The organism is Aeribacillus sp. FSL M8-0235, assembly GCF_038000355.1.
Lineage (GTDB): Bacteria > Bacillota > Bacilli > Bacillales > Aeribacillaceae > Aeribacillus > Aeribacillus composti.
This window is the reverse complement of the sequence record NZ_JBBOBW010000001.1, coordinates 3,095,054-3,210,396: the sequence shown is the minus strand read 5'-3', so window position 1 is coordinate 3,210,396 and position 115,343 is coordinate 3,095,054. Positions and strand designations below refer to the sequence as shown.

Here is a 115,343-nt window from a genome sequence, read left to right as displayed (position 1 = left end):
TCGGTATCGACGGTATTCGGGAGAAAAGCGGAAAAACGGCTTTACCGGTCGGGTCTGAAGGATCGGCTGACAATAAGGATCCGGTTTTTGCTTTATTTTGTTTTTTGATTAAGCCAATTCCCGATTTCAGCCATCGGTTCCACATTCACTTTATCATTCCCCGGGGGCGCTTTAATAAAAAAATAACTGTGCCGGGTTGTGACCGTTGAGCATATTTAATGCCTGGGGTAGTTACATAGAAATCGCCTTTTTGAAAGGTGTACAGTTCTCCTGTTTCCACATCTAAATATTCCGTTTTTCCGCTGATAATGTATTGATATTCATAAGCTTGCGTGTGGTAATGCGGCAATTCACCCTTAAAATCACCGTATGAAGTGATTCCGATTTCCAGTTTGTCGCCTTCTATAAATGGAAGTGTTTGCGGGCGTGATAATTGGCCGACAAAATATTGCCTTGTCGTCTTTTCGGGCGATTTCTTAATTTGTTCGCTTATTTCCTTCACGAATTGACAAAGTTTTCCCCCCTCTTTTTTGATAGTTCTAATGTTTCTTTTGTTTTTGGCGCCTGTTTCTCAGTTTAAACTTCTTTCTTCGAATATGAAAAAAGGGACGAATGCAAAAATCTCGTCCAGTAGGAGTTGCTCTGATACACTTATTATTATCTTCAAAAAGCAAACAAAGATCCCCTTATGCCACTCGTAACTGGTTTTTTTAATGGAATCTAGTAGCATTCCTCGTTGGGCTTCGTAATAAATAAACTCAATGAGATTGTGAATTTTTCTCGATCTCACACTCGCAAGACCGGTTGAAAAATCACTTGAATGTTCTGTCATGCAATAGATATACGTAAATTGTACGATGGCCCAAAATCGTTTAATGGCTCGCTCATGTCGGATTCGATATCGATCGAAACCTAATGTTTCTTTCGTTTGCCGAAAGTAGCTTTCGATCGACCAGCGTTTCGCATAGTATTCAAGAATAGCCTAATCGCTCAGTTTTTGTGTCTGTACTTAAAAAACAACGCAAATGCTCGCTCGTCATCGGTTGATCGGTTTTCCAACAAAAAAATACCACCGCATTTGGAATGTCGTTCAATGCCCCTTCGTAGCGATACATTCGATACGTTTCGCCTCCCACGGTCACGAGGTGGGTATCGGAAATGACTCAAACGTCGTTCGGTGTTTCGGATGGTAACTCAACTGATGGAGATCCGTCAGAGTACCAGAACATCCTTTTGTGAGCATTCCATCTATGAGGTGGACGAGATGGTTCATCACAGACTTGGAATAATAACGTTTTAATCCGAGAGAAAATCATGTATTGTAAATTTCTTGATGATGTGCTAATCGTATCTATACGAGAGACATGAACCTCCTTGTTTGGGTAGTTTGATAGCACATCTATTCTAACCAAGGAATCGGTTCATGTCTCTTTTTATGTTTATTTGTAAATTTATGTTAGTAAATTTGCTCAAGTACAGTTTGAAAAAATATAAATTTCAAGTGAAGCGGAAGAAGATGGGGTTTTTCAAGAAAATAAATTCAATGTGAGTGTTCTTGAGTCTGAAGGGATTCTTTTATTGCAATATTCACCGATCTAAAGACAGGTGAACAATACGAATATAACACTACTAATTACAGGCTTCTGCTGTGCCGTATTTTGTTTACTTACTCGGAGGTGCTGTTTTAAGATATACTATTAAAAAAATAGGTAGTAAAACCGTTTTACAAATTGGAAAAAAGACTTTCCTGAAAAAGTCAAGCAGTGCAGCAAAAAACGCAGTGAAAACATTTAGGAACGTTTCTTATAACGTTGGTGGTGGAAAAAAAGTAATTTTTACAAAAGCCAAGATGGAACATATCCTGAAGAATCACCATCCAAGATATTGGACTGGAAAAAAGAATAAAGACTTTTTTGATCCGGATTTTACAGTTAATGATATTAAAAATATAGTAGCAAATGTTATAAATTCTAATAAATCAAAAATAAGTTCTGCACTTAAGAAAAAACGAGGAGTAAATGTTACAAAAAAATAAGGGGAGTAACATATGAAGTAAGAATAAATTCTAATGGCTATGTATCTACAGCATTTCCGAGAAAATGAGGTGAACAGGTATGATTGAAAATGACGTTATGATAAAAACTTTCGTATATAATTACAGCCATGAACTTGAGGAATATTATACGGTAAAAAAGACTAAATTTTTGTCGATTGATGACCCTCTGGCCGGGATTGCCGCCAAGAAAATATTGGAAGAGAATAACTTGGATTACCTGGCAGGCTATATATTTTTAAGTTATGATGGAAAGCCTGTTTTCACGGAGGAAAGAACGGAAACCGAATGTTTGTTAACAACGTGGCTGGATTTGGCAAGAATTTTAAGAGAGGAAGAAGATAAAGAATTTGAAATATGCTTCCTTGATAATGCCGATGGGAATGCCATAATCAAAAAAGAAGCCGGCAATTATGTAATTACATTACAAAAGAGAAAACAAGGACCGGCGGATACATTTACAATACCAGCGGAAAAATTAAAGGAGGCAGTCCGCAAAAATTTTGTCAAGTTTATCGGGTTTTGCCGGCAGTCGAATCTTGTTTTCTCAAAAGAAAGCCTATATTCAAACGCTTTGGAAGAATACGAAAAGATCAAAGGATGAAGGCAGGAAGTGTTTCTTCTCTTTCCAAAAGACAACAGCATAAAAGTAAGGTTTTGAAAAAATCTATCCAAAAAGACATCGCTCCCAAAATAATACATGATTTTATGTATCATCAGAAGAATGGAAAAACCCTGAAATCCTTGCATACAATGGATCTCCAGGGTTTTTTAAGTGTAATGGAACACTTGAGTATTTAAGTCCGGTGGAGTACAAAGAGAAACACCTCAAAAAAATTGTCTAGTTTAGTGTTGACATACCAATACAAAAAAAGTTGACAATTATACATGTAAATGGTAAAACTATACTTGATAGGCAAACATTTTATTTACTACATCAAGATGCCACTCATTATGCAGGGCATTTTTTTTCGCGCATCATTGATAATGATTATCATTATTGAACCACAATCATAATCAATGGTGTTTTTTTACGTCATATATTGAGAATGATTATCGTTTCCATTAAATGCCCTGGCATATAAAAACATAAAGGAAAATTTATGTCTAAATCTAATAGCAATAAACTTACGAATTCGACAGATGATCAGCATTTATTAAGACCGGCTACACTTTGGGGTATTCCTTTTGTGGCAGAAGTATTACCTATTTTTGAAAAGAATTATCTTGATGATTCAAGACTTCGGCAATCTTTAGAAGTAGCAATAAAATAAGTTCAAGGCGAAAAGTGAGGACAAGAACTTTGTAGAGTGTCAATGGAAGACTTTAAAATTGATAAAGAAGTAGATGAACCTGCATAACATGTAACAAAAGTAGCATCTGGGATTTCTGCCGTTCCTTATACCCATACGGATTTACAAAACGGCGACCAGGGATGGAGACAGGCACGTCATGTACTAGGACCAATTGTTTACGCAGCTTATGCACTTGAGTTATCAAAGACTTCAAAGGTTGAAAGCGACGACATGATTGATCGTGCAATTAAAGTGGCACCAACTGAAGTTCATGCAATTATTCGGAATTACCCACCGCAGCCCAGCAAGAAAACACGACTAGATATATTGTTTAAGAAACTTGATGATGGTTTGCGTGCCTGAGGTATATAACAATTAATTAATTTGGAGGTAAGATTAAATGAGTATAAGATTTGATCCAAATAACCCTATTATTAAACTCTGTATGAGTGGGATGGGATTGGAGGACAGTGGAAACAGTAAGGATGCAATCACGATGTTTCATAAAGCATGGCATGAAGCAACAGATGACTATGAAAGATTTATCGCATCTTATCATTTAGCTCGTATACAAAAGAGTATTACAGATAAATTAAAATGGATGAAGACATCTCTACAGTGTGCCCTAAAGATAAATGATGATAATGTTAAAAGTGCATACTCAACGTTATATTTAAACATTGCCAAGTGTTATGAGGAGTTGGGTGATTCTGAAAATGCAAAAATAAATTATGAATTGTCAAATTCAGCTAAGGGTACACCTCCCGATATAGGGCCATTTTACCATGGGACAAAGGCAGATTTGAAAGTTGGTGATTTACTGACAGCGGGTGGAATTTCAAATTACAAACCCGAACTTAAAATGAACCACATCTATTTCACTGCTAATGTCTATGGTGCAGGACTTGCAGCAACATTAGCAAAAGGAGAAGGAAGGGAACGCATTTATATAATAGAACCAACAGGTGAATTTGAAAACGACCCAAATGTTACTGATAAAAAATTCCCTGGTAACTTAACACGTTCTTATCGCTCGAAAGAGCCTTTAAGAATTATTGGTGAAGTAACGGAGTGGGCGAAACTGACACCTAAAGAGCGACGTGAATGGCGGGAAGAGTTAGACAAAAATAAAGGCGAGATTATTAACTAAATGTATTTAATGATGTGAAGTTAAAGGTCGATATGTTCCCGTCTACCGATAGCCGTGGATATGTTTCCCAGAATGGACATAATCAAATAACATCAATCCCATCAGCTCTACACATGAAGAGACGGTGGTAATGATGTTGAAAAAGTAAAGTTTGGGGAGTCTTGAAAAAACTAGGTTATAAAAATTCAAATAAATCTGTCCACTGGATTTATACCCTCGATGTGTGTTCATGGGAACATATTGAGGGTTTTTTTGGGCAAAAATTGAGTCTGAAATTAGGCAGGGTTGAGTTGAAAGAATAAGCAAGTTTTAGGGTTGAGGAGACAGGATAAATGTAAGCGTAATTATTCATGGTAGTATTCGTGCTCCTGGCATCTCTATGATACGGTTCTTTTGATACAAGAAATTCAATATATTTTATAATGGGTCTTGTAATTGATTTTTAATGGTAATAAACTTTGTTTCAAGGATATCCTTTAACGATATTAAAGTCCTGCGGTAATATGTCAAGGTGAAAAATCATAGAAATTGGAAATTCCCTTGTCCGATGATCCGAAAAAAGGCAATACTGAAGAAACCCAGTATTGGTACATGTAATAAACTGGGTCTAAAGGTTGATATTGGTATACCAGATCGATCCTCTTATCGATCTTCCCCCTTTCTTGGCGTGTAGATTTGACCGTTGCGTAGCAGCGCATCGATCACACGCACGAGTTTTCTAGCGGTGAGGACGAGGGCTCGTTTATGTTGGTGTTTGGGCACTTCCTCATACTTCTTCCGGTAGTACGCACGAAACGTCGCATCATGCCGTTGCACCGAGTTGGCAGCCTCCACTAGGTAGTAACGGAGATAGCGATTGCCGGAACGAATGAGGGAGGTGTCCTCGGCTTGAAAACGGCCCGATTGGTGCTTGGACCATGTCAAGCCGGCATATTTTGCCAAGGCGGCCTGGTTGTGAAACCGCTCGATTTGCCCGATTTCGGCCAGGATGCCTGCGGTATAAACCGGTCCGATGCCTGGGATGGTTTGCAGTGTGTTCGGAATGCCTTCAAGATGGCGGGTAATGGCTTTATCGAGCTCTTTGAGCTGCGATTGCAGGCTGCGGATTGATTGAATCGACAGCCCTAACAGCAAGTCGATGGAATCCTCGACACACTTGGACAACCGATACGACGAACGGGCCGCCTTTTGAATCGACTTGGCGATGCATTCCGGATCGGCAAAGCGATTGCGCCCTTTTTGGCGCAGGAAGTCGGCCAACTGCTTGACATCCATTTGGCAGATGTCATCGAGGCTCCACGACTCAAGCAGCAGTTCGAGAATGGCATGTCCGAAGATCGAACTGTCCACCTCTTGGGTAAAGGAACTGCATTTGTAAAACAAGTGCTGGAGAAAATACTGTTTCTCACGGGTTAACTGGTGGACGAGATGATATCGCATGCGTGTCAGTCGCTGAAGCGCGAGAAACTGCTCCTTGAGGACAGCCGTCATCTTCAGACGGCCGAAGCGAAGCCGATCCGCAATGATCCAAGCATCGATGTCATCCGTTTTCTCCAAGTCGACATAGGCTTCTTTAAACTTGCGAATGAGCTTTGGATTGATCGTAAACACCTTGACGTTCCAAGCCTGCAAGGCCTCCTGCTGGTGGAAAAACATAGCTGGATGCCAACTGTAGACCGAGGTGGCTTCCATCCCGATCAGAATTTCGGTTGGCTTTCGCTTGTTAGCCCACAGGAGGATTTGATCCCGAAGGAAGGTGGCGCCCAGAAGATGATTATCCACTTTGAAGCGTGCGCACGTATTTCCTTCATGATCCATAATGCAGGTGGCTAAGTCGCGTGAGCTCACGTCGATCCCGACGTAGAGTTTCATGAGATCACCTCCTATTGTTGTAGGATCGAGGGGTAGGACTCTTCGGGATGCCCCCGGATCGCGCCTGTTGACCAGTCACCCTCGCATATGAGAACTCACGTTGGACCATGGGCTGCCCTGGAAGCTGCTCCTTCCAGCATGGGGAAAACCAACGGGAACAGCCTGCGGGTTAGACGTCCAAACAGGGGCCGAGGAGACAGACTTTACAAGTAGTCAAAGCTACAGGAGTGAGAAGAGTATCCCCGATGATCCTAAGACCATTATCCAGGAACATTGCGAAAAGTCCAACCCCGGTACGCTCAACCCTTTGTGGGAGGGGCGCGCCCCTCCCACAAAGGCAACCACCCAAGATATGCGATTGTCAAGGAGCGTATCGGACTGGAAATTCGATAAAAAAACTTTCTGAAACTTAGTATACGAGGAGTGGGAAAAATGATTGTAAAGAAAACAGAATTCCAGCAGTTGCATAGCTGTGTAGAAGAGAGTACAGGCAACGAAAAGAATATTTGTGAGATAACTGCCATCAAAAACGGAAGCATAGTTTATGAGGATTACTGGCATGGATATCGGCGAGGGGATACACTCAATGTTATGTCGATCACCAAGAGCGTCATGGCGCTTTTGATCGGTATTGCCATCGACAAAGGGCTTATCAAGAGTATAGGACAGAAAGTTCTGGAATTCTTCCCAGATTATCAAGTGAAGCGAGGAGAAAAGACGATTTATGATGTCACGCTCCGTCACCTTCTCACAATGACGGCTCCCTACAAGTATAAGTCTGAACCCTGGACAAAGGTCTGTACCAGCGATGACTGGACAAAAGCGGCTCTTGACCTTCTTGGCGGAAGAAAAGGCATCACGGGTGAGTTTAAGTATTCAACACTTGGGATTCAGATATTGTCAGGTGTGATAGCAAATGCCAGCGGTATGAAGGTGGTTGACTTTGCCAACGCCTGTCTCTTTGAACCCCTTGGTATTCCACGTCATATCAATAAGGAAGATAGATCAAAAGAGGATCAGTTTAACTTCCTAATGAGCAAGGAACCGAAGGGTAATGTCTGGTATGCGGATCCCCAGAATGTGAATACTGCTGGTTGGGGACTTGCTCTGTCGGCTAACGATCTTGCTGCAATAGGTCTTATGTGCCTTCAGAAAGGGATATATAATGGAAAAAGGATTGTAACTGAAGAATGGATTGATGCCCTTTCAACGCCATATATCGATTTGGATGAAGGGTTTGGGAAAATGTCATATGGATTTCTGTGGTGGATCATAGATGCAAGCAAACGAATCTATGCAGCCATAGGTGATGGAGGAAATGTCATCTATGTCAACGAGGCAAAAGGCATTTGCGTTGGAATCGCAGGTACCTTCAAACCCAGGATTTTTGATCGCGTCCAGTTCATTCAGAATAAAATCGAACCACTGCTTTAATGGCCGTGAAACTTACCCATAAGAATTGCTACGCATCCCGACGGATGTAGATACCCAAAACATTGCCTCATGGAAAACTCTTAAAAATTGCAGTTTTACTTGTGAGGGCATGATTAGGCAAGGAAAAATGGTTAATACATAGAGTGACGCTGTTGTGGGAGAATAGGGTTACTAAAACTAAGGAGTAAAGAAAATGGTAGCATTAATGGGCTTTGATAATTTGCCATCTGAGGTGATTGCTCAGATAAATAAAGTCATAAATATATGGAAAAGTACTTGGATAATCAATTAATCGGTGTGTACCTTCATGGGTCAATTGTGCTTAATGCTTTTATAGCTAAATCCAGTGATATTGATTTATTAATAGTGATTCAAGATTCTTTAGATATCCCAACGAAACTAGCTATTGTGAGAGATATTATTGAGATTGATGGTAAGTCATGTCCTCAGAACCCTGCGGTGTAGAGTGTAAAGAGGAAGCATATAAGTAAATTGAAAAAATGTTAATAGTGGTTTTGGTATTAGAAGGTGTAAGTAATTGAGGGAGGTGTTTATTTGAAAATTAGAAAAGCTACAATTAATGATATTAAAGATATTAGTCGTATTCATGCTTTAAGCTGGAAGTTGGCCTACAAAGGAATTATTCCACAAACTTACTTAGATGAACTTAAAGAAGATTTTTGGGTGCCAGCTTTTACATCATGGTTAAATGATAAAGTTTTAACTGCTCAGGTTATGATGGAGAAGGGTAGCATAATTGGTTGTGTTGCTTATGGAAAGGCCCGGGATAAATCACTGTTTAGTTGGGGTGAAATTGTCTCCATTTATCTGTTACCCGAGTATTTTGGCAAAGGATATGGTAGTAAGCTATTAGAAAGTGCTCTACTGGATTTAAAACAATCCGGCTTTCAAAACATTTATTTATGGGTATTAAAACAAAACCTACGTGCAAGATATTTTTACGAAAAGAATAATTGGCGATGCAATGAAGATGATGAATGCATGTGTGAAATTGCAGGAAAACAACTTACCGAAATACGTTATATTTATTCTTTTGACAATTCTACTCAATCATGATTATAGAATCAGATATGTTGTACTTTATTGTGGAGTGTAATGGATATGTTTCCGCCTACCGATAGTGCTAAAAACCTACTGGCTATGTTTCCTAGAACACACAACTCAAATAACATTCATTCTGTCTTCTCGAGGCATGTGGAGTGCTGCGCGTTGCTTATAAAAAAATAAATATTCGGAAAAAGCGCGTTTCTGAAAATCAATGAAACGGGCTTTTCCTATATCCTTTATGCATTTAAAAAATCATTTGCAAACCGGTAATAAATTTTCGGTGAACCGTCTTCTTTTATTTCGATTCGATCAACCAAACGGTGAAGCATCTCAGGAGTTAATTTATTGAAATGTATATATTCTTTTAATTCATTTTTTAGTTGTTTCATATTCTTTCGTTCTCGTTTGGATTGATCTTTAGTTCAAGTTTGACAGAGTACACTAAAGAAAAGCCCGAAAATACTGGTGTTTTGGACTTTACCCACAACACGTACCACTACACTTGTTAGTGGCACGTGTCTTTTTCTAACACTCTAGGAGGCGCTTGTGACAAGTGCTTCAAATGCGTATTAAATGAAAATGTCGATTATAAATGTGTAAAGCAAAAGGATGGCCATGTTTATTTATATCTAGCACCTACAAATATTATTGAAGCATATAAGAGCCATGAAAAAGATCCATTTTATTCAACAAGTAATAAAGTGGTGAAGGATATTCAAAATCAACCTTATTTTAAAGGTACTCGGAAGGTTAGAATTAGCAAAAGCCAGCCTACTGCATGGATCATACAACTGACAGATCCGATTAATTCGAAACAAATCAAAGAAGGAATAATCCATCCAGACTTGCCCGATACAATGATTTATTTTTACGTGAAATAGATTTTTGAATCTGTTCCAAAAAAACCGGAACAAATGGAACAACCAAAATGCGCTATAAATAAGGCTTTAGCGTGAGTTGTTCCCTTGTTCCTAAAATTTTTGCCTAGTGCTATATAATTTTATGATGGAATCGAAAGGACAGTTATTAATAGTTGGGTACTTAATTAGTTTTTCACAGAGAAACAAAGGTCTGGTAATAACTTTGTAGAATTACAAGGTTATGTTCGATCCCATTCTCCTTTACAATCCGGGCATTGCCTCCTTACTACACGGTCTTCCTCTAAACTAGATATCCCGATTTTTCGACTAAAGTGTGTCGCATTGTAATGATGTTGTTTTTCCTTGGGGATGGGATCTCCTTGTAGACAGCTTCCACAAAATGGACAGTACTCTAAATTATCTTCCAAAATTATCATCCTTTCTTAATTTATTAAACATTAGACCTTGTGGAATTTCATGCTTAGATTAATCGATTAATTATTATAAATAAAACTCATGGTGCTAGATGACGATGGACGATAATTGATCATGTATTTTCTACATGTCGTGATTGCACTGCAAATACGGAAAACACTTGAAAGTAACAGGATTGTGACATTCAACTAGCACCACATGTTATAAATAAAGTAATTATATTATATCCTAATTGGAAGTATATGTTAATTTTTTATGCGTTCCTTTTATGTTTCTAATTTATTTTTTCTTATAACACATCTATTCATGCGGCCGTTTTTAACAAATCGTATTGTCATTTCAGTTTTGCCCCATAAAACACAATAATAGTAAATGTTTGATTGACTGGAAACTATTTACCTATTACAATATAACTATATTGACCCAGACAATATTTTGGTAGGTGATCAATTGATAGGCTTAGAATACATCCTTGAACTTTATGGTATGCAGCAAATTGAACTGGCCGAAAAGCTTGGAATTAAAAAGCAAAATATTAATCTTTGGATTAAAAGAAAGCAAAAGATCTCTAAAAAACATTTACCTACGTTGGAACAAATTTTTGGCATAGACGCTAAATACTTTTCAAAAGAATTAACTGATTTAGATAAACTGGAGATTCAAAAAGAAAAATTAAAACGGGATTTACAGCCTATTATCACGAAACATGAAGAACAGTTCCTCATTGGGGAAGAAAATGATCTTGTTGAAGTGCCGGTTTATGACAAAGAGGAATTGAATCAAATTGAACATGCTATTGAAAAAGCCAAACTAATTGAAAAATTTCGGAACATGCTTAATCGTGCTGAACATCAACCTTATCTCGACACATTTAAATTGGTTCTTGAACTTTTAGATAAGGCACAGCATGAACCGGTTTTCCATAAAACAATAGAAGCTTTAGCACATTATTTAGAAGTGTTACCAGATTGGGTGTCAACAGGTCCTGAACAAGATGAATTTGAAAGTGAATTATTCGAAGTATTCGATGATTATAATTACTAGATTTAAAAGGAGACATGATGATGGACACAGCAAAGATTGGTTTTGAGGAAACACTTTGGAAAGCGGCTGACAAATTACGTGGAAGCATGGATGCATCCGAATATAAACACGTAGTCTTAGGATTGATTTTCTTAAAATACATTTCTGATAAGTTTGAAATGAAGTATAACGAGTTAGTTGAAGAAGGAGAAGGTTTTGAAGAAGACCGCGATGAATATACAGCAGAGAATATTTTCTGGGTACCGAAACATTCACGTTGGAGCTTCATTAAAGACCATGCGAAAGATCCGAAAATCGGTCAATATATTGATGAAGCGATGATTGAAATTGAAAAAGAAAACCCGTCACTTAGAGGTGTGTTAGATAAACGTTATGCCCGCCCTGAGATTGATAAACGCCGTTTAGGAGAACTGATAGACCTCATTTCAACCATTAAATTGCACAGCAAACAAGAAAAAGACTTACTTGGTCGTGTTTATGAATATTTTTTAGGTAAGTTTGCCAGTGCAGAAGGAAAAGGCGGTGGCGAGTTCTATACGCCACAAAGTGTTGTCAAAACATTGGTTGAAATGATTGAACCGTATGAAGGGCGAATTTATGACCCTTGTTGTGGCAGCGGCGGCATGTTTGTTCAAAGTGAAAAGTTTGTTGAACGCCATCAAGGAAAAATTGATAACCTCTCGATTTACGGTCAAGAATTGAATTCGACGACTTGGAAGCTTTGTAAAATGAATCTTGCTATCCGTGGAATTGAGGGGAATATCGGCGATCATCATGCGGATACGTTCCATAATGATTTACATAAAACGCTGAAAGCAGATTTCATCCTTGCCAATCCTCCATTCAATGTGAGTGACTGGGGCGGAAATGAATTAGTTGATGATGTTCGTTGGAAATTCGGTACACCACCTGCGAGCAATGCCAACTATGCATGGTTACAGCATATAATCTATCACCTAGCACCAAATGGCGCTGCTGGTATTGTATTAGCCAATGGTTCGTTAAGTTCCAATACATCGAATGAAGGGGAAATCCGTAAAAACATACTCGAAGCGGATTTAGTCGATGCCATTGTTGCTTTGCCTGACAAATTATTCTATTCAACAGGTATTCCAGTTTGTTTATGGATTTTAAACCGTAATAAGAAAAATCATCCTAAATACCGAAGCCGTGAACATGAAATTCTATTTATCGATGCTCGAAACATGGGTCAAATGGTTGACCGTCGCCTGCGTGAATTAACGGAAGAAGATATTCAAAAAATTGCAGGAACATACCGAAACTGGCGTAAACCAGATGGGAAATATGAAGACATCAAGGGATTCTGTAAATCAGCGACGTTAGAAGATGTACGTAAAAATGACTATGTATTAACTCCCGGACGCTATGTTGGAATAAGTGATGTCGAGGATGATGGTATACCATTTGAAGAAAAAATGGAAACCCTCACGAGTGAATTAAGAGAACTATTTGAAAAATCCCACCGATTGGAAGAAGAGATTAGAAAGAATCTAGGGGGGATTGGGTATGAAGTATAAAATTGAAGAATTGTGTGAAATAAACTCAGAAAATATATCAAAAAGTGATGATATAAAATATATTTATTACCTTGATACTTCTAATTTAACAAGAGGTACAATTAATGAAATACAAAAATTAATTGTCGGAAAAGACAAGCTCCCTAGTCGAGCTAAGAGAAAAGTTAAGGTAAATGATATTTTGATTTCTACTGTTAGACCTAATCAAAGACATTATGGAATTATTAGAAAAGAGATAGAAAATTTAATAGTTTCTACAGGATTCGCAGTATTATCACCTAATTTAAAGAAAGTGAATCCAGAATATTTATATTGGTATTTAACTCAGGACTCAATAGTAAATTATTTGCAATCAATTGCTGAGACAAGTACATCAGCATACCCTTCAATTAAACCAAGCGTAATTGGAGGATTAGAAATAGATTTACCAAAGTTAGAAGAACAAAAGGCAATTGCAAACATTCTTTCAACCTTAGACGAAAAAATTGAAACCAACAATCAAATCAACGAAAAGCTTGAAGAAATGGCACAAGCATTGTTTAAACATTGGTTTGTTGACTTTGAGTTTCCAAATGAGAATGGTGAGCCATATAAATCAAGTGGCGGCGAAATGGTTGAAAGTGAGTTGGGGATGATACCAAAGGGGTGGGAAGTTTCAAGTTTAGATAAAATTGCAGATTACCTTAATGGATTAGCTATGCAAAAATATAGACCAAAAGAAGATGAATTATCTCTCCCTGTTTTAAAGATAAAGGAATTAAGAAACGGTGAACTAGATATAAATAGTGATAGATGTTCAGCGAATATTGAAGACAAATATATTATCAATGATGGCGATATTATTTTTTCATGGTCAGGTACTTTAATGATAGGTATTTGGTGTGGTGGAAAGTGTGGGCTGAATCAACATTTATTTAAAGTTACTTCACAAAAATATAATAAATGGTTTTATTACTTTTGGATTAAAAGACATTTAGATAGATTCATTAATATAGCAAATAGTAAGGCTACAACTATGGGTCATATAAAACGAAAAGATCTTACTGATTCTAAAGTGTTAATTCCTACTTCGAATGTATATGAAAAGGCTAATGAGATACTAGGTACCATAATTAATGACATAATTAACTTAAAAATTGAGTCAAAAAAATTAAAAGCTGTTCGTGATATTCTATTACCTAAATTAATGTCTGGAGAAATCCGTATCCCAATGGAAGATGGAGTGTTATCAGAAAAAAATTAAAGAATAAATGTCATATCCCGTTTCGAAAGGGGAGAGGAGAATGAGTTTTTTAGAAAATTTTACAGAAGATAAGCTGGAAGAAGCAGCTATAGAAATTCTCCAGGAGCTTGGCTATGACTATGTTTTTGGTCCGGACATTAGTTGTGATGGGGAAAGACCAGAACGCAAAGATTATCGTACCGTAATTTTAGAAGACCGTGTAAAAGATGCTTTGTTTAAACATAATCGCCATTTGCCACATGAAGCAATAGAAGAAGCATTTCGGCAAATTATAGCTTTTAATAGTCCAAGCTTAGAAGAAAACAACCGTCATTTTCACAAATTAATCACTGAAGGCATTGATGTGTCGTTTCATCAAGATGGTCATAGCCGTTCGATGAAGGCATTCTTGATTGATTTTGAAGAACCAGCTAATAATGATTTTCTCGTTGTTAATCAATTTACGGTCGTTGAAAAAGAAGAACGCCGCCCGGATTTAGTTATTTTTATAAATGGCATCCCATTCGTCGTTATCGAATTAAAATCAGCATCTGATGAAAATGTGAGTATCGATAATGCCTATGCACAGATTCAAACGTATAAACGTTATATTCCATCTTTATTTTATTATAATGCGTTTTGTATTTTATCCGATGGGATTAATGCGAAAGCGGGAACGATTACCGCAAGTCAAGAACGTTTTATGAATTGGCGGACGGTGGATGGGGAAAACATTGAACCACTTGAAGTGCCGCAATATGAAGTGTTGTTAAGAGGGATGCTGGCAAAAGACCGGCTTATTGATATTATTGAAAACTTTATTCTCTTTCAGGAATCCAAAGAAGAAGAACGGGATGAAAATGGGAAGAAAATCGGCGAAAGAAAAACGATTGCCAAAATTCTCGCAGCCTATCACCAATATTTTGCGGTAAAAAAAGCGGTGGAAAAGACAAAAATAGCGACCAGTGAGAATGGAGACCGTAAAATCGGTGTTATATGGCATACACAAGGTTCGGGTAAAAGTTTTTCAATGGTTTTTTATGCAGCACAGCTTGTCAAGCAGCTAAATAATCCAACTATTGTAGTAATTACTGACCGCAACGATCTAGATGACCAATTATTTTCGACATTTTCTAAATCAAAGGATATTTTAAGACAAACACCGAAACAAGCAGATGTCCGCAAATTGAGTGAGGAACAGAAAAAACAACAAGCCAACGAAAAATCCAAAGAGATAAACGGATTATATGATCTTCTCAATGATCGAGAATCAGGCGGTATTATTTTTACAACGATTCAAAAGTTCAAACCGGAAGATGGCGAAATGCCGGTTTTAACCGATCGTAAAAATGTGATTGTTATTGCGGATGAAGCTCATCGCAGTCAATATGGTTTTTCTGCAAAGACAGATACGAAAACAGGCGAAGTGAAATATGGATATGCAAAATATCTTCGTGATGCACTTCCGAATGCTTCCTTTATCGGTTTTACAGGAACACCGATTGAGCTGGAAGATAAGTCAACGCCCGCTGTTTTCGGTAATTATATTGACATTTATGATATGACGCGAGCAGTTGAAGACAAAGCAACGGTTAAAATTTATTATGAAAACCGTATTATCCGCTTGGAAGCCAATGAAGAAGAATTAGCTAAGATCGATGAAGAATTTGAAGAGATTACCGAAGATCAGGAAGAATCAGTACGTGAAAAATACAAGTCCAAATGGTCGAGGCTCGAAGCCATCGTCGGTTCACCTAACCGCATAAAACAATTGGCAAAAGATATAGTCAATCATTACGAAGAAAAGGCAAAAGCAATTGACGGAAAAGCAATGATCGTCTGTATGAGTCGCCGTATTTGTGTCGCACTTTATAACGAAATTGTCAAATTACGTCCAGATTGGCATTCAGATGATGATGATAAAGGTAAAATTAAAGTCGTCATGACAGGCAGTGCTGGAGAGGATGATTTCCTACAGCCGCATATTGGTGGAAAAAAACGGCGGGATTTATTGGCAAAAAGAATGAAAGATAATAGTGATGAACTAAAAATCGTCATTGTACGTGATATGTGGCTGACTGGATTTGACGTACCTTCCATGCATACGATGTACATCGATAAACCGATGAAGGGTCATAATCTCATGCAGGCAATCGCACGGGTAAACCGTGTATTTAAAGATAAATCAGGCGGTGTGGTTGTCGATTATATTGGAATATTAGAAAGCTTAAAGAAAGCTTTAAATCAATATACCGAAAGTGATAAGAAAACAACAGGTATCGATACATCGGCTACAATTGCTGTGATGAAAGAGAAACTTGAAATCCTGCAAGATATGATGCATGGGTTTGATTACTCTGCTTATATGGGTTCATCCCAAGCAGCTCGTATTCGAGCCATCACTGGCGGAATGAATGTCATTTTTGGTAAGAGTGAAAAAGAACAAAAAGAATTCAAAAAGACGGCAACCGAGCTAGCGAAGGCGCATTCACTATGTGCAGCGACGGATGAAGGAAAAGCAGCAGCCCTTGAAGTTAGTTATTTTAAAGCGGTTAAGGCAAGCCTAAATAAATTACAAGAAAAACAGCCGAAGCGGAAGACGAAAAAAGAAATCGAAGCCCGCGTTAATCAATTACTCGAACGTTCCATTATTTCAGAAGAAGTAGTTGATGTATTTGAAGTGATGGGATTGAAACATCCTGATGTATCTATATTATCGGAAGAATTTCTCGAAGAAGTACGTTCATATGAATATAAAAATTTAGCCCTTGAAATGCTTAAAAAATTGCTGGAAGGCAACATCAAAACAATGGAAAGACGCAATCTTGTTAAATCACAAAAATACTCAGAAAAGCTAAAACAATCCCTAAACAAATATAAAAACCAATTCATTACGAATGCCGAAGTCATGGAAGAACTAATTCAAATGGCAAAGGACATGAAAAAAGAACGAGAAGAAGAAAAAGATCTAGGATTAAATGAAGATGAAATTGCCTTTTACGATGCTTTAACATCTGAGTCTATAGTTAAAGAGTTAATGGAAGATGAAGTCTTACGCAAAATCGCCAATGAACTGACTCAAGCAATTAGACGGAACATGACCATTGACTGGCATGTTCGAAAAAGCGCCCGTGCAGGAATGAGGAGAATTATTAAGCGACTATTGAAGAAGTATGATTATCCACCAGAACAAGCGAAAAAAGCTTTAGACACAGTTATGCGTCAAGCAGAGTTGATGGCGGAGCATACAGAAGTAAGGGATTGGGATACGCTAAAGGCTGCGGAATCTAAAGGTGAATATGAAATATAAGTGCATCAGTGTCAGTCATTTCTTGAAATACTTTTTAGAGGTGACTGACATTTTCTTTATTAAAAAGTAGATTTCAAAACGTATTTTGGGATTTAGATTTAAGAAAGGAGTTTTATAATGACTGTTTGGCTATTTCGTGCAGGAAAACAAGGAGAGTTTGAAAACAAGTTTTTAGTTGATGAAAGAATCTATTTAACGTGGGATGATCTTAATATAAATCTAAGAGAAATAGCTTCAAAAGAAGGCTTATATAAACGTCTAATCGAACACTATGATTTAGATAAAGAAAAAACGGCAATCAACTGGGCATCTCAAATTTGGCCTATTGCACATGCAATGGAACAAGGTGATTTAGTAGTTTTGCCTTCAAAATTTAATCGTACCATACATATAGGAGAAGTTATTGGTGATTATGTTTATGATGAGTCACTTGGAAGTCCTTATCATATGTATTTCTGAAAGAAAATTTTAAAAAGTTATTAGAGTAATTTCTGTAATTAGTTTCATGATACTCATAATGATTTTTTAATTATGTACGAATAATTTAAAAGTACTGAGAAATATGATTTCGTCTTAAATAACAACGGAAACCCTATAACTAAGGAACTTCTTTATATGGTAATAATAAATTACTTACTTATTTAGGAGAGAGAATTATGTATTTAAAAACACTAAACTTATATAATTTTAGGAAATTTGCAGAGCGGGAAGATTCTAGTCCTGGTTTAACAGTACATTTTAATAAAAATCTAAACTTAATAGTTGGTGAAAATGATTCAGGCAAAACAGCTATTATTGATGCAATAAGATATTTATTGGGAAGTTTAAGTGATGATTATGAGAAGATTACTATGGAGGACTTTTACTGTATAAATAAAGATGAATTCGCAAAATCATTTATTATAGAAGGGATTTTTACCGATTTAAATGAAAAGGAAGCAGGTATTTTTTTAGAATGGCTTTCATTTGATGCAGATAATGAATATCAGTTAAGAGTTATATTAAAAGCGGAAAGAAAAACAAATGAAAACGGTAAAGAGTATATAGATAAAAAAATATTGGCTGGTGAAGTAAATTGTGAACTAAGATTAAATAGCCAAGCACGAGATTTATTAAAAACAACTTATCTAAAACCACTAAGAGATGCTAATTCAGAATTGAAGCCTGGCTTTAGATCAAGGTTAGTAAATATTTTGAAAGCTCATCCAATATTTCAAAGTGGTGAATCAAATGAATTAGTGCAAGTTATGGAAGAAGCAAATATAAAAATAGAGAAATTTTTCCAAAAAGAATATACTAAAGGTCACTCATTGATAAAAGATATAGAAAATATTTTGGGTGATTTTTATGACAATACTGAATTAAAAAAGTCTAAAGCAAAGTTTAACGTTTCAAAGAATGATCTAACTTCGATTTTGAGAAAATTAAGCTTAAATACAGAAGAGATAAATTTAGGGTTAGGAAATCAAAATTTGCTTTTTATAGCAACTGAAATGTTGTTATTAAATAATTTTTTGAATGAATCCGAATCTATAGGTCCTAATATAACTCTTATAGAAGAAATAGAAGCGCATTTACATACACAAGCTCAGATAAGATTAATTAAGTTTTTAGAATCTGAACTTGAGAAAAGTAACTATTCAAGTCAATTTATTTTAACAACACATAGCTCGAATTTAGTTTCATCTATTAATCCTAGTAATATAATTATGGTTCATAATAATTTTTGTTATCCAATGAGTAAGGACTATACATTATTAAACGAGAATGACTATAAATTTTTAGAACGATTTTTAGATGCTACTAAATGTAATTTATTTTTTGCAAAGGGAATCATCCTTGTCGAAGGAGAATCAGAAATGTTATTAATTCCTGCTTTAGCAGAACTAATTGGGTTACCTTTGCATAAGAGCGGTATTTCAGTAATAAATGTTCATGGAACTTCATTTGAACGTTATATAAAGTTATTTTCCAGATCTGAGCATTGGATTGAAGAATTAAATTACCCAAAATTGAATATTCCTATTTCGATAGTTACTGACATTGATGTAAAGCCGTATATTTATTATGAAAAAGAAGCATTCCTGTATTGAAGAAAAATGAGGCAAAATAGCGGTTTTTCGGGTTGTACAAAAATAGAGCCCTCTTGGTATAGTACGGAGTGTCAACGGATGTTGACCTCTAATTTAGGAAACCAAGGAGGACTCATACATGAATTATAACCAAAATCGCAAAATCTCTCAAATCACAGAGAACACATTGATCGTCGGTGTTGATATTGCTAAGCACAAACATGTCGCTCGGGCGCAAGATTTTAGAGGCATTGACCTAGCTAATCGCCTAGTGTTTACGAGCGATCTCAAAGGCTTTCAAACCCTGACACAATGGATAGACCATTTGAAGGGTCGTCATCAAAAGAATACGGTCATTGTCGGAATGGAGCCAACTGGTCATTATTGGATGACTCTGGCTTATTACCTAAAAACACATGATATTAAATGCGTTGTAGTCAACCCGTTACATGTGAAAAGAAGTAAAGAGCTGGACGACAATTCGCCGACAAAGAATGATGCGAAGGACGCGAAGGTGATTGCCCAACTTGTGAAAGACGGGCGCTATTCCGAACCCACGCTGCCCGAAAGCATCTATGCTGATCTCAGACAAGGCATGAAGCTTTATGATCAAATGGTTCAGGATCGCAATGCGATTAAAGCCAAAGTCCATAATGTGCTGGATCGCTATTTTCCCGAGTTTCTTACGGTCTTTAAGAATTGGGAAGGCAACGCCGCTCTTCAAATCTTACGCGCGGGCCTTTTCCCCCAAGACATTGTGAAAATGCCTGAAGAAACCATTCTTTTTGAGATCAAGAAGGCAGCTCGACGCGCGGTCGGCATGAAGCGTGTTCAAAAGCTTAAGGAAGCCGCTGCAAAATCAGTGGGCTTATCGGTAGGTGTACGATTCGCTAAAAAGGAATTGCGGTATTTAATGGAGCAATATGACGATTTAACGGCCCGTATTGACGAGTTAGCTAAGGAATTAAGCGAGATGGTTCTGACCATACCCGGGGCTAAGGAAATCAGCGCAATAAAGGGTATCGGGGTGATGACCGTCGTCGGCTTTTTTGCCGAGGTCGGCGATCTTTCGCAATATCATCATCCACGCCAAATCCTAAAATTAGCGGGATTGAACTTGCGAAAGAACGAATCCGGCGAGCATAAGGGCCGGACAACGATAACCAAAAGAGGCCGCAAACGTTTAAGAGCCCTTTTGTTCCGGGTCGCCATGCCCTTAGCCGCCACCAATCCGGCCTTTAAGCGTCTGCATGAATACTATCGTCACCGTCCGGAAAATCCGCTCACAGGAAAACAAGCGTTGATTGCCTTATGTGGTAAGCTTATTCGCGTTATGTTTGTGATAGGCCGTCGTCAATGTGCGTTTAGTGAAGAGAGAATGATTCAAGATATGCCTCATCTTCAGAATCAGAAACAGGTTGCTTAAAACGCATCAATCAAAGGAAATCGCCCAACTGTGACTTGTGACCTTGACAATTGAAGCACGGAGAAGCCGGAGTGATTTGTACCATTCGGGCATGACCCAGTAAAGGAGCTTTTCCGGCCTCCACCTCATGGATAGGTAGAACGAAGGAATGTAAGAGCTTTGACTCTGTGAGACATGGGAGGGTAAACCGCCATGAGCGTTGTGGAGATCCCTATGTGCGATCATATCTTTGTTACCAGATAAAGGTAAATAGAACCTTTGTCTTACACGAAGTCAACTCAAACATCCATTTATTAGGTAAAATACCTATAATATCCATGAATTGATTGACAAGTAAAAACAATTGGTGCAGATTTCCGGAGAAAATGCGAGTAATTCTAAGAAAAACTTTATTTTATAGAGGGGGGTTGGTAAAAAATGACACGAACTGAATATGAAAATAAAATAAAAGAGTTAGGCATAGATTTGGAAGAATTGAATATTGTTATTGGTAGAAAAACCAATGTACCATTTTCAACAGGTTGCTACTTTGAAGGTGATAATTGGATCTTATATAATGTGGATGAAAGACAAAATTTTTCAATTATCGAGAGGGGAAATGAGAATCAAATTTTCAAATTTTTATATATGATAACGATGGGAAAAATAGGTAGATAGAAAATAAACATTTTAATTTGACCGCACTACTTATCCAAAGCTTCTAAGCTATTCCATGTCGATGAAATAAAATTAATAGTTAATGGAAATTAAATTTGACCGTAATAAATGGTTCAGAGAAGAGGGGTTTTTGAATCCTTTTTATGTTATCCATGATAATAAAGATCCAATATTGTAACAGGTTCGGAAGTAATATTTAATAATGAAAGTGATGCCATTGATAACTTTATAAAAAGGCTTAGAACAGAAAAGCTGTTATTTTAGGATATATAATATTAGCTAAGAACAATAAGGTATTTAAGTAATAGAAACATAAAATTGATGTTAGTCTAAAAATTAGACACGGAGAACAGGGAGATTATAATAAACTTAATTACAATAGGTTTGTTTTTTGAAAATAAAAGTGCAGAGAATTGCAAAATCCTTATGCAGTGATATGCAAAGGAGCTTTACATGGAGGAGGAGCCATGATAACCTTTTTTGGTTTTGCCAAAACTGTTGAAGCTGGCGCTTGGCTAAAGAATCATGGCTACAGAAGATCCATGTCAAGCCCTTGATGGATAGATCACATATATGTATATTTATACAAAATTTTGATAAAGATATACTGCGACACTCTGAATTTTCTTCTTGCAGAAAATACCTTGCATCATTTTACAGAAAAATATTTGGAAAATGCACAAATGCTTGGTAAGAATGTGCATCATCTAGGGGATTCGCAAAATTTTTCGCGGTATTTCGGATGTTAGGATGAAATTGCCCTAATTTACAACATAGCATTTCAATATATACTCTCCCCTTTGTATTTCACCAGCTTCCCGCACAACTATTTTCTCAGTCTTTTCAGCGCTATTTGTAATAATAATTGGCGTTACGATTTCTTTATTATTTTTTTCAATAAATTCTATATCAACATTCATTATGGGATCTCCAATTTTTACTTTTTGCCCTTCACTCACAGTTACTTCATAACCTTCACCATTTAATTCAACCGTATCTAGTCCAACGTGAATTAATACTTCTAACCCATGTTTTGTTCGAATACCTATTGCGTGCTTAGTAGGAAATACTTGAATAATTTGTCCTTTTACAGGGGACACCACCTTTCCGTCTTTAGGAATAACCGCTATCCCATCCCCCATCATCTTTTGGGCAAACACGGGATCCGGTACTTCTGATAATGAAATTACTTCGCCATACATAGGTGAAAAAATTTCTTCTATAATAGTTTTGGGATTTTTCGCAAATATTTTTTTTAACATACTAATTCCTTCTTTCTATCTATAATAATTTTATGAAAATTGTATTTTAATAATAAAGACAAGACAAAGAACAGACAGCAATCCAACAATAATGGTACTTCCGACAAATCTTAAATTTGCTCCTTTTTCCTTCCGGTTCAACGTACTATTTTTTATGAATTCTTTATGTGCTTTCCGGTATTTGCTAATAGCTAAAAGAAGCAATATACTGCCAAATATATTTCAACCAGCAATAATGAAATCGCCAACCTTCCTATTTCTAACTGGATCTGTTTTATAAATCTGACAACACCATTCTTGTCAATACACCAAAAAAAGATTTAACATGGCAAACACAAACAAATTTTAATGAAAGGATCCTCTTTTACTTGAGCAAAAAAAGGTTGGTTTGCCTGCAGCGACATTATATATAAATAATTAAGAAAGAGAAATGGGACGTATAAAAAAGATGACCGATATTTTAAAAATGCGCAAACTTTGTAATATGGAAGGGGAATCATTCGAATGTTTTTGTTGGCACGTTGTATTATGCGTCTTCATCTTTTCCCGCCCTTTCAATTGTTTCTTTTTTCTCTTTCAGGTAGTCAACATAATGGCTAAAAATAGCTTCTCCAATAATAAAAAAAGGGGCAAATGTTTTCAATTTTGTTCCGTTATGGCTTGCGAGATTTGAACTCCTGGCATATAAATTATACGGAGTCATTCTAGCCAAACGATTATTTACTAAATTTGTTATAGAGATAAAAGGAATTCCTTTGGCAACTAAATTTTGCACTGCAGGAAAAATTGTTGGTGTATCTCCTGATAAAGAAAAAATGATCACAACATCGTTTTTCTGCAAATCCTTTACAATTATTTCAAACTCCAATTGAGAGTGGATAACATTCAAATACTTTTGAAGCGGCAGAAACATTCTTTGCAACTCTAATGCACAATGTAATTGTGCAGTGCCCGTCCCAAAAACAAATACTTGATTGGCATTATATATCAATTCACAAACATCCGAAAAATCTTTGGTTTGAATATATTTGATTGTTTCATGAAGATCTTCCTGCAAAATTTCTACACCGCTTTTTTCTTCTACCGGATCCTCTCGACCTTGCCATTTTAAGAACACTCGGAATTCACTATATCCACTAAATTCCAATTTCTGTGCCAACCGCAATATTGAAGAGCGGGAAACATTGCATTTTTCAGCTAGATTATTAATCCCTAACGAATAACAAGTATTTTTATTATTCATAATGTACTTTAAGATGTGTAAATCTGTCTCATTTAATTTTTTATAATGTTTATTAATAAGTTCTTCTAATCTCAAGCCATATCCCCTCCTTCAATAAATAATTTATGTTTGCTCTTGTCATCTCCAAATGGCCGTGCCGTTAACTGCGAATAAATTCGCTGGCAGAACTATATGGAACTGTACTGGATTATTATCCTTTACATTCCTTCGGAAGCAGCCAAATGTAATGCCAGAACACTACAATACTTAGTTTAAAGGAAAAAAAGGTGTAAGTCTGCTGCTTGGCAAAAAATAATTTTTCATTAACAGAAGGAGGAGTGAAACAAAAAAAGGGGGTGTCTAATAATTCGTTTTTACGGCTTATTGACGCCCCCATTAATGTTTTAGAAACGTTGATATATCGGTGTTTATGATTTTTTGTTTTCAATGGGGATCTGACTTTCTGGACAGCCCCTTTTTATTTGATAAAATCGATCATCTTAAAAAAATTCGCTCACTACCACATCATCTTTATGAAGTTCAGGCCAGAAATCTTTATTTGCTTCAATTAAATCATCCAATATTTCTTTAGCAACTTTTGCACTCGGTACTGTTTTTGATAATGTTATTGCTTGCCATAATTTTTGGTAAGACCTTGTTATCCATGCTTCTACCACTAGCTTTTCCACAGATACTTGTTGTTCCATTAATCCTTTTTGGAATTGCGGGATTTCCCCGATCGATAGCGGTTCAGGACCATTGCTGCCGACAATGCATGGAATTTCCACCATTGCGGTCGGATCAAAATTGGAAATAGCCCCTTTATTTTCTACAATAAGCAACATTCTTTCATGAGTGTTATAAGCAATGGCACGCGCCAAATCTACAATATATGCTGCATGTTCATCTATATGAAGTTTACTGCCTTCTGTGGATTGATTTTCAATTATTTTTCTACATTCGCCGAAAACAAATTTTTCACGGCCTTCCATTACTTCATTTGCTCTTGTATAATTCGGGTTAGAATTTGCCACTACTTCATCCGGGAATAAATAGTATTTTAAATATGTGTTTGGCAACGTATCTGGGTCTAATGCATATACGTCTCTCGCTTTTAAGAATGTATCTTGCCAGCTAGCATCAACATGCTGATTGTCTCCGCTATCATTGACAACATACCCGTACTTTGCAACATGCTCCTTTAATTTAGGCATTAAATCATTTCCTTCTTTGTCGCGAATATCCGTCCACCATCCAAAATGGTTCAATCCATAATATCTTACCGTCATTTCTTTGCGAGATTTTAACCCTAAAATTCGCGCCATACGTTCTTCAATCCCGACAGGCATATCACAAATGTTAAGTACTTTCGAATGAGGACGGAGACGGCGCGTCGCTTCAGCTACAATCGCTGCTGGGTTGGAATAATTGAGCATCCATGCATTAGGAGAGTATTTTTCCATATAATCAATTAATTCTAATACTCCTCCAATAGAACGCATTCCATATGCAATTCCACCTGGCCCGCATGTTTCTTGACCAACTACACCATGTTTCAAAGGTATTTTTTCATCTAATTCACGCATTGCATATTTTCCTACACGAATATGCGCCATGACAAAATCAACATCTGTAAAGGCTTCTTCAGGATTTGTTGTTGCCAAAAATTCTATTTCCGGAGCTCTTTCTTTGAGAATTATTTCGCAAGCTCCTGCAATTGTTGCTTGACGTTCCTCATCATTATCATAAAGTTTTAATTTCCGAATTGGAAACTTATATAAATTATCTAATAACATCAAAACAATCCCTGGAGTAAAAGTACTTCCCCCGCCTGCAATTAATACCGAGAATTTTTTCATTTTTAGGTTTCCTCCTTTAATGCAATATCCTCTTTCATCCAAGTTATAACAATTCATTTGTATGAAAACAATATTTCTTAACCATTCTGGTCGCTATCTCAAGTTCAGTTCTATTTCCCATAAGAAGGGAATTTTCCCGCTTGTCAAATAAACAACATTTTAGAATTTGCAAGTAAATGTGGAGCCTTTCAGTTTTCTTTATATTGTTTTTTGCTAGAATCACTCAATAAATTCTCAAATTGTTCCCTTACTTGTGGAACCGATAAACCGACTATCACTTGAATTGCTTTCCCATTCTTAACAATTCCGTGGGCTCCAGCTGATCTAAATCGGCTATCAGGCGCTATTTTTGATTCATCTACTACTGTTACGCGGAGTCTTGTAGCACAGTTTGTTACATCGGCAATATTAGAAGATCCGCCTAGAGCTTCTAAAAATTCACTAGCTTGAACAAAATAAGCATTTTCTTTATTTGCACTATTTTTATTTTCTGCTTGCTTTTTAGCTTTGTAGTCTGCTTTTGTATACAGTTTTACTTCTTTTTGGTCATCTGCTTCACGACCTGGGGTAGCTACATTTAGCTTTACAATTAAATAACGAAACGTGAAAAAATAGATAACCGTAAATGCCAATCCAATTATCCACTGAGTGATATAAGTGGAAGTATGGTATTTGAATAACGGAATCCAGTTGGAGCTGGCAATTTCTAACAATCCACCACCCATATTACCAACTGCACCAAACGCATACATCACCGCAGCCATAGAAGCTGCTAAAAATGCATGTACAGCAAATAGAAGAGGAGCAACAAATAAAAATGTGAACTCTATCGGTTCTGTGATCCCAGCTACAACAGATGTTAAAGTTGCTGCAATCAACATACCTGATACGATTTTCTTTTTCTCAGGTTTTGCTGTTACGTATATCGCTAATGCAATGCCAGGGATTCCAAAAATTTTGGGCATACCATGCAAAGCAAAACCGCCTTCCGGGAACATTTCTTTTAATGAATGAGCACTTGTTGCATATTCCGATAAATGCTCCATCCAATATTTTGCAATTCCGCCATCAACAACTGCCGGGCCGTAGATAAAAGGACCGTATATAAAATGGTGCAGCCCCGTTGGAATTAAGATTCTTTCAAGGAATGTATACAACCAAACCCCTAATACATCAGAGGAAGCCAAAAACCCTTGTAAAGAAGCAATTCCGTTCTGAATTATCGGCCATCCCCACGAGGTAAGCAAGGCAAGAGGCAACATAGCAAAAAAACAAACAATGACAACAAAGGATGTTCCTTGGAAGATACCTAGGAAATCTGGTAGTTTTTTGTCAAAATATCGATTGTGGATTAAAACAACAATGGAAGAAATAACAATCGCACCGATAATATTTGTATCTAAAGTTTTAATACCGGCAATTTCCGTTAACCCGCTCACTCCTCCAACTTCTTGGCTAAAATCGACACCAAAATTTTCCCCCCAAATCGTTAAAATAGCGTTTACAAAATAATTGAAAGTTAAATAGGTTACGAGTGCTGCTAAAACAGCTCTCGCGTGTGCTTTTTTCGCTAATCCAATAGGGATGCCGGCAACAAAAAGCAACGGGATTTGATTAAATACTGTCCATCCACCTTCCTCTATTACCGTCCAGAATTTATACCATGCTCCATCTGGATCAGCCAAAGAACCCATAATATCCCCGTTTTTAAATAAAATTGTGAGACCTACAAGTATCCCCGCAAATGGGAATAATAATACTGGCACAAACATCGCCCCACCGAACCGTTGGATTTTTTGCATCATCCTTGATCCACTCCTTTTCTAGCAATTAAATAACAATACTTAAGAAGAAATTTGTGGGATCTGTTATTTCATGCAAAAGATGATTGCCATAGCAAAAATGTCAAGGTGCTTATAGTTGCAACTATAAACTGTCAGCGCTTACAATTAATTTATATTAAAATCTAATTTTTAACAATAACTTGGCAAGATGTCGGGACTTATCCTTTCCATTTGAATATTTTCCCACAGTTTGAAAAATTTCACGAACTTTTCAAACTGGAAAAACATATAAAATTTCTTTCTCACGGTTATTCACTATGTAGCTTTAGCTTCCCTAAACATCGAGTAGGAGGCTAATGAATTAGAAGTGCCGCAGCATTTGAAAACCGGCGCAGCAAACGGTGCGCCTAAAGTCGGCCGATTCGTAGACAACGCCATAACAAATCTGAAAAATACGAACCCTGACCGGCAAATAGGATTCGCCATGGAAGGGGTTGGGGATGTTAAGGTTCCGGCGGAATTGAGGGGAATTTTGGTTACTCCATAATTAGTGGGGAAAGTAAAGAGCCTCAAGAAGTTATTAATACTGTATATGAAACGGTTTCTAGATTTAAAAGGGATCCGATAAAAAGAGATAATGCACAACGTGTAATAAATAAGGAAATTGGTTGCTTTTTAAGGTCTATTAATTCGCCTCAATTTATTGCAAATCAATTCACACGTTATCATTTCAATGGGACGAATTTATTTGACGTAAAAATATTAGAAAAATTAACCGAAAAGGACCTAGAAGAAGTACTACACTTACATTTTTCTGATGAATCGAGTTCGACACTAATCATTAAGTAAATGATACTTGTTATTTTTCTATAAATTTTTTATTTAATGTAGTGTCAAGGTAGTATCCATCTATTAATTTAACATCAATCAATGGAAAAATACTATTTATTCTCTTTTCAGTTAAGCAATACACAAATTTCGTTGCTTTATGCTACATATGCGTTCGGCATTTTCTCCGCTCCTATAGCCGGCATGATATCTGATAAGATTGGCCGGCGTTGGACAATGAGTATGGGGCATATTCTTGGCGGAATCGGTATTTTCATAACGCTTTGGCCAACGATTCCTGCGCTTGTTGTGGGATCATCATTGTTGACGCTCGGAAATTTTGCTTCTCAATCAGCAACAACAGCTTATGTGACAGATATGGCCGCCGATTCACGGGGAGCTGCTACGTCTTTATATTTGGTGTTTTTCTATTTAGGAGGAAGCCTTGGCGGTTGGATTCCCGGCCTTTTATGGGAAAATTACGGATGGCATGGTGTCGTTTTTTTAACAATTGGAACAATCATTTTGGCACTATTAAGTAATTTATTTCTCGCAGGAAGAACCCCAGGGAGATTGAAAGTTTCTGAATTATGATATGAACAAAACAGTATTATTTCCTTGCCGAATCATAGTGAATATTTATGACTAAAATAAGGATTCTTTTTCCACAATGGGATTGTCCCGAAAGTCATTGAAACTTGACTTGTATCGTCTCCTTAATGAATTAAGGTGAAGCAGACGGGAACATACTGCGATTTGATTTTGAGCCACTGTGTATGCTTTTTCAGCCAGGAAGACAGTTAGCTAATTCAGCCTTGTTAGCTTACCTACCACTCAACGTAAAGTTTTTCGTTTGATCGGTGGTGCATGAAAGATTTTTCCCCATGGTTTTCTTAACTTTATAAGAACTTCATTTTATTGTTCGATTAAGTGTAACTTTTCGAATAGGAACCACCTTTTCCAAGGGTTATGTACTTTATCATTTTTGAACATTGTTAGTGTGGTGGAATCATCGGATTTATTTGCAATGGTAGTGATTTAAAATATAAATCTAACGATGATTCCTCCCAAAATAAATAAACTAAATATGAGATACCATATACTTTCGCTTCGGTTTTCTTTCCATCCCTTAATTGCGTAATAAAAGGCAAATGCAAAAAGTATAAAGAGAAGTATATCCCCAATATATTTGTACACATTCCTCATCCTTCCTCAGTTGAAAATACATTTAAATAATATTCCTCAAGACTGCTAGCTGTCTCTTTGATCTCGGAAATAGATATATTATTTTTTAATATTTTCCCATTGGAAATTAAAATAATTGAATCACAACATCTTTCACAAACCTCTAGTTGGTGTGTAGACATAAAAATACTGCATCCATTTTGTGCGTATTGAATTAAGATGTTTTTAATATCTTTCATACTGACAGGATCAATTCCTGATAAATACTCATCTAGCAAAAGTAGCTTCGGTTTTTTCATTAATAATGGAATAAGATTGAGTTTCTTTTTCATTCCAAGCGAATAATTGAAAATTTGCTTATTTAAGGAATTTAATAATCCCAATAACTGGAGCATTTCTTTAATTTCCGGGCTGTCTATATCAAAATTTAATAACTCGCTCATGAATTTTAAATATTCTTTTCCGGTCAGCACGGAAAATAATAATGGGGCATCAGGAAGTAACATGATTTCTTTTCGATCCAGATCTGACAGTTTTACACCATTGACGTAAATTTCTCCATCATCGTAGCCGGTCAATTCAGATAAAATTCTAAAGGTTGTGGTTTTCCCCGCTCCATTTGGCCCGAGAAATCCGACAATTTTATTTTCAGCAATTTCAAACGTTGCTTGATCTAATATTTTTTTCCCATTTTCAATTTTGGTCAGATTATGGACTTTCAATAAATAATCAGAAGATGCTGCTCCCACTGGATTTTCACTCCTAATAAATAAATTGTTTTTTATTTAGCTTTCTTTTTACTAATAAAAGTGATATAAAGAGCATTCCGAATAGATAAATAGCAAGAAAAATAGGATTGATGAACAAATATTGTGATTTTGTTAAATAACCCATGATAAATAAAACCATGGGGATTGTCATACTAGGAAGTATGATAAATAAAGACATTGCATCTAAGATAGAATCGACCATTTTTTTATCGCCAAATTCATTCAATTCTTCAGCGTTTCGAAATTCAAAATGAGGATAGAAGGCGCTGGAAATATAATTTAAAGCGCCAAAAGCATTTAAAGCTAAAATTTGCATTGAGAGCAACCATATAATAGTAGTTAATGAAATGGGAGTGAGTATATAAACAATGAAATCACCTATTATGATTAAAGGAATTAACGTGATGATGTAAACAAAAAACTTTTGTTTAAATACATACCAAAGATTTTTTCCAGCATTTAAATAAATTAAGACATTGGTGCCATCACTTTCTAAGGCCATTCCCCCTATGAAATGCTGATAATGACGTTCCGCCAAAAAATAAATATGGTACAAAATAAAAAATGAAAATACTAATTGCTGCACTTTGTACTCATCATCTAAATTGGCGAGCAATCCGCTAAATATGCCAACAGAAAACCAATAAACGAAATCGCCAAACATATACGGAAGCCTCTTTTGAAAAAAGCTCGATCTAATAAATAAAAGAATCATAAAAGCTTTTTTCTTTAAAAACGGCACTTTTAATAACGGGGAAGGCAGCCGATCAAAATACTCCGCTGATCGCCTGTTGGGGTTTTCTTTAAAAAGAATGATAAATAACAAGTAAAATACCATAGTAAACATACACATCAATATCGTGCCAATATATGTATATAGAGAATCAGCAGTGAGAATATCAAAAAAGCTTAAATTGATTTTGATCGTCGTTACACTGTCAAACAGAATTTCCCAACCTTTGTTAGACCATTTTTCAAATGACTCGGATGTGGGATTTTCTTTAATAAAGGGAATATCAATAAGCCATCCTGTAAACTTTGCAGCGAAAAAATAGCCTATTGAAAATATGATCATTCTTGATATGACAATTTTGGCTACTTTGTTTACGAAAGGTTTTTCTATTATAAACTTGTATACATAAAATGTGTGCGAAAAAGAGACAGCAATGCTGACAAACAAATATAAAGAAAAGCTGAGCAGTGTTAATCCAATTACCATAGATATGTTTAAACCGATTGCGTATGATAAGCTAAAAAGCAATGTTAAAATATGTATGATGAAACTTCTTATGTTCCAGCAGATTGTTTCGAAAATAACCATAGAGTTGGCTTTACTTAAACTCAATTTAAAATGTGACAGCAGCCACTCCTTGTCCATTGAGCTTAAATTCCACTTGGAAGCTTTTATGCCAGCAATAACAGAGAAAACTATTACATATACAAAATAAAACTGCCAGAGAATATAAACATTGTTGTTAATTTGGGAAATTTTTTGCAATAAAAAGTCCAAAAATGGCGCACCTGTCGTTGCTGTATGTAAAAATTCATTCATAATTACCAGTTTTAATACAGCATATGCAGAAAAAAAATAAAAAATAGCCTCTATGACATCAAGAAAAAAAGCTGTGATCGCAAATATATATCCTGAATACCCTCTTCTATTTAAAAATTTACCCCATTGATTTTTCCATCTTATATAAATCTTCCATTTAATCCATGCTGCTCTCATTTTGACTCCCGACTTTCATAAATTTAATGTAATCAATCCCTCTACAATGGAAGCTAGAAGGATTCCTATAATTACCATTACGACATGTTTTAATAAAAATTTCAACCCATATTTTCTATTAAAATAAAATGTAAATCCTAAAAAGCCGATAGCTCCTGCTAATAAAAAAAAGGGGATTTCAAATATTCCATGAGGTATAACCTTTAAAAATATATTTAATAAAGGTTGATCAGATAAAATAAGATGAGTTAGACCTGCTCCGATAGATATGCCATTAATGAGTAAATAAATAAACGTAGGAATCCCAAATGTAAATAAACCCAGCATTAAAACTAGACAAACAAGTATATTATTTAAAAAAATAGAATACACTGAGTACCAGCCAGCTTTATAAGTTCTTTGGAGCTCAGCTGCCTCCTCCATTTGAGGCGAAGTCGAAAAAATTATCATGACCCCAATAATTAAACCTATGCCAAATACAATGGCAGAAAGGATAAAAGTGTTTCGTAGACGGGAAAAATAGTTCAACATCACTCACTCGCTAACTTTTTCTTAAATTAAATAGAAGGTAGGATAGAGAAAGACTAACGGCTCTCTATCCTATCCTAAAAACATTATGCTACTACAGCTTTTTTGCCTCCGGCTCTTAGAGCTATCTGCAAGGCTTTTAATGTGAGACCTGCTCCGGTTATCAATGTCAAGAATGAAGCTATTCCTAAACCGGCGTCCAAAAATGCAGCAATAGTTTTTGCAGTAGTTTCATTAATGCCATAAGCAACTAAAAGATCAAGTTCCAACATTATAATTCACCTCCTTTCAAATAAGTTCAATTAGTGTGTTAAATATAATTATTACTGGGAATAATATGGAAACTATCTTTGTTAAAGACTGCTTTGTAACAATTGTTAAGCTTAAACAAATTAGAAATAATGACCACAAATTAAATAATTCAATTTTCGATAAAAATATTTGCACAAATTGATTCATGTTTAATCCTGAAAATAGGTAGGCCAAGCTGGTGACAGGAATATGATATTGAGACGGATCAGATAACACGTATTTTATACCGAGCCCCAAAATAACAGGGGATTGAGCGATGATGACAAATCTCAATAATTCCCTGAATTTTACTTTCAATTTTACGATGGAGAGAACTATTTTTATTAAGGCTGTAAGTAAAAGAATATTAACGAAAAATAAGAAGACTTGCATAATTGCGGCAAAAATAGTAAGAGCATTTTTAAACGATTGTGATGGATTGTTTCCTAAAAGATCTGCTATATATTCGGATTCCAATAAATTTTGACTTATAACAATACTTATTGCGGCAAACAATATAACTAATGTCAAAGTAGCTAGTATTCCTAGTTTTTTTTCATTATGTATGTTCAATAAAGTTTTTTGCGGCGAATAAATGATTTTAAATGGATAAAATATCCTTTTGATAAAAACATGACTAGGGTTTCTTACCAATTGCTCTTGCTCTTCAAGACGCATTATCAAATCACCTGCTTACATAATTTAATGAGTTTTCGATATTTATTTGCTAAAAAACAATGTCAATATTTCATATGATCACAATGCTCCGGCTTGTTGTTTAAAGTTTTAGAGAGAAGAGAAGAATTGATATATTTTTGGTGGAATTTACAATTTCTTCTTCTTAATTCAAAATATATTACAAATCTTCTAAAAAAACATCGGTATTTTCCACAAAAAATGATGTGGAAAATACCTATTTTTAGAAAAAACAATGAAAAAAACTGTCATTTAGTGTAAAATTTTTACTATAAATACTAGTTGAAGGAGGGATAAAAAGCGAGAATCGATAGGATTCACTGAACTTTGCATTCGCAAAAGAAAAGATTGGATTTGGATGTGTTCTCTCACTTGTGTATATATGAAAAACAGACGGACAGTTAACGGAAAAGTAAATGAGTTTTTGAAAAAAACACTTGTTTAGCTCTAAGCTTTAAAAAAGGCATCTTTAAACTGTTGCGCCTTTAGAGGAAAATGATTTGGAAACGAAGATTATTTTTTTCGAGATGTGTATACGTTTTTAGTCTATAATCGCTAATTGTTTATGCTGATGCCAATGTACATCTGATTTTAGTGAAGCTAGTCTAAATACATTCTGTTCTAATTGAAATTCTTTTAATGGAAATTTTGTGAATTATTCTCACATCTGTTCTCTTCAATGTTTTTTAGACTTATAAAATGCTTTAAAAATAAAAGGGTGTTTATATTGAGTTTTCCGAAAAAATCAATTAGGGTGAGTGACGATCTAAAATCTTCGACGAAGATGGCTACGCTTAAATGCAGTCAGAACTGGGCATTGTAACTTCCTGATAACTTTGCCGAGATTAGGATGATTGAAATGAAAATTAAAGTACTACTGGTAGATGATCACTTACTAGTCTTGTTAGGAATCAAACGATTATTAGAACACGAATCAGATCTTGAAGTTGTAGATACCATTTGCGACCCTGCCGGCATCAATGCAGCAATATCAAAAAATCATCCGGATGTTGTGGTAATGGACATAAGAATGAAAGGCTACAATGGAATTGAGTTGACAAAGAAATTAATCGAAAGCTATCCGAATCTGAAGATTGTCATATTATCAGCTTATAACGATGATGAATATATTGACGCATCTTATCATGCCGGTGCTTATGCGTTCATTACGAAGGAAAACTCTGCTACAGAACTTGCAAATGCGATCAGACAAAGTTTTTTGGGCAACAATATCATTCCTAGAAAAAAAATAGAATATCAGAATCACTATTTAACCAAAACTGAGTTAGAAATTTTAAAGCTGATTTCTGAAGATAAAACGAACGCAGAGATCAGTGATATTTTGATGGTAAGCAGAAGAACGGTCGAACACCATGTTTCATCAATTATTAAAAAGCTGAATGTGTACTCAAGAGTTGGTGCAGTGGTAAAAGGAATAAAACTGGGACTATTAAAAACTATTTAAAATCGATCAGTAGCGTTGCATAAAAAAATTTAATGTTTGTCAAGCTCAATAAAAATTCCAGTTATTTCATGTAACTGAATATTCAGACATACAATCTTTCTAAGCAAGCTTAAAAGGACAATGACGTCTTAATCGGCAGTCCATTTCCACAATTTGGTAATATATTACAGAAACATTGGATCATAAACTAAATCGTCTAGGTGTTCCACCTCCCCTTCTTCAAATTGGTACACGATGGTTTCAAAATCTTTTTCCCAATGGTATTTTTTCCGACCGTTGGACGTTCGAATTGGCTTTTTAAAAAGGGAGCGAACAAAACAGTCAAAACCTTTAAAAAGCAGATTCTGTAAAGTTCGCTTGATCTCTAATAAAGGACCATCGTGATTCACTTTTAATTGGAGCATGGCCTGTAAGCAATAGGTGATTAGGGCGATCCAAATTTGATTGTAAACGGCATTTTGACTTTTTCCATAAAATCTTTTTATCTTAAGGTGCTGTTTCATCCATTTAAAGAAGGTCTCTATCTTCCAGCGATATCGGTATAAATCTGCAATCTCTTCCGCAGAAAGATCAAAGCAATTGGTTATGATGATCACGGGATTCCCTTCGCTGTCGACCGTTTCGATCAATCGGAGAGGATGAGTCATTTTGGTATGATTACGGTCATTTCCTAAAATGACAATCTGATCCCTATAAATCAAACGTTCTGGATTGGGAATCCGTTCCGATAAAACTTCAATCTCTGCGTTCTTTTTAAGCCGGGTAATGAATCGCACCCCTTCTCGGCATAAGCGGTCGAACTGTTTGTAATCGACATACCCTCGATCAAACAAGTAAATCGCATTTGGATCGATTTCAATGAGTTCGTCCATCTGTGTGCGATCGGCATGTTTCGCGGGTAAGATAATCCCTTGATCCGGAACAGTGATATCCTTCGTTACAACAACCTTTAAATGGAGTCGAACACCAGCCTTTGTCTTACGAAAAGTTGCCCATGGATATTGGCTCAAACTCATGCTCATCGTGGTAGAATCAATGACCAGAAGACGACCAATGTTTCGGATGATCGGGGCATTTTTCATTTGCCCTTGGATCTTTAAGACCAGATATTTAAATACTTTTTCAAACAGTTGAGGGGATAATTGGCCTAATTTGCGAGAAAGTTGCGAAGTACTAATTGCATCAAATTCCAGATATGTCTGCAACTCTTCCTTGTCTTTCAAATGTTTGGCCAATTTTGTTAAGCTTTCCAATTCGTTTAACTGAGCGATGATACAAAGTTGTAAAAACTTATACGCCGTTAATTTTTTAATGTATTTGTCAACGTCAATCACATTAATTAGTTTTGAAAAAGTTATTGGATCGATCTCTTTAAATAGTTCATTTATTGTGGATTCTGTGGTATTCTTATCCATAATGGTTTCTCCTTATTCTTAGGATTTGGATAGGACTGCCAATCCTAATTATAAGGAGTTTTTTTATATCCAAAAAGATGAAATTTAACATAAAATTGGGCTTGACAAATTAAAATTAACTTAATGCAATGCTACTGAAAATCGATATATTTTGTTCAAATCGGAAGCCTACATTCCAGCATGTAGGTATTCAAGACATGGATATTGTGTCTGAACTCAATTGCGCTTTAAACAACAAAACCGCTGTACCGTGTGTGAGAGTGTCTATCAAACATAGTGATTCTCTTATTTTTTAAAGCCGAAATGTATAAACTTGACTTTTCCAGGTGGAGGATTTAGCAAAAAGACCTATTTGTTCTCTCAATTTCATTCTTAAGCACTATTCAGAATAGGATATTTTATCTATAGGAAGATAAAGGTAAATATGTTATTTTTAAACAGAAAATTTTTTAATATTTTGAATAGGAGGAATCAAAAATGAAAAAGAAATTGTTTATTGAAGAATTGGAAGTAAGGCAATCTAGCTCTCCGTTATTTGTGAGCCCTATTGTGGATCCGGGATATGCCACAACGTTAGCTTTAGGCGAAGAAGGAGGATATACAACTCAAGCTATCGGGGAAGAAGGCGGGCCAATTGTTACCACATATGCACTTGGCGAAGAAGGCGGTTTTATAAAATAGGTTTTGTTAAAAGTTGGACAAGCGCTCCAGAGAATGTTTTCTGGGGCGCTAAAATTCGGAAAATTCTCATTTATTTCATCGGAGGTGCGAAATGGCGGAAGTATCTGTTGGTATTATCGGTTCACAATTTGAAAGGCATTGTCTTTATTTACAAAAGGAATTGGTTCGACAAGGCGCCCAAGCATTCATTTTAGATAATTCGCCGGATGTCCCCTACCCCTTAAGCTTTGGGGGTGAAGACAGCCATTATGAAAACCGTGATTTATCGGAAACGAACGTTTACTTTTTGAGAGCATTATTTGTTCCTACTCCTGCATTCGATACTTCTCAAATAAAGGAACAAATCAAGGAGAATGGATTTTTGGCATATGCGGCGGAGCGGGAGAGATATGCTGCTTGGCTGTCTTGGTTAAAATCTTCCTCTTACTTCGGCAGACTCATCGTCAATCCTGTTGATACACTGCTCATTCATTTTGCAAAGCCTTATCACCTTGAGTGTCTAAGAAGAGCAGGTATTCCCGTTCCTAAAACGTTAGTAACCAGCAATCCGGAAAAAGTTTTGGAATTCAGCCATAACTGCGATGTCATCTATAAACCTGTTGCTGGAGGAGCATTGTGCCGTCTATTGACAGAGGAAGATAAAAAACCTGAAAGATTAGAAGCATTGAGCACAGCACCGGTGCAATTCCAAGAATACATAAAAGGCCAGGATGTACGTGTATTTGTCCTGGACGGAAAAGTCATCGCATCATTTATCATTGAGGGAGAAGGAATTGATTATCGTGAAGGCGCCCATCAAGTCAAACCCTTTGAGATAACGCCAGAGATCGCTCAGTTATGTATAGAGGCATGCGAAACATTAGGGCTTATTTTCAGCGGAATTGATTTAAAACTACGTCCAGACGGTTCTGTTATATGCATTGAATGTAATCCAAGCCCAATGTTCGAAGGATTCGATCGGGTTGCCCCTGTTTCAATTGTTTCCCAGCTGGCTTCATACTTGATCCAACAAGCCATTCTTAAAGAGGAAAATAAACTGAAAGTGAGAAACTGACGTTTGGAGAGGGAGTATTTGTGAATTACTCACAGTCATTTCAAAAACCGTTAGTATACAAAATAGGAAAGATAAAAGAAGATCGGTACTGGATTGAACGACCGGATGGACTTTTATTGCAAATAGATAACTATTCAAAAAAATTGTTGGAGCAGTTGGCAAACAAAGAGCCTATATCTTCTATTGCAGATAAAATGGAAGTATCGGAGAAGGAAATTTTACTATTTCTTGAAAAGTTAGGCATCGATAAGGATGCAGCCTTTTCCCTTATTGAAGAAAAACAATCTGATTTTGAGCCGGATCAAAAGCCGCTCATAACCTATTACAATCCTTGGCTGGAGCGTAAATGGTTTAACTGGATTACCGCAGGTGCTGTTTTGATTTCGATCATCAGCACCGTTTTGTTCATGATCAACACTCCATTTTTTCTCGTCACTGATCTAAAAGGTCAATGGATCATCGCCGGAGTTTTAACATTTTCAGTCCTCATCCATGAGCTTGGGCACTTATTAACAATGCCGCGTACAGGGAACATTTCCATTTCTGTTCAATGGTCCGGGCCTGTCCCGTTATTTAGCATTGTTTGCAATGAAGCTTGGAAGCTATCAAAATGGCAGCGCATGCGGATCAACATCGCGGGCTTTACGGCAGATTTGATTGTATGCGGATTAACATCAGTGATCGGCTTATGCTTTGCACAGCTTTCACCATGGATTTGGTCCTTTCTTATTGTTCATATGTTTAGAATGCTGTTTGCGATTTTCCCGCTGCTTCCTGGAGACGGCTACTGGATGATCGTTGATCTATTGAATCAGCCGAATTTGTGGAAAAATGCAATAGATCAACTAAAGAAATTGAAAATTAATTTGCTTTCCTTCTATGCTTTTGTGCGGATTGCCTTTCATATCTTTATTTGGATTTTATATACGTATTTCATTTTTTTGTGGTCAGCTATCATATTCACAAGGCCGTTTGAAGACGTTCTTTTATTCTTTTTACAGCCTGCGCCGTTGTTGTTATTCCTGAACCTTTTCTATCAGCTGATTTTCATTACTTCCCTCGGAATCAAGCATATAAGGCGGCTGGACAAGGCGGAACGGGCTCTGGAACGGTAACGATTTTTCGCCATTTTATGAAAATCATAACTTAATGATTCGCCATAAACGGCTCTCGAGTTGTTGAAAAGATTGCAAGAGTGGAATTTTTGAATGATTATTCCCGGAACGGAGCCAATCTTGAACATAATTTAATTGATTTTTTTTGAAAAAATATTGACAAAAAATTCAATCCATGGTAATCTTTAAACCGCAGTAAATCAATAGGAATAATTTAGGTTCGATCAGACGACTGAAGGGCCTTGCAATGCTTGGAAATAATATATTTTCAGGCGTGCAAGGCCTGTTTTTATTTAATTTAAAGAAATTGGTTGGACCATTGAATGTCTGAACCAAATGCGTTGTAAAAAAGGAAATGGAGGGGTGGTTCATAGTGTCACACAAGTTTTTAGTACATAATGTCGGCGATTCTGTGGGAGTCGCAATAGAAGACATTGAAGCAGGCGAGCAAATCCAAGGGGTCATCTTAGAAGACGATTCAGTTGTTTCAGTAGAGTCTAGAGATTTTATTCCTCTTGGTCATAAGATTGCTTTAGTGGATTTGGATGAAAACAGCAAAGTAATTGAATATCGCGTACCGATTGGTGTAGCTACAAAAAAAATCTATAAAGGGAGCTATGTTCATACTCATAATTTAAAAACGGCGAGGTGGAAATATGGAGAATAAAATTTGGGGTTATCGCAGAGAGAACGGAAGAGTTGGTATTCGGAATCATGTAGTGATCATGCCTGTCGATGACATTTCTAATGCGGCAGCAGAAGCGGTTGCTAAAATTGTTCCTGGTACTTTAGCGATCCCGCATGCATACGGGCGATTACAATATGGGCCGGATTTAGACTTGTTTTTTAAAACGATTATCGGCAACTGTTCTAATCCAAATGTAGCAGCTGTTGTTGTGATTGGTATTGAGCCTAACTGGACAAATCGAATTGTTGAGGAGGTACAAAAAACAGGCAAGCCGGTAGCTGGATTTTCAATTGAACGTTATGGCGATTTGTCTACGATTGAAAAAGCAGCTCGAACAGCACAAAAATTTCTGCAGGATGCTTCTGAAATTCGCAGAGAGCCTGTGGAATTATCAGAAATTTTAGTGAGTATTAAATGCGGAGAGTCGGATACGACAACCGGGTTAGGATCATGCCCTACGGTAGGAAATGTAGTTGATCGTTTAATCGACGAAGGCGGAACTGTTTTGTTCGGTGAAACCTCCGAATTAACTGGCGGCGAGCATTTAATTGCAGAGCGTTGTGCCACTCCAGAAGTAAAACAAAAATTTTTAAGCCTTTATCAAAACTATGTTGAAGAAATCGCATCAAAAGGTGTTGATCTGCTTGGCAGCCAGCCGACAGAAGGAAATATAAGAGGCGGCCTCACAACAATTGAGGAAAAGGCGCTCGGCAATATCGAAAAAACAGGCACAAAACCGGTGGTTGATGCTTTAGGACCTGCGGAGGCTCCAGTAAAAGCGGGATTGAATTTTATGGATACCTCCTCTGCAGCAGCTGAATGCATTACTTTAATGGCAGCTGGAGGGGCAGTCGTACATTTCTTTCCTACCGGTCAAGGCAATATAATTGGTCATCCAATAGTACCCGTTATTAAGCTTTCGGCAAATCCAATTACAGTTTCTACTATGTCAGAGCATATCGATGTAGACGTTACAGGATTATTGAAACGGGAATATAATCTCCAGCAGGCTGGCGATTTGCTGCTTGATATTTTGATCCGAACAATAAACGGACGTTTAACTGCAGCGGAAACATTAGGGCATAGAGAATTTGTTTTGACGAAACTTTATCGCAGTGCATGAGCGGAGGAAAGTAATGAAAATACTAATCTCTGAATATATACCTGAATCCGGGATTAACAGGATGAGGAAAATAGCGGAGGTCGAATACAATCCGGATTTATGGAGAAATAAACAGGAATTAATAAACAAAATAATAGATGCAGACGCATTAGTCGTTCGAAACCAGACAATTGTTGATCAGGAAATACTGGATGCAGGGAAAAAATTAAAGGTAATCGGCAGATTAGGAGTCGGGCTTGATAATATAAATTTACTTGCAGCAAAACAACGTAATGTAAAAATCGTCTCCGCCAAAAATGCCAATTCGGTTTCAGTAGCAGAATATGTTATGGCCGTTATTTTAACGGCATCGAGGTCTATCATACAAGCCGGAGAAGACGTTAAAAAAGGAAATTGGAATAGGAAATTATTTACGGGAAATGAGATATACGGGAAAACATTGGGATTAATCGGAACGGGAGAGATTGGCCACAGGCTTGCTAAAAGAGCCATTGCATTTGGAATGAAAGTGATCGGCTATGATCCTTATATAAGAGAATTCGATTATCCTTTTTCTGAAACGGGGATTACAAAGGTTGAATTAGCAGAGGTCTTAAAAGAGTCCGACTTTGTAAGCATTCATGTTCCGCTAACGAATGAAACAAGAAATTTACTTAGTACGAAAGAATTTAACTTAATGAAAAAAAATGCAATTATTATCAACACTTCTCGCGGGGGAATTGTTGATGAATCCGCCTTATTCAAGGCGGTGGAATCCGGGCAAATAGCTGGTGCTTACTTAGATGTACTTGAGAATGAGCCGGTCGAAAAAGACTATTTTCTATTAAACAGCAGCAAGATTACTGTAACTCCGCATATTGCTGGATTAACAGAAGAGTCCCAAGAACGAATCACTAACATTATTTCAGATGAAATTATGAAAGTACTTGAGGGAAAAGAATCACTATTTTTAGTTTCATATGATTTTTAAAGGGTGAGTGAAGTTTGACTGTTTATGATGCGAAAGCTTTAAAAAAATTTGTTGAAGATGTTTTGGTGAAGCAAAACGTTAAAAAAGAGAATGCTGAAGTTGTAGCAGATTCATTAATAAGGGCAGATCTTGAAGGTATCACAAGCCACGGAATCAGCAGATTGCCGATCTATTCAAAACGTTTAAAAGAGGGGCGGATTAATCCGACCCCGTCCATAAAAATACAAAAAAAAGGGTTATCCATTTTAACTGTCGATGGAGATAACGGATTGGGCCAGATTGCATCATATTATGGCATTAAAGAGGGAATCAAAACAGCAAGAGAAACGGGAGTTGCTGCCATCGCCATTCGAAAAAGCAACCATTTTGGATGTGCATCATATTATTGCAAGGCAGCTTGCGATGAAAACCTTGCAGCAATTGTGATGACAAATTCTCCGCCTGGGATTCCGCCTTGGGGAGGCAAAAAAGCTTTCTTTGGAACGAATCCGATAGCATTTGGCTTTCCAGTCAAAAACGGACCGGATGTTATTATCGATATGTCTGCAAGCGTCGTTGCAAGAGGCAAAATTATAGAAGCGGCAAAGGAAGGAAAAGCCATTCCAAAAGGCTGGGCAATCGATCAAAGAGGCAATGATACGGAAGATCCTGCAGAAGCATTAAACGGAGCCGTTCTTCCTTCGGGAGGAGTAAAGGGGTATGGCTGGGCTTTGGCAGTGGAAATATTAACAGGGCTATTAACAGGTGCTGCTTACGGCCCACATGTCGAAAATATATATGACGATAACGGCCAAATAGCAAATGTAGGGCATTTTTTTATTTTAATCGATATAGAAAAATTTATGCCTGTCGATCAATTTACCTCTCTTCTGCAAAAAATGCTTTTGGAAATGAAAGATGTTCCTAAAAAAGAAGGAGTCCATACAATTTTGTACCCTGGGGAACGAAGAGAACAATCTTATATTCATAAATTACATTGTGGTATTCATTTATCTCAGGAAGTGGAAAAGGATTTAGTGCAGCTGGCTAATCAGTTGCAATTGGAATTTCCTACCACAGGTGATCATTATGTTTGAAAATATTCGTTTTGATCGTTCCACTGTTCCGAATAAGATTGTTGAAGAATTGAAATCACTTATTCAAGAAAATAAGCTGAAACCCGGGGAAAAGCTGCCGTCAGAAAGAGAGCTTTCTCTTAAATTAAATGTGAGTCGAAATACAATAAGGGAAGCTTACAAAGTTCTCTCTACGCTCGGATTTATTGAAATTAAACAGGGGAATGGCGTTTTTGTAGCGGATGGAACGAATAATTTAGCTCAATTAGCCAATCATTACTTTGTCAAAAGCGACCAATTTGCAGATTTATTTGAAATAAGAATGCTCATTGAAACGCAAGCAGTAGTATGGACTGTTGAACGGGCATCCGATTCGGAAATTGACGTTTTGTATCAGTTTGTAAAAGAGACTGTACAATTAATCAGCGAAAATAAAGTGAATGAAAAGATTTTGTCTGAACGAGATCACAAATTTCATATTAGAATTGCGGAGCTTTCCAAGAACGCAATTGCTTATCGGATAATGAACAGTCTCACTAGCCTTTTTAACAATATCAGGGTGGAGACATCTAAAATACCTGATCGGATGCACCATTCGTGGCTGGAGCACTTAGAAATTGTCGAAATGATCAAAAAGCGCGACATAATTAGGTCAAGGAAAAGCATGGAGAAGCATTTACAAAGTGTCGAGCAGACTTTAGAAAACGCAAAGAGGGATAACGGCTAACATATGACATTTAAGTTTATTTCCGAGAAAAAATCGACGGGTTCACCGCTGTATTGTTCGGCCTCTTATCGGTAAATGAAAGCAAAACTCTATCACCCTTATATATGAGCTGATGTACCTTAGCGCCGACGCTTGTCATTCGCTGATTTTTATAGCAAAAATATATTGTCAGGCGCCATTTTTTCCGAGATTCATTGAGATACTTCTTGTGCTATTTGGAATTGGCTGTGTTTTGAAAGGAAAAAGGCAGAGCTGCCAGCAGGAAAAATTCGCCTCACCTTCTTTATTAAGCTTCTTAATTATGAGCATAGGCTGTGCAGCCAGTCCGTCAGCGGTATCCGTTCGCTGGATTTTTTTATGATGATGAGGAACTTATCCTAGAACCAGGCTATTTAAATTCTGAAGATTTTACGAAAGATGTACAAAATGAAACGGAAGCATAAACAAAATTAGCCGAAAAGACTAGAATCCGCAAATGACATGAAGGCCATTTTCTATTAAAATGATTTTAAGATTTAAAATAGATAGAAAATGGTAAGCAAAAACAACAGAGAAAGTTTTCTGTGCTGGCAACACCAAATCGAATAGTTTAATGGGGAGTGTTTTCGAACAGACGGGAGTCAGGATGCACTCCCCAGCTATTTACTATAGGGGGAAATTTTTGTGGCAGAAACAATTGCACCAATGACGGCAAAACATTTGGAACAATGTATTGAACTATATATGAAAGTTTTTAATCGTGACCCTTGGAATGAAAGCTGGACATATGAAACGGCTAAAGAAAGGCTTACAGATTTGCTGCATACTCCGAAATTTACAGGATTTTTTTGGGGAATCGATGGAACTCCCATTGGTTTTATAGCAGGGAACAGCAAGAAAACATATCAAGGAATAACTTTTTATTTAGCGGAATTATGCATCAATCATGAAATTCAAGGTAAAGGCTATGGCTCTAAGCTTCTCCAATATTTAGAGAAAGATTTACAAAAGAAACAAGTTAAAAGCATTTACCTCTTAACATCCACTGGAGGACTTGCAGAAAGCTTCTACAGAAAAAATGGTTATGCTGTGAATAACAATCGAATTGTGATGAAAAAAAATTTCTTTTAGACAGTTTTTTCCTAGCTGAAATTTTATCCAGCCAATTTTCGGTCTCCGCCAAAGAATCATGCAATCACTGTGCGCATATGAAACCGAATGAGATAATGTTTTAAAACGAGAAACGAATTCAAATTTTGTCAAGTGTTATTCCCCACGCTTATGTTTGGGGAAATTTTTTTTGTGATTGACAAAAAATAATGGTAAATAGTTAAATGTATTTAATTAAATATATTTAACTATTTATTGGGGGATTTTATGGTTAAAGACAGCATTGCGTTTATTGCAAATTATTTGTGGAGGGAATCGATTAAAAATTTACATATGCATTTGACGGAGGCGGAGATTAAAAATTTCAGCAGCAATGACTACTATTATTTAACGACTATTTACTATATGGGGAAACCCAATTTTTCTCAGGTGGCAGAAGCTTTGAACCTCACGAAGCCGGCTGTTTCAGCGATGATTAGAAAGCTGTCAAAAATGGGCCTTATAGAAAAAATACAATCGCAGGAGGACAAACGAGTTTATTATGTAAGTGTTACAGAAAAAGGAAAGAACATTGTCGAAGGTGATGAAAAGCTCTACAAGAAAATTGACTTGCAAATAAAAGAGTGTTTAGGAAGCGATCATAAATATGAATTTCTGGAAACTTTATTGGCAGAAATCGTTCGTTATTTGCAAAAAACAGATCGCTAATGCATCATATACATTTTTACATGGAGGAGCTGTTCATGAAAAGGAGTTTTGAGGGTAAATCTGTTATTGTCATAGGCGCTTCAGGGGGATTAGGTTCAAGCTTTGCAAAAGCTTTTGCCGATAAAGGTGCAAGGCTTCTTTTAGTTGGAAGGAATGAAGAAAAGGTTAAAAAGACAGCAGAGCAAATAACTGGAGATATAACAACAGCCGTTTTTGACATTACTGATTTACAATCGATTAAAGAACTGAAAAATATTGTAAAAAGGTGGTCGGCCCATATTGATATTGTCGTCAATGCTTCGGGTTATGACGTGAGAAAGTCTTTAGCTGAGCATAGTTATGAAGAAGCGAAAAACACGCTTGATATCAATCTTTTAGGAGCGATTCTTATAACGAAGGCATTCCTGCCGCATATGAGAGAACAAAAAGGCAGCACGATTATGCATATCGGGGGATTTGCAGATGGCCGCTTGGCTTTTCCATATTATAGTGTCGATGCTGCATCACGAGCAGGGCTGTTCACATTTATTGAAGCTGTAAACCGTGAATTGGAGTTGGAAGGTAGTCAAGCAAGGGTTGCCTTTTTTTCGCCAAGTCCTGCAGATACTGAAGCTGAAAGACCATTTCATCCGCTTTGGAGGAAAATGGGTGTTTCCATTATGCCTGTTGAAAAAGTGGCAGAGGATTTGCTTAAAACAATTGAAAAAAAGAAGACAGTACGAATTATGGGAGGGATGTCCACGATCCTTTTTGCCAAGGTTAACTCCATATCACCGAAGCTGGCTGATGCTATCATGATGAGAAAATATGGAAAAATGCTTCAACAATTTTTTTACAGGACAGAGGATGGCGGACAGCAAAAGCCGAGTAGGCATAAAAGAGGCTATCTCCGCAAGATTGCTGTCATTCTTATTATCGCCTCGTTTATTTTGTATGGACTAGCCGTCGTTGTCCCATTGCTTCCGCTCACTCTTACTCAAAAAGCGGCGGCTGTTCCGGCGCTGATTGCAATTGGCGAAATCGTTTGGTGGGCCGGGCTGGCAATCGCAGGTCGGGAAGTCGCTGCCAAGTACAAAAAATATCTTAATCCGTGCACTTGGTTTTCCTGTAAAAGAAAAACAATTTAAAGATTAGAAAAGTGCCATCAGCTGGAATTCTAAACTTTATGCGAGAAGTGAGGAGCTTGGAATTTTTTTTGCCAGATTGGCATATTCTTATTGTTAGTTGTTGGAATAGGATTCATTTCAAAATTATTGGGTAAATATAGGTTGTACTTTTTGCTGACTCTCACTTTTACAGTTTTAATTTTTGCTGTTCTAAATACGAATGATTTTAGTAATCGGCCTTTCTTATATGTTGTTTTATTTGGGACAGTTTGTCTAGCTTCAATGATAAAATTGACGATCCAAACGTATAAGTTAAAATAAAAGGTTCTTCTGAGTTTTATCAGGTAGACGGCAGCTTATAAATAGCGTAAAAGGACATTTTGAAATTCTTTTAAATGAGAAAGACGTCCTCAACACCTATCTTGCTTTCTTCTAAATGTTGATTCGGTTATTAGGCAGGCGGCAGCATGGATTATTTAAATAAGGAAAAGAAAAGACTTACGTTTTGATAAGGCGAAATCCCTTTAAATTCGAACAGTCATACAATGCCCTAAAGGGGCTGTCTTAGAAAGTCAAATCGTCATTGATAACCACGATATATCAACATTTCTAAAACATTAATGGGGGCGTCAATAAGCCGTAAAAACGACTTATTAGACACCCCCATTTTGTGATTGCATTTTAATTCATTCGGTTTTAAGCTTCTTTTTCATTAATTCATTTATTATGGCAGGTATTAATAAATACAATGCGTAGGCAAAAGACATCCATGCTGCAAAAGCGATAACCTGCGGCTCATCAAGCTTAGGAAAAATCAGCTGGTGGTTGGATAAAGAAAAAGTATCTAAAATTAAACCAACGATCGTGCCGATGAATCCAAATTTCAGCGGTGCATTTTCGGCTTTGTCAAACAATACATATAAATACGTGGCTCCTGCCAATAACACCCCTGTTCCAGCTATTAGCAAAGAGAGGCTGACAGCAAACTCCGCTGTACCCGGTCTGAAAAGAACGCTGTCCCCAAACATAACAAAAAACATTGTGGCAAAAAACCAAACAAAAACGCTCCAGCATGCTGTGTACAAATATCCTTTCATTTGTTCTCCACCTCTTGTAAGCCGCTCAATGCTATAAATAATTTCTCAAGTTCTGCGTATGTTTTCTCTACCGGAAAATTTTTTGACAATAGAGCCTGTAAGGCGATTCCGTCTACAACAGCGTTTAAAATGATCGCCCATGTGTCAAGCGAAATTCCTTTAATTGGTGATGAAGGCCATATTTTTAATAAATTTTCCGCTAGAGCTTTATTTTCTTGTAAAATAATCCCCTCAAGCTGTTCCCTGATTTTATCATTATGAAAACCTGAAACGACGAGCGTTAAGAACAATTTATGAAAAAAAGAATCATGAGAACAACGGCTTTTCGCTGTCTCAATCGCTTGTTTAATGATGTTGCCGTCACTTTTCGATAATTCGTCCCAAGAACTGTCGCAAATATCTTTTACAATATCCAATAATAATTGTTCTTTTGTTCGAAAATGATAATAAACAGTCCCCTGCGTAACCCCTGCCGTTTCGGCGACTGCCCTCAATGTGAACTTTTCAATTCCGTTTTTGACTAAACACTTCTTCGCGGAACGAATTAATTCATTTTTACTAATAACATTCGGCTTTGCCATATGATCACTCCTTATTAGTTATTCATATAACTAACTTAACTCAAAAAAATTTACCGTTTATTCACTGATTCATTTTAGATTATACAAAATTCTTGACAGTACCACAATATAAAATGGTCATAATTACTATCTTTTCAAAAGTCATTTGAATTCTCTCATTTGAATATTGACAAGAAAAGAGTTTTCATGTGACTCTTTTTAAGAGAGAAAGGGCAGGTGAACAAAATGGATATCAATGAGTTTCAACAATGGGTGAAGGAGTATTATGACAGCAGGGGCTGGGCTGAATTAGATATTTTTGTCCGCATTGGATTTTTAGCCGAAGAAACAGGGGAAGTTGCCCGAGCTATAAGAGCGCTTGAAATTGGCAGAGACAGACCAGACGAATCAACAGGTTCAGTTGAGGAAAATAAACAGGCATTAATCGAAGAGCTGGGAGATGTGTTAGGAAACATCATAGTGATTGCAAACAAATACAATATTCCTTTGGAAGAAGTATTTCATTCACATAAAAAGAAGCTGTTAGATCGTTATTCTACTGTTTAAGTTTTATGTCTTAAAAATTCCGTAATAAGGTAAAATTGCGGCATCGCTGTTCCACGTGGTGAACGGATTCTTCCGTATTCTTTGATGCCGCAAACGATTGTTGAATAGATTGTGAAATCCATTTCTTTTTATGGTCGACCAATTGCAAATAAACTTTCTTTTCCGGGCAATAGGGGGGATGCCCAATTTTCAAAAGTCATTAGCGATAAAAACGATTCCAAGGTTATTAGATAAAAGGCAGTGTTCGCATCAGAGGATGACGATTCTGCGTAAAACGGTTCCGAACTTATATAGCTTGATATTCACATAAGGGAGATGCCGTTTTTATTTGGTTATAAAAATTTTTGAAGTTTAACTTTTTAACTGAAAGGCTTTTATAAATTATTGGTTAGAAAAATCCTGATGGGACTATTTTTCTATTTTTCGTGTAATGCTGCGGCGGCCGTCTATACTAACAGGAACATCTCCTGCAATTGTAATTCTTCTCACAACTCTTTGTTCGTCGCCATAGTCATTTATTGCATAATGCTGGGTTGCACGGTTATCCCAAATCACAACATCTCCTGCACTCCATTTCCAGCGAACTGTATTTTCTAATTGTATAATATGCTGCTGCAGGACAGTGAACAATTGGGCTGAATCGAAGGTGGAAAGTCCGACAAATTTTTTGACAAAATGACCAAGTAAAAGATTGCGTTCACCGGTTTCAGGATGTATATGGACAACGGGGTGCTCGGTTTCATATAAAGTGGAAGTGAATACTTCGTCATAGTGCTTTTTTGCTTCAGGAGATATATTATATCGCTGTGCTGCATAATCATAGGCATTTGTATGGATTGCCCACAATTGATCAGCAAGATTCCGTAGTTCTGTTGGCAGAGTTTCATAGGCAGCAGCTGTGTTCGCCCAAACAGTATCCCCTCCTGCTTCAGGGATCACAACCCCCCGTAAAATGGAGAATTTCGGAAATGCATCTACAAATGTAACATCTGTATGCCATGAATTGGCCCGGTCGCCACGATCAGAGTCTAGCTCAAAAATATAATTGGAGCCGTCTTTTGCTGGAACAGTTGGATGAACAACAGGATTGCCAAGCAGCTGTGCAAAGGCTTCCTGCCCCGCATCATCTAGATGATGCTGATTTCGGAAGAAAACTACCTTGTACTTTAAGATCGCTTCGCGAATAAATTGAATTGTTTCAGCATCTAGTTCATCGGAAAGTTTGATGCCTGATATTTCAGCGCCAATTCGTCCGGCAACTGGTTTGACAATAATCTCTGATTCATTTTGTACTTGTTTGACATCAGTCATAGGATCGCCTCCTCAAGAAAGTTTATGATTCTACGGAATATTCATCTTTCTCAAAATTTCATCGGCACTTAATAGAAGCCCCACCTCCTTGCTCGTTGAGTGAGCCATTTTAATAAACCGATAATAAGCAAGAAAGCCAGAGCAGATGAGCTCCGGCTTCCAGATGGCTGGTCAGCTTTTTATTCCAGTTGTAAATCCTATGAATTCATATCGGTTTAGTAAAAATATTAGATTCACAAGAAAAAATGTCAATATTAAATTTTAAAAATTTTTTATTTATAAAAAATTAATATTTTACAGTAAATTTTAGCTTGACTATTTTTCATTTGCTCAGTAACATTAAGGATAACTAATGTATACTAATTCAATAGGAAATATCGGTTAATTGATTGTTCCCACCGGTCAACCGGAGACATTGCTGCAAAATGTCTCCGGTATTTTTTTAATAGATGAATATGCCGACCAGTACACTGGAGGTCTTTACAGAAAATGTAAAGACCTTTTTTATGCGGGCTGGCATGGACTTAATTGAACTGCCGTATACCGAACGGTACGTACGGTTGTGTGAGAGGTCGGGGGTTAGTCACCTCTTCCTATTCAATTGAAATCAAAAGGGAGGAGTAAGATGAAGTTGTTGAAGAATTGCAGAGTGATAGGAATTTTATTGTTAGTAGGGACAGTTGTTTTATCTGCTGGCTGCCAGAACAAAACAGTTGCTGAAAAAGAAGGCAAAGCCGGAGGTGATGGCAAATATGAGACGCTGACACTGCGCTATCAAGGATCTCCTGGACAAGTCACTTTCCCGGAATTGGCGGAAGATTTAGGTTATTTAGATCCAATCAAACTTGAATGGGTTGGAAATACAACGAGTGGACCACAGGATATCCAAACAGCTGCAACAGGGGAAATTCATTTTGGCGGTGCATTTAATGGAGCAATTATTAAATTAAAAGCCAGCGGCGCCCCGATTAAAGCCGTGATCAGTTATTACGGCAGCGATGAAGATACGTTCAGTGGGTTTTATACATTAGAGGATAGTCCGATTAAAGAGGCGCGAGATTTAATTGGCAAAAAAGTCGGGATGAATACTCTCGGTGCACACCATGAATTCGTGTTAAAAGAATACTTGCGTCAAAATGGATTAACAGAGGAAGAAATTAAAAAAGTAACGATAGTGGTGATTCCGCCAGTCAATGCAGAACAAGCATTGCGTAATAAACAAATTGATGTAGCTGTGTTAGGCGGAATGCTGCGAGACCGGGCATTAGAAAGGGGCGGGATTCGGAAGCTCTTTAGTGATTATGATTTGTTTGGTGCTTTTAATGCGGGCAGTTATGTTTTTACTGAGAAATTCATTAAAGAAAATCCGAATACTGTGAGAAAATTCGTTGAAGCAACAGCGAAAGCAATTGAATGGGCGCGTTCAACCCCTAGAGAAGAAGTCATTGCCCGTTATGAAGCAATTATTGAAAAAAGAAAACGAAAAGAAGATGGTGAAACAGTTAAATTTTGGAAAAGTACAGGAATCGGCTCGAAAGGAGGTTATATACAGGAGAAAGATTTTCAAGTGTGGATCGATTGGCTAATAAAAAGCGGTGAGTTGAAAAAAGGCGAAATTGGGCTGGATGACTTATATACAAATGAATTCAACCCTTACTAAAGGAAGCTTGAACAAAAATGTTTAGGAGGTGTTCAACAGGTGACAGATAAAATTCAATTTGACCATGTCACAAAAATTTTTAAAATTCGGGATGTTGAAAAGGGAAAAGGAAGCTTTAAAGAGTTTACCGCATTGAGGAACGTTCATTTTTCCGTTAAAAATGGAGAATTTCTAACGTTAGTCGGGCCGTCAGGATGCGGAAAATCAACTTTGCTTGATCTTCTCGGCGGATTGTCTCAACCAACATCTGGGAAAATTTTGATAGATGGGAAGCAAATCGACGGCCCCGGTTTAGATCGAGCAATTGTCTTTCAACAGTACGCCTTGTTTCCTTGGAAAACAGCTAAGGGAAATATTGAGTTTGGTTTAAAAGCGAAAGGTGTGCCAAAAAAGGAACGTTCGGAAATCGCCCGTCATTTTTTGGAGCTAGTCGGCTTGTCCGGCTTTGAAGAACGTTATCCCCACGAACTATCAGGCGGGATGAAGCAGCGTGTAGCTATTGCTAGAAGTTTGGCTTTTGACCCTGACGTTTTATTAATGGATGAACCGTTTGCGGCCTTGGATGCTCAAACACGCGAAACATTGCAAAACGAATTGCTTCGTATCTGGGAAAAAACAAAGAAGACGATCGTGTTCATTACTCATGGAATTGATGAAGCCGTGTACTTAGGACAGCGTATCGCTGTAATGACTTCACGTCCGGGGACGATAAAACAAATTATTACAAACTCAGCTCATTCCCAAGCAAAGGAAGACGATGCGCGTTCCACGCCGGAATTTGTAAAGACTCGCCATCAAATTTGGGATTTACTTCGGGATGAGGTCAGTAAATCGCAAAATGATCATAAAAAAGAGCATTCAGCTTAGGAAATTTAATAAAAGTCCTGCGGTAATATGTCAAGGTGAAAAATCATAGAAATTGGAAATTCCCTTGTCCGATGATCCGAAAAAAGGCAATACTGAAGAAACCCAGTATTGGTACATGTAATAAACTGGGTCTAAAGGTTGATATTGGTATACCAGATCGATCCTCTTATCGATCTTCCCCCTTTCTTGGCGTGTAGATTTGACCGTTGCGTAGCAGCGCATCGATCACACGCACGAGTTTTCTAGCGGTGAGGACGAGGGCTCGTTTATGTTGGTGTTTGGGCACTTCCTCATACTTCTTCCGGTAGTACGCACGAAACGTCGCATCATGCCGTTGCACCGAGTTGGCAGCCTCCACTAGGTAGTAACGGAGATAGCGATTGCCGGAACGAATGAGGGAGGTGTCCTCGGCTTGAAAACGGCCCGATTGGTGCTTGGACCATGTCAAGCCGGCATATTTTGCCAAGGCGGCCTGGTTGTGAAACCGCTCGATTTGCCCGATTTCGGCCAGGATGCCTGCGGTATAAACCGGTCCGATGCCTGGGATGGTTTGCAGTGTGTTCGGAATGCCTTCAAGATGGCGGGTAATGGCTTTATCGAGCTCTTTGAGCTGCGATTGCAGGCTGCGGATTGATTGAATCGACAGCCCTAACAGCAAGTCGATGGAATCCTCGACACACTTGGACAACCGATACGACGAACGGGCCGCCTTTTGAATCGACTTGGCGATGCATTCCGGATCGGCAAAGCGATTGCGCCCTTTTTGGCGCAGGAAGTCGGCCAACTGCTTGACATCCATTTGGCAGATGTCATCGAGGCTCCACGACTCAAGCAGCAGTTCGAGAATGGCATGTCCGAAGATCGAACTGTCCACCTCTTGGGTAAAGGAACTGCATTTGTAAAACAAGTGCTGGAGAAAATACTGTTTCTCACGGGTTAACTGGTGGACGAGATGATATCGCATGCGTGTCAGTCGCTGAAGCGCGAGAAACTGCTCCTTGAGGACAGCCGTCATCTTCAGACGGCCGAAGCGAAGCCGATCCGCAATGATCCAAGCATCGATGTCATCCGTTTTCTCCAAGTCGACATAGGCTTCTTTAAACTTGCGAATGAGCTTTGGATTGATCGTAAACACCTTGACGTTCCAAGCCTGCAAGGCCTCCTGCTGGTGGAAAAACATAGCTGGATGCCAACTGTAGACCGAGGTGGCTTCCATCCCGATCAGAATTTCGGTTGGCTTTCGCTTGTTAGCCCACAGGAGGATTTGATCCCGAAGGAAGGTGGCGCCCAGAAGATGATTATCCACTTTGAAGCGTGCGCACGTATTTCCTTCATGATCCATAATGCAGGTGGCTAAGTCGCGTGAGCTCACGTCGATCCCGACGTAGAGTTTCATGAGATCACCTCCTATTGTTGTAGGATCGAGGGGTAGGACTCTTCGGGATGCCCCCGGATCGCGCCTGTTGACCAGTCACCCTCGCATATGAGAACTCACGTTGGACCATGGGCTGCCCTGGAAGCTGCTCCTTCCAGCATGGGGAAAACCAACGGGAACAGCCTGCGGGTTAGACGTCCAAACAGGGGCCGAGGAGACAGACTTTACAAGTAGTCAAAGCTACAGGAGTGAGAAGAGTATCCCCGATGATCCTAAGACCATTATCCAGGAACATTGCGAAAAGTCCAACCCCGGTACGCTCAACCCTTTGTGGGAGGGGCGCGCCCCTCCCACAAAGGCAACCACCCAAGATATGCGATTGTCAAGGAGCGTATCGGACTGGAAATTCGATAAAAAAACTTTCTGAAACTTAGTATACGAGGAGTGAGAGGCTATGGAAATATTTCTAGTTTAGAAGGAAACTAGCCATTTTTAGGGAGCGAGGATATGAAAGTTATGAAAACACTAAATTACATCATATTTCTTCTTTTATTGTTTTGCGTGCCGGCTGCTGCCGAAGCGGCTAGTTCATTACAAGCAAAAATTGATGCAGCTCCTAATGGGAGCAAGATTGAAATAGAAGAAGGGAAGTATGAGGAAAAGATCGTCATCTCCAAACCATTATTCTTAGTAGGAACTGGTAAAGTCACTCTTTACTCTTGTGACGGCGGTCCAGTTATTACTATTAGCGGTAAAGCTGTTCGTCTTAAAAATATCGAAGTAGAACATTGCGGTAATGAAAAAGAAGATGCAGCAGTTTATGTAACAGGTTCCAATCATACGTTGGAGGAGCTTGAAATCAAGACAAATCGTTTTGGCATAAGGCTTAATCAGGCAGATGGTGTGACTATACGAAACAGCAAAATTGTTGGCAGCAATACTGGCAATGGAATTGATTTGTGGCAATCTAATCGTAGTCATATTGAAAAACTTATGATTTCCAATATGACTGATGGTATTTATTTAGAACAAAGTAATAGGAACTCTTTAAAAAGAAACAATATCCAGCATTCCCGTTACGGTATCCATTTAATGTTTTCAAACGGAAATGTGCTTGAAAAAAATGTATCCAGAGACAATACGACAGGCGCGATGGTAATGGGATCAAAACAGAATGTTGTGAGCAATAATAAGTTTTTATTTAATCATAATAATGTGAATGCTCAAGGACTATTAATTTATACAGCTTCTTACAATGAGATAAAAGGAAATGATATTATTTCCAATCGAGTTGGTGTATATGCTGAAAGATCTGAAAATAATCGTATAGAATCCAATAAAATTATGAATAATTTTATCGGGATTCAGTTCAAAAAAGCGAATAAAAATGAAGCCACACAAAATACGTTCATTGGAAATGTCAACGATGCTCATGCGATAGAAAGCCCGCATAATCAAATAAATGAAAACTATTGGGATGCTTCGAGTAAAGTGGATATGAATGGAGATGGCAAAAGTGAAATCAGTTTTGCCGCTGACCCGTATTTCCAAACGTTGACGAACGATGTCCCCGAATATCAATTATTTTTCCATGCACCGGGACTTATAGTAATACAAAATCTGCTCAAAAGCCCTGTAGACCAGCTTTTAACAGATACAGCTCCATTGATGGACATGACGAGCGAAATGGAAAAAGAAGTATCATCTAATTCAAGCTTGTGGATCATGAGCGCCTGTATGATTGCATCCAGTTTTATTTTATATCTACTCGGGAGGAGAAGAGGATGAAGAAAAAGCTATTTAGTTTTTATGTAATCGCAGTAATAGCAATGATCATCGCTGCATGCGGCAACAATAAAGTTCAGCCGGTTAGCATCAATGAATCAACTGATACTTGTGAAACATGTAATATGGCTGTTGCAGATAACCAATATGCGACCCAAATCCTTCTGAAAAATGGCAAATCACTGATTTTTGATGATATAGGCTGTATGTATGAATGGATTAATACGCATAAGGATGAAGAAATTGAAGCGAAGTTTGTTCGAGATTACAATAACAAAAAATGGATTTTATCTGATGATGCCACTTATGTTTATAATCAATCAATTAATACGCCGATGGCTTACAATATAATCTCTTTTCAAGAAAAAGCTTCTGCGGAAAAATTCGTTGCTAAAAATGAAGGAAGCAAACTATTGACAGCAAGCGATTTAGCCGACCATTCTTGGAAGCAAAACCATGACATGTTAAAGAAGCATGGAGAGGAAGGTCATTCAAATTCAGAGGGTACTGAAAAAGTTGGTCACTCTCATTCAGAACAGGATCACAATAGTTCACATTAATTGGTTCGTGCGCGGCCGAATCCATTTTTAGATGGTTTCTTTTTCTTTATCAAAACACTTTCGACATTGACTGGATGATGATCACGTAAAATATAGCTTTGTGTTTTCAGCCATGCGTATTATTCGGATGGCAGCTGTGCATATACTTAAAGTTTGACAATTGTTTATAAAAGCCTTTCAGTTAACAAGTAAAAAAACGGCTGTTCGAAAAATAAGATATACACGAATTTTTGAAAAGAGGAATCACAATGTGGAATATCTTTCGCTTTGAACTGCGAATGGCATTACGACAGTGGTCTTACTATTCTTTTTTACTATTATGGGTAGCTGTTATCACTCTATTATTTTTATTGCAAAACAGCTCCCCTTCCTTAGCTGGATATACAAATATGACAGGAACAGTAGTGAATATTGCGTTGTATCTCATTCCGCTTTTGATGCTGATCACAGGCTCTTTTTCTATTGCGAATGAAAAGGAGAATGGACAGTGGCAGCTGTTGAATACCTATCCGTTATTAACGATATCTTACGTTTTAGGGAAAATAGGCGGACAATTCATTGCTCAGGCGATTGTGTTTACGTTTAGCTACGGGATTAGCTTGGCAATAGGCTTGGTGTTTGGCAGTGAATTTTCTGGTAAATGGCTTCTATCGATTTATTTGTTCTCTATTATTCTTATCTTTTTCTTTCTTGTTCTTGGTATTACCGTTGGCAGCATTGTTTCAACAAGATGGCAGGCCTTATCGATCTCAATCATTATCTGGTTTTTTCTCATTATGATTTGGCCGACTGCTTTGATTGGTATTTTAGGCATGGTTCCATATAGATGGATTGCTCCATTAATGAAAATTGCCCTATTTATTAATCCTGCTGAATTTATTCGAGTAGCATTCATCATTTCACTCGATGGAGGAGCGGTCTTTGGACAAGCATATGATTCGCTTGTGACCTTATTGGAGTCTCCTCAGGCAATCTTAATCTATATTATTTATTTCATCGGATTCTTGATTTTGACATTATTGTTTTCCATATTCATGCTGGAGTGGAGGAAAAGGCAATGACAGGCTTGAAAGTTGACGGTGTTTCAAAAGTTTATAAGAAAAAAACAGCGTTGGCTCCATGCTCTTTTCAGGCAATGCAAGGAACCTGCGTGGTATTATGCGGCGGGAACGGTGCTGGAAAAAGTACATTACTTCAAATCATTGCGGGAATCCTTTCCCCTTCAAGCGGAACAATAACAATTAACGACAAAGAAATTAGCTTAGACCGAAAAAAATACTTGACTGAAATTGGCTTCATGCCAGATGATTTTCATGCCCAGAAAACGATGACAGTAAAAGAATTCCTTCATTTTTACGGCTCCATCCGGAAAGTGAAAAAAGAAAGAGTAGACGACATCATTGATTTAATCGGGCTTAGCGACAAAAGAAACGAATTAGTAAAAAGTTTGTCTAAAGGAATGAGACAGCGCTTGTTATTCGGGCAATCAATTATAGCCAAGCCAAACGTTCTTCTGCTTGATGAGCCAACAAATGGATTGGATCCATACTGGATTAATTGGTTTGTTGAAATGATCAATGAAATTAAAAAGGCTGGCGCGATCATTGTTTTTTCTACTCATATGATGGATGTAGCAGCGGAAACTGGCGATGTCATTCTGTTTATGAAAGAGGGAGAGGTCATTCAAACGATCAATAACAATAAAAACATAGAAGAAACTACGATAAAGTTAATGAAGCTTTATCGCCAGTAGTTTCTTTTTTTATAAACTGAGCTTTCGCTACATTCTTGGAAGAAAAAATTTTTAATAAGGATAAAAACGAAAAAGGCTTTTCTCTATGTTTCTCTTATCTTCCTCTCTTCTACCAAATCACTTGTGCTTCTTTTAAGCTCCAAGGCTCCAAATGGAGGAGTTGTTTTTCCAGCATTACTGAGCTTTCTTTTAAGGCAAAATGCATATTTTAAATAAGCACAATCCTTCAATAAATATTTGTCCGCCAGTTGATAGCCTATTGAACCATTTCAGCAAAAATGTCCGAGCATTCTACGAGTATGTCGATTAAACTAATGGTTGAATAATTAGCACCTTATCTGTCAGACAAAACAATAAGCGATATTTGATTTCTTTTCAAATTGTTTTGAGGGTGCCCAAAAAGATCGGGCGCTTTTTTTTATGCATTGTTTGTATTTCTTGTAATAAACGATGGATTCAAGCAGCAGGGATTTATCAAACATATCATCAATGATTTCGTTCTTACCATATAAGTATATGTTTTTCAGTATTTCTCGAAGCTCCTCATGAAAATTTAGTACATTATTGCGAAAATGGCAAAGAATTTAAAGGTAAAACAGCACAATTGTTTGTATAATCAGAAAATAAAAATTGTTAAAATTATTCCATAAATTAAATCAAATATAAGGAGTGGTTGAAATGGCTATTATGCGGGTTGGCAAGGCTGAAATAAGAGTCATGGATCTTGAAGAATCAGTCAAGTATTACACAAATGTAATTGGTCTTGAAGAGATGAGAAGAAGTGAAGGGAGAGTTTATTTAAAGGCGTGGGATGAATTCGATCATCATAGCCTTATTCTTCAGGAGGCTGACTCTCCTGGCCTTGATCACATTGCTTTTAAAGTAGAAAACGAAGAAGATTTAGCCAAGTACGAAAAGAAGATTGAACAATTCGGGTGTACATTAAAACGGGTTTCAAAAGGAACAAGAATTGCGGAAGGAGAAGCAATTCGTTTTGAACTTCCAACAGGCCACCAAGTTGAATTGTATCATAAAATCGAGCGTGTCGGTACGAAAACAGGAGATTGGAATCCTCACCCATGGCCGGATGGACTGCGGGGAATTGCGCCGCATCGTCTCGATCACCTAGCATTAACAGGAGATGATATAGACACTGTAACGAGATTTTTCACTGAAGTCCTGGATATGTTCGTTAGTGAAAAAATTACAACAGTAGATGGAGAACAAATGGTGGGGAGCTTTATTTATGCTAGAAATGGAAAACCGCATGATGTTGCCTTTATTAAAGGACCGGACAAGAAGATGCACCATGTCGCGTTCTATGTTGACAATTGGTATGATGTGCTAAAGGCAGCAGATATTTTATCAAAAAATAATGTCCAATTCGATGTTACACCGACACGCCATGGCATTACGCGAGGACAAACAACTTATTTCTTTGATCCTTCAGGCAATCGCAATGAAGCTTTTGCGAGCGGTTACATTACTTATCCTGATTTTCCAACTATAACATGGACTGAAGACAAAATCGGTCAAGGAATTTTTTATCACAGAAGAGAGTTGACGGAGTCATTCGCCAAGGCATTGACGTAAGAAAAAGCAAAACTGATCATAAGCGAGGATAAAAACATGCCGATTATTCAAATTCAATTGTTTGGAAGTCTTACAGTAGAACAAAAAGAGGCGTTAATAAAAGAAACATCGGACGCAGCAGCCCATGCCTTAAATGTGCCATTGCCGATAAAAGCGATGTTGGCGTTGTACGGGCGCGCACAGCCGTTTGAGCACCCAGTCATGCGGACGGTGATGGTCTCGTCCGAGAGGCCAAGCTCATGAAACAGCTGCTCAAACTGTGGCAACAGATCGGGCAGAGCCCGCTCCGACTCGGCCAGCGCAAGTCCGCAGGTCGGCAGGGCTACACATGCCATTGTATTTTTTCGGACTGTTGATAGCTCATGTGGAAGCGGCACTCCCGCAGAGCGCAATCGCTCTTCAATCGCCGGTCGAAATTCGTCTGGAATGCCGCTCAGGATCACATTTTGCTGCGTGGTGAGGCGAACGGTCGGACGAAATTCGCGCACAATGTTTTGAAGTGGCGATTTCAATTTCATGGTTTCAGTATCTTTAATACGACCATATGGAACAAACAGGCCAAGGTAGCTTATCCCGTCACGCTCACGGTGCCAGCCGAGATGGTCGTGCCCGTTGTACCATTCCAGCTTTCTTGGTGGCTCTAAAGTACGCCCAAGCCTTGTCTCAACCTCTTGCCGGAACCAATCCAGTCCTCGCCGGTCGATTAAATATTTCATGCGGGCAAAACGGCGGTTTGAGCGATCTCCGAAGTCCCGTTCGATGGTCACAATGGCTACGCAAGTATCAAGGATTGTGTCTACGACATCCTTCCTGGGCACATAGCAAAGCGGACTCGCCAGCCTCGGATAAGTTGCCTGAACGACCGCCGTTCGTCCCATACCGCCGCCTACCAGCACAGTATAGCCAGCAACGTGTCCGTTCTCGATATGTGCCACAAGTCCGATGTCATTGTCGTACACATCGATGCAGTTATCTCCTTCCGGTACCATCGCAACCTTGAACTTGCGCGGGAGGTATACATCACCGTACAGCGGCTCCTCAGTCTCTCCATCAGAAAGCTGAACCGGTTCGCCGTCAAGCCAGATTTCGTGATACGCATTTGTCTTAGGACTCAGCCGATCAGTCAGTGCAAGCAGATCCTCCCGCATCTCGGCGCGGAACGGCTCATCGCCCGGCTTTGCGCAACAGATGATGTTCCGCCCCGAATCGCCGCAGGCGCCAAGTGTTGTGATTAGTGATTCGTTCAGCCTTTTTATGGTAGCCTTCAAGTTCCCTTTCAGTATGCCGTGAAGCTGGATGGTTTGACGCGTCGTAATGCGCAGCGTCCCGTATTCCGAATATTCATCGGCTAAGCGATCGAACACCAAATATTGATCCGGATTCAACACCCCGCCTGGTATTCGGGCACGCACCATCATCGAGTAATGCTTCTCTTTGCCTTCTTTCAAAAGCTTGTGCCGCAAATCCCGGTCGTCCTGCTGGTAAACACCGTGAAACTTCAATACCTGTACATTTTCTTCCGAAAACATCGGTTTGCCATCTTGAAGAGCTTCCTTGATTGTCCCCCGTAAATAGCGGCTTTGTCGCTTAATCACTTCGATTTTTGATTCTTTTTTGTTTTGAGTAGACAAATACAATCACTCCTCCCTGAATTCTGATTTGTTTACTATGATATAAAGAAAAAGACGAAAACACACCATCCAAAAGGACGTCAATTTGACCCATCCACTACAAAACTTGTTATATTTTTCAGCCGATCTATATAGTGAGCTGTTAGGAGCAGTCATCAAGAAAGGAGGCGTCTCCATACGGAAATGTGTGCGGATCAGATTCAGGATTTGTGAAATCTGCGTTTGCAGGATCAGGGAAAAAATCGTTCTAGAGGATACAGATTTAATTAACACGCAAAAAAGTAAACGAATGGAATTTCTTTTTTTGCTGTAAAAGTCAGGATAAACATGGTTCTTACGTTCTTTTGGTGAAAAATCGAGGTCATTGATAACACAGAGCTAAAAATACATATTTGTACACTCATTTTCCCCATTAACCCCCTTCCCATCACCAAGATTGAGTAAGAACCATAAACATGTACATTTTTGACTGTTTAAGAGTGTACATGTTTTTTTCTCTTTAAGTGATTTTGATATGTACAATATTAATCAAGGTCGCGCATTATCCAATCTCTTTTATGCATTCTTAAACTAGCATTTCATTTCTGCCGATTCACCCCGCACCTTTAAATGTAATGAAGGGGAGAGGAATCAGGTTTTTTTATCATGATATTCTTGAAATACCTTCCTATATTGTAATAAAATGAAAATAGATTCATAGAACTTTAGTTCTATCAGGAGGTGGTATTTGGAAAAACTTGGGGCTTTTGATATGTGGTCAGGGAAATGAGGATTTCCTTTTTCAATCGGCATGATCCGGTAAGGAAGGGAATTTGCAAACCCTAAAACCTGTGAAAAATGTGCTTGCCCTCATAACAGTGTCTGCATGCTGCAGACAGCTGGCAGAAAACTATATGATTGATCAAATAGTCACTAAATTCAGGTAAAGAGGCATTTGGCAAATAGAACATTTGAAAGAAGAGGGCTGATTTTTATAATGAGATATTTTTGTAATTTAAGGCTTAAGCTGACCTCATGATCATGGTAATTGCCGCATGACAAATATGCTCCTGTTCCATGAAGCTTGTACATATCATGGTTTGAAAAAGAGCCAATCACAAAATAAGCAATTTCTTTTATAAAATAATTTCGAATTTTTTCGATATGATAAAAATAGGACTAAAAAATGATACAATGAAAGCGATTATAAAATTGGGAGGGGAAATGAAATGAAAGCAGCAAGATGGCACAACGCTAGAGACATTCGAGTAGAGGAAGTAGAAGAACCGAAAGCAGGGAAAGGAAAAGTAAAAATTAAAGTAGAATGGGCAGGAATTTGCGGAAGCGATTTACACGAATATGCGGCAGGTCCAATTTTTGTTCCTGTTCAAGAGCCTCATCCTGTCAGTAAAGATGTGGCGCCTATTATCATGGGCCACGAATTTTCTGGTCAAGTAGTTGAAGTTGGAGAAGGCGTTACAAAAGTAAAGGTTGGGGATCCTGTCGTTGTAGAACCTATTCTTCGCTGTGGAGAATGCCCAGCTTGTAAAAAAGGTAAGTACAATCTTTGCGAATCTTTAGGATTCCACGGTTTATCCGGTGGCGGCGGCGGATTCTCTGAGTATACTGTCGTTGATGAGCATATGGTGCATAAAATGCCTGAAGGTCTTTCTTATGAACAAGGAGCATTGGTGGAGCCTGCGGCTGTAGCCTTGCATGCTGTTAGATTAAGCAAAATCAAACCTGGCGATAAAGCCGCTGTGTTTGGAACAGGTCCTATAGGTCTTCTTGTGATTGAAGCATTAAAAGCAGCTGGCGCTTCAGAAATTTATGCAGTAGAAGTTTCCAAAGAACGTTTGCAAAAAGCGAAAGAACTCGGTGCTACATCTGTCATCAATCCAATAGAGGAAGATCCGGTTCAAAAGCTTCATGAATTAACCGATGGCGGAGTCGACGTTGCGTTTGAAGTAACGGGAATACCGGCTGTTTTACAACAAGCTATTGACAGCACTGCATTTGAAGGAGAAACAGTCATCGTTAGCATATGGGAAAAAGAAGCGGGCATTCAGCCAAATAATATCGTATTAAAAGAAAGAAACGTAAAAGGAATTATTGCATACCGCGATATCTTCCCTGCTGTAATGGAATTAATGAAACGAGGCTACTTCCAAGCAGAAAAACTCGTTAGGAAACGAATTAAGCTAGATGATATTGTAGCAGAAGGATTTGAAACGCTGATAAAAGAAAAAGACCAAGTGAAAATTTTGGTAAAACCAGAATAAACATTTAAACAGAGTAGGGAGAAAACGGTGCGGACAAGCTGATGCTTCAATAGATGGATGCAATGTGAAAAACGCGGTGCACCGTTTGGCGAGCAGGGAGAAAGTTGCAGGGGATTTGCCGATGCTTAAAAATACATACAAACCAAATAAGTAAGGTTAAATCCCCTCTCTCTATCCAAATTTTTTTTCGGGAGCCTTAATCATTCAATAAAAATTCCGTTGGTTCAAAAACATGTAAATACGTTAAGACATCGGTACTTGGGGGATAATTTTGCCTTCGATACGTTCAAAGATGTCATCTTTAGTCCATGGTTTTTAAGACCAATAATAGCTTTAGAAGGCTCTTTTGAAATTCGGACAAGTTCAGCCACCGTTTTTGCAAGTTCAATTGTTCCACAAGGATAGTTAATCTCTGTAGCCTTTATGCCGTCCATCCAAGCATGAACATGTACAATTGCTCCTACCTCCGGGTGCTCTTTATAAATCATCCAGTGCTCAATAGCGTCGACAGATGCCCTTTTTGGTGTTATATTCGGAGGAACGCTTACTTTCATGGCATTTTTATCAGGATCGTATCCACTTATTAAGAGAAAATCTTCACCAACTGTTTTCATATCTGCTTTGTTAATTCCGCTTGCACTCATCCAAAAGCTTTCACTGTCCCGTCTGGCACTGAGGTTTCCATAGCTTAGACCTCCTAATCCGTAAAGTTTTTTTAGATGACGGAGATCACGAGGTGTAAGATATTCCTCCAATGGAAATGGGGCGGGAAGTAAATTCATGCGGTCAAGCTTTTTTCCGGATTCGCTTAATGATCTCGTAATCTCATCTCCGTTCCACATCTCTTCCGGAAGATCATCATAAAAATTATTGTCAATGACTAACTGCGAAGCTGCGAGCGGTTCCAATCTTTCAAAAATTTGTTTAAAAAATGTTGCTGCTTCTCCTTTTCTATACTCCAATTTATAAAAACCTTGTTCAGGTGTAAGAAAATAAATATCTGTTGTTTCATTATCGTTATGTAAGATATACATTAAATGATTTGCTAAAGACCTGATTAAATACGGATAGGCTGATTTCCTGAAGGTAAAAGATGTAAAAACGGGGAAGTGTCAATCCGAAAAAAAGGGGTAGCTTTTTCGGGTTAAAAACAGGAGCGCCTGTTCTTCCGGTTGCGATTATTTGTCTAGATGCGAAAAAGTGGATTCGAAAACCAGTAAAAAAAGTTGTTGTTGGGCCAATGATGTATTTAGATGAACTTGAAAGTTCCATTTATACTGCATTTGCTGAGGCTGTTATGAAACTTATGATGGTGCTGCAGCAATCAAAAAAGGTTAGTCTCCCATAGCTAGAACTGATTTAGCAGGAAGAAATCAAAAATTTCCTCGAAATCTAACAGGAGGAACGGCATAGAAGCTACCATCGAAACTCAGCGAATATGTTTGTAAATGGCTACATTTAACCATATTATTATATTAAAAAAAGGGGAAAAGGGATTCTTCCTTTCCAAACAGGAGACTGCCCTATCTATCTTGCATTACACACAAAATTCTTGACGGTACCGTAAAGGACGTAAACGACATTTAGTTAGCAAATATTGATGATAACGATAACATCAAAATTTTTTTGTACTAATAAAAATAGAATGCCAAGCCAATATTAGTGCAAAAACCACTCTCCGATCAGTACTTGAAGCAAATCCGTACTCTATTTCCACCGCTTAATTCTGTTAAGCGTAAATCCAAACAAAAGGCGGCAGATCAGAATAAAAATTGTTTTTGGAACAAGCCGCAAAACACTTAACGGATGGATAAATGGAAATTATATGTGGTAGCAGGAAATTAAATCAAGGGGTGTACAATAGTATAGCTTCAATATAAGCGGAGCAAATTTTCAAGCAAAAAACGGGCAACTCCATAAGGAAGCTGCCGACCACATAAATGTATTAACTTAAGAAAACGGAAATGAAAAACGACGAATCCTTGAAAACGGGAATCGGAATCTCCTAAATCTCCGAAAACGAAATGGGAAATGCCCAAACCCTCCAAATCCACCGAAAGGACCTCCGAATCCACCGAAAGGAGATCCGAATCCTCCGAAAGGACCTCCGAATCCACCAAAGCCAAATTGTCTTTCTTCTTCGTTATCTTCTTCTCGTTGGTCGCCAATAGGTACTAATAAATAGGCATGATCATTATCGGCTTTATCAATAATGCCATCATACATTTTTCCATCGTCCATTTCCAGCAAGACGTAATAATGCTTATGTCTTTTGCAAAAATCATGCTTGCTCACATGGTGATCATAATGATCCCGATAATGCATATTTTCTTCATACGGCTCCTGAGGATTCGCATATGGAACTTGTTGATCTAGGTTATAAGCATAGTTCAAGTTATAATCATATTGCATATTGATTTCTCCTTTCCTGAAATTCGATTATATTGTATTCACCTAATTTTTCTTTGTTACAAAAAATAACATTTTATTGGATATGTCAAGCAATCATCCCTTTTGCAACATAAGACAACTCCTTCAATCTATGTCTCATTCATTTTTTCTGCAAAGATAGTAAAGAAGTTTTTTCTTTTGTCTTTTGTTACTCATCAAAAAATTTTTTAAAGGATTGCCAGTAAACTTAGGAAAAAACAAAGATCAATTCCTTGTATTTCAAGTGATAGCCGACGGTCATTGGGGATTTTTCACATTGACAGCATAAATGGAGTTGTGTGAATAGATTCCTGTAAATAGGAGAAAATTGTAATAAAATAGATAGAGAATTTACAAAAAACTTGGCAAGACAGTGCATGGGAACATCTTCCATTTGAATGTGCAAACGAGATGAATGTATCAACGGATTGGGTAACCAAGCAGGAAAGTGGTTGGACCGCTTAATCGGCAAACAAGCAGTTGTTGCTTTCTAATCCATCTAGAAAACTTCTGACAACCTTCTTCTGTACAGAAGCTTCATCGAGAAACGCCCACCTCTAAACGAAGTGAATGTGGAGATGATAAAACCATGCCAAATAAAACGGTTTTGGCATAATATATAAAACTTTCATATCTTTAATAAAGGAAAGATCTTTAGTATGTATTATTTTATCGTCAATAAAATCTCAGGAAACGGAAAAGGATTAAAAGTTTGGAAAAAGACTGAAAAGTTGCTTCAAGAAAAACAGATAAATTATCAAGTGCGCTTTACCAATCGTCCAAAACATGCAGCAGAAATTGCTAAGGAGTTGTCTTCTGAAAAATGTTATGCTGTTGTAGCCGTAGGAGGAGATGGTACAATCCATGATGTTGCTAACGGGTTAATCAATTCGAATATACCTTTGGGTGTTATTCCTGCAGGATCGGGAAACGATTTTGCAAGGGCTCTTGATATACCAAAGGACTATAAAAAGGCTTTAAAACGTATTTTAATGGGAAAACAAAGAAAAATTGATATTGGAAGAATTGGCAACGAATACTTCATTACTGTAATGGGGATCGGTTTTGACGGTAAAGTCGCCGAGATAAACAATGGCTCGAAATATAAAAATTGGCTGAATTTTATTAGATTAGGTAATCTTTCATATGGACTTAGCTTCTTGCATGTTTTATTAAAATATCGTCCTGTCAGCATTCAATTAATGGTTGATGGGGAGAAACTAGTTTTTTGTAATGTATGGTTAATTGCAATTGCCAATATCTCAAACTATGGCGGAGGTATTAAAATATGTCCAAATGCTTGTTATAATGATGGACTATTTGACATTTGTATAGTACACGGCATGAATAAATGGGAGCTGTTGCGCACTTTTCCAAAGGCGTTTAAAGGCAAACATATACTACATCCTGGTGTAACTATGATAACAGGGAAACAAGTGGAAGTTATCTCCGATTTACCTGTTATTGTGCAAGGAGATGGCGAGATTCTCACTAAAACTCCGATGAGTGTGACGATTCAAAGAGGTGGGTTGCTTATCATTTAAATAGTGGTTGTAAAGATGAATGATCTTAGTGAGAACACGACTTAGGTATTTCTGTTTGGGAAGTCATTCACCATAATTAGTATAAAAATGGAAAAACAATTTAATACACGATGCATTCCAAGTCTTTTCTTGTTAACTTATAAGGGATGTAAATGTCTCTCAATAAAAAGATTTTCTTAACATACTTTAGCTTTATTATCAATTTGAAAATTGTGGAATTATAAAATCGTTATTGGACTTTAAATGCAAAAGTTATTTACTGAATGTTTGTAAATATAATAAATTTTAATCTTTTCAACGTTGCAGATATATTAGTTTTAGGCCAAAAAAAACAGTCAGGAAATTAAAATCTTTGGAAGATGTGGCGAGTTTCTGATATTTTTCGTACAAGTTTGTATTTTTTCTCAGAGTTCATGAGCGTTTGTACATTTGATTTCGCTAACGAACTGTTTGATGATTACAGCTTACTCATAACGCATTTTTTATGGATTTTAGTCTATTACTATATTAATCTGTGTCTCTTTTTTAATCTAACTCAACTTTCTCACAGTAAATTGGATTTCTAAGCCTTACGGTTAATGGGTTTGTTGGTTGTTTCGAATACTTCTTGACATAAAAATTTGCAAAAAAAACACCTCAACTTTTGGTATAGTTTAATTGTCCAGAAAAAACATTACCAAAAGCAGGTGAGGTGTCTCTTATTATGATAACGAATAACAGACTGAACAATCAACTACCAAAAGAAGTAAAAGCTATATTTGATGAACTTGAAATCTTAAAATATTTAAGGAAAGTGGGAATTAACAAGGGTTTCGGTTATTCCTGCGCCTATTTATTCCAGCTAGTTTTTAGTTTAGTTTTTGAAGGCAAAAATTTGTTTCGACTTCTTCAAAGTAAAAAAGCTAAAGATTTGCCGGAAAAAAACGCTATTTATCGCTTCTTAAATAACCCTCAATACAATTGGCGCAGGTTTTTACTTGTTTTGAGTACTTTCACCATTATGAAGGTAAGTAGTTTAACGAGACACGACCGTCCGAAAGTGCTGATCGTGGACGACTCATCTTATGAACGAAATCGCAGTAAAAAGGTTGAACTGCTTGCTCGCTGTTTCGATCATTCTTCTCAAAAAATGCGTTATTACAAAGGATTTCGTATGCTTACACTCGGCTGGTCAGATGGTGCTACATTTTTGCCTATTGATTTTGCTTTATTAAGCTCTACGAATTCCCAAATCAATGGGATTGATAACCGAATCGATAAGCGTACATCCGGTTATAAGCGGCGTGTCGAAGCTTTACAAAAAGCGCCGGAAGTTATTCCCAATATGATTAAACGGGCACTTTCTCAAGGAATCGATGCCTCATACGTTTTAATGGATACATGGTTTACCCAACAGCCTTTGATCAAGTCCATTGTGGATCAAGGGTTGGATGTTATTGGAATGGTGAAGGATACAAAACAAAGATATCAAGTGAACGGTGAATGGGTGAGCCTAAAAAAACTATACCAAACAGCTAAACCATCACAACATCAAAAGGGTATTTTGCGCTCTATTCACACAACGATGGCAAATGGCGTACCTGTTAAAGTGGTATTTGTCCGTAATCGTAATAAAAAGAGACAGTGGCTAGCTATTTTGAGTACAGACTGTACTTTATCGGATCAAGAAATCATTCGTATTTATGGGATACGTTGGGATATTGAAGTATTCTTCAAAACAGTCAAATCCTTATTGAAACTCCAAAAAGAGTTCCAAGGAAGATCTTATGATTCCATGATCAGCCATACCACTATTGTGTTTACAAGGTACATTGTTTTGTCTTGGCAAAACCGAGTAAGTACAGATTATCGAACATTAGGCGGCATTTTTTATGAACTTTGTGATGAAATCGATGAACTAGATTGGGCCTTTGCACTTCAACTACTCATTGAAATTCTTGAAGATGCACTTCAAAATGTAAATCAAAAGATTAAAAAATTCATCGAAAGTCAATTACGTAAATGGATTGTAGTTTTGCCTAATTATATCAAGGCTTATTTACCAAAATTGAGCTGCGAAAGTTGAGAATCTAACTTTATTTAGAACGAGAATATGTTCGTGGATCCAAAATAATGTTTTGCTCACTTCTCATTGTAAAATTGTTGCAATTTAAATTATTTGCCAATAAATAGTTTGAAGAGAAGGCTCTTGATCGTTCAATCAAAAAATAGGAGAAAGTAAAAAAATGATAAAACATTTTCATGGAAAAGGGCAATGAATCAATTCAGAATTTTAACCCATTTTTTATTAAAAAATAAAGTACCTTAGTCAATTTTTAAACACTGCGATTCAAGTTGTGTCCTAGATGTTGGCAATGGAAAATTAGGATTGTTCGGTGCGAAAAGCACATAAAGTTTCTCCGTTAAATATCAATGAATACAGCATCTAGTGAAACAAAACAAGAGCTGAGACGTATGAAAATGGTGCTATACCGTATTTACATCCTTAACGATTAATCAGCCATCCGAGACGAAGGAACTAGGTGATGCACTTGAGGGGAAAATTGGAGAAGAGATTTTTCTATTTATATACTGGGGAGGCAATGGCAGCAGTCATTTTTTTTATCATTAGTTTCATTTGGAATAAAGTCTTTGCCCATTTGCATTTATATTCGCTGTACTCTTTTTGGATTTCGTTTTTTCTGTTAGAGTTTCTCTTATTTCAGGGTAGTGTGTATTGGTTTGCAAAATGGAAGCGATTAAAAAAAGAAAATACTGCCATAACTCCTGCTTATATCGTCCATCGATTAAAAAATATAAAGAAATGGAATACACTGTTTATCATCATTTCGCCTTTCATGTTTTTTGTCGATCTAGTCAGATGGTATCCGTCGGTACCTGCAACAGGATTGTACATAGCGGGATTTATTTATGTTTTTGCCATACTTGAGTATATAAACTATTTTCATATTCAGCTTTCATATGACAATTTTTCTGATATGAAGTACCTCTTAAAGTCGAAAAAGCTGAAAAAATCGTGTTTACGTAAAGACTTTGAAAGATTAGGATAAAGTAATAAGATAGCGGAAGGAAGATTATAAATGATACATATTCTGCTTGGCGCTTCACCTTCGGGGAGTTTAAAAATGGTCTTAAGGGATTTAGATGTGGAGAAAAAAGAGCGCGTCATTTCTTTTTGGGAAACATTCTCGGTAGGTCCGATCTGGAGACTGCATGAAGACATTGGAAAAGAAGCGAGATTTCATTGGATAAAAAATAATTTGACGGATGCATACAATGAGTTTCATGAGTATGAACAAAACTTTCAAAAAACAGTCAATGAAATAACAGCGATTCCAGAAGGATCACCTATTATGATATGGATTTCTGACAACGCTCATGAACAGACCGGATTGCGATTTGTTTTATATCTATTGAAGAATAAAAATAATGACATCTTCCTCATCAACACGACAAAGGTATATGGCGAGCTTTTTAAGAAACGAAAAGAAAAATATACTGTTTTGGATACAGGTGAAATTCCTCCTGAAAAGCTTCGATTCATATATGAACAAAGTAAAAATGAACCGCCTCTTTCCCAGCATGAAAGAGAGAATTTTGAAAAGGAATGGCTCGCTCTTGCAAATACTCGCGAAGTATTGCGAATTTGGCAAAACGGAACGATACACAGCGTTTCGGAAGATTATTATGATCTTTTCATAATAAACAGAGCGAAAAAGCTGCATAATGAAATGAAGACGAAGGATTTTATAAAATCAGTTAGATTAATCGGTGAAGTACTGGGGCATCTAGACCAATATGTAGGAGATGAATTCTTGGAATATCGGCTAAGAAAGCTGATTGAAAAGAGAGCTTTTGAAATGGAAGGCAGTCTGGAAGCTATGGCCTTCTATAGTGTTAAATTGCGATAGGAAAGTGGTGAAATATGATTTACGCCATTATTTTATTTATTCTTGCTGGTTTAGCTGAAATTGGCGGAGGGTACTTAGTCTGGCTATGGATACGTGAAGGAAAACACTACTTGTACGGAGTTATTGGTAGTATGATCTTGGTTCTATATGGGCTGATCCCTACTTTGCAAAACTTTCCTACATTCGGTAGAGTATATGCCGCTTATGGCGGCGTGTTTATTATTCTTTCTGTTTTGTGGGGATGGTGGGTTGATAAAAAAACTCCTGATATTTACGATTGGATCGGAGCAGGCATTTGTTTAATTGGAGTTTCAATCATGCTTTGGGGTACAAGACATTAGACTGTCCATTCTGATAGGGATTTTTAATAGAATAGCTGCAATTAAATAATGTGCGAGTGAGTAAGCTTTCTCGGAACATATCGAGCATGAGCAAGACAAATTCCGTATAGGGAGTATGGCATCCTAATTAATTGACAGTTTTAGCGTTATGCTGAATGACTTTTTTCCGGTGATGCCGATAATGTGCGATTTTTTAATAAAGGCTTCAGCTTGCCGTTACACTTCAGAGATATTACAGGCTCTGAATAATGGCAACAAGCGTGGCGGAAGGTGCAATCAAAATGATTTTTTTGTTTTATTTGAATAACAGATCGCTCCCATTCCCGACCAATCCAACGAGTCTTTAAAAAATGGACGAAAATCTCCTTAATGTCAAGCTATTGCAATTTTTTTAGTATATAAAAAGATTGCTGGCGTTCTTAGGAAGCCCCTGCTGTTGAATTGGTGAAGCGAGGAATTCAATTTTTTAGAAACTTTTATAGAAAAAAAACGTTAATACATATGTAAGGAATATAAAAAAAACGGGGTGTGCTCATGATCTGGGCGTTGGTATTGATTATGCTTGGAGGAGTGTTAGCTGGTTTTTTGCATGTTTGGTTGAAAAAGCGGATATCCTTTTTTCCGTTATTGGTGATAGAAATCGTACTGTTATCTGTTCTTGCAGTCTATTTATTTATAGCATATGAATTAGGTTTTACAATTAGAGCGATGTCTAGCTTTGGATACTCTTTTCTTATGTGTTTAATCACGTTTTCCCATGAATCGGGTTACGAAAAAATAAAAAATGAAGCAAACAGAGTGGAAATTGAAAAGATTGAACTCAATAAACATTCGAGTCGGGTTTGGGTTGATGCGGCATTTGCGATGACATTCATTGGTCTATCTGTCTTATATTTTGTTTTCAATTCATACGATTCTGTTTGGTCTCTCATTTTGTTATATACGAATGTTGTAATGATTTGTCAATTGTTAAAAAAAGCTGTTCTTTATCGAAACCTTGAAGTGTATTTCAGCAAAGAAACAAATTGTATTTACATATTATCGAACATCACAGCGAAACGATATCCGCTTTCAGAACTTTCGGAAGCAAAGCTCGAGTCAAATGTTGATGTACTTAAATTATTCCCATTATTTACGATGTTTTCAACAAATGAAGATTTCACGACAAGTATGGGAAAAACATTAAAGCTAGTATTTTCAGGCGAAACTGTCTATTTTAATGCTAAAAACACTTCTTGGCTTACGACCATTGAAAGCCGGGAAGAAAAGGAACTACCGTCGGAAATTGCACAAGTTGAAGTGCTTCCATTTTATCATAAAAAAAATATAAAAAGACTTCTCGGCAAAATGTACTTTGCCATTTCCGTCAAAGGAGTCGGCGCCTACACGACATTGACTGTTATCTTATCACTGCTAAAGGTTCCTATTTGGGCGATCACGATTGCGGTCATTGTTTTGTGGATATTTAATCTTTACATTTCTGATCGATTATTAAAAATTGCATTAGACGTGAAAGAGATAGATGATCCAAATGTTTTAGCTGTTGCAGACAAAGTGCTAAGTCGGGCTGGAATTTCTGATGTGAAAGTTTTTCAAACAGAGGCGAATGAATTAAACGGTTTTGCAACTGGGGCAAACATCGGTCGATCAATGATCGTATTAACGTCGGAAACGTTAAAGCTTCCGTTGGAAGCAATCGAAGCGGTTTTTGCTCATGAAGCTGTGCATGTAAAAAAACGGGATGTCATGATCGGTCAAATTATACGTATACTTGCGCTTTTAGTAATTGTTTTATTTATTTATTGGTTATACCATTCTCTTATACTAAGAAATGAGTCTCTTCTTTTTTACATTGTTTTTGTTCTTATTTTATTCTTTCCTCTTATCCAGTCTCTTCTTTTGCAATGGATGGAAGTGCGGGCAGATCATTTAGGGGCTATATGGCTTGACAACGGAAATGATCAAATGGCAGACGGTTTAACTGCTTTAGCTGTAAAACAAGATGAGTTGACATACAAAGCAGAACGCTACAATTTAAGTAATGAAGAACAAAATTCATCGATTGAGCGGGATTCATGGTTTTTCAGATTTCTAGAATTTCAATTTATGATCCACCCGCCAATGTATTGGCGTATTCAATCTTTAAAGGAAACTGGAACGGAATGGAACATGAAAAAAATACGAAAGTGGTGGAAAGAGCGTTTTTACGAATCGCTTCCTGATAAAAAGAATAAAATGGAAAGCATGTGAATCATTTTTATCGTTTGAAATGCTTATTAAAAATTAAACGATAGAAACATAACCCCCATACGAGAAAATGTGACGAATTTTCATATTGAGTCGGCATTTTGAGTGCCGGCTTTTTGTATTTTATGGGTATCCGTTGATCATAATCTTTTTGTCTTTACCTTTTCCCAATGCCGGGAAAATCGTAATGGAAGACGAAAACCAATTTGGCCCGCTAGCAGTCAGAGTGAAAAATAGAAGAGTATTTGTCAATCTTCTTTTCTGCAGATTTGACCACATAATTTAGGAAAATGAATGTGTTTTTTTCTACAATAAGTAGATAACAATTATGATAATGAGATGCTACAATCAACTTAAAGATAATTCAAAATATTAAGTAAAAGAGAGGTGTTTCAGATAAATTGCAAACGCTTACTTAAAATGTAAAATACAAAAAATTTTTGATGAGGAGGTCTATAATAATATGAAACGGATTAACCCAATGAACGTAATTGACAACAGCCGCATTCATTCATTCCATATTTGGCTGATTTTCTGGTTATTTATCGTTATTATGTTTGACGGATTTGATGTTGTCATTTACGGTGCTTCTGTCCCGCTGCTTATTAAGGAATGGGGAATTTCGGATGTCACTGCCGGGGCTATTGGCAGCTATACAGTTGTCGGAACAGCAATCGGTGCTGTTTTGTTTGGATTGTTATCGGATAAAATAGGGCGAAAAAATATTATTTTGTTGACTACGTTCTTGTTTAGCTTTTTCACGCTGCTCGCAGGTTTTGCAGCAAATCCTGTCTTATTTACGATCTTTCGTGTCATTGCAGGTGTTGGTCTGGGCGGAGTTATGCCTAATGTCGTTGCAATAGCAACTGAATATTCACCGCGACGGGTTCGCACAGCAATTGTTTCATTCATTTTTTGCGGTTATTCTGCAGGAGCTATTCTGGCAGCGCTTACAAGCAGGCAGCTCCTTCCTACAGTTGGATGGGAGTCAGTATATTGGGTAGGCGGAATTCCCTTATTGTTCATTCCTTTCTTGTTGAAAAGTGTTCCAGAATCCATCGACTTTCTTTTGGAAAAAGGAAAGGAAGAAGAAGCTAAAAAAATTCTTGCCAAAATTGAGCCGGGAATTAGCAGCGATGGGGAATTTGAAAAAAAGGAAAAAGTGAAAGAAGCGGGATCGCCTATTGTCAGTTTGTTTGAGGAAAAACGTGCATTCAGCACCGTTATGTTCTGGATTTCCTGCTTTAGCGCATTTGTATTAATTTATTCCATGAATACATGGCTGCCGCGCCTTATGATGGAAGTTGGCTATGATTTAAGCTCAAGCCTTGCATTTACTGCTGTCATGCAAATTGGAGCGATTGTCGGAACAGTTGTTTTCGGCCCTATAGTTGACCGGCTAGGCTTTAAAAAAGTGCTTGTTCCATTGTTTTTCTGTGGAGCCATTGCACTATCTTTAATCGGTTTTGCCAACAGTACATTCATCGCTTTTGCCCTGATTTCTGTTATTGGTGCAGCATCCGTCGGGGTTCAAAATATGGCGAACGCATTCGTTTCTCAATATTATCCTACTAATATGCGTTCAACAGCTGTAGGAAGTACAATGGCATTTGGCCGTTTAGGCGGAATAGTTGCCCCTACATTTGTCGGGATTTTACTTTCATTAAATTTACAGCCGCAATATAATTTTGCAGCTATTGCCAGTGCAGCAGTGCTTGGCGGTTTAGCAGTATTGTTCATTCAAGAGCAGCATTCAGTCTATTACAAAGAGAAAAAACAATCTGAGATAATCAATGAAGATGTAGCCGTCGAAAAATAATTTTTGTAAAATCCCGAGGAGATGGTCTCTTCGGGATTCTTACATAAAGGGATACCTATGATTCGTACGAATCGGTTTGTTCAGTACTTTTTGGCTCATCGAAATGTGACATAGAACGGATGGTAAAATGAAACAAGAGCATTATAACTATAAGCCTGCGTCGACATCGATGCCTGTGAAAGATCTTGTGTTTCAAATGTTATCGATTTGCAAAAACAGTGAAATCCGGATGCATTTGGCGAAAAATTGAAAGAGATGGAAAAAGACTTAAAAAAACTAGCAGAAATGTATACTGAAACAGTAGCGTTGCATAAAAAAATTTAATGTTTGTCAAGCTCAATAAAAATTCCAGTTATTTCATGTAACTGAATATTCAGACATACAATCTTTCTAAGCAAGCTTAAAAGGACAATGACGTCTTAATCGGCAGTCCACTTCCACAATTTGGTAATATATTACAGAAACATTGGATCATAAACTAAATCGTCTAGGTGTTCCACCTCCCCTTCTTCAAATTGGTACACGATGGTTTCAAAATCTTTTTCCCAATGGTATTTTTTCCGACCGTTGGACGTTCGAATTGGCTTTTTAAAAAGGGAGCGAACAAAACAGTCAAAACCTTTAAAAAGCAGATTCTGTAAAGTTCGCTTGATCTCTAATAAAGGACCATCGTGATTCACTTTTAATTGGAGCATGGCCTGTAAGCAATAGGTGATTAGGGCGATCCAAATTTGATTGTAAACGGCATTTTGACTTTTTCCATAAAATCTTTTTATCTTAAGGTGCTGTTTCATCCATTTAAAGAAGGTCTCTATCTTCCAGCGATATCGGTATAAATCTGCAATCTCTTCCGCAGAAAGATCAAAGCAATTGGTTATGATGATCACGGGATTCCCTTCGCTGTCGACCGTTTCGATCAATCGGAGAGGATGAGTCATTTTGGTATGATTACGGTCATTTCCTAAAATGACAATCTGATCCCTATAAATCAAACGTTCTGGATTGGGAATCCGTTCCGATAAAACTTCAATCTCTGCGTTCTTTTTAAGCCGGGTAATGAATCGCACCCCTTCTCGGCATAAGCGGTCGAACTGTTTGTAATCGACATACCCTCGATCAAACAAGTAAATCGCATTTGGATCGATTTCAATGAGTTCGTCCATCTGTGTGCGATCGGCATGTTTCGCGGGTAAGATAATCCCTTGATCCGGAACAGTGATATCCTTCGTTACAACAACCTTTAAATGGAGTCGAACACCAGCCTTTGTCTTACGAAAAGTTGCCCATGGATATTGGCTCAAACTCATGCTCATCGTGGTAGAATCAATGACCAGAAGACGACCAATGTTTCGGATGATCGGGGCATTTTTCATTTGCCCTTGGATCTTTAAGACCAGATATTTAAATACTTTTTCAAACAGTTGAGGGGATAATTGGCCTAATTTGCGAGAAAGTTGCGAAGTACTAATTGCATCAAATTCCAGATATGTCTGCAACTCTTCCTTGTCTTTCAAATGTTTGGCCAATTTTGTTAAGCTTTCCAATTCATTTATCTGAGCGATGATACAAAGTTGTAAAAACTTATACGCTGTTAATTTTTTAATGTATTTGTCAACGTCAATCACATTAATTAGTTTTGAAAAAGTTATTGGATCGATCTCTTTAAATAGTTCATTTATTGTGGATTCTGTGGTATTCTTATCCATAATGGTTTCTCCTTATTCTTAGGATTTGGATAGGACTGCCAATCCTAATTATAAGGAGTTTTTTTATATCCAAAAAGATGAAATTTAACATAAAATTGGGCTTGACAAATTAAAATTAACTTAATGCAATGCTACTGATACTGAAAGAACAAAAAGCCTGCTAGAATCCGTGACGAATGAGGATCTAGATCGCCAAGTCGATCTTTCCAAAATTTTTGGAGCGAAAATGTCTGGATCGCAATGATTGCAAACTGCGATGGATCATGAAATCCACCATAAAGGACAGCTGTTCGTCTATGTGCGGGAAATGGGGAATACGGCCCTTCTACGTTATGTGATGCGCGGTTGATGAAATGAACCAGATGATCATCGAACTGATGTCATCTGGTTTCTTTCAGAACTTTGTTTGTGCGGAAGGCAAAATAAATCGATGTCCCTAGTATGACAATTAAGAAAATATAAAGCGGGTAGACTCCAAGTCCATCTGCTTTTCCGAGTGCGACTTGAGCGGTTCGCCAGACCCCGAATAAAAAGAAATAAACTATTTCTGCTTGCAATAAACGGATGAAAATCCTTCCTTGATTATAAAGAAGCTTTTTTTGTTCTTTTGTAGCATTGTACTGATAATAAAATGCGTCGGGAATGCGGGACAATAATGTTGTCAAGACAAATATTCCTAGTCCTGTAAAAGGCAGAACAAGAATGAAGCCTTTTCCGCCGAATCCATCCGGTTCGCCTTTGAAATTGAAATGCCGTGGTATAGTATCCGGCAAATGCTCCCAAATGAAAATGACGTAAATGAACATTGCTGAAAGCCCAATAATTGAAAGTGTCAAAAGAACATTTTCAATTTTCTTTTTTTTCTCCACAGAGAAAACCTCCGTTTTTCCATTATCGATGTTTTCATACGTATTCACCGTTTGTTGTGTTTCATTTAATCGCAGCTGCAGGATTCTATTACTCATTTACATCCCAAGTAACTGTAAAGCTTCCTTTCAGTTTGTCGCCTGTGACGATGATATGGTAGATGCTTTTTTCTGCCGCTTTGATTTGATATGTGCTTTCGTCGACTTCTTTCATGGCGACAACGTCACCGTCTTTGTTCAATACATGAAAACCATGTCCGCCTCCGTTATTGTTTTGAATTTTAACGGAAAACGTAATCGTTTGACCTTTTTCCGCATAAATCGGAATGGCGTGTTCTCCGTGGAAATAGTCGAAAAGTGCGATATAGCTTGAATTCCTTTTCCATTCGCGCCAATCTTTTTTTACAGTAAAATCCGTGTTTAAAATAATACACAAAATAAACGGAGCACAGATTGCAAAAATATATTTAAAAAATGCGTTTTTTCGCGCCATGTATGTTCCAAAATAAAAAACTAATGAACAAAGAGCTCCGACTGTTCCGCCAACAATCACCATCATCCATCCGAAAGGCAAAAAAAAGAGATATCCTGCCAAAACGTAAAAGGCAATTTTAATGGTTCCAGTGATTTTAGGAATTTTCACAGCCAGCAGGTCAATAAAAATAGAACAAATTATTCCGTATCCGTAAAAAATGCTCCAAAGATAAGGGTTATTCAAATCTTTTGAAACTCCATACAAGTCAAAATCAGCTGCAATGAAAAAAACAGTAAAAAAAATAAACAGCGAGAATCCGGCGCCGGTGAATTTGGGTTTAACATAAGAAATAGCATTGAGGATATTTTTTTGTAAAAACACTAAGTGATCACAGCCTTATTTTATTTTCTCAATATTATGTTTATTATAACATTAATTTTTCTCTGTACATTGACGTTGCGTAAAGGTTTATGATGATCTTGTCAGGAGGTGAAAGGATGGAATATACGGTAAAACAATTAGCAGAATTGACCGGAGTTACAACAAGGACATTGCGATATTACAATGAAATTGGGCTTCTTATGCCAGCGAAAATCAATTCATCCGGATATCGCATATATGGGGAAAAAGAGGTTGATAAACTGCAGCAAATTCTTTTTTATCGAGAGCTTGGAGTTGATTTAGATACAATTAAAAAAATCATCAATTCACCATCCTTCGACAGCATGAAAGCTTTAAAGGAACACCGCGAAAAGCTTCTTGCAAAACGCAGGCAGCTAGATTCATTAATCGCAAATGTGGAGAAAACAATAGTGGCAAAGGAAGGAAGGATCACGATGAGCGATAAAGAGAAATTTGAAGCTTTTAAACAAAAATTAATTGAAGAAAATGAAAGAAAATATGGGCATGAAGTTAGAGAAAAATATGGAGGCGAAGTCGTCGATCGATCTAATCAAAAACTGAAAAACATGACAAAAGAGCAGTTCGAACAGCTGAAACAGCTTGAGGAAGAGGTCTTGAATACACTGAATAAAGCATTTGTAACTGGAGATCCAGCGAGCGAGCTGGCACAGAAGGCAGCTGATTTGCATCGTCAATGGCTCTGCTATTTTTGGGATCATTATACGAAGGAAGCTCATAGAGGAGTAACAGAGATGTATGTAGCAGATGAAAGATTTAAAGCGTATTATGATAAAAAACATCTTGGAGCAGCGGAATTTTTAAGAGATGCAGTTCGAATTTATACCATGAATTGAAAAGAATTTTTTACAATTCGGTCTTTGGAATGCTTTCTTTGATGAACCATATTTTAATTCTGTGACATCAACTACCCATTTTTCATTTGGCTTTTCCGCTGTGAATTCACGATTCAATATATTTTCTGCAACATGTTGAGGAGTAGATCGCTTATAAGATTTCTTCTTTTTTCGAATAACAGATTGTATACCGGCAACTTTCATCAGTCTTTATGATTGAAGTTCTGACCAAGCTTTCGATTTATATTCAACGTCATCCGACGGTAACCATAGATGCCGTCAACTTGTTTTTTGCAAAATAAAAGTGAAATCCTTATGCAGTGATTTGCAATGGGGCTTTACATGGAGGAGGAGCCATGATAACCTTTTTGGTTTTGCCAAAACTGTTGAATCTGGCGCTTGGCTAAAGAATCATGGCTACAGAGGATCCATGTCAAGCCCTTGATGGATAGATCACATATCTGTATATTTATTCAAAATTTTGAAAAAGATATACTGCAACACTCTGTATTTTTTTCTTGCAGAAAACAGTCAACTTTCTCATGGAGAACTTTCATCTCTTTTACGATTTCTTCATTCTGAAGTTCTCGGGAGGAAGGCGAACGTTTTAACCACTTATAGTAAGCAGCCCGTGAAATACCGGCGATTTCACATAATAAGATTATGCTTAGGGTTTTCTTTCTCATGAAGTTCCCGGATTGCGATATACTTGTCTTCAAAACGGATTTGGTTTACTTTCGCCTCCTTTCGATTTCCTCTAACTTTCTTAAAAAGATTCTCCGCACGTAAGCGTTCATTTTCTCTTTCTAACTTTTTCATCTCCAGTTTCATTTTTTCTTCTGGAGATAACTTTGCTTCTTCTTTTTTTCTTCCTCGTTTGTCTTTCAGCGCTTCTTCTTTACCATTTTCATACTTCTTCACCCATTGATATACTTGTTGATAAGAAACTTCATAAGTCTCTGCTGTTTTTTTATAATCTTTTCCGTTTCCTAAACAATCAAGCACAATTTGTATCCGTTCATTGCAAGTCGTTTTTCTTCCTTTAGTCATAGAGCTTGTCTTTCCTTTCGACGTTAAATCTCTATGGCTATTATACTTCTTCATCCATCGTTGAAGTACCGATCTACTAATACCATATGTCCTGACAATCTCTTACTGTGAGAACTCACCAGATAAATAATCTTTTACAGCTGCTTCAGCTGCTTCCTTAAAACCTTTCCAAGAATTTGAACGTTCTAGACCCTCTATTCCAAATTCCTCAAATTCATTTATCCATTGCCTTAAAGAATATTTAGTAATTTGATACCTTTTACAAAGCTCTTGAATAGTACATTCTCGGTTTTCATATGCAAGTAAAACTTCAAGTTTGAACTCTGTAGTATATTGCTTATACATAGAAAACTCCCCCTAAGGTAAAACAGATTTTTTATATTTTAATCTGTCTACCTTAAGGGGAGCATATCATGAAAGATCAGCCTCTTTATTTTTTACTTAAAACGTATGCGCTAAATCTTTTGCTCTCGCAATTGCGTTTTGTTTAATTTCCTCTGCTTTTTCAGGTTGAGCAGCGTGTCCTTCTACAAACAAGCCTTCAAATGAAGGAACACCGAAAAATTGCATCACAACAGCCAAATAGCGGTGACCCATTTCCATTTGAGCTGCTGGACCTTCTGAATAAATGCCTCCACGCGCTTGAATATGCAGGGCTTTTTTATCAGTCAATAACCCAACAGATCCTTGTTCAGTGTATTTAAACGTTTTGCCTGCAACTGCAACTGCATCAATATATGCTTTCAAGACAGGCGGAAATGAAAAATTCCATAAAGGTGTAACAAAAACGTATTTATCCGCTTCAATAAATTGTTCACAAAGCTCTGAAAGACGTCCAACTTTCGCTTTTTCCTCGGAAGTAAGCTCATCTAAGCTTTTTCCGGATCTCAGTTTCCCCCAGCCATTTAATACATCAGCATCGATTTGGGGAATATATTCTTTATATAAATCAAGGTGAATTACTTCATGGTCAGGATTCGCTTCTTTATAGGTTTCGATAAAAGCCTTTCCTGCTGCCAAACTGTAAGATTGGGTGTCATCAAGTGGATGTGCTGTAATGTACAATACTTTTGTCAACGTAAACCTTCCTCTCTAACTTGGTGCAATTTTTTTAGTGAAAAAATAAAAGTTATAAATTTTTATTTTGAAAATATTTATTTCGAGATAATTTTATAGGAGTTTGTTTTAGATTTCAAATGATTTGCTTGCAAAAAAATTTATCCAAATTTAGTCAAATAATTTGTTTTCAGCTGTTTAATTTATTTTTCACGTCTTATCGTCAATAAACATGGCTGATCTACGAATGAGCCTTGATCAGTTATTTTTGATTTTGAACGCTTTCGTCGTGAAAACCGTTTTTCATCCATTTGTTTGGAATATAATTTATTATTCCCTGTAATGTGAAGCTTAGCTATTGCCATTTTCTCCTCAAATGATAAGGCAGCATTTTCTTTACGGAAAGGCAGAGTAAATGCCCGTTTCTAAATTCTTTTCCAATAATCCCATCGTCCTTCATTTATTTCTTTTTCGATTGTTTTAATATATTTCTTTAGTTCAACGGGCATCTCGTCATTTTCCAGCTCATCCATTGTAAAAGTAATCATTTGCGCACCGCTGAAATCCATGACCTGTACAACTCTTTGCCGACCTTTAAAATATGTTAGCATAATGTGATATCTGCCCATTACGTTTCACCCTATTTTTCGTTTTTTTATGGGACCAATTGAAAGAATGTTGGATCGTTTAAACGTTCGGAAAGTTTTTCGAAAGTGGCAGTAAGCGCGAATGTATTTATCGTTAAAGTCTTTTACCGTAATCAATCTTTCTGTTATTACCCCTTGATCGGTCATGTAGATCATCTTTAAAGCAAAACCGTACTTTTTGGCATTCAGCAGCAAACCGTTCATGATTTTCACCTCACAAAAAAGAACGTTTGTTCTATTTTTATTATATACGAATATATGTTCTGATATGAAGAAGAAAATTTTGGAACGATTCATTTTTTTGGGCATCTTTCTTTAGAATGGAATGGCAGAGATTGAAATCACATGGAGAAGGGAATGCTGTTTTTTTTCGAGAAGCGTGCAAGTGGGGAAGTTAAAATCATTTTAAATAAAAAATAGCTGTCAAGAGGGCCTCTATATCGATGATTTATTGACAACACATGCTGTCTTGGAGTGCGTATGTAAAACAAATCAGCTTAACTTTAAGAAGCGAGGCGGAGTGCTGTGTTGACATAACTCATCTGCTCCAAGGATGGGGAGAAACTAATCTTATTTACTATTAATACGGCAAAATTTACATCCCATTAAATAGAACTGCAGGTAGTGTGTTCAATAGTGATATTTAGAAATGATAGATTTCGAGTGTTTCAAATTGCAAGATGTATGTTTAATAAAATCAAGATTTTTCTGCAAGCACTAGCTCCTAAAATGAAATGCATTTTTAATTGAGGCTGTACAGAAAGTCAAATCTCCATTGAAAACAAAAAATCATAAACTTTCAAAAAGATGAAAGGGGGCGTCAATAAGCCGATAAAACGGCTTATTAGACAGCCCCCCGCCATTGTCCGCACATTCCTTCATTAAATTTTTTGCAGAGCTTGTCTGACATCTTCTTTTAAATCTTCGATATGTTCTATGCCGACAGAGAAACGCACGAAGTTTGCCGGGATTCCTGCGAGCTGCATTTGTTCTTCGTTCATTGTTCCTTCCCACATCGCTGCTGTATGTACAACGAGAGACTCGACTCCGCCAAGGCTTACAGCGTTAGGAGGAAGCTTTAATGCGGAAACAAAGCGCTGTGTTTCAGCATAACCGCCCTTAATGGAAAAGGCAATAACGGCACCAAAGCCTTTCATTTGCCGCTTAGCAAGCTCGTGCTGCGGATGGCTTGGCAGCCCCGGATAATATACCCGTTCAACTTGAGGCTGATTCTCAAGAAATTCGGCTAACGCCAAAGCGTTCGCGTTAATCCGTTCGATTCGCATAGGAAGCGTGCGCAAGCCTCTCAGCAACAGCCAACCATCCATTGGCGAAAGCACTGAACCGATGGAAATATGCGTATTCCAAATACGTTCAGCTAATTCCTCGTTTGTGCAAATTACGCCAGCTGTCAAATCATGATGGCCGCCCATGTATTTTGTTGCACTATGGACAACAACATCAACCCCAAAGTCATGTGGACGCTGATTGATAGGGGAAGCAAACGTATTATCTGCGACAACGATAATTCCATGTTGGCGGGCAAGATCACACACTGCAGCTAAATCTGTCAATACCAATGTAGGATTGGCAGGCGTCTCAACCATAATAAGTTTTGTATTCGGACGAATTGCCTTTTCAAACGCAGAAGTGTCGGATTGGTCAACGAACGTCACGTCAACACCAAATTTCGGCAGCAGCTCATCCATAATTTTCGTTGTGCTCATATAATGATTTTTTTGGGCAATCACATGATCGCCTGCTGCGACAAGCGATAAAATAGTTGTCGCTATCGCTCCCATACCAGAGCCGGTTACTAAGGCTGTTTCAGTTCCTTCAAGATCTGCTACAATTTTTTGAACCCGTTCATGCACTGGGTTTCCGTAACGTGTGTAATATCGCGGATGACGAGGTGTTCCAGCAATTTCAGAAAATTCGCTTGCACTATGTGCCTGGAATGTTGCGGAATAGTAAATAGCAGGATTGACTCCTTTTTCGTCCGTTATAGAATCGTCGCCATGGATGACAATTGTTTCATCTCTGAGTGCTTGAGGATTCCGTTGTTCTTGTTCATTTCTTTTCATTATTTATTTCTCCCTTAAATCAAAGTAATTTTATAGATATTATATATCTATTATTAAAAAAATAAAACTAGTTTGAGAATTCATTTTTGTTCATTATATGATAAAACAGTATGAAACTTTTCGTTTTGATAAGAAAGGGGGCTTGAAAAATGAATTATACAAAACGTTTAAACGAGTATTACGCCGTGATTTTCACATCGGAAAGAACAGAAGGGGACAATGGTTATGAGGAAATGGCAAAGGAAATGGATCAATTGGTGCCCAAACAGCCCGATTTTTTAGGAGCAGAGAGTGCAAGAAATGAGAATGGCTACGGAATTACAGTTTCATATTGGGAATCATTGGATGATATCAAACGCTGGAAAGAAAATGCTTTGCATAAAGCGGCGCAGGATAAAGGCAGGAAGGAATGGTATAAACGTTATACAATCAGAATTTGCAAAGTAGAAGAGGAAAGGGTTTTCCATATTTGATAGATACTATAGCCCAGAAGAATGGCCGCTTCTCTAAAAAACAAAACCAAGGGAAAAGCATGAGACTAGGTTCATAGTAACTTCGCAAAATGTTTTGGCATAGCGCTGGATTGGTGAGAAAAAATTGCATATTATATAATGAACTAATGAAGTAAAGATTGTTCACTATTTGTGAACATTAGGATTGCGCAACTTTTCATTTTAGCTTAACACTGGAGAGAGAAAAATGTTAAAAAACATAAACAGCATAATGGAAAAGATGCTTCCTTTTTTAACCCCGTCAAGTGTTGTGATCGGGATTGTATTTTCAACTATATTTGACGATTTTTCTCAGCTTGTTCCGTGGATTTTTGCTTTTATTACGTTTGCGGGCAGTTTAAATCTTAGTTTTCATGCGTTTAAGCAGGCTCTTTTGCATCCGCTGCCGATTTTCGTCGTTCTTTTGCTGCTTCATCTTTTCATCCCGCTTTGGGCGTTTGCTGTCGGCCATCTTGCTTTTCAAGAAGACAGCTTCACAATCATTGGTTTAGTTTTGGCCGTGATCATTCCAACTGGTGTTACAAGCTTTATTTGGGTATCAATCCATAAAGGAAATTTGGCTTTAGCTCTTGCTGTTATATTAATAGATACGTTTATTTCTCCTTTTGTCGTTCCTGCCAGTTTATTAGTATTGGTGGGGAGAACGGTAGAAATCGATGTATGGAATATGACGTCTGGCTTATTTTTCATGATTATCCTGCCTTCCATTTTAGGAATGCTTGTAAATGAGTGGACGAAAAAAGAATTGAAACAGCGTATTGCAGCCGTTTTAAGTCCGTTTTCGAAAATAGCCTTATCGCTTGTAGTGATCATCAACAGTGCGATAGTGGCTCCTTATTTGGCGAACCCGAATAAAAAATTAATTTTGATTGGGTTTTTCGTTTTTTTGATTGCTACAAGCGGCTACTTTTTTTCATGGATGGCCGGGCGTCTATTAAAATTTCAACAGGTTGATATCATCACTTTAACGTTTACGGGCGGAATGAGGAATATTAGCGCCGGTGCAGTGCTTGCGATCACTTATTTTCCGCCGCAAGTGGCGGTACCGGTTGTCTTAGGCATGCTTTTTCAGCAGGTTTTAGCTTCTTTTTATGGACGTATGCTTGAAAAAGTTTATCACCATGCGCTTACTGAAAAAAAGTATGCGGCAAATGCAAAATGAACGCTTTTATGCAAAAAAGCATTTATAAAACGTTATGTGAGCATCCCCTTCAATTAAGGCATTTCTGCCTATATTGAAGGGGTTTTTTAAGGGCAATTTCAGGCATTGATGTGTTAATTATTTTATTCGCCAATTGGACGCAGAACCGGTAAGGAGCATCAATAATGACGTTACATGAATCAGCATTTTTTAACAGTGTTTTAGTAATATTTACAATTTAAACCCTGAATCCGTGACAAAACATCTTTACAATGGTCGCAAACCGTTGATACGATAAGGGAAAACGACGTTGACGATTCTTCATCAAGTAGGTGATGTGATGAAAGATTTCCCGATTCGGTTTGTATTGACAGATGAAGCGATTACCCCAAGTGCTGGGCTTGCTCTCGTTGGCTACTTACTCCATCGAACGAAACTGGATAAACGGGTAAACGCACTTCGGCTTCCAACGGTTCGTCGAGAAGTGCACATTTCCCATAGCGATGTCATTCGCTCGATGATTGGCTTGCTTGCCACAGGAAAAACGGATTTCGATCATATCGAAGCGTATCGTCAGGACGATATCTTTTCGGCATCGATGGGGATTCAGCACGTGCCTTCCTCTCCAACCTTGCGACAACGACTCGATCAGCTCGCTTGTCTTCCGATGACCGAAACGATTCTTTGGGAGGAGTCCATACGTCTGTTGATTCAACGACATGCCACTTTGTCCCCTTGTTGGACCAAAGGAAAGACGACATGGCTTCCCCTTGATATAGATGGTTCCCCATTTGACAACTCCGATACGAAAAAAGAAGGAGTCAGTCGAACGTATAAAGGATTTGACGGTTTTACACCGTTGTTTGCGTATGCAGGGAAGGAAGGGTATCTCGTTCATGCCGAGTTGCGTCCAGGGAAACAACATGTGCAAGACAACATGCCCTCGTTTTTAGTCACCGCTATCCGTCGAGCTCGTCAACTGACTTCATCTCGTCTGCTTGTTCGCATGGATGCAGGAAACGATGCAGAAGCGAATGTGCACGTATGCCTAAAGGAAGACGTGGACTTTGTCATCAAGCGAAACTTACGCCGAGAATCGACAGCGCTTTGGTTCCAGATCGCTTCGCAAAAGGGCAAACGTGTCGATGATGGACAAAGCGAAGGAGTACAAACCTATGAGCTATGCCTTCCACAGAAGGCAGCGATCGATGGAAACACGTATACGTACGTTCAAGTCACCCAAGTGACGGAACGGACGATGGAACGCAATGGACAGCTGATGCTCGTTCCTGATTATGAAGTGGAAAGCTATTGGGTGCGGCTCAAAGGATACGAGCATGTTCGAATGAGCGATGTGCTCGCGTTGTATCATGACCATGCGACATGCGAACAGTTTCATAGCGAACTGAAGAGCGACTTAGATTTAGAGCGGCTTCCATCTGGGAAGATGAAAACGAATGCGCTCGTGTTGGTCATGGGAGCCTTCGTTTACAATCTTCTTCGTCTGATTGGACAAGATCTATTAAGCGATCCGAGACATCCGTTGCACCACAAAGTGAAACGCCGCCGCATCAAGACGATTATTCAGACGGTGATCACGATGGCAGGGCGACTCGTCCGTCGATCACGACAGATCTGGATGAAACTGACGCGAAGGAGTGGCTATAGCGAGCCCCTACTGAACGTCTATCAGAAATGGAGAGAGGCAAGATAACGAACGAATGTTCGGGCACTGATGTCCAACGTCACTCCCTGTGCTTTTTTGTCTATTTTTTTGGTTCGTATACCTAAAAAAGAGATTTGTTCCATTTTCGGAAATAGAGATGACATAGGTCATAAGCATAAAAGGGGTTTTATGGATTATCAATCCATCAAAATTACAACAAAATCAAAGTCGATTTCAATTCATCACGGATTCAGGTTTAAACTATAAATTAGCAAAAATTAACTTTTTTACAAGGGAAATAAAAGCAAATATAGAATTGATTTGGTAAGCGTGCGCTAATAGATCCTAAAATCCTAAAAATAAATTACAGAAGGTATTTAAACAATGTTTCGGCTACTAGTCTCTGACAAAGTGAACAATGAAGGACTGAAACCGTTGATAGAATCAGAAGCGGTTGAAGTTGTCCTTAAAAGTGTATCGGAAGCAGAAGATGAACTAAATCTTTTTGATGCTCTTTTGGTGAGGAGCAGCACAAAAGTAACGAAAGAGCTTTTAGGAAAGAGGACCTCTTTAAAAATTATCGGAAGAGTCGGAGTCGGTGTAGATAACATTGATATTGATGAGGCAACAAACCAAGGAGTAATTGTCATTAATGCTCCCAATGGAAATACCATTTCGGTAGCCGAGCATACACTAGCGATGATTTCTTCTTTGATGAGGCACATTCCGCAAGCGAATATTTCAGTTAAAGCAAAAGAGTAGAATCGGTCAGCATTTGTTGGATCTGAACTTTACGGGAAGATCTTAGGCATTATCGGTTTTGCATAAAGATAATTCCGTAAAAATGGAGGCTAAGTTATCATGCAAAAAGTTTTTCTCTTGACGATCGGTATGTTCGCTCTTGGGTTTGATGCTTATGTGATAGCTGGTTTGCTTCCGGATATCGGTGCAACTTTTCATATAACTCCTTCACAAACAGGGCAAGCCGTGAGCGTCTTTACGCTTTGTTATGCACTGGCCGCTCCGGTATTTGCAACACTGCTTGCTGGAAAACCGATGCGCAATATTTTATTGTTGGCGCTCGCAGTATTCTCGATAGGCAACGGGATAAGTGCACTAGCTTCAAATTTTTCCATGCTGCTGATTGCACGGGCAATTGCAGGCATCGGCGCCGGACTTTACTCTCCGCTAGCATCAGCAGCTGCAGCATCACTAGTGCCCGAACAGAAACGCGGCAGAGCACTTGGTATGACTCTTGGCGGCATGAGCACTGGAACAGTCATGGGAGTCCCTCTTGGACTGGTGATTGCGGAACATCTGAAGTGGAATGGAACTCTTTGGGTGATCACTGCACTAGGCTTAATTGCCATGATGGGAATTGCCATCTGGTTTCCACATTTTGCAGCTTCAGCTCCACCTTCACTCCGCCAGCGCGTCGCAATGATGACAAATAGACGGGTTGCAGCAATTGTTGGCATCACTTTTATGACCAGTGTTGCCAGCTTGGGTCTTTACACATATATTGCTGTTATTTTGAATAACTTGGCGGACATTTCCAACAACACGCCATATCTTTGGGCATGGGGAATTGGCGGCGTAGTTGGCAGTTTTTCCATCGGCGCTTTGATTGACCGGACAGGCAAACCGGGTTTGCTCATGGCAGGAATTTTGGCCATAATGGCTTTGTCCATGTTCAGTGTGCCATTCGCCCTTTCATTTCCGATCCTGTCATTTCTGCCTTTTATTCTATGGGGGGCGATGGGCTGGGCATCGCAAGCCCCGCAGCAGCATGAATTGCTTCGCATACAGCCTAATCAAGGTGCAGCGGCCGTTGCTTTGAACAGTTCCGCAAATTATTTGGGCAGTGCAATAGGTTCTATTCTTGGAGGGATAGTGATGCTGGCTGGATTGGCTCCTTCCCAACTTCCGTTTGCCGCCGGCGGCCTTGCATTAGTGACATTACTGGGACAATGGGGGATTTTATCAAGCAAAAGAAAGCATGAAAGTGAGAGAAAACAATCTATGCAACAATGACTATCTCCAGTTTGAATAAACATATCATACTCATTTGTCAAATATCAAAGGGGTTGTTTATAAAATTTTATACAGCGAGCCATACTAAATAATGGTGATGGCTGAATGTACGAAAAAGAAGAATTGATCCGCTTTGTCCAAGAAGCGAAAAAGTATGGGCATCAGGGGAAAGTTGCCAGTTACATACCGGCTCTTGGCAAAGCGAATCCAAATGATTTATCTATTGCTATATATATGCCTGATGGGAGAATCATTGACGCTGGGGATGTAACGGTAAAAGTGACGCTTCAAAGCATTTCAAAAATTATCGCTTTAGCTCTTGTCATTATGGATCACGGTGAAAAGGAGGTATTCAAAAAAGTCGGGATGGAGCCGACGGGCGATCCGTTTCATTCCATTGCCAAGCTTGAGGAAACACAGCCTACAAAGCCGCTGAATCCGATGATCAATGCCGGTGCACTTGCCGTAACGCATATGATTTCGGGAAGAACGGTGAAAGAACGGCTGCAGAGACTCATTCGTTTTGTCCGCAAGCTAACAGGAAATCCAACCATTTCTTATTCGCAAGAAGTCGCTCAATCCGAATTTGAAACCGCGTTTTTAAACCGCTCCTTATGTTATTTTCTTCGACAGCATAATATTATAAACGAAGATGTCGAAGATCTGATGGAGCTTTACACGAAGCAATGCGCCATTGAAATGACATGCATCGATTTGGCGCGCATCGGCCTCGTTTTTGCGATGGATGGGCGCGATCCGTTTACAGAAGAGGAAATCATGCCGCTTGATGTAGCGCGTATTTGCAAAACGTTTATGGTCACCTGCGGCATGTATAATGCTTCGGGAGAATTTGCGATTAAAATCGGGATTCCGGCAAAAAGCGGCGTCTCAGGAGGCATACTCGCATCTGTTCCAAAAAGATGCGGCATCGGCATATTCGGTCCAGCATTGGATGACAAAGGCAATAGTCTGACCGGCATCAAACTGCTTGAATTTTTATCTAAAACATATTCATTAAGTATTTTCTAATATTTGAGGAGGAGACATACGATGCGTGAATTCACTGTTAAATTTCACCTTGAAGATGATATGGAAGAAATGAAAGTGCAAAAGCTGAGCCCGGATGATTTTGAAAGGGTGACAGAAGGAGGGACAAGACATTTGTTTGATCTCGATACAAACATTGGTTTTTTCGTCTTTTTTGACGCTGAGGACAGCGATGGCAATATGTCTTATCTTTCCCTTCGCTACGAGGAGGACGAGGAAGATCCGAGCGAATGCTACCGGTTTGAACTAAAAGACTTTTATGAATTTATAGCTCTTTATCTAAATGACTTAGAATTCGGTGATGAAGTGATGGCGGAGCAGGAGGAAGAGGAAATATACAGCCCCATTCAGCATCTTGCTCATCTTCTTTTCCATGTTGCTGAAGAAGGGAAAACAGTTGAAGTTTGAATACGTTGAATGAAATCCAGGGCATGCATACGAATTCAAATGCCAATTTTTCAGAAAGGCTTATTTTCAATCAACAACATCTATGTGTTTCAGAATTGCATTTTTTGTAATAAAGGAAAGTACCGCGGGCGATCCAGATTGATGTTCACCGTTTCGTTAGGGCTTGGCAGGAGAAACGATTTTTGAAAAGTGCTTTTGAACTATGGATTTGGCGAAAAGGTAAGAGGCGCATAATATCGAGTGGCGTCCGATCTTTTTTATATTTCAATGTTTTTTTACCTTTTGTTCATCGTTTCGTCATATTTTTTGCCTAGTATGTGAATAAGACAAACGATGAAGAAGAGGAGGGCTTTTGCTATGGGATATTATGATGAAATAGATCAAAACGATCGTGTGGAAAGAAAAAAGAACAGTTTGTTGAAGCCGGTTCTTTCTTCTTTAATCAGCGGTGTTTTGGGCGGAGCTGTTGTATACGGTGCGTTGACCTACTTGCCATTCCAAGATCATAACAAAGCTTCAAATGAAACAGAGCATGCAGCGGTCAGTCAAAATACAAACGATCAGGAAGCATCTGTTAATGTTGCGAAGATTTCCAATCAAGGCGATATTGCAGAAATAGCTGAAAAACTTTCACCAGCGATTGTCGGCATTTCTAATTTGCAGCAGCAAAGGACAGATTGGTTTGGATCGCGCCAAGATTCTTCCAGCGAAGAAGTGGAAAGCGGAAGCGGAACAGGAATTATCTTTAAAAAGTCCGGCAATGATGTTTTTATTGTTACAAATAACCATGTTATTGAAGGGGCTTCTTCATTGGAGGTAACGCTTTCCAATGGCGATAAGGAAAAAGCAGAGGTAGTCGGTGCTGACTCATTGACAGACTTGGCAGTCATAAAAATTAATAACAATAGTGTTAACACAGTAGCTGAGTTTGGTGATTCCGATAATATACGAGTCGGCGATCAGGTCATTGCAATCGGGAATCCGCTTGGCAGCGATCTTTCTAGAACTGTAACAGAAGGGATTATCAGCGGAGTCAATCGCACAGTGACGATTACAACTTCTGAAGGAGACTGGGCGCTTGATGTCATTCAAACTGATGCAGCGATCAATCCAGGAAACAGCGGAGGCCCTTTAATTAACATGGATGGGAAAGTCATCGGCGTCAGCAGTATGAAAATCAGCCAGGAAGGTGTGGAAGGGCTCGGATTTGCTATTCCAAGCAATGATGTTGTGAAAGCGATCAATCAATTAATGGAAAAAGGAAAAATTGACCGTCCGTTTCTTGGAGTTGCATTATTAAATGTAAGCGAGCTTCCTGAGTATTTCCTTAGAGACACACTCAATTTGCCATCTGACGTTAAAGAAGGTGCGGTAGTTGGAAGAGTTCAGGCAAATTCTCCCGCCGATCAGGCCGGATTGCAGGAAAAGGATGTGATCGTCGCATTGGATGGGCAAAGCATTCACAACACGAGTGAGTTAAGAAAATATTTGTACAGTGAAAAGAAATCAGGAGACTCAGTCAAAGTCAAATTATATCGGGACGGAAAAGAAAAGACCGTCACAGTTACCCTTTCAAGTCAAGACTTATCGCAAACCTGATCGGGAATAGTATTAAAAAGAAAGGGCCCGCAAAAAGTCAGTTCAATTAACTTTTTGCAAAGCCCTTTTTTCAATGGAAATCTTTTTCATCAATGTGAAAATGATCTATCTCTGATAAATGAATGATACTCGCCAATTAACAACAGCATCATTTGCTTAGAAAAATTTCATCGCTATACATAACTTGTTTACATATTTGCTTCGCTAGACGAGATATTTTTTGGTTGAGCAGATTGTACAGCTTTGCTTGAGATTGCTAAAACAAATAAACAACTAATACTAATTAAAACTCCGTCCAATATTAGCGGAGCTCCCCAGCTGCCTGTGCTGTCTCTTAAATATCCTGATACGACTGGCGACAATACGGCGCCAATTTCTGCTATCAGATTCAGCATGCCAAATGCCCCGCCTTGTTTGCCTTCCGGCGCCAATTCTGCATTTAATGCATGTGAAACCGGCTGCAATGCAAAAAAGAATAATCCTGATATAAATAAAATGATTGATGTAATAATCGGGCTGCTATTTTCCGTTTGAATATACCAAGCAAAAACAAATATTGAAACAGCTAAAAGAAAAGTTAAAAGCGCTAATACATTTCTGCGGCCGTTCGGTCTATCAGCTAACAGGTCAGAAATTTTTCCGCCAAGCGGGAACCCGATAACCCCTGCTACTGCGTTAAATGAAGCTACTGCTGCTGCGGCAACTAGTGCTCCGCCGCCAAATTCTTGGACAATTGCCGTAGACCAGAATCCATACAACCATAAATGCCATAAAATCGGCAGGAAAGATAGATAAAGGAAAAACAGGTTTTTATTCATAATCAAAGGGTGCACTTCTGATTTTTTTGTTACATAAAGATATATGATCAATATGGGGGCTAAACTAGCCAAAATAAAAGCTATGACAATCGATGAGAGCCCTAATTTTGTTGATGTGAAGTATATCGCCATGATGATAACCAAAAACACAAGTGAATAAATACTTAAGTGATATAACGATTTTCCGTAAAATTCCTTCACACCAGGTGAATTTGGATCTGCTGATTGTATCAATTTTTTATCAGGCTTCATAAATTTAAACATAAGAACAGCAACGATTAAAGTAATGAATCCCATGAATAGAAAAGGAACTCTCCAAGCCTCATTTCCCATTAGAGGAACAAAAGCTTCCAGAAGAAGAGGTGTACCGATTGTTGCCAACGTTAAGCCGATAGACAGGCCAGTAATAACAACTCCCATTCCTAAGCCCATTTTTTCCGGAGGAGTGTTGAAAGCAATATAGGATCTGTCATTTGAATAAAGGATTCCTTCACCTAATCCAAGTAATACACGGAATAAAACAAACATGACGAGTCCGCCTGATAAGCCTGTGAAAAAAGTGGCGACGGCTGCCCACAAAATACTTAATATAATAATAGGGCGGTATCCAAATTTATCTCCCAAGTTTCCTCCAGGAAATTGGTTTAACATAAATCCGGCAAAAAACAAACTGCCTATTAAGCCCCCAAATTCATGAGGATTCGGGACATCTGAAAAAAATGATATTTTATGTTCTATCATCCAAGTAACAATTGGGCCTGTCGCAGTTCTGTCGATATAAGAAACAACCCATCCTAGGAACAGCATTCCCCATATTGTATGGTACCTTTCCCATTTTTTCATTATCATTTTCACTCCTATCTAGATTTAAAATTTAACATAACCTTTAGATAGCGCTTACATAAAGGGGCAAAAAGAAATAGAAAATGCTGCTGGTTGAATATAAGATCAATTGGCTGCTGGTTTTCTATATTTCGGACGATGTGCGATGAAAGGAATATAAAACTTTTTTAGCCTACATTCTTGATGATTCCATCTTGTTTTTGAACTTTCTCCGCAGCTTTAAAGTTTTGTACTTTCAACTATTCCAAATGAATTCAAATTTTAAATGCTTTTTGCTCCCGCTTTTTAAACTGTGGAATGGTTTTTTTCCTCTCTCATTTGATTTTCTTGACTAATAGCGGGCAAATATACATCTAAAACAGCGGAACGGCCAGACTTGACAGTTTTTATTGCTTCATTCAGAGCCTCTTTCAGCTCATGAGGGTTTTCTATTTTTCTTGCATAGGCGCCACCTGCAGCTTCTGCAATTTTCGAAAGATCAGCATGAGGAGTGAAATCTACGAAAAATTGATTCGTTTCATTTGCGATCCCATTCGGATGAACAGCTAAGGTTGACAGTTTCGGAGATTTCCAACCGCGATTATTATAAATTACGGTTAAAAATGGCGCGTCATATTTTTGCGATATCCAATGAACGCTCGAAGGGACGCTAAACAGATAAGATCCATCTCCAGTAAGGCTGATCACTGTTTTAGACGGGTCTGCCAGTTTTGCTCCTATCGCTGCTCCGCCGTTCCATCCAAGTCCGCCTCCGCCGCTGCCAAAAATAGAACCTGGTTTGGTCATTTGCAAATGGGTATATAATGTTTGGAAATTTGAAATGCCTTCATTGACAATAATCGTGTTTTCATCGCACACTTCCCGTATGCAGGCAGTTAAATACTCAGGCGTGATAATGTCGTCAAAAAATTGTTCAGCTTTTTTCCATTCTTCACGCTGAGCTTTATGATATTTTTCTATTTGTTTTCTCCTTTCATTTACTTGCAAGCTGTCAATGTCAGCGTTTTTAATCACTTCGTTCAACTGGTGCAAGGCCGTTTCGGCATCAGCTGCGAAAAAACGTTTTGATGGGATATACCATAATGTCATCCCTTCCTTCAGCGGATCTTCATCAATATAGTAAATCGTACAATTTGGCGATGGTTTATTATTCACTGGAATCCAAGGAACATCACTGTCAATGACCATTATAAAATCTGCTTTTTCGATTAAATCGTTTTGTGTTGAAGTATTCCACTGATATCCGCAATGAAGCGGGTGATCAGATGGAAAGTTCATATAGTTTGGCACTGACTCTAAAACAGGTATCGCAAGTTTTTCACAAAATTGAACGAGTTCTTTCACCGCTTGTTTGTTTTTGCCAATATATGACGTGACAATGAGCGGATTATTTGCTGCCAGTAAATCTTTCACTAAAGGATCTATTTCTTGCGGTGCCAGTGCACGCGCTGCAATTGGTCTCCATTGCTCAGGATGAATTTCTACTTTTTCTACTTCCTCCTCCAAAACTTCTCTAGCGCTCGTCAAATATACGGGTCCTTTCGGGCTGCTTTGAGCAATTTGCAGTGCACGATGGACAATTTGTTTTACATTTTTCCCGGTGCGAATCTCATGAGTATACTTCATGTAACCCCTTACAATTCCGGGCTGATCGGGAACATCCTGAATCCAGTGAATAAATTCGTTCCTGCTTCCCCGAAGCTCCCCTTCTTGAGTATATGGAGAAGTTCCGGCAAAAATGAGGACAGGCACCCGACCTTTCCAAGCATTGTGAATGGCAGCGCCAAGGTTTTGCGTGCCGCATTCAACATGCACTAAAACAGCTTGAGGTTTCCCGCTTACTTGAGCATATCCATGTGCAGCGCTTAAGGCAACCATTTCATGTGGACAAGTAATGATTTTCGGAAAATCAATTCCCTCTTTTTCAGCTTCGGCAAGGGCTTCAATAATGGCAGGGTGATCGCTTCCTAGATTTGAAAAAATAAAGGAAACATCAGCTTCTTGTAACGCTTCTAAAAGTGCCTTGCTTGTCGTATATCGGCTGGTCAAACAACACACACCCTTTCAACATAATTTAGATAATTAATACTAGTCAGATAATTCCGTAATCAGAATTGTACTTGAAAAGAAAAGATAGTACAATACTATAATAACTATCATAATAATAGAAAATATCTATAGAAAGGAGCTATAAAATGGAGTTCCGTCTTTTGCAATATTTTGCAATATTGAGTCAAGAGCTGCATTTTACGAAAGCTGCAGAAAAGCTGGGGATTACGCAACCAACATTAAGCCAGCAAATTCGCCTTCTTGAAAACAGTCTTGATACAGTTCTTTTTCGAAGAATGGGGAAAAAAATTGAATTAACGGAAAGCGGAGAGATTTTACTTGAACATGTGAAAAAAATTTTTTCTGAAATTGATCAAGCAAAAATTAAAATACATGAATTAAAAGGATTGAATCGCGGCCATTTAAAAATCGGATGTGTTGGCAATCATCTTCTTTATTCTTCCTTGCTTACGTTTCACTCACAGTTTCCAAATATAAAACTCTCTGTTTACGATCTAAAAACGGAAGAAACGTTAGAAAAAATAGTCAAGTCTGAGCTCGATATAGGGATTGTCTATTTACCAGTTCATCATCCGCAAGTAGAGGTTATTAAATGGTTTTCATTAGAGTTTTTTGCCATTGTATCCCTTGATCATCCTTTAGCTGAAAAAAATTTAATATATTTGGAAGAGCTTCAATCGTACCCGATCTTTTTATTGCCCGAGCAATATGTTCTTAGACAGACGATCGATTCATTTTGTAATAAAGAAGGCATTAAGTTAAACCCAATTGTGGAATTGTCGGATACGTATTCGTTGTTAAAGATGACGCTTTTACATAACGGAATTACGATCCTGCCAAAGCTTTATGTTGAAAACAGCCCGGAGTTTTCTGTCAAGCTTTTGAAAATTGCAGACGAACTTCCGCGTAAAGAGGTTGCAATTATTTATCGAAAAGGTCTTCTTTCTTCCACTGCCATTCGAACATTTATCCAGCAGCTGACAAGGAGATGACTCATTTTAATTTTTAAATAGGTAAAATATTGGATTTGCTTTCAAAGGAAGGTAGGGATAGAATCTATACGTATACATTTTTTAATAGAGGAGCGAATAACAATTGGATTTATTTTCAGTTGGTATATCTATTTCATCTGACGCCATCATTGCCTTATTAAAAATTATTGCAATCGATATTATTTTATCCGGCGATAACGCAGTTGTAATTGCAATGGCAACGAGAAATCTGCCGAAAGAACAGCAAAACAGAGCTATATTCTGGGGGACTGGAGGTGCGGTCGCATTACGGATTTTGTTTGCATCCGTTATTGTTGTCCTGTTGAAAATCCCATTTGTCAACATTGTCGGCGGATTTTTGCTGCTTTGGATTGCTTATAAAGTTTTGGTAGATGACGGAGAAGCTGCGCATGTCCAATCTCAAAGCAGTCTGCTTAAAGCTATTCAAACGATCATTCTTGCAGATGCCGTCATGAGTTTGGATAATGTGGTTGCAGTAGCAGGTGCGGCACACGGCCATATCGGCATGATTGCGGTTGGAGTTTTGATCAGTATTCCAATTATGATTTTTGGATCAAAAGCGATCGTAAAATTAATGAACAAATTTCAATGGATTGTATATGTTGGATCTGGAATTTTAGCTTGGACCGCCGGTGAGATGATCTTTAAGGATAAACATATTGAACAATGGTTTCACATCCAAAACTTGTGGAGCGAATATTTACTTATCGGAATTATGACATTGATTGTGTTAGCGATCGGTTATGAGAAAAATAAGCGTGCAGAGAAAGAAAATAAATTGCAGCATAGTGCTTAGCAGGCGGCTGTTGAAACGGCGCCTGTTTTTTTATGAAAAGAAATTCCACGTTTTAATAGATTTAGTTATGTCTAAAATTTTTGTTATCGGCAAATATGCACACTTCTGTAAAATGACGGTTTCTTTTGCAACAGCTCTAATTTGCATGTAAATTCGAGAGATCGTTCTTGTGTATAAGCATTCATCGTCCAGAGAAGGTGAGTGCTTTTTTATTTTATCCACAGATATTTCAGACAATTCACAACTTATACACATTATCCATACTGTTTTTGTGGATATTATGTAACTGTTGGAGCTTAAGAAGCTGGATTTTTTCCATAAAATCCTACTATGAATGTGGATAACTATAGTAATTGTTAACAATTTGTGAAATATTTCACAAATATATTGAAGTTAAATTCAGAAAATTATATATTGAAATTGAAGAAGTTAGTGAAATATTTCACAAACTTCTTCGGAAAATAAAAGTGAAAAAACAAACAAAGGAGATGGTTGAAGATGGAATGGCTGAAAGGTCCAAAAATGGCGGTTGTCTGGGCGGCTCTTAGAATTTGGCTCGGTTATCAATGGTTTGTCGCGGGAGTCGAAAAGCTGGGTGGATTTGATGCGACAGGATTTTTAAAAGGGGCGATTGCTAAAGCAACCGGAGAACATCCGGCCGTTCAAGGATGGTATGCAGCGTTCCTTGAAAACTTTGCTCTTCCGAATGTAGAACTTTTTAATTTTATTATTCCAATTGGAGAAGTGTTAGTTGGCATCGGACTGATTTTGGGATTGTTTACAACTCCTGCATTAATTGCTGGTGCGTTTATGAATTTGAATTTTATGTTAGCTGGAACAACAAGCACGAATCCGATTATGTACACTGAAGCAATCATTTTAATGGCAGTAGGCGCAGCTGCGTATTATTGGGGAGCTGATCGGTTTATCCTGCCGTATTTGAGAGATAAATTTACAAACAAAAAATTCAATCAACAAGCAAATGTTTAAATGCAGCAATCATCTTGACTTTTAAAAATTTTTGAAACATAATTTTAAAAAAAGTATATTTTCGGCGTTGAAAGGGGCCAGTAAATAGACTTTAGGCGAAAAAGAGAGTGAAACCCTATGGCTGAAAGGTTTCATCGCTGATAAGCTATTGAACCTACCCCTGGAGCTGTCAGGCTCATAACCTGACCGTATCCTTCGTTACAGGCTAAAGGGAGCACTAAACTAGTGCTAAAAAAGGTGGTACCGCGGATATAGACTCATATTCGTCCTTTTTCGAAAGGATGATATGAGTCTTTTTTATGACTGTCAAGCAATGAAGAGGTGTTTTTTAGTGAGGAAAAAGCGAGTGGTCGTAAAAATAGGAAGCAGTTCTTTAACAGATGACAACGGGGGACTCAGTAAAGAAAAGCTGCACGAGCATGTTGAAGCGATTGCTAAATTGAAGGAAGCAGGGTATGAAGTAATTTTAATTTCGTCAGGAGCGGTATCAGCAGGGTATGGAGATCTTGGATATCCTTCTAGGCCTGTGACAATTAGAGGAAAACAGGCGGCTGCGGCAGTGGGCCAAGGGCTGCTTATCCAGGCTTATACAGAAGCATTTAAAAAATACGGCATTGTATGTGCCCAGCTTTTGATGACAAGGAGCAATTTTCAGCATAAAGAGCAATATCAAAACGCATACGCCACCTTATCGGAGCTTCTAAAGCGGCAAGTGCTCCCGATCATCAATGAAAATGATTCGGTTTCGATTGAGGAATTGACGTTTGGAGACAACGATATGCTGTCAGCTCTTGTGAGCGGATTATTGCATGCCGATTTTCTTATTATTTTGACGGATATTAACGGTTTATATGAAGAAGATCCTACCAAAAATCCGAATGCGAAACGATTTGATTTTTTGCCGGAAGTAACAGATGAATTAATTGAACAAACAGAGGCAACATCCGGTTCGAAAGTTGGAACAGGTGGCATGAAATCAAAGCTCATGGCGGCAAAAACGGCACTTGCCCTCGGTGTATCCGTATTTATCGGGAAAGGTCAAGGAAAAGAGAAATTAATAGAAATTTTAAATGGGAACGGTGACGGAACATATATTGGCAAAAACGATTTAAGTGCTGTTCGTAATTCAAAAGCATGGATTGCTCTTCATTCGATCATATCTGGTGATGTGGAAGTCGATGATGGAGCAGTAGCGGCTATTTTGAAGGAAGGGAAATCGCTCCTTCCTGCTGGCGTTAAGCGTGTCAGCGGCAACTTTCAATCCGGAGACGTGGTGCAAATTTTAAACAAGGAACAAAAGCTGATCGGAAAAGGCATAGTCAATTATTCATCTGAAGAATTAAAAGAAATTATGGGCATGCCGAGTCAAAAAGCGATGGAAATGACAAAGCGCATACATCCTGAAGTGGTTCACCGTGATCAATTTGTAGCGATAACGAGTAAGGAGATGATGATATGAGTGAAGTGTTAACAAAAGGGAAGCTGGCAAAAGAAGCTGCTGCCAAACTGGTTGCAAAGACTACTGAAGAAAAAAACAACGCATTATCAATCATCGCTGAACAATTGCAAAAAGAAACGCCTTATATTTTAAAAGAAAATGAAAATGACATTGAAAATGGGAAAGCGAATGGTTTATCCGACGCTCTAATTGACCGTCTTCTTTTAAACGAAGAACGAATTAACGGAATGATTGAATCGTTAAGACAATTGATTTATTTGCAAGATCCAGTTGGGGAAGTGCTGGAAAGCTGGACTCGTCCGAACGGTTTACAAATCGAAAAAGTTCGGGTGCCGCTCGGAGTTGTTGGGATGATTTACGAAGCCAGACCAAATGTGACAATTGATGCCTCAAGCCTTTGCTTAAAAACAGGGAACGCTGTTCTTCTTCGCGGCAGCTCATCCGCATTGCATTCAAATATGGCGATCGTAAAGGTGATACGAGAGGCGTTAGAAAAAGCGAATTTTCCTGCCGACAGTGTACAGCTTCTGGAAGATACCAGCAGGGAAACGGCAGCGGAAATGTTCAAATTAAATGATTATTTAGATGTGCTAATTCCTCGCGGAGGGAAAAATCTGATTAAAACAGTTGTTAAAAATTCATCTGTCCCTGTGTTAGAAACGGGCGCAGGCAATTGTCATGTGTTTATTGATGAATCAGCAGACAAAAAGATGGCGATTGATATAACTGTAAACGCAAAAACACAAAGACCTTCCGTCTGCAATGCAGCCGAAACTCTTCTCATCCATGAAAATTGGAATAAGGAGTATATTCGCGAGCTCATTGAAAAGCTCGAGGAGAAAAATGTGGAGTTGCGAGTCGATCAAGCATTGTACAATGAATTCCCGCATTTGAAATTAGCGACAGAAGAAGATTGGGAAACGGAATATTTAGATTATACAATGGCAGTGAAACTTGTTTCGAATGTAGATGAAGCAATCGAGCATATTAATCGTTACGGAACAAACCATTCTGAGGCAATTATCACAGAAAATGCCGCAAATGTAGAAAAGTTTTTCAAATTAGTTGATTCCGCAGCTCTTTACCACAACGCATCGACGCGCTTTACAGACGGATTTGAATTTGGGTTTGGCGCAGAAATCGGGATCAGCACGCAAAAGCTCCATGCCAGAGGACCGATGGGACTCCCTGCACTGACTTCTACAAAATATATTATTAAAGGAAGCGGACAGATTAGAGAATAAGAAATGATAAAAAAATGGAAGCAGACATCTTGATTCGTTCGGATGTCTTCTTCCAATTTTTTATGCTTCCTTCAATCTGCTTTCTTCGTCTGTCATGAAACCGTTTCGTTTTGTATACAGTGTGTACATATCCTTTGAAATTTCAAAGATGTTGTATAAGTTTTTGTTTTCAATATGGGGAAGCTGACGAGATTCATCGGCAAGGGAGACATATGGAAGCTTCTGCGCGGCTTTCATGGAACGTTCATTGTCTTTCCGTATTTTCATAAAGATCGTTTGAATTCCAAATTCATAAAAAATCTCTTGAAAAAAAGCGTCCTTAGCAAGCTGATTATATCCTTTACCATGGTACGGCTTGCCGAGCCAAGTTCCGAGAAATCCCGTTTGGTCAAAAATATCATACAAGCTGATTGTTCCAATAGGAGAGCCCCATTCATCCAAAATGGTGCGGGAAATTAATTCCCCTCGTTCCTCTGCTTCAATCAACTGTTTTGTTATAAACATGTATTCTTCAATCGACGTTGCTTTATGACGAACATAAGGGAAGACCTCTGGATGAACCATAAGTTCGAACAACTCTTGACAATCCGCTAGATCACGTTTTTTTAACATGCTCATCCTCCTCTATCAACGAGGGCGGTTACCACGAAATCTAACGGATCCCACCCTCGAAATTTTTATTTATCAAGTAAAAATTTCGGGGTGGGAATCGAACCCACTAGAACCGGTCAAAGACCGGTGGCGCACCATTTGCCTTCCCTTAAAAACAAGTAAATTTAATTGTCAGCATTTCTTCTAGTATCATACTTGATTTCTATGGAAAAGAAAACAAAAATTTTGTAAAAAGATTATTAAGAAAATTTTACTTTTTTCTTACTACTTTAAGAGTTTCTATAAGCAGTGAATAGGGAAAAATTACAATATTTTCTTTGACAATATTTTTTTCCTTTGCTTTGATGCAATAACAGAGAGGACCGCATTTCCTGACTGAAGCAGATTTGCCTGATGCCAGCAAAATATTTAGAAATCATAATAAGAACGGTTGAATTTTGCTTCATAGTTTTATAGCATCAACGGCTAGAAAAGTCAGCAAAATGTTCCTTACAAGCTGAAAAATCTATTGTTACAGTATTCATACACTTTCATGCTTAAAACTTCCATTTATTTATTTTTTCTATGGTACTATAAAAATGAGGTGTCTGTACATGTTTATTGTAAAAATAGAAGTTCAACCTAAAAAGAAAAATCGTTTTAATATTTACGTCGATAGAGGAAACGGTGAAATATTTGCTTTTAGCGTCGGGGAAGATGTTTTAATTAAGCACGGGCTAAGAAAAGGGATGGAGCTTGATGAGCTGGATATAGATGCGATTTTGCACGAGGATCAAATAAAAGCAGCATTCAACAAAGCTTTAACTTTTCTTGGCTATCGAATGAGATCGGAAAAAGAGGTCCGTGACTATCTTGTAAGTCAAGGTATAGATGAGAGGGTTATTGAACGTGTAATGGTTGAGCTTCAATTAAAAAATTATGTAAATGACAAGGAGTTTGCGGAAGCCTTTGTAAGAACGCAAATGAAAACCACTTTGAAAGGGCCCGGCATAATAAAAGCAGAACTGGGACAAAAAGGGATTGAGAACGATTTGATAGAAGCAGCTCTTGATCTTTTCACGAAAGAAAGACAAATAGAAGCAGCGTATAAATTAGCTGAAAAGCAATTGGGAAAAAAAGCGAACATATCTTTGTCGCAGCTAAAGCAAAAAATAGAGCAGGCAATGTTTAGGAAAGGTTTTTCATCCGAAGTGATTCAAGCTGTTTTAGAGATGCTGCCTTTACATGAACGTCATGACCAAGAATGGGAAGCATTATTAATACAAGGCGAAAAAGGGAAAAAAAAGTATTCCCATCTAGATATGTACACATATCGTCAAAAGCTTGCGCAATTTTTATATCGAAAAGGTTTTTCGCAAGAACTTATTCAGCAATATTTGCAAAAACACTTAGAGAAAAGCGAGGAATAGGAAATGGAAAAACGGTACAGTGAAATGACGGAATACGAGCTAAAAAATGAAATTGCCCGATTAAAAGAAAAAGCGCGCAAAGCGGAACAGCATGGAATGATCAACGAATATGCTGTTCTGGAAAGGAAAATTGCTATGGCAAAAGCATATATGTTGAATCCTGACGATTTTCCGCCAGGTGAGACGTATGAAATCGATGGATCTCCTGGTGAATATTTCAAAGTTGAATATTTAAAAGGAGTTTTCGCTTGGGGGTATCGATTATCATCGCCTTTAAAGGAGGAAGCACTGCCGATATCGATGTTGATTAAAAAAAGTAATATAAATGAGAAATAAGTTGAGAACGAAAAATGAAGGAAGTTGGGGAAAAGAGTGGCCGCTGATTTCTTTCAATCGTTTTTTTCTTCCTGTTCGTGGCTATGCTTCCTCGCGCCTAACTTTGCATTATGGTTATCAAACTGAATACTCTCTCAATTGACCTTGAAAGGATACGGATTTCGTTTTTAGCTTGAAATCTTTTGTAAACAAATAGTATCGAAAAAATAAGTAAAATAATGGAAAATCGTTTACTCAAGCAATGTTGAAACTAAATATTTTCTTTATTAAATTTAATCGAGGAAATCATAGTTGAGTTTTGAATCTAGGCGATTATTTTTAAAAATTAAAAAAGGTCTGTATAAACAAGATCATGCCAAATAATGGCATGATCTCGTATTATTTATTTATGAACGTTTTCGCATTTCGTTTTCCAAAATGATTAAGCTTTGGGTTTGCTGGGTTTCCCCGTTTACTTGACGGAATGAATGTTTCGGTTTTCCCCAAGCTCCTAAAAATTCGTTTTTCTGCTTTTTTGATAAGGATGATCGGTTTGTGTCCATTTGTAAACACCTCTTGAAAGGTCAATGGTTATGAAAAATTTTTATCCCGTTCTCCTGAAGCTTTCATCCTCTCTTGAGGGTGTGTGTTAATGGTTCCGTTCGCACGACGTGACGCGAATTCCGCTTTAGCACGTGGCTCACCGTCAAATTTTTCATGCTGCGGAAATCCTTTTGCTTTATTGCGCATCGCAGATCCTCCAAGGAGAAAAAAATTTGCGCTATTGGACGCGCATAAATAGTATTTGCTTATTAGAAGCCAATATAAAAGAAAATTAAGGAAATGTCATAATCAATCAATTAGCGGTTTAAGTTTTTTCTTCATTCTTTTTTTACTGAAAATCCAACCTGTGTACGAACGAACAATGTTGAGGTCTTTATCGAGCTGTGCAACTGCTACAAAGGGATAATGACCTTTGCTGAAATAACGCAAGTCAATCAAACGGATTTCGGTATAATCAAGCTGCTCTTTTATTTGCCAATGGAAAACAGGGGAAAAATGCAAAAATGCTGAAATATTCCGGTCTTTTTTTGCGGCTTCCATTGCAGGGTGATTCGGCAGCTCTTTGCGCTCAAATTGGTCGACGATTTGAATTTCGGTAAAATTTGAATATGCAACGTAATAATGTTCTTTTGTCACAATGACGAGCTGCCACTTGCGGAATTTCATTGTTGGGTTAAATATGACGTTTTCAACATTTTTCCATCTGTTTAAGATTTTTTTCTTAATCGATCTTTGCATTAGAAGTCTAACGACATAATATAAAGCGATTATGCAATAAATAATTAAAAAGGTATAGCCCCCATGGGCGCCGGAAAGCCAAATGCCAATGCCGACAATATGAGCGATGAAGATAAACGAATCAAACGTATTAATTGTGCCCAGCGCAATCCACTTTTCAGAAAAAGGTCTGAGAGCTTGAGTGCCGTAGCCGTTGAAAATGTCGACAACAACATGAAGAACAACAGCTAATAACGTCCAAATCCATACATGGATGAGGCTGCTGCTTGGCATAATAAAATGAATTGCGCCAGTGATCAACAGCGACCATAATAAAACTGCGGGAATTGAATGAGTTATTCCGCGATGATTTTTTAAATAAGCTGCATTATTTTTAAATTTAAGAACCGTATCAAGATCTGGTGCTTGTGAACCGATAATCGTGCCAACAAGAACTGCCTCGCTTGTCAGAAAGGAACCGCCGACAGCCGGATCCAAAGTTGCTAAGCCTCCCAATGCGATTCCCATGACGAAATGTGTACCTGTATCCAAAGCCATCCTCCTTAGCTGAAAAAACAATCGTTATGATGATATTTGAATTTTTTCCATTGAACGCAAAAAACATAAATTCATTTTTTCTTTCATGCCAAAAAAAAATAATGTACGATAAATTCATAAGTTCTTTTTAGTGTAACATATTTTGAAGTGCATAATGGAGGAAATATTGAAAAATGGGTCAATCACTGCAAAAAATTGAGAATTTCGATATTAAAACATTTCAGGAGGACCTGATCGGCTGGTATATACGGGAAAAAAGAGATTTGCCCTGGAGAAAGGACCAAGATCCATACAAAGTATGGGTATCTGAAATAATGCTTCAGCAAACACGGGTGGAAACGGTTATACCGTACTTTAACAATTTTATTAAAAAATTCCCGAATGTTGAGGCGCTGGCAAATGCGGATGAAGAAGAGGTTTTAAAGGCATGGGAAGGCCTAGGCTATTATTCGCGCGCCCGAAATTTGCACAGTGCAGTGAAAGAGGTGGCAGCAAAATACGGAGGAAAACTTCCGGATGACCCGAAGCAGCTTGGAAAATTAAAAGGAATTGGGCCTTATACAAAAGGAGCAATATTAAGCATTGCTTATAACAAGCCTGAGCCTGCTGTTGACGGCAATGTGATGAGAGTGCTGTCAAGAATTTTACTGATTGAAGAAGATATAGCAAAGCCAAAAACAAGAAGAATATTTGAAGAAGCGGCTGCAAATCTTATTTCAAAAAAACGTCCTTCCGATTTTAATCAAGCATTAATGGAATTGGGAGCAATGGTTTGTACGCCGACTTCTCCGTCCTGTTTGCTTTGTCCTGTACAGGAGCATTGTCTTGCCTTTTCAGAAGGATTACAGGAAAAGCTGCCAGTAAAAACACGAAGCAAATCAACAAAGCAAGTTTCGATTGCTTGCGCGGTTTTAGTGCAAAACAACGATTTATATATTCATAAAAGACCTGACACAGGACTGCTTGCGAATTTGTGGGAATTTCCAAATTGCGAAGTTCGCACAAACAGAATTCCTAAAAGGATATATCTAGAAAATTTTTTGCGGGAAGAATACGGTGTTGAAGCGGAATTAAGCGAGCTAAAAGGAACGATTCAGCATGTTTTTTCCCATTTGACATGGAATATTAATGTTTATTTCGGCAAAGTTTGTAGCGATGAATCAATGAAAGAGCTTGAAAAAGTTTTCATCAAGGATATTGATCGATATGCTTTTCCTGTACCTCATCAAAAAATATTTGCTCTTTATAAGGAAAAAGCTGGCATACAAGTGGAGCCGTAATTCCATTGGGAAGTGAATGAAAATGCAATCGGCATGTACCGATTGCATCCATTATGCCTCTAAAAATTGGTTTAATCAGTATTTGTTAATACCGCCGCGCGCTTCAATTTCTTCTATAATTTCACGGTGAATAGTATGACCTTCTATATTCAGGTAAGGCATAATTTGTTGAAAGGCGCGGTGATAATGCTGAAGCTCTTCACTGCTCCAAGCTTGCTTCGAGATCATGGAGAGCTCTGTCATATCACGTATAGGCAATTTACAAAAACTCCTTTTTATATGTTTTTCTATATCTATTCTTTGTTACGATAGAAATAACTATTCAATACATAAGGAGATGTAAAATATGAATGAAAAAGTAGCGCTTGTCACAGGATCTTCAAGAGGAATCGGCAAAGCTATTGCCTTGAGGCTTGCTGAAAAAGGGTATCACATCGTCATTAATTATGCTCGCAGCAAATCGAAAGCGATCGAAACCGCGGAAGAAATTGAACGTCTTGGTGTGAAAACGCTTGTGGTGAAGGCAAACGTCGGAAAACCAGAAAAAATAAAGGAAATGTTTGCAGAAATTGACAAAACGTTTGGACGGCTTGATATTTTAGTAAACAATGCAGCATCTGGAGTTTTACGCCCTCTAATGGAAATTGAAGAATCCCATTGGGATTGGACGATGGATATTAATGCAAAAGCACTTCTTTTTTGTGCGCAGGAAGCAGCAAAATTGATGGAAAAACACGGCGGCGGACACATCGTGAGCATCAGCTCTTTAGGGTCTATTCGCTATTTAAAAAATTACACGACAGTAGGGGTTTCTAAAGCAGCTCTTGAAGCTTTAACTAGATATTTAGCAGTTGAATTAGCACCGAAAAATATTGTAGTAAATGCGGTTTCCGGCGCAGCTGTCGATACGGATGCATTGACACATTTTCCGAACAGGGAGGAAATTTTAAACGAAGCAAAAGAAAAGACTCCGGCTGGAAGAATGATTGAAAAAGAGGATATCGTAAATGCAGTTGAATTTTTGCTCTCTGAAAAAGCTTTCATGATAAGAGGGCAAACTTTGATCGTAGATGGAGGCATTTCCTTATTGCTGTAACTGCAAATTTTTTTGGATAAGTTTTTTCTCTCCTGGACATGATATATGACGTGGAGGTGAAAAATGATGGCAAAACAACAGCAAAACAAAACAAATGCTCAACAAGTGAGAAAGCAAAACCAACAATCAGCTCAAGGATTTGGAACAGAATTTGCTGCTGAAACAGATGCACAACAAGTAAGACAACAAAATCAACAATCTGAACAAAATAAACAACAAAATTCTTAACTATTAATTTTGAATGTTTCTTTTAAAAGAGCCAGGCAAAAAGCGGAGAACGTTTCAGCTCTCCGCTTTCTTTCATTAAAGGAAAAAAACATAGATGATGATCGCCAAAATGATCCGATAAATAGCAAATGGTGTAAGTTTAATGCGGTTGATCAACTGCAAAAAGAATCTTATGGCCAAAAGCGCGAAAATAAACGCACTGATGAATCCGGCGATAAAAAACGGCAGGACGTCGATCGTGAAATGCTCCCAATTTTTAATAAGAGAAAGACCGCTCGCCCCCGCCATTATCGGCACAGCCATAATAAACGTAAAATCGGAAGCTGCACGATGGCTTAAACCGGCTAAAACCCCGCCGGAAATCGTTGAACCGGAACGCGAAAAACCAGGCCAAAGGGAAATGCATTGGATGAGGCCGATGGTTAGCGCTTGTTTGTATGTAATTTGATCAACCGTTTCTGCTTTCGGTTTTCTTGGACCAAATAGGTCTGCTGCAATCATTAATAATGCCCCTAACACAAGGCCGACTAATACGCTATGAGCGGAAAACAAGTACGTATCAATATAGTCTTCAAATAAAAAACCTAAGACGGCAGCAGGAAGAAGTCCTGTGATGACAAGGCCAAGCGTTAATCTTTGACCGTTTTGATGCTGCATTTTCTTAATCTGTAATAAATCGAAAAAGCGATCTTTAAATACGATCACCGCTGCTAGTATTGATCCAAGCTGAATGACGACTTTAAAAGAGTTGGCGACAGGCTCTGAATATATTTCTTTAGATTTTAGAAGAATGTCATCAACAAGAATCATATGTCCAGTAGAAGAAACAGGGGCAAATTCCGTTAACCCTTCAACAATGCCTAAAATGACTGCTGTGATGATTTCCCACACGATATAGTAACTTCCTTTCTCTCAAAAAAAATCAAAGTTTGTAATGATTCAATCTTGTCAGATTGTACATAATGAATGAATGGAGAGTCAATAATAATTTTGACCTAAGCGTTCATACGACAAAACTTCTTAATTGTCTACATAACTTGTCAAAGGAATCAAGTGAAATAGTTAGAATATGTATCCATAAACATTTTATTAGGGAGGGATTCATTTGAATACATATAACCGCTTTGATCTGCTAGTTGGCGAACAGCTTGAAACGATGGATAAGCTTGTATCGCTTCAATCTAAAATAGAGCATTATCAACAAATGGAATTGGAATTTTTGAGACAAAATGATGATAAGAAATTGCGTTCTGTGCAAAAAGAAATTGAAAAAATGAAAAATGAGTTGATAGACATTCAAAAAACGTTTGAAAAGCAAACGGAAGAAGTTATTAAAATGTACCAAATCGAAATGTATGACTCGAGTCAGCCATTTTAGCGGCATGGCTCTTTTATTTTCTTTTTGAATATCAAACGTTATAATAAAGAAAAATGATTTTTTCGGATTTGAAGTGAACTGTTCATTAGAAAGTAGGGAACAAAATGGCGCTGCCAAAGGAAGGAGATATCATTCAAATACACAGTTATAAACATAATGGATGCATTCATCGTGTTTGGGAGGAAACGACCGTTTTAAAAGGATCGCAAAACTGTATTATTGGCGGCAACGATCGAACAACGGTTACCGAAGCTGACGGCAGAACTTGGATTACAAGGGAGCCGGCGATTTGTTATTTTCATGCACGTCATTGGTTTAATGTAATTGGAATGATTCGTGGTGACGGCATTTATTATTATTGCAACATCAGTTCTCCTTTTGTTTGGGATAATGAGGCATTAAAGTATATTGATTATGATTTGGATATTAAAGTGTTCCCGGATATGACCTATACACTGTTAGATGAAGATGAATATGAACGGCATAAGAAATCAATGAAATATCCGCAAGTCATTGACCGTATCTTAAAGAATAATGTGAACAAATTAATTTATTGGATACGCGGTAGAAAAGGTCCGTTTTCCCCTGAATTTATCGATCAGTGGTATGAAAGATATTTAACATATTTATGATGGAAAAGTCTGTTGGAGTATCAACAGACTTTTCGCTTTGCATTGATCTGAAAGGAGAGAAATAGTTGGGTTCGATTAAACGCTATTTTCAATTTGTAAAACCATATAAAAAACAAATTTTTTTAACGATTTTCATCGGGATTATAAAGTTTGGCATTCCTTTGTTAATTCCGCTCGTATTGAAATATATCGTCGACAATATTTTAAACGGATCATTATCAAATGACGTAAAGATAGAGATGCTTCTTTTTTTAATGGGCATCATGTTATTTATATTCCTCGTCATACGGCCGCCGATCGAGTATTATCGGCAATATTTTGCGCAATGGACGGGAAGCAAAATTTTATATGATATTCGCGATCAACTGTTTACTCATCTTCAGCGGCTGAGCTTAAGATATTATTCAAACAATCGTGCGGGAGAAATTATTTCGCGGGTGATTAATGATGTTGAACAAACAAAGACGTTTGTTATTACGGGCCTTATGAATCTATGGCTTGACCTTTTTACTATTATATTTGCCATTGGGATTATGTTTACGATGGATGTCACGTTGACCATTGTATCGATTATGTTGCTTCCTATATACGGATTGTCAGTTAAATATTTTTACGGCAGGCTTCGTCATTTGACAAGAGTTAGGTCGCAGGCGCTGGCAGAGGTGCAGGGGCATTTGCATGAGAGGGTCAGCGGAATGGCTGTCATTCAAAGCTTTGCGAATGAAGAGCATGAACAAAAAGAATTTGATCGTGAAAATCGCAATTTTCTTGAAAGGGCGATTGATCATACAAAATGGAACGCAAAAACGTTTGCTGTTGTTAACACCGTTACTGACCTAGCGCCTCTTTTCGTCATTTTTTACGGGGCTTATGAAGTGATACAAGGGAATTTAACGATCGGGACGATGGTTGCCTTTACAGCCTATATTGATCGGTTGTACAATCCTCTTCGCCGTTTGATCAATTCATCAACTACTTTAACACAGGCTTTCGCTTCAATGGACAGAGTATTTGAGTTTCTTGACGAACCTTACGATATTGTTGATAAACAGGATGCAATAGCAGCAGACAAACTTTCGGGGGAAATTATTTTTGACAAAGTATCCTTTCGCTATCATGACAACGAAGAATTTGTACTAAAGGATATTCATTTAACGATTCAAAAAGGGGAGACGGTCGCTTTTGTCGGGATGAGCGGAGGGGGAAAATCCACCCTTGTGAGTCTTGTTCCGAGGTTTTGGGATGTAACGGAAGGAAAAATTTTGTTGGACGGCATTGACGTTAGAGATTATAAAGTGCAAAGCGTCAGGGACCAGATCGGCATAGTTTTGCAGGATCCTTTTTTATTCAGTGAATCGATAAAAACGAATATTTTAATTGGCAAACCAAATGCAACGGATGAAGAGGTCATAAAAGCGGCCAAAGCAGCTAACGCTCACGAGTTTATTATGAGTTTGCCTGATGGCTATGATACGAAAGTGGGCGAAAGAGGCGTGAAGTTATCCGGCGGTCAAAAACAGCGAATTGCAATTGCCCGAGTATTTTTAAAAAATCCGCCGATTTTCATTTTGGATGAAGCTACGTCTGCTTTGGATTTAGAAAGTGAACAATTTATCCAAGAAGCCCTTGATAAACTGGCAAAAAACCGTACGACCTTAATTGTTGCCCATCGTCTGTCTACAATTACTCATGCAGATAAAATTGTACTAATTGAAAACGGGAAAATTGTTGAAACCGGAACTCATGAAGAACTGATGAAAAAGCGCGGACATTACTATAAACTATTTCAAATTCAGCAATTGGGTGAATGGTAAAAAATACCGCAGCAAAATGGGTAATTAGTCATTTGCTTTGAAATCCATAATATACTTTAATTTTAGCAAGACTTTTGCCAGTCAAGTTTTTCATAAATTTTTGATTCAATCCCTTTTGAAAAAAACGATTTTGGTAGAATAAAAGAAAAGACTAAATTCGTATAAGAACGGAGGTTGTCATGGCGGCGGAAAAGCAGTTAATTGAAAAAAACTTTTATCAAACATTATTAAAAGAAAATGAAACGAAACATCCGATCCAACTGCTTGGGGAGCTTTTTCAAGAAGAACAAAAAAAGGTCGCATATGATCTGTCTTATGTACGCTATGCTCAAGGAGAAGTGTATTTCCACCACAAAGATTATGAAGCGGCAATTTTTAAATGGGAAAATATAGAGAATGAGCTGGCGCCATGGGCGAGAAAAAATATCGGAGATGCATATTTTGAATTAGGATTATTTTCATCTGCGGAAGAAATGTACCGTTCCATTGAAACGGATTCAAAAGTTCTTAAAGCAGAAGCATCGCTAAAGCTGTTTTCGCTTCACCGTCTTCAAGGAGAAAAAGAAAAGGCGTATGAGACGATTCGTGATGCGGTATCGATCAACCCTGACCATGGTCAAGCATCCACCATCGCTATTCAATTTTATGAAGAACAGGAAGATTGGGACAAAGCTGTCCATCTTACGGTTGAAGAATTAATTCGGACTGAAAAAGCGGAATGGTTTCAGCGTTTGATCAATTATGTTGAACAAGGTTTTGTCAAAGAAAAAGAGCCGGATTATTTCTTTAAAGCATTAACGGTTTTATACAGAACCGACGTAGAGCAATTCGAGAAGCTTGCTGTTTCGCTGTGGCGATGCTATAAACACGATCAAAAATATTTTATTCCATGGTTAAAAACGATAAACAATCTAATTTTCAATGTGAAAGTGGACGAATTTCAGCATTGGGATGAAATATCGCGCTTTTATGAAGAATCCTATAATAAGCTTCTTGGTGGATCATATTTACTAAAAGAGCTTCAAGATATTATGCCGGACATTTTAGCCAATTGGCTGAAACTATCGACAGGAAAACAACTATCGACCGCTGCAGCAGCTGTCGTTGCATGGAGTGAAATTTACCGTTCAAGCTTAGATGAGAAAGTGATTGAAGAAGCGGAGAACGTTTTGGCATCAGGTAGTCATGATCGTGCTGATGGTCATGAAGCCAAAAAACGGCTATTTGCGAAGCTGGCCGATTGGGCGGAAATAAATCAAGTAAATCTTGGGCAGAAATATCATTGGATATTAAAAAAGATTTTTGAACAGAACGAACATTATTTGCTCATTGTTGGAGAAAGCGGTTTTGCCCGATCGCTGCTTGGCCATTCTCTTCCAAGCATTCCTTCATCAAAAATTACTATTTACTGCCATGAAGACCGGACAGACATAAAGCAAATAAATAATGAAAGCATAACAGATGTATTCGCTGAAGAAGATGCGGCAGTTCGTGAAGATGGAACAATTGTTGCGGTATGTGCGCCTAATGATTTGTTAAACGATCATAAGCTAAGTTTAATAGAAGTACCTGACATAGAGCATGTTGATCAAGAGGAGCTAAAGGAATATATACAACTGGCTGATGGGTTGGTATATGTCCATCCAGAACATCAACCTGCTTCAGTTGAAAAAATGATAGAAAGCCTGGCATCGATTGCTTTAAAAAAGGAGCTTCCAATTTACTTTTTGCTTGAAGATAGCGGCATGCTTCATGCTCATTTTAAAGAACAAATACTTGACTTTTTCCCGGAAGCTGAATTTTTCCCATTCCCTTCAAGAAATGAAGGAGAGAAGCGGAAACAGTCCTTCGCTGAATTTATT

General features: G+C 37.9%; 104 protein-coding genes, 6 pseudogenes and 1 other annotated feature (2 of these 111 running past the window's edge). Of the genes and pseudogenes, 70 read left to right on the top strand and 40 right to left on the bottom strand.

Going from position 1 to position 115,343, the window contains the following annotated elements; translation table 11 throughout:
• The 4 genes from NSQ71_RS15720 to NSQ71_RS18595 all read right to left on the bottom strand — a co-directional run.
• On the bottom strand, positions 1 to 145 hold the 5' portion of the coding sequence (locus tag NSQ71_RS15720) for a hypothetical protein (RefSeq protein WP_339193349.1). The gene continues 86 nt to the left of window position 1, outside the view; the window shows 145 of its 231 coding nt (coding positions 1-145); the start codon lies at positions 143 to 145; its stop codon lies beyond the left edge, outside the window.
• On the bottom strand, positions 146 to 502 hold the full coding sequence (locus NSQ71_RS15715) for a cupin domain-containing protein (protein ID WP_339193348.1): 357 nt from the start codon (positions 500 to 502) through the stop codon (positions 146 to 148).
• A 69-nt stretch (positions 503 to 571) separates the two neighbouring features.
• Complete coding sequence (locus NSQ71_RS18600; RefSeq protein WP_445206429.1) at positions 572 to 949, bottom strand: hypothetical protein; 378 nt, start codon at positions 947 to 949, stop codon at positions 572 to 574.
• A gap of 22 nt (positions 950 to 971) precedes the next feature.
• Positions 972 to 1,115, bottom strand: a complete 144-nt coding sequence (locus NSQ71_RS18595) for a hypothetical protein (protein ID WP_445206390.1) — start codon at positions 1,113 to 1,115, stop codon at positions 972 to 974.
• A 533-nt stretch (positions 1,116 to 1,648) separates the two neighbouring features.
• Between NSQ71_RS18595 and NSQ71_RS15705 the strand changes: the two genes are divergently transcribed.
• From NSQ71_RS15705 to arr, 3 genes are all read left to right on the top strand, one after another.
• Entirely contained in the window at positions 1,649 to 2,035 is a 387-nt protein-coding gene (locus tag NSQ71_RS15705) for a hypothetical protein (protein ID WP_339193347.1), read from the top strand.
• A gap of 79 nt (positions 2,036 to 2,114) precedes the next feature.
• On the top strand, positions 2,115 to 2,657 hold the full coding sequence (locus tag NSQ71_RS15700) for a hypothetical protein (RefSeq protein WP_130158894.1): 543 nt from the start codon (positions 2,115 to 2,117) through the stop codon (positions 2,655 to 2,657).
• Positions 2,658 to 4,072: 1,415 nt separating this feature from the next.
• Positions 4,073 to 4,498 (top strand): NAD(+)--rifampin ADP-ribosyltransferase, encoded by a 426-nt coding sequence (arr, locus tag NSQ71_RS18590; RefSeq protein ID WP_445684712.1) that lies wholly within the window; start codon positions 4,073 to 4,075, stop codon positions 4,496 to 4,498.
• Between the two features lie 642 nt (positions 4,499 to 5,140).
• On the opposite strand, the gene NSQ71_RS15690 is transcribed toward arr, so the two are convergent.
• Positions 5,141 to 6,370, bottom strand: coding sequence for an IS110 family transposase (locus tag NSQ71_RS15690; RefSeq protein WP_027725928.1), 1,230 nt, complete (start codon positions 6,368 to 6,370; stop codon positions 5,141 to 5,143).
• A gap of 432 nt (positions 6,371 to 6,802) precedes the next feature.
• Between NSQ71_RS15690 and NSQ71_RS15685 the strand changes: the two genes are divergently transcribed.
• The 3 genes from NSQ71_RS15685 (at position 6,803) to NSQ71_RS15675 (ending at position 8,881) form a co-directional block, all read left to right on the top strand.
• The gene (locus NSQ71_RS15685) at positions 6,803 to 7,804 is read left to right on the top strand and encodes a serine hydrolase domain-containing protein (RefSeq protein WP_340734200.1); all 1,002 of its coding nucleotides are present in this window, start codon (positions 6,803 to 6,805) and stop codon (positions 7,802 to 7,804) included.
• A 276-nt stretch (positions 7,805 to 8,080) separates the two neighbouring features.
• Entirely contained in the window at positions 8,081 to 8,269 is a 189-nt protein-coding gene (locus NSQ71_RS15680) for a nucleotidyltransferase domain-containing protein (protein ID WP_340734199.1), read from the top strand.
• Positions 8,270 to 8,359: 90 nt separating this feature from the next.
• Positions 8,360 to 8,881 carry a GNAT family N-acetyltransferase gene (locus tag NSQ71_RS15675; RefSeq protein ID WP_340734198.1) on the top strand — a complete coding sequence of 174 codons (522 nt, stop codon included), beginning with the start codon at positions 8,360 to 8,362 and terminating at the stop codon, positions 8,879 to 8,881.
• Between the two features lie 227 nt (positions 8,882 to 9,108).
• On the opposite strand, the pseudogene NSQ71_RS15670 reads toward NSQ71_RS15675, so the two are convergent.
• A pseudogene (locus NSQ71_RS15670) lies at positions 9,109 to 9,273 on the bottom strand (DUF4368 domain-containing protein); the annotation flags it as partial.
• A 1,344-nt stretch (positions 9,274 to 10,617) separates the two neighbouring features.
• On the opposite strand from NSQ71_RS15670, the gene NSQ71_RS15665 reads away from it, so the two are divergent.
• From NSQ71_RS15665 to NSQ71_RS15630, 8 genes are all read left to right on the top strand, one after another.
• Positions 10,618 to 11,211, top strand: coding sequence for a helix-turn-helix domain-containing protein (locus NSQ71_RS15665; RefSeq protein ID WP_094244793.1), 594 nt, complete (start codon positions 10,618 to 10,620; stop codon positions 11,209 to 11,211).
• Positions 11,212 to 11,231: 20 nt separating this feature from the next.
• Entirely contained in the window at positions 11,232 to 12,749 is a 1,518-nt protein-coding gene (locus tag NSQ71_RS15660; RefSeq protein ID WP_340734439.1) for a class I SAM-dependent DNA methyltransferase, read from the top strand.
• Positions 12,739 to 13,992, top strand: coding sequence for a restriction endonuclease subunit S (locus NSQ71_RS15655; protein ID WP_340734197.1), 1,254 nt, complete (start codon positions 12,739 to 12,741; stop codon positions 13,990 to 13,992). Before NSQ71_RS15660 ends, NSQ71_RS15655 begins: the two co-directional genes overlap by 11 nt.
• A 40-nt stretch (positions 13,993 to 14,032) precedes the next feature.
• Positions 14,033 to 17,281, top strand: a complete 3,249-nt coding sequence (locus NSQ71_RS15650) for a type I restriction endonuclease subunit R (protein WP_340734196.1) — start codon at positions 14,033 to 14,035, stop codon at positions 17,279 to 17,281.
• A gap of 117 nt (positions 17,282 to 17,398) precedes the next feature.
• Positions 17,399 to 17,740, top strand: a complete 342-nt coding sequence (locus NSQ71_RS15645) for a restriction endonuclease (protein ID WP_340435231.1) — start codon at positions 17,399 to 17,401, stop codon at positions 17,738 to 17,740.
• Between the two features lie 197 nt (positions 17,741 to 17,937).
• Positions 17,938 to 19,374, top strand: coding sequence for an ATP-dependent nuclease (locus NSQ71_RS15640; RefSeq protein ID WP_340734195.1), 1,437 nt, complete (start codon positions 17,938 to 17,940; stop codon positions 19,372 to 19,374).
• Between the two features lie 118 nt (positions 19,375 to 19,492).
• Complete coding sequence (locus NSQ71_RS15635; protein WP_340734194.1) at positions 19,493 to 20,779, top strand: IS110 family transposase; 1,287 nt, start codon at positions 19,493 to 19,495, stop codon at positions 20,777 to 20,779.
• Between the two features lie 417 nt (positions 20,780 to 21,196).
• A complete protein-coding gene (locus NSQ71_RS15630; RefSeq protein WP_130157206.1) occupies positions 21,197 to 21,436 on the top strand; it encodes a hypothetical protein in 240 nt (79 codons plus the stop codon).
• A 761-nt stretch (positions 21,437 to 22,197) separates the two neighbouring features.
• On the opposite strand, the gene NSQ71_RS15625 is transcribed toward NSQ71_RS15630, so the two are convergent.
• From NSQ71_RS15625 to NSQ71_RS15610, 4 genes are all read right to left on the bottom strand, one after another.
• Positions 22,198 to 22,698, bottom strand: coding sequence for a PTS sugar transporter subunit IIA (locus tag NSQ71_RS15625; protein ID WP_066250760.1), 501 nt, complete (start codon positions 22,696 to 22,698; stop codon positions 22,198 to 22,200).
• Between the two features lie 526 nt (positions 22,699 to 23,224).
• Entirely contained in the window at positions 23,225 to 24,016 is a 792-nt protein-coding gene (locus NSQ71_RS15620; protein WP_094244504.1) for a MurR/RpiR family transcriptional regulator, read from the bottom strand.
• A 404-nt stretch (positions 24,017 to 24,420) separates the two neighbouring features.
• The gene (locus NSQ71_RS15615; protein ID WP_066250754.1) at positions 24,421 to 25,779 is read right to left on the bottom strand and encodes a 6-phospho-alpha-glucosidase; all 1,359 of its coding nucleotides are present in this window, start codon (positions 25,777 to 25,779) and stop codon (positions 24,421 to 24,423) included.
• Positions 25,780 to 25,967: 188 nt separating this feature from the next.
• Positions 25,968 to 27,584 carry an alpha-glucoside-specific PTS transporter subunit IIBC gene (locus NSQ71_RS15610; protein ID WP_130157209.1) on the bottom strand — a complete coding sequence of 539 codons (1,617 nt, stop codon included), beginning with the start codon at positions 27,582 to 27,584 and terminating at the stop codon, positions 25,968 to 25,970.
• 346 nt (positions 27,585 to 27,930) lie between these two features.
• Between NSQ71_RS15610 and NSQ71_RS15605 the strand changes: the two genes are divergently transcribed.
• The gene (locus tag NSQ71_RS15605; RefSeq protein ID WP_130157211.1) at positions 27,931 to 28,110 is read left to right on the top strand and encodes a hypothetical protein; all 180 of its coding nucleotides are present in this window, start codon (positions 27,931 to 27,933) and stop codon (positions 28,108 to 28,110) included.
• Between the two features lie 383 nt (positions 28,111 to 28,493).
• Positions 28,494 to 28,985 carry an MFS transporter gene (locus tag NSQ71_RS15600; RefSeq protein WP_340734192.1) on the top strand — a complete coding sequence of 164 codons (492 nt, stop codon included), beginning with the start codon at positions 28,494 to 28,496 and terminating at the stop codon, positions 28,983 to 28,985.
• A 608-nt stretch (positions 28,986 to 29,593) separates the two neighbouring features.
• Here the strand turns inward: NSQ71_RS15600 and NSQ71_RS15595 are convergent.
• The 5 genes from NSQ71_RS15595 to NSQ71_RS15575 all read right to left on the bottom strand — a co-directional run bounded on the left by NSQ71_RS15595 (position 29,594) and on the right by NSQ71_RS15575 (position 33,572).
• Complete coding sequence (locus NSQ71_RS15595; RefSeq protein WP_066248071.1) at positions 29,594 to 30,325, bottom strand: ATP-binding cassette domain-containing protein; 732 nt, start codon at positions 30,323 to 30,325, stop codon at positions 29,594 to 29,596.
• Between the two features lie 13 nt (positions 30,326 to 30,338).
• Positions 30,339 to 32,075, bottom strand: coding sequence for a hypothetical protein (locus NSQ71_RS15590; RefSeq protein ID WP_339193336.1), 1,737 nt, complete (start codon positions 32,073 to 32,075; stop codon positions 30,339 to 30,341).
• A gap of 15 nt (positions 32,076 to 32,090) precedes the next feature.
• Positions 32,091 to 32,606: a stage II sporulation protein M gene (locus NSQ71_RS15585; protein ID WP_311066486.1), complete on the bottom strand. Its 516-nt coding sequence runs from the start codon at positions 32,604 to 32,606 to the stop codon at positions 32,091 to 32,093.
• A gap of 83 nt (positions 32,607 to 32,689) precedes the next feature.
• Positions 32,690 to 32,875, bottom strand: a complete 186-nt coding sequence (locus NSQ71_RS15580; RefSeq protein ID WP_339193335.1) for a hypothetical protein — start codon at positions 32,873 to 32,875, stop codon at positions 32,690 to 32,692.
• A 16-nt stretch (positions 32,876 to 32,891) separates the two neighbouring features.
• A complete protein-coding gene (locus tag NSQ71_RS15575; protein WP_339193334.1) occupies positions 32,892 to 33,572 on the bottom strand; it encodes a YIP1 family protein in 681 nt (226 codons plus the stop codon).
• A gap of 877 nt (positions 33,573 to 34,449) precedes the next feature.
• On the opposite strand from NSQ71_RS15575, the gene NSQ71_RS15570 reads away from it, so the two are divergent.
• The gene (locus NSQ71_RS15570; protein ID WP_340734191.1) at positions 34,450 to 35,055 is read left to right on the top strand and encodes a response regulator transcription factor; all 606 of its coding nucleotides are present in this window, start codon (positions 34,450 to 34,452) and stop codon (positions 35,053 to 35,055) included.
• 164 nt (positions 35,056 to 35,219) lie between these two features.
• Here NSQ71_RS15570 and NSQ71_RS15565 read toward each other — a convergent pair whose 3' ends face one another.
• Entirely contained in the window at positions 35,220 to 36,470 is a 1,251-nt protein-coding gene (locus NSQ71_RS15565; RefSeq protein WP_339192832.1) for an IS4 family transposase, read from the bottom strand.
• Positions 36,471 to 36,947: 477 nt separating this feature from the next.
• Between NSQ71_RS15565 and NSQ71_RS15560 the strand changes: the two genes are divergently transcribed.
• From NSQ71_RS15560 to NSQ71_RS15505, 12 genes are all read left to right on the top strand, one after another.
• The gene (locus tag NSQ71_RS15560) at positions 36,948 to 37,151 is read left to right on the top strand and encodes a hypothetical protein (protein WP_063388395.1); all 204 of its coding nucleotides are present in this window, start codon (positions 36,948 to 36,950) and stop codon (positions 37,149 to 37,151) included.
• A gap of 91 nt (positions 37,152 to 37,242) precedes the next feature.
• A complete protein-coding gene (locus tag NSQ71_RS15555; protein ID WP_340734190.1) occupies positions 37,243 to 38,205 on the top strand; it encodes an ATP-grasp domain-containing protein in 963 nt (320 codons plus the stop codon).
• Positions 38,206 to 38,225: 20 nt separating this feature from the next.
• Complete coding sequence (locus NSQ71_RS15550) at positions 38,226 to 39,320, top strand: hypothetical protein (RefSeq protein ID WP_340734189.1); 1,095 nt, start codon at positions 38,226 to 38,228, stop codon at positions 39,318 to 39,320.
• 373 nt (positions 39,321 to 39,693) lie between these two features.
• Positions 39,694 to 39,987, top strand: coding sequence for a UxaA family hydrolase (locus NSQ71_RS15545; RefSeq protein WP_232515603.1), 294 nt, complete (start codon positions 39,694 to 39,696; stop codon positions 39,985 to 39,987).
• Positions 39,977 to 41,131 (top strand): UxaA family hydrolase, encoded by a 1,155-nt coding sequence (locus NSQ71_RS15540; RefSeq protein WP_066248079.1) that lies wholly within the window; start codon positions 39,977 to 39,979, stop codon positions 41,129 to 41,131. The genes NSQ71_RS15545 and NSQ71_RS15540 overlap by 11 nt, the downstream gene beginning before the upstream one ends.
• A 13-nt stretch (positions 41,132 to 41,144) precedes the next feature.
• Positions 41,145 to 42,101, top strand: a complete 957-nt coding sequence (locus tag NSQ71_RS15535; protein WP_340734188.1) for a hydroxyacid dehydrogenase — start codon at positions 41,145 to 41,147, stop codon at positions 42,099 to 42,101.
• Positions 42,102 to 42,115: 14 nt separating this feature from the next.
• Positions 42,116 to 43,177, top strand: a complete 1,062-nt coding sequence (locus NSQ71_RS15530) for an Ldh family oxidoreductase (RefSeq protein WP_340734187.1) — start codon at positions 42,116 to 42,118, stop codon at positions 43,175 to 43,177.
• Positions 43,170 to 43,883, top strand: coding sequence for a FadR/GntR family transcriptional regulator (locus tag NSQ71_RS15525; protein ID WP_063388402.1), 714 nt, complete (start codon positions 43,170 to 43,172; stop codon positions 43,881 to 43,883). The genes NSQ71_RS15530 and NSQ71_RS15525 overlap by 8 nt, the downstream gene beginning before the upstream one ends.
• Positions 43,884 to 44,197: 314 nt before the next feature.
• Positions 44,198 to 44,326, top strand: a complete 129-nt coding sequence (locus NSQ71_RS15520) for a hypothetical protein (protein ID WP_261308733.1) — start codon at positions 44,198 to 44,200, stop codon at positions 44,324 to 44,326.
• A gap of 220 nt (positions 44,327 to 44,546) precedes the next feature.
• Entirely contained in the window at positions 44,547 to 44,993 is a 447-nt protein-coding gene (locus NSQ71_RS15515) for a GNAT family N-acetyltransferase (protein WP_340734186.1), read from the top strand.
• Between the two features lie 246 nt (positions 44,994 to 45,239).
• Positions 45,240 to 45,680 carry a MarR family winged helix-turn-helix transcriptional regulator gene (locus NSQ71_RS15510; RefSeq protein WP_340734185.1) on the top strand — a complete coding sequence of 147 codons (441 nt, stop codon included), beginning with the start codon at positions 45,240 to 45,242 and terminating at the stop codon, positions 45,678 to 45,680.
• 35 nt (positions 45,681 to 45,715) lie between these two features.
• Positions 45,716 to 46,807 (top strand): SDR family NAD(P)-dependent oxidoreductase, encoded by a 1,092-nt coding sequence (locus NSQ71_RS15505; RefSeq protein ID WP_340734184.1) that lies wholly within the window; start codon positions 45,716 to 45,718, stop codon positions 46,805 to 46,807.
• Positions 46,808 to 47,472: 665 nt separating this feature from the next.
• Here NSQ71_RS15505 and NSQ71_RS15500 read toward each other — a convergent pair.
• Both NSQ71_RS15500 and NSQ71_RS15495 read right to left on the bottom strand, forming a co-directional pair.
• Positions 47,473 to 47,883, bottom strand: coding sequence for a DUF5367 family protein (locus NSQ71_RS15500; protein ID WP_063388406.1), 411 nt, complete (start codon positions 47,881 to 47,883; stop codon positions 47,473 to 47,475).
• A complete protein-coding gene (locus NSQ71_RS15495) occupies positions 47,880 to 48,464 on the bottom strand; it encodes a TetR/AcrR family transcriptional regulator (protein ID WP_063388407.1) in 585 nt (194 codons plus the stop codon). The genes NSQ71_RS15500 and NSQ71_RS15495 overlap by 4 nt, the downstream gene beginning before the upstream one ends.
• Positions 48,465 to 48,689: 225 nt before the next feature.
• Here NSQ71_RS15495 and NSQ71_RS15490 point away from each other — a divergent pair, with 225 nt between their 5' ends.
• Entirely contained in the window at positions 48,690 to 49,010 is a 321-nt protein-coding gene (locus NSQ71_RS15490; RefSeq protein WP_063388408.1) for a MazG nucleotide pyrophosphohydrolase domain-containing protein, read from the top strand.
• Positions 49,011 to 49,418: 408 nt separating this feature from the next.
• Here the strand turns inward: NSQ71_RS15490 and NSQ71_RS15485 are convergent, their stop codons facing one another.
• Positions 49,419 to 50,321, bottom strand: coding sequence for a TauD/TfdA dioxygenase family protein (locus NSQ71_RS15485; RefSeq protein WP_340734183.1), 903 nt, complete (start codon positions 50,319 to 50,321; stop codon positions 49,419 to 49,421).
• Positions 50,322 to 50,946: 625 nt separating this feature from the next.
• Between NSQ71_RS15485 and NSQ71_RS15480 the strand changes: the two genes are divergently transcribed.
• Positions 50,947 to 51,981: an ABC transporter substrate-binding protein gene (locus NSQ71_RS15480; RefSeq protein ID WP_063388410.1), complete on the top strand. Its 1,035-nt coding sequence runs from the start codon at positions 50,947 to 50,949 to the stop codon at positions 51,979 to 51,981.
• A 39-nt stretch (positions 51,982 to 52,020) separates the two neighbouring features.
• On the top strand, positions 52,021 to 52,848 hold the full coding sequence (locus tag NSQ71_RS15475; RefSeq protein ID WP_063388411.1) for an ABC transporter ATP-binding protein: 828 nt from the start codon (positions 52,021 to 52,023) through the stop codon (positions 52,846 to 52,848).
• Positions 52,849 to 53,014: 166 nt separating this feature from the next.
• Here NSQ71_RS15475 and NSQ71_RS15470 read toward each other — a convergent pair whose 3' ends face one another.
• Positions 53,015 to 54,244 (bottom strand): IS110 family transposase, encoded by a 1,230-nt coding sequence (locus NSQ71_RS15470; protein WP_027725928.1) that lies wholly within the window; start codon positions 54,242 to 54,244, stop codon positions 53,015 to 53,017.
• 486 nt (positions 54,245 to 54,730) lie between these two features.
• Here NSQ71_RS15470 and NSQ71_RS15465 point away from each other — a divergent pair, with 486 nt between their 5' ends.
• From NSQ71_RS15465 to NSQ71_RS18585, 6 genes are all read left to right on the top strand, one after another.
• Positions 54,731 to 56,011 (top strand): right-handed parallel beta-helix repeat-containing protein, encoded by a 1,281-nt coding sequence (locus NSQ71_RS15465; protein ID WP_340734182.1) that lies wholly within the window; start codon positions 54,731 to 54,733, stop codon positions 56,009 to 56,011.
• Positions 56,008 to 56,568 (top strand): nitrous oxide reductase accessory protein NosL, encoded by a 561-nt coding sequence (locus NSQ71_RS15460; RefSeq protein WP_340734181.1) that lies wholly within the window; start codon positions 56,008 to 56,010, stop codon positions 56,566 to 56,568. Before NSQ71_RS15465 ends, NSQ71_RS15460 begins: the two co-directional genes overlap by 4 nt.
• 248 nt (positions 56,569 to 56,816) lie before the next feature.
• Positions 56,817 to 57,629: an ABC transporter permease gene (locus NSQ71_RS15455; protein ID WP_339193317.1), complete on the top strand. Its 813-nt coding sequence runs from the start codon at positions 56,817 to 56,819 to the stop codon at positions 57,627 to 57,629.
• Positions 57,626 to 58,321 carry an ABC transporter ATP-binding protein gene (locus tag NSQ71_RS15450; protein WP_340734180.1) on the top strand — a complete coding sequence of 232 codons (696 nt, stop codon included), beginning with the start codon at positions 57,626 to 57,628 and terminating at the stop codon, positions 58,319 to 58,321. Before NSQ71_RS15455 ends, NSQ71_RS15450 begins: the two co-directional genes overlap by 4 nt.
• A 678-nt stretch (positions 58,322 to 58,999) precedes the next feature.
• Positions 59,000 to 59,914: a catechol 2,3-dioxygenase gene (locus NSQ71_RS15445; protein WP_063388369.1), complete on the top strand. Its 915-nt coding sequence runs from the start codon at positions 59,000 to 59,002 to the stop codon at positions 59,912 to 59,914.
• Between the two features lie 36 nt (positions 59,915 to 59,950).
• Complete coding sequence (locus tag NSQ71_RS18585; protein WP_420534702.1) at positions 59,951 to 60,157, top strand: tautomerase family protein; 207 nt, start codon at positions 59,951 to 59,953, stop codon at positions 60,155 to 60,157.
• On the opposite strand, the pseudogene NSQ71_RS15440 reads toward NSQ71_RS18585, so the two are convergent.
• A pseudogene (locus NSQ71_RS15440) lies at positions 60,064 to 61,545 on the bottom strand (NADPH-dependent assimilatory sulfite reductase hemoprotein subunit); the annotation flags it as partial. The gene NSQ71_RS18585 and the pseudogene NSQ71_RS15440 sit on opposite strands and share 94 nt — an antisense overlap.
• A 1,208-nt stretch (positions 61,546 to 62,753) precedes the next feature.
• Here NSQ71_RS15440 and NSQ71_RS15435 point away from each other — a divergent pair.
• Complete coding sequence (locus NSQ71_RS15435; RefSeq protein WP_340734179.1) at positions 62,754 to 63,806, top strand: 2,3-butanediol dehydrogenase; 1,053 nt, start codon at positions 62,754 to 62,756, stop codon at positions 63,804 to 63,806.
• Between the two features lie 243 nt (positions 63,807 to 64,049).
• On the opposite strand, the pseudogene NSQ71_RS15430 reads toward NSQ71_RS15435, so the two are convergent.
• Together NSQ71_RS15430 and NSQ71_RS15425 are read right to left on the bottom strand one after the other, a co-directional pair.
• Positions 64,050 to 64,885: pseudogene (locus NSQ71_RS15430) on the bottom strand (class II aldolase/adducin family protein); the annotation flags it as partial.
• A gap of 871 nt (positions 64,886 to 65,756) precedes the next feature.
• Positions 65,757 to 66,218: a hypothetical protein gene (locus NSQ71_RS15425; protein ID WP_340734178.1), complete on the bottom strand. Its 462-nt coding sequence runs from the start codon at positions 66,216 to 66,218 to the stop codon at positions 65,757 to 65,759.
• A gap of 677 nt (positions 66,219 to 66,895) precedes the next feature.
• Here NSQ71_RS15425 and NSQ71_RS15420 point away from each other — a divergent pair.
• The 7 genes from NSQ71_RS15420 to NSQ71_RS15390 all read left to right on the top strand — a co-directional run bounded on the left by NSQ71_RS15420 (position 66,896) and on the right by NSQ71_RS15390 (position 76,098).
• On the top strand, positions 66,896 to 67,780 hold the full coding sequence (locus tag NSQ71_RS15420) for a diacylglycerol/lipid kinase family protein (protein WP_066247365.1): 885 nt from the start codon (positions 66,896 to 66,898) through the stop codon (positions 67,778 to 67,780).
• Between the two features lie 703 nt (positions 67,781 to 68,483).
• Complete coding sequence (locus NSQ71_RS15415) at positions 68,484 to 69,845, top strand: IS4 family transposase (RefSeq protein ID WP_094245809.1); 1,362 nt, start codon at positions 68,484 to 68,486, stop codon at positions 69,843 to 69,845.
• A gap of 466 nt (positions 69,846 to 70,311) precedes the next feature.
• The gene (locus NSQ71_RS15410) at positions 70,312 to 70,830 is read left to right on the top strand and encodes a general stress protein (protein ID WP_144598223.1); all 519 of its coding nucleotides are present in this window, start codon (positions 70,312 to 70,314) and stop codon (positions 70,828 to 70,830) included.
• Between the two features lie 30 nt (positions 70,831 to 70,860).
• A complete protein-coding gene (locus NSQ71_RS15405; RefSeq protein WP_066247358.1) occupies positions 70,861 to 71,691 on the top strand; it encodes a DUF1835 domain-containing protein in 831 nt (276 codons plus the stop codon).
• A gap of 14 nt (positions 71,692 to 71,705) precedes the next feature.
• The gene (locus NSQ71_RS15400; protein ID WP_340734177.1) at positions 71,706 to 72,032 is read left to right on the top strand and encodes a YnfA family protein; all 327 of its coding nucleotides are present in this window, start codon (positions 71,706 to 71,708) and stop codon (positions 72,030 to 72,032) included.
• 534 nt (positions 72,033 to 72,566) lie between these two features.
• Positions 72,567 to 74,282 carry a M56 family metallopeptidase gene (locus tag NSQ71_RS15395; protein ID WP_339197322.1) on the top strand — a complete coding sequence of 572 codons (1,716 nt, stop codon included), beginning with the start codon at positions 72,567 to 72,569 and terminating at the stop codon, positions 74,280 to 74,282.
• A gap of 460 nt (positions 74,283 to 74,742) precedes the next feature.
• Entirely contained in the window at positions 74,743 to 76,098 is a 1,356-nt protein-coding gene (locus NSQ71_RS15390; protein ID WP_066247353.1) for an MFS transporter, read from the top strand.
• Between the two features lie 455 nt (positions 76,099 to 76,553).
• On the opposite strand, the gene NSQ71_RS15385 is transcribed toward NSQ71_RS15390, so the two are convergent.
• On the bottom strand, positions 76,554 to 77,804 hold the full coding sequence (locus NSQ71_RS15385) for an IS4 family transposase (RefSeq protein ID WP_339197272.1): 1,251 nt from the start codon (positions 77,802 to 77,804) through the stop codon (positions 76,554 to 76,556).
• A 133-nt stretch (positions 77,805 to 77,937) separates the two neighbouring features.
• Between NSQ71_RS15385 and NSQ71_RS15380 the strand changes: the two are divergent.
• Positions 77,938 to 78,153, top strand: a pseudogene (locus tag NSQ71_RS15380) (DinB family protein); the annotation flags it as partial.
• A 31-nt stretch (positions 78,154 to 78,184) separates the two neighbouring features.
• On the opposite strand, the gene NSQ71_RS15375 reads toward NSQ71_RS15380, so the two are convergent.
• Both NSQ71_RS15375 and NSQ71_RS15370 read right to left on the bottom strand, forming a co-directional pair.
• On the bottom strand, positions 78,185 to 78,769 hold the full coding sequence (locus tag NSQ71_RS15375; RefSeq protein ID WP_339193295.1) for a DUF1648 domain-containing protein: 585 nt from the start codon (positions 78,767 to 78,769) through the stop codon (positions 78,185 to 78,187).
• On the bottom strand, positions 78,762 to 79,388 hold the full coding sequence (locus NSQ71_RS15370) for a hypothetical protein (protein ID WP_340734176.1): 627 nt from the start codon (positions 79,386 to 79,388) through the stop codon (positions 78,762 to 78,764). The genes NSQ71_RS15375 and NSQ71_RS15370 overlap by 8 nt, the downstream gene beginning before the upstream one ends.
• 254 nt (positions 79,389 to 79,642) lie before the next feature.
• Between NSQ71_RS15370 and NSQ71_RS15365 the strand changes: the two genes are divergently transcribed.
• A complete protein-coding gene (locus NSQ71_RS15365) occupies positions 79,643 to 80,401 on the top strand; it encodes a MerR family transcriptional regulator (protein WP_340734175.1) in 759 nt (252 codons plus the stop codon).
• Between the two features lie 648 nt (positions 80,402 to 81,049).
• Here NSQ71_RS15365 and NSQ71_RS15355 read toward each other — a convergent pair.
• From NSQ71_RS15355 to NSQ71_RS15330, 6 genes are all read right to left on the bottom strand, one after another.
• Positions 81,050 to 81,451, bottom strand: coding sequence for a helix-turn-helix domain-containing protein (locus NSQ71_RS15355; RefSeq protein ID WP_340734174.1), 402 nt, complete (start codon positions 81,449 to 81,451; stop codon positions 81,050 to 81,052).
• Between the two features lie 102 nt (positions 81,452 to 81,553).
• On the bottom strand, positions 81,554 to 81,796 hold the full coding sequence (locus tag NSQ71_RS15350) for a helix-turn-helix domain-containing protein (RefSeq protein ID WP_340734173.1): 243 nt from the start codon (positions 81,794 to 81,796) through the stop codon (positions 81,554 to 81,556).
• 96 nt (positions 81,797 to 81,892) lie between these two features.
• Complete coding sequence (locus NSQ71_RS15345) at positions 81,893 to 82,528, bottom strand: FMN-dependent NADH-azoreductase (protein WP_063386284.1); 636 nt, start codon at positions 82,526 to 82,528, stop codon at positions 81,893 to 81,895.
• A gap of 404 nt (positions 82,529 to 82,932) precedes the next feature.
• Complete coding sequence (locus NSQ71_RS15340; RefSeq protein ID WP_063386282.1) at positions 82,933 to 83,136, bottom strand: hypothetical protein; 204 nt, start codon at positions 83,134 to 83,136, stop codon at positions 82,933 to 82,935.
• A gap of 6 nt (positions 83,137 to 83,142) precedes the next feature.
• Entirely contained in the window at positions 83,143 to 83,358 is a 216-nt protein-coding gene (locus NSQ71_RS15335) for a hypothetical protein (protein ID WP_063386281.1), read from the bottom strand.
• A gap of 677 nt (positions 83,359 to 84,035) precedes the next feature.
• Positions 84,036 to 85,238 (bottom strand): trans-sulfuration enzyme family protein, encoded by a 1,203-nt coding sequence (locus NSQ71_RS15330; protein WP_375338759.1) that lies wholly within the window; start codon positions 85,236 to 85,238, stop codon positions 84,036 to 84,038.
• A 149-nt stretch (positions 85,239 to 85,387) separates the two neighbouring features.
• On the opposite strand from NSQ71_RS15330, the gene NSQ71_RS15325 reads away from it, so the two are divergent.
• From NSQ71_RS15325 to NSQ71_RS15290, 8 genes and pseudogenes are all read left to right on the top strand, one after another.
• Positions 85,388 to 85,711, top strand: coding sequence for an antibiotic biosynthesis monooxygenase family protein (locus tag NSQ71_RS15325; protein ID WP_340734172.1), 324 nt, complete (start codon positions 85,388 to 85,390; stop codon positions 85,709 to 85,711).
• Between the two features lie 226 nt (positions 85,712 to 85,937).
• Positions 85,938 to 86,912 (top strand): bile acid:sodium symporter family protein, encoded by a 975-nt coding sequence (locus NSQ71_RS15320; RefSeq protein ID WP_340734171.1) that lies wholly within the window; start codon positions 85,938 to 85,940, stop codon positions 86,910 to 86,912.
• 319 nt (positions 86,913 to 87,231) lie between these two features.
• On the top strand, positions 87,232 to 88,605 hold the full coding sequence (locus tag NSQ71_RS15315) for an IS1380-like element ISGsp2 family transposase (RefSeq protein ID WP_327847978.1): 1,374 nt from the start codon (positions 87,232 to 87,234) through the stop codon (positions 88,603 to 88,605).
• 336 nt (positions 88,606 to 88,941) lie between these two features.
• Positions 88,942 to 89,316 (top strand): annotated as a pseudogene (locus NSQ71_RS15310) (phosphoglycerate dehydrogenase); the annotation flags it as partial.
• Positions 89,317 to 89,418: 102 nt separating this feature from the next.
• Entirely contained in the window at positions 89,419 to 90,591 is a 1,173-nt protein-coding gene (locus NSQ71_RS15305; RefSeq protein ID WP_094244546.1) for an MFS transporter, read from the top strand.
• Positions 90,592 to 90,696: 105 nt separating this feature from the next.
• Positions 90,697 to 91,620, top strand: a complete 924-nt coding sequence (glsA, locus tag NSQ71_RS15300; protein ID WP_066247321.1) for a glutaminase A — start codon at positions 90,697 to 90,699, stop codon at positions 91,618 to 91,620.
• 21 nt (positions 91,621 to 91,641) lie between these two features.
• Positions 91,642 to 92,046 carry a cytosolic protein gene (locus NSQ71_RS15295; RefSeq protein WP_339193287.1) on the top strand — a complete coding sequence of 135 codons (405 nt, stop codon included), beginning with the start codon at positions 91,642 to 91,644 and terminating at the stop codon, positions 92,044 to 92,046.
• Between the two features lie 357 nt (positions 92,047 to 92,403).
• A complete protein-coding gene (locus NSQ71_RS15290; RefSeq protein ID WP_340734170.1) occupies positions 92,404 to 93,645 on the top strand; it encodes a S1C family serine protease in 1,242 nt (413 codons plus the stop codon).
• 188 nt (positions 93,646 to 93,833) lie between these two features.
• Here the strand turns inward: NSQ71_RS15290 and NSQ71_RS15285 are convergent, their stop codons facing one another.
• The gene (locus NSQ71_RS15285; RefSeq protein ID WP_232515608.1) at positions 93,834 to 95,306 is read right to left on the bottom strand and encodes an MFS transporter; all 1,473 of its coding nucleotides are present in this window, start codon (positions 95,304 to 95,306) and stop codon (positions 93,834 to 93,836) included.
• Positions 95,307 to 95,591: 285 nt separating this feature from the next.
• Positions 95,592 to 97,355 (bottom strand): thiamine pyrophosphate-requiring protein, encoded by a 1,764-nt coding sequence (locus NSQ71_RS15280; RefSeq protein ID WP_339230190.1) that lies wholly within the window; start codon positions 97,353 to 97,355, stop codon positions 95,592 to 95,594.
• 146 nt (positions 97,356 to 97,501) lie between these two features.
• Here NSQ71_RS15280 and NSQ71_RS15275 point away from each other — a divergent pair, with 146 nt between their 5' ends.
• The 5 genes from NSQ71_RS15275 (at position 97,502) to NSQ71_RS15255 (ending at position 102,878) form a co-directional block, all read left to right on the top strand.
• The gene (locus tag NSQ71_RS15275; RefSeq protein WP_063386271.1) at positions 97,502 to 98,368 is read left to right on the top strand and encodes a LysR family transcriptional regulator; all 867 of its coding nucleotides are present in this window, start codon (positions 97,502 to 97,504) and stop codon (positions 98,366 to 98,368) included.
• Positions 98,369 to 98,492: 124 nt separating this feature from the next.
• Complete coding sequence (locus NSQ71_RS15270; RefSeq protein ID WP_445684711.1) at positions 98,493 to 99,185, top strand: TerC family protein; 693 nt, start codon at positions 98,493 to 98,495, stop codon at positions 99,183 to 99,185.
• 498 nt (positions 99,186 to 99,683) lie between these two features.
• The gene (locus tag NSQ71_RS15265) at positions 99,684 to 100,175 is read left to right on the top strand and encodes a DoxX family protein (RefSeq protein WP_066247308.1); all 492 of its coding nucleotides are present in this window, start codon (positions 99,684 to 99,686) and stop codon (positions 100,173 to 100,175) included.
• Between the two features lie 58 nt (positions 100,176 to 100,233).
• Positions 100,234 to 100,449 (top strand) — a binding site (T-box leader).
• Positions 100,450 to 100,506: 57 nt separating this feature from the next.
• Positions 100,507 to 101,634, top strand: a complete 1,128-nt coding sequence (gene proB / locus NSQ71_RS15260) for a glutamate 5-kinase (protein ID WP_063386269.1) — start codon at positions 100,507 to 100,509, stop codon at positions 101,632 to 101,634.
• On the top strand, positions 101,631 to 102,878 hold the full coding sequence (locus NSQ71_RS15255; protein ID WP_339193282.1) for a glutamate-5-semialdehyde dehydrogenase: 1,248 nt from the start codon (positions 101,631 to 101,633) through the stop codon (positions 102,876 to 102,878). The genes proB and NSQ71_RS15255 overlap by 4 nt, the downstream gene beginning before the upstream one ends.
• Before the next feature lie 60 nt (positions 102,879 to 102,938).
• Here the strand turns inward: NSQ71_RS15255 and NSQ71_RS15250 are convergent, their stop codons facing one another.
• Complete coding sequence (locus NSQ71_RS15250; protein WP_063386267.1) at positions 102,939 to 103,490, bottom strand: GNAT family N-acetyltransferase; 552 nt, start codon at positions 103,488 to 103,490, stop codon at positions 102,939 to 102,941.
• A 593-nt stretch (positions 103,491 to 104,083) separates the two neighbouring features.
• On the opposite strand from NSQ71_RS15250, the gene recX reads away from it, so the two are divergent.
• Together recX and NSQ71_RS15240 are read left to right on the top strand one after the other, a co-directional pair.
• On the top strand, positions 104,084 to 104,899 hold the full coding sequence (recX, locus tag NSQ71_RS15245) for a recombination regulator RecX (RefSeq protein ID WP_094244552.1): 816 nt from the start codon (positions 104,084 to 104,086) through the stop codon (positions 104,897 to 104,899).
• 3 nt (positions 104,900 to 104,902) lie between these two features.
• Positions 104,903 to 105,235 (top strand): YfhH family protein, encoded by a 333-nt coding sequence (locus NSQ71_RS15240; RefSeq protein ID WP_340734168.1) that lies wholly within the window; start codon positions 104,903 to 104,905, stop codon positions 105,233 to 105,235.
• A gap of 386 nt (positions 105,236 to 105,621) precedes the next feature.
• Here the strand turns inward: NSQ71_RS15240 and NSQ71_RS15235 are convergent, their stop codons facing one another.
• The 3 genes from NSQ71_RS15235 to NSQ71_RS15225 all read right to left on the bottom strand — a co-directional run bounded on the left by NSQ71_RS15235 (position 105,622) and on the right by NSQ71_RS15225 (position 107,047).
• Complete coding sequence (locus NSQ71_RS15235; protein WP_082829369.1) at positions 105,622 to 105,777, bottom strand: YpzG family protein; 156 nt, start codon at positions 105,775 to 105,777, stop codon at positions 105,622 to 105,624.
• Positions 105,778 to 105,805: 28 nt separating this feature from the next.
• On the bottom strand, positions 105,806 to 105,964 hold the full coding sequence (locus tag NSQ71_RS15230; protein ID WP_066247293.1) for a small, acid-soluble spore protein K: 159 nt from the start codon (positions 105,962 to 105,964) through the stop codon (positions 105,806 to 105,808).
• 102 nt (positions 105,965 to 106,066) lie between these two features.
• Positions 106,067 to 107,047, bottom strand: coding sequence for a metal-dependent hydrolase (locus NSQ71_RS15225; RefSeq protein WP_066247291.1), 981 nt, complete (start codon positions 107,045 to 107,047; stop codon positions 106,067 to 106,069).
• Between the two features lie 179 nt (positions 107,048 to 107,226).
• Here NSQ71_RS15225 and mutY point away from each other — a divergent pair, with 179 nt between their 5' ends.
• Positions 107,227 to 108,333 carry an A/G-specific adenine glycosylase gene (mutY, locus tag NSQ71_RS15220; RefSeq protein WP_339197288.1) on the top strand — a complete coding sequence of 369 codons (1,107 nt, stop codon included), beginning with the start codon at positions 107,227 to 107,229 and terminating at the stop codon, positions 108,331 to 108,333.
• Positions 108,334 to 108,408: 75 nt separating this feature from the next.
• Here the strand turns inward: mutY and NSQ71_RS15215 are convergent, their stop codons facing one another.
• The gene (locus NSQ71_RS15215; RefSeq protein WP_340734438.1) at positions 108,409 to 108,576 is read right to left on the bottom strand and encodes a cytosolic protein; all 168 of its coding nucleotides are present in this window, start codon (positions 108,574 to 108,576) and stop codon (positions 108,409 to 108,411) included.
• Positions 108,577 to 108,679: 103 nt separating this feature from the next.
• Between NSQ71_RS15215 and fabL the strand changes: the two genes are divergently transcribed.
• Both fabL and NSQ71_RS15205 read left to right on the top strand, forming a co-directional pair.
• Positions 108,680 to 109,429, top strand: coding sequence for an enoyl-[acyl-carrier-protein] reductase FabL (fabL, locus tag NSQ71_RS15210; RefSeq protein WP_063386261.1), 750 nt, complete (start codon positions 108,680 to 108,682; stop codon positions 109,427 to 109,429).
• Between the two features lie 84 nt (positions 109,430 to 109,513).
• Positions 109,514 to 109,657 (top strand): annotated as a pseudogene (locus NSQ71_RS15205) (gamma-type small acid-soluble spore protein); the annotation flags it as partial.
• 75 nt (positions 109,658 to 109,732) lie between these two features.
• On the opposite strand, the gene NSQ71_RS15200 reads toward NSQ71_RS15205, so the two are convergent.
• Entirely contained in the window at positions 109,733 to 110,548 is an 816-nt protein-coding gene (locus NSQ71_RS15200) for an undecaprenyl-diphosphate phosphatase (RefSeq protein WP_144598206.1), read from the bottom strand.
• A gap of 214 nt (positions 110,549 to 110,762) precedes the next feature.
• On the opposite strand from NSQ71_RS15200, the gene NSQ71_RS15195 reads away from it, so the two are divergent.
• The 4 genes from NSQ71_RS15195 to NSQ71_RS15180 form a co-directional block, all read left to right on the top strand.
• Positions 110,763 to 111,035, top strand: a complete 273-nt coding sequence (locus NSQ71_RS15195; protein WP_232515610.1) for a YgaB family protein — start codon at positions 110,763 to 110,765, stop codon at positions 111,033 to 111,035.
• A 104-nt stretch (positions 111,036 to 111,139) separates the two neighbouring features.
• Complete coding sequence (gene ntdP / locus NSQ71_RS15190; protein ID WP_063386259.1) at positions 111,140 to 111,667, top strand: nucleoside tri-diphosphate phosphatase; 528 nt, start codon at positions 111,140 to 111,142, stop codon at positions 111,665 to 111,667.
• 65 nt (positions 111,668 to 111,732) lie between these two features.
• The gene (locus NSQ71_RS15185) at positions 111,733 to 113,481 is read left to right on the top strand and encodes an ABC transporter ATP-binding protein (RefSeq protein WP_340734167.1); all 1,749 of its coding nucleotides are present in this window, start codon (positions 111,733 to 111,735) and stop codon (positions 113,479 to 113,481) included.
• 179 nt (positions 113,482 to 113,660) lie between these two features.
• On the top strand, positions 113,661 to 115,343 hold the 5' portion of the coding sequence (locus NSQ71_RS15180; protein ID WP_340734166.1) for a tetratricopeptide repeat protein. The gene runs 1,038 nt beyond the window's last position; the window shows 1,683 of its 2,721 coding nt (coding positions 1-1,683); the start codon lies at positions 113,661 to 113,663; the stop codon falls past the right edge of the window.

Bases quoted from the DNA above. Each gene is read 5' to 3' on its own strand.
- NSQ71_RS18595 (WP_445206390.1), bottom strand. From the start codon at position 1,115: ATGTATCGCTACGAAGGGGCATTGAACGACATTCCAAATGCGGTGGTA.
- NSQ71_RS15700 (WP_130158894.1), top strand. From the start codon at position 2,115: ATGATTGAAAATGACGTTATGATAAAAACTTTCGTATATAATTACAGC.
- NSQ71_RS15690 (WP_027725928.1), bottom strand. From the start codon at position 6,370: ATGAAACTCTACGTCGGGATCGACGTGAGCTCACGCGACTTAGCCACC.
- NSQ71_RS15685 (WP_340734200.1), top strand. From the start codon at position 6,803: ATGATTGTAAAGAAAACAGAATTCCAGCAGTTGCATAGCTGTGTAGAA.
- NSQ71_RS15660 (WP_340734439.1), top strand. From the start codon at position 11,232: ATGGACACAGCAAAGATTGGTTTTGAGGAAACACTTTGGAAAGCGGCT.
- NSQ71_RS15655 (WP_340734197.1), top strand. From the start codon at position 12,739: ATGAAGTATAAAATTGAAGAATTGTGTGAAATAAACTCAGAAAATATA.
- NSQ71_RS15650 (WP_340734196.1), top strand. From the start codon at position 14,033: ATGAGTTTTTTAGAAAATTTTACAGAAGATAAGCTGGAAGAAGCAGCT.
- NSQ71_RS15645 (WP_340435231.1), top strand. From the start codon at position 17,399: ATGACTGTTTGGCTATTTCGTGCAGGAAAACAAGGAGAGTTTGAAAAC.
- NSQ71_RS15640 (WP_340734195.1), top strand. From the start codon at position 17,938: ATGTATTTAAAAACACTAAACTTATATAATTTTAGGAAATTTGCAGAG.
- NSQ71_RS15635 (WP_340734194.1), top strand. From the start codon at position 19,493: ATGAATTATAACCAAAATCGCAAAATCTCTCAAATCACAGAGAACACA.
- NSQ71_RS15630 (WP_130157206.1), top strand. From the start codon at position 21,197: ATGACACGAACTGAATATGAAAATAAAATAAAAGAGTTAGGCATAGAT.
- NSQ71_RS15625 (WP_066250760.1), bottom strand. From the start codon at position 22,698: ATGTTAAAAAAAATATTTGCGAAAAATCCCAAAACTATTATAGAAGAA.
- NSQ71_RS15615 (WP_066250754.1), bottom strand. From the start codon at position 25,779: ATGAAAAAATTCTCGGTATTAATTGCAGGCGGGGGAAGTACTTTTACT.
- NSQ71_RS15610 (WP_130157209.1), bottom strand. From the start codon at position 27,584: ATGATGCAAAAAATCCAACGGTTCGGTGGGGCGATGTTTGTGCCAGTA.
- NSQ71_RS15600 (WP_340734192.1), top strand. From the start codon at position 28,494: ATGGAAAAATACTATTTATTCTCTTTTCAGTTAAGCAATACACAAATT.
- NSQ71_RS15590 (WP_339193336.1), bottom strand. From the start codon at position 32,075: ATGAGAGCAGCATGGATTAAATGGAAGATTTATATAAGATGGAAAAAT.
- NSQ71_RS15585 (WP_311066486.1), bottom strand. From the start codon at position 32,606: ATGTTGAACTATTTTTCCCGTCTACGAAACACTTTTATCCTTTCTGCC.
- NSQ71_RS15580 (WP_339193335.1), bottom strand. From the start codon at position 32,875: ATGTTGGAACTTGATCTTTTAGTTGCTTATGGCATTAATGAAACTACT.
- NSQ71_RS15575 (WP_339193334.1), bottom strand. From the start codon at position 33,572: ATGCGTCTTGAAGAGCAAGAGCAATTGGTAAGAAACCCTAGTCATGTT.
- NSQ71_RS15570 (WP_340734191.1), top strand. From the start codon at position 34,450: ATGAAAATTAAAGTACTACTGGTAGATGATCACTTACTAGTCTTGTTA.
- NSQ71_RS15565 (WP_339192832.1), bottom strand. From the start codon at position 36,470: ATGGATAAGAATACCACAGAATCCACAATAAATGAACTATTTAAAGAG.
- NSQ71_RS15560 (WP_063388395.1), top strand. From the start codon at position 36,948: ATGAAAAAGAAATTGTTTATTGAAGAATTGGAAGTAAGGCAATCTAGC.
- NSQ71_RS15555 (WP_340734190.1), top strand. From the start codon at position 37,243: ATGGCGGAAGTATCTGTTGGTATTATCGGTTCACAATTTGAAAGGCAT.
- NSQ71_RS15540 (WP_066248079.1), top strand. From the start codon at position 39,977: ATGGAGAATAAAATTTGGGGTTATCGCAGAGAGAACGGAAGAGTTGGT.
- NSQ71_RS15535 (WP_340734188.1), top strand. From the start codon at position 41,145: ATGAAAATACTAATCTCTGAATATATACCTGAATCCGGGATTAACAGG.
- NSQ71_RS15525 (WP_063388402.1), top strand. From the start codon at position 43,170: ATGTTTGAAAATATTCGTTTTGATCGTTCCACTGTTCCGAATAAGATT.
- NSQ71_RS15510 (WP_340734185.1), top strand. From the start codon at position 45,240: ATGGTTAAAGACAGCATTGCGTTTATTGCAAATTATTTGTGGAGGGAA.
- NSQ71_RS15505 (WP_340734184.1), top strand. From the start codon at position 45,716: ATGAAAAGGAGTTTTGAGGGTAAATCTGTTATTGTCATAGGCGCTTCA.
- NSQ71_RS15500 (WP_063388406.1), bottom strand. From the start codon at position 47,883: ATGAAAGGATATTTGTACACAGCATGCTGGAGCGTTTTTGTTTGGTTT.
- NSQ71_RS15495 (WP_063388407.1), bottom strand. From the start codon at position 48,464: ATGGCAAAGCCGAATGTTATTAGTAAAAATGAATTAATTCGTTCCGCG.
- NSQ71_RS15490 (WP_063388408.1), top strand. From the start codon at position 48,690: ATGGATATCAATGAGTTTCAACAATGGGTGAAGGAGTATTATGACAGC.
- NSQ71_RS15485 (WP_340734183.1), bottom strand. From the start codon at position 50,321: ATGACTGATGTCAAACAAGTACAAAATGAATCAGAGATTATTGTCAAA.
- NSQ71_RS15480 (WP_063388410.1), top strand. From the start codon at position 50,947: ATGAAGTTGTTGAAGAATTGCAGAGTGATAGGAATTTTATTGTTAGTA.
- NSQ71_RS15470 (WP_027725928.1), bottom strand. From the start codon at position 54,244: ATGAAACTCTACGTCGGGATCGACGTGAGCTCACGCGACTTAGCCACC.
- NSQ71_RS15465 (WP_340734182.1), top strand. From the start codon at position 54,731: ATGAAAGTTATGAAAACACTAAATTACATCATATTTCTTCTTTTATTG.
- NSQ71_RS15460 (WP_340734181.1), top strand. From the start codon at position 56,008: ATGAAGAAAAAGCTATTTAGTTTTTATGTAATCGCAGTAATAGCAATG.
- NSQ71_RS15455 (WP_339193317.1), top strand. From the start codon at position 56,817: ATGTGGAATATCTTTCGCTTTGAACTGCGAATGGCATTACGACAGTGG.
- NSQ71_RS15450 (WP_340734180.1), top strand. From the start codon at position 57,626: ATGACAGGCTTGAAAGTTGACGGTGTTTCAAAAGTTTATAAGAAAAAA.
- NSQ71_RS15445 (WP_063388369.1), top strand. From the start codon at position 59,000: ATGGCTATTATGCGGGTTGGCAAGGCTGAAATAAGAGTCATGGATCTT.
- NSQ71_RS18585 (WP_420534702.1), top strand. From the start codon at position 59,951: ATGCCGATTATTCAAATTCAATTGTTTGGAAGTCTTACAGTAGAACAA.
- NSQ71_RS15435 (WP_340734179.1), top strand. From the start codon at position 62,754: ATGAAAGCAGCAAGATGGCACAACGCTAGAGACATTCGAGTAGAGGAA.
- NSQ71_RS15425 (WP_340734178.1), bottom strand. From the start codon at position 66,218: ATGCAATATGATTATAACTTGAACTATGCTTATAACCTAGATCAACAA.
- NSQ71_RS15420 (WP_066247365.1), top strand. From the start codon at position 66,896: ATGTATTATTTTATCGTCAATAAAATCTCAGGAAACGGAAAAGGATTA.
- NSQ71_RS15415 (WP_094245809.1), top strand. From the start codon at position 68,484: ATGATAACGAATAACAGACTGAACAATCAACTACCAAAAGAAGTAAAA.
- NSQ71_RS15405 (WP_066247358.1), top strand. From the start codon at position 70,861: ATGATACATATTCTGCTTGGCGCTTCACCTTCGGGGAGTTTAAAAATG.
- NSQ71_RS15400 (WP_340734177.1), top strand. From the start codon at position 71,706: ATGATTTACGCCATTATTTTATTTATTCTTGCTGGTTTAGCTGAAATT.
- NSQ71_RS15395 (WP_339197322.1), top strand. From the start codon at position 72,567: ATGATCTGGGCGTTGGTATTGATTATGCTTGGAGGAGTGTTAGCTGGT.
- NSQ71_RS15390 (WP_066247353.1), top strand. From the start codon at position 74,743: ATGAAACGGATTAACCCAATGAACGTAATTGACAACAGCCGCATTCAT.
- NSQ71_RS15385 (WP_339197272.1), bottom strand. From the start codon at position 77,804: ATGGATAAGAATACCACAGAATCCACAATAAATGAACTATTTAAAGAG.
- NSQ71_RS15375 (WP_339193295.1), bottom strand. From the start codon at position 78,769: ATGAGTAATAGAATCCTGCAGCTGCGATTAAATGAAACACAACAAACG.
- NSQ71_RS15365 (WP_340734175.1), top strand. From the start codon at position 79,643: ATGGAATATACGGTAAAACAATTAGCAGAATTGACCGGAGTTACAACA.
- NSQ71_RS15355 (WP_340734174.1), bottom strand. From the start codon at position 81,451: ATGACTAAAGGAAGAAAAACGACTTGCAATGAACGGATACAAATTGTG.
- NSQ71_RS15350 (WP_340734173.1), bottom strand. From the start codon at position 81,796: ATGTATAAGCAATATACTACAGAGTTCAAACTTGAAGTTTTACTTGCA.
- NSQ71_RS15340 (WP_063386282.1), bottom strand. From the start codon at position 83,136: ATGGGCAGATATCACATTATGCTAACATATTTTAAAGGTCGGCAAAGA.
- NSQ71_RS15335 (WP_063386281.1), bottom strand. From the start codon at position 83,358: ATGAACGGTTTGCTGCTGAATGCCAAAAAGTACGGTTTTGCTTTAAAG.
- NSQ71_RS15330 (WP_375338759.1), bottom strand. From the start codon at position 85,238: ATGAAAAGAAATGAACAAGAACAACGGAATCCTCAAGCACTCAGAGAT.
- NSQ71_RS15325 (WP_340734172.1), top strand. From the start codon at position 85,388: ATGAATTATACAAAACGTTTAAACGAGTATTACGCCGTGATTTTCACA.
- NSQ71_RS15320 (WP_340734171.1), top strand. From the start codon at position 85,938: ATGTTAAAAAACATAAACAGCATAATGGAAAAGATGCTTCCTTTTTTA.
- NSQ71_RS15315 (WP_327847978.1), top strand. From the start codon at position 87,232: ATGAAAGATTTCCCGATTCGGTTTGTATTGACAGATGAAGCGATTACC.
- NSQ71_RS15305 (WP_094244546.1), top strand. From the start codon at position 89,419: ATGCAAAAAGTTTTTCTCTTGACGATCGGTATGTTCGCTCTTGGGTTT.
- glsA (WP_066247321.1), top strand. From the start codon at position 90,697: ATGTACGAAAAAGAAGAATTGATCCGCTTTGTCCAAGAAGCGAAAAAG.
- NSQ71_RS15295 (WP_339193287.1), top strand. From the start codon at position 91,642: ATGCGTGAATTCACTGTTAAATTTCACCTTGAAGATGATATGGAAGAA.
- NSQ71_RS15290 (WP_340734170.1), top strand. From the start codon at position 92,404: ATGGGATATTATGATGAAATAGATCAAAACGATCGTGTGGAAAGAAAA.
- NSQ71_RS15285 (WP_232515608.1), bottom strand. From the start codon at position 95,306: ATGAAAAAATGGGAAAGGTACCATACAATATGGGGAATGCTGTTCCTA.
- NSQ71_RS15275 (WP_063386271.1), top strand. From the start codon at position 97,502: ATGGAGTTCCGTCTTTTGCAATATTTTGCAATATTGAGTCAAGAGCTG.
- NSQ71_RS15265 (WP_066247308.1), top strand. From the start codon at position 99,684: ATGGAATGGCTGAAAGGTCCAAAAATGGCGGTTGTCTGGGCGGCTCTT.
- NSQ71_RS15255 (WP_339193282.1), top strand. From the start codon at position 101,631: ATGAGTGAAGTGTTAACAAAAGGGAAGCTGGCAAAAGAAGCTGCTGCC.
- NSQ71_RS15250 (WP_063386267.1), bottom strand. From the start codon at position 103,490: ATGTTAAAAAAACGTGATCTAGCGGATTGTCAAGAGTTGTTCGAACTT.
- recX (WP_094244552.1), top strand. From the start codon at position 104,084: ATGTTTATTGTAAAAATAGAAGTTCAACCTAAAAAGAAAAATCGTTTT.
- NSQ71_RS15240 (WP_340734168.1), top strand. From the start codon at position 104,903: ATGGAAAAACGGTACAGTGAAATGACGGAATACGAGCTAAAAAATGAA.
- NSQ71_RS15235 (WP_082829369.1), bottom strand. From the start codon at position 105,777: ATGGACACAAACCGATCATCCTTATCAAAAAAGCAGAAAAACGAATTT.
- NSQ71_RS15230 (WP_066247293.1), bottom strand. From the start codon at position 105,964: ATGCGCAATAAAGCAAAAGGATTTCCGCAGCATGAAAAATTTGACGGT.
- mutY (WP_339197288.1), top strand. From the start codon at position 107,227: ATGGGTCAATCACTGCAAAAAATTGAGAATTTCGATATTAAAACATTT.
- NSQ71_RS15215 (WP_340734438.1), bottom strand. From the start codon at position 108,576: ATGACAGAGCTCTCCATGATCTCGAAGCAAGCTTGGAGCAGTGAAGAG.
- fabL (WP_063386261.1), top strand. From the start codon at position 108,680: ATGAATGAAAAAGTAGCGCTTGTCACAGGATCTTCAAGAGGAATCGGC.
- ntdP (WP_063386259.1), top strand. From the start codon at position 111,140: ATGGCGCTGCCAAAGGAAGGAGATATCATTCAAATACACAGTTATAAA.